The 96952-nt window shown below is 65.6% G+C and carries 88 protein-coding genes and 1 pseudogene; 39 read left to right on the top strand and 50 right to left on the bottom strand.

Annotation, left to right across the window (positions count from 1 at the left end):
• Positions 1 to 219: 219 nt before the first annotated feature.
• A complete protein-coding gene (locus HLH28_RS14745) occupies positions 220 to 2865 on the bottom strand; it encodes a TonB-dependent receptor plug domain-containing protein (RefSeq protein WP_338029748.1) in 2646 nt (881 codons plus the stop codon).
• Positions 2866 to 2985: 120 nt separating this feature from the next.
• Positions 2986 to 3225, bottom strand: a complete 240-nt coding sequence (locus HLH28_RS14740) for a hypothetical protein (protein ID WP_182960536.1) — start codon at positions 3223 to 3225, stop codon at positions 2986 to 2988.
• A 214-nt stretch (positions 3226 to 3439) separates the two neighbouring features.
• Here HLH28_RS14740 and HLH28_RS14735 point away from each other — a divergent pair, with 214 nt between their 5' ends.
• Both HLH28_RS14735 and HLH28_RS14730 read left to right on the top strand, forming a co-directional pair.
• A complete protein-coding gene (locus HLH28_RS14735) occupies positions 3440 to 4087 on the top strand; it encodes a CMD domain protein (protein WP_182960534.1) in 648 nt (215 codons plus the stop codon).
• Positions 4087 to 4716 (top strand): alkylhydroperoxidase domain protein, encoded by a 630-nt coding sequence (locus tag HLH28_RS14730; RefSeq protein WP_182960532.1) that lies wholly within the window; start codon positions 4087 to 4089, stop codon positions 4714 to 4716. Before HLH28_RS14735 ends, HLH28_RS14730 begins: the two co-directional genes overlap by 1 nt.
• Positions 4717 to 4740: 24 nt before the next feature.
• Here the strand turns inward: HLH28_RS14730 and HLH28_RS14725 are convergent, their stop codons facing one another.
• The 5 genes from HLH28_RS14725 to HLH28_RS14705 are packed head-to-tail and all read right to left on the bottom strand — an operon-like array spanning position 4741 to position 10789.
• On the bottom strand, positions 4741 to 5787 hold the full coding sequence (locus HLH28_RS14725) for a putative FMN-dependent luciferase-like monooxygenase (RefSeq protein WP_182960530.1): 1047 nt from the start codon (positions 5785 to 5787) through the stop codon (positions 4741 to 4743).
• Between the two features lie 4 nt (positions 5788 to 5791).
• On the bottom strand, positions 5792 to 7453 hold the full coding sequence (locus HLH28_RS14720) for a dipeptide ABC transporter ATP-binding protein (RefSeq protein WP_246396233.1): 1662 nt from the start codon (positions 7451 to 7453) through the stop codon (positions 5792 to 5794).
• Positions 7450 to 8265 carry an ABC transporter permease gene (locus tag HLH28_RS14715; RefSeq protein WP_182960528.1) on the bottom strand — a complete coding sequence of 272 codons (816 nt, stop codon included), beginning with the start codon at positions 8263 to 8265 and terminating at the stop codon, positions 7450 to 7452. The genes HLH28_RS14720 and HLH28_RS14715 overlap by 4 nt, the downstream gene beginning before the upstream one ends.
• Complete coding sequence (locus HLH28_RS14710) at positions 8262 to 9269, bottom strand: ABC transporter permease (RefSeq protein ID WP_182960526.1); 1008 nt, start codon at positions 9267 to 9269, stop codon at positions 8262 to 8264. The genes HLH28_RS14715 and HLH28_RS14710 overlap by 4 nt, the downstream gene beginning before the upstream one ends.
• A complete protein-coding gene (locus tag HLH28_RS14705) occupies positions 9266 to 10789 on the bottom strand; it encodes a TIGR04028 family ABC transporter substrate-binding protein (protein WP_338029750.1) in 1524 nt (507 codons plus the stop codon). Before HLH28_RS14705 ends, HLH28_RS14710 begins: the two co-directional genes overlap by 4 nt.
• 494 nt (positions 10790 to 11283) lie before the next feature.
• On the opposite strand from HLH28_RS14705, the gene HLH28_RS14700 reads away from it, so the two are divergent.
• A complete protein-coding gene (locus HLH28_RS14700) occupies positions 11284 to 12339 on the top strand; it encodes an LLM class flavin-dependent oxidoreductase (RefSeq protein ID WP_182960524.1) in 1056 nt (351 codons plus the stop codon).
• A 268-nt stretch (positions 12340 to 12607) separates the two neighbouring features.
• On the opposite strand, the gene HLH28_RS14695 is transcribed toward HLH28_RS14700, so the two are convergent.
• The gene (locus HLH28_RS14695; protein ID WP_182960522.1) at positions 12608 to 13564 is read right to left on the bottom strand and encodes a ribokinase; all 957 of its coding nucleotides are present in this window, start codon (positions 13562 to 13564) and stop codon (positions 12608 to 12610) included.
• A gap of 124 nt (positions 13565 to 13688) precedes the next feature.
• Between HLH28_RS14695 and HLH28_RS14690 the strand changes: the two genes are divergently transcribed.
• The 5 genes from HLH28_RS14690 (at position 13689) to HLH28_RS14670 (ending at position 16274) form a co-directional block, all read left to right on the top strand.
• The gene (locus HLH28_RS14690; RefSeq protein WP_182960519.1) at positions 13689 to 14165 is read left to right on the top strand and encodes a MucR family transcriptional regulator; all 477 of its coding nucleotides are present in this window, start codon (positions 13689 to 13691) and stop codon (positions 14163 to 14165) included.
• Between the two features lie 42 nt (positions 14166 to 14207).
• Complete coding sequence (gene sppA, locus HLH28_RS14685; RefSeq protein ID WP_182960517.1) at positions 14208 to 15149, top strand: signal peptide peptidase SppA; 942 nt, start codon at positions 14208 to 14210, stop codon at positions 15147 to 15149.
• A 21-nt stretch (positions 15150 to 15170) separates the two neighbouring features.
• Positions 15171 to 15470: an integration host factor subunit beta gene (locus HLH28_RS14680; protein ID WP_182960515.1), complete on the top strand. Its 300-nt coding sequence runs from the start codon at positions 15171 to 15173 to the stop codon at positions 15468 to 15470.
• Positions 15471 to 15615: 145 nt separating this feature from the next.
• Positions 15616 to 15906, top strand: coding sequence for a hypothetical protein (locus tag HLH28_RS14675; RefSeq protein WP_182960513.1), 291 nt, complete (start codon positions 15616 to 15618; stop codon positions 15904 to 15906).
• A 155-nt stretch (positions 15907 to 16061) separates the two neighbouring features.
• Positions 16062 to 16274, top strand: a complete 213-nt coding sequence (locus HLH28_RS14670) for a hypothetical protein (RefSeq protein ID WP_182960511.1) — start codon at positions 16062 to 16064, stop codon at positions 16272 to 16274.
• Positions 16275 to 16437: 163 nt separating this feature from the next.
• Here HLH28_RS14670 and HLH28_RS14665 read toward each other — a convergent pair whose 3' ends face one another.
• Both HLH28_RS14665 and trxB read right to left on the bottom strand, forming a co-directional pair.
• Positions 16438 to 17322 (bottom strand): LysR substrate-binding domain-containing protein, encoded by an 885-nt coding sequence (locus HLH28_RS14665; protein WP_182960509.1) that lies wholly within the window; start codon positions 17320 to 17322, stop codon positions 16438 to 16440.
• Positions 17323 to 17409: 87 nt separating this feature from the next.
• The gene (trxB, locus tag HLH28_RS14660; RefSeq protein WP_182960507.1) at positions 17410 to 18372 is read right to left on the bottom strand and encodes a thioredoxin-disulfide reductase; all 963 of its coding nucleotides are present in this window, start codon (positions 18370 to 18372) and stop codon (positions 17410 to 17412) included.
• 137 nt (positions 18373 to 18509) lie between these two features.
• On the opposite strand from trxB, the gene HLH28_RS14655 reads away from it, so the two are divergent.
• The 3 genes from HLH28_RS14655 to HLH28_RS14645 all read left to right on the top strand — a co-directional run bounded on the left by HLH28_RS14655 (position 18510) and on the right by HLH28_RS14645 (position 21669).
• The gene (locus HLH28_RS14655) at positions 18510 to 19001 is read left to right on the top strand and encodes an Lrp/AsnC family transcriptional regulator (protein WP_182960505.1); all 492 of its coding nucleotides are present in this window, start codon (positions 18510 to 18512) and stop codon (positions 18999 to 19001) included.
• A gap of 83 nt (positions 19002 to 19084) precedes the next feature.
• Positions 19085 to 20179: a glycosyltransferase gene (locus HLH28_RS14650; protein WP_182960552.1), complete on the top strand. Its 1095-nt coding sequence runs from the start codon at positions 19085 to 19087 to the stop codon at positions 20177 to 20179.
• Positions 20180 to 20208: 29 nt separating this feature from the next.
• Positions 20209 to 21669 carry a glycosyltransferase family 39 protein gene (locus HLH28_RS14645; protein WP_182960503.1) on the top strand — a complete coding sequence of 487 codons (1461 nt, stop codon included), beginning with the start codon at positions 20209 to 20211 and terminating at the stop codon, positions 21667 to 21669.
• Between the two features lie 4 nt (positions 21670 to 21673).
• On the opposite strand, the gene HLH28_RS14640 is transcribed toward HLH28_RS14645, so the two are convergent.
• The 4 genes from HLH28_RS14640 to HLH28_RS14625 all read right to left on the bottom strand — a co-directional run bounded on the left by HLH28_RS14640 (position 21674) and on the right by HLH28_RS14625 (position 25202).
• A complete protein-coding gene (locus HLH28_RS14640; RefSeq protein WP_182960501.1) occupies positions 21674 to 22027 on the bottom strand; it encodes a response regulator in 354 nt (117 codons plus the stop codon).
• On the bottom strand, positions 22024 to 22536 hold the full coding sequence (locus HLH28_RS14635) for an NUDIX hydrolase (protein ID WP_182960499.1): 513 nt from the start codon (positions 22534 to 22536) through the stop codon (positions 22024 to 22026). Before HLH28_RS14635 ends, HLH28_RS14640 begins: the two co-directional genes overlap by 4 nt.
• 105 nt (positions 22537 to 22641) lie before the next feature.
• Positions 22642 to 24534: a CocE/NonD family hydrolase gene (locus HLH28_RS14630; protein ID WP_246396243.1), complete on the bottom strand. Its 1893-nt coding sequence runs from the start codon at positions 24532 to 24534 to the stop codon at positions 22642 to 22644.
• 209 nt (positions 24535 to 24743) lie between these two features.
• Positions 24744 to 25202, bottom strand: a complete 459-nt coding sequence (locus tag HLH28_RS14625; RefSeq protein ID WP_408869855.1) for a hypothetical protein — start codon at positions 25200 to 25202, stop codon at positions 24744 to 24746.
• Positions 25203 to 25399: 197 nt separating this feature from the next.
• Here HLH28_RS14625 and guaA point away from each other — a divergent pair, with 197 nt between their 5' ends.
• The gene (gene guaA / locus HLH28_RS14620) at positions 25400 to 27028 is read left to right on the top strand and encodes a glutamine-hydrolyzing GMP synthase (RefSeq protein ID WP_246396229.1); all 1629 of its coding nucleotides are present in this window, start codon (positions 25400 to 25402) and stop codon (positions 27026 to 27028) included.
• A 324-nt stretch (positions 27029 to 27352) separates the two neighbouring features.
• Here the strand turns inward: guaA and HLH28_RS14615 are convergent, their stop codons facing one another.
• From HLH28_RS14615 to HLH28_RS14585, 7 genes are all read right to left on the bottom strand, one after another.
• Positions 27353 to 27571, bottom strand: a complete 219-nt coding sequence (locus tag HLH28_RS14615; protein WP_182960494.1) for a PIN domain-containing protein — start codon at positions 27569 to 27571, stop codon at positions 27353 to 27355.
• Between the two features lie 505 nt (positions 27572 to 28076).
• Positions 28077 to 28865: a deaminated glutathione amidase gene (locus HLH28_RS14610; RefSeq protein ID WP_182960492.1), complete on the bottom strand. Its 789-nt coding sequence runs from the start codon at positions 28863 to 28865 to the stop codon at positions 28077 to 28079.
• Between the two features lie 128 nt (positions 28866 to 28993).
• Positions 28994 to 29677, bottom strand: coding sequence for a GntR family transcriptional regulator (locus HLH28_RS14605; protein ID WP_182960490.1), 684 nt, complete (start codon positions 29675 to 29677; stop codon positions 28994 to 28996).
• Entirely contained in the window at positions 29674 to 30447 is a 774-nt protein-coding gene (locus tag HLH28_RS14600; RefSeq protein ID WP_182960488.1) for an N-formylglutamate amidohydrolase, read from the bottom strand. Before HLH28_RS14600 ends, HLH28_RS14605 begins: the two co-directional genes overlap by 4 nt.
• A 32-nt stretch (positions 30448 to 30479) precedes the next feature.
• Positions 30480 to 31793, bottom strand: a complete 1314-nt coding sequence (locus HLH28_RS14595; RefSeq protein WP_182960486.1) for a type I glutamate--ammonia ligase — start codon at positions 31791 to 31793, stop codon at positions 30480 to 30482.
• Complete coding sequence (locus tag HLH28_RS14590; RefSeq protein ID WP_182960484.1) at positions 31790 to 32461, bottom strand: isochorismatase family cysteine hydrolase; 672 nt, start codon at positions 32459 to 32461, stop codon at positions 31790 to 31792. The genes HLH28_RS14595 and HLH28_RS14590 overlap by 4 nt, the downstream gene beginning before the upstream one ends.
• Positions 32462 to 32577: 116 nt before the next feature.
• On the bottom strand, positions 32578 to 33948 hold the full coding sequence (locus HLH28_RS14585) for an APC family permease (RefSeq protein WP_182960482.1): 1371 nt from the start codon (positions 33946 to 33948) through the stop codon (positions 32578 to 32580).
• Between the two features lie 251 nt (positions 33949 to 34199).
• On the opposite strand from HLH28_RS14585, the gene HLH28_RS14580 reads away from it, so the two are divergent.
• From HLH28_RS14580 to HLH28_RS14560, 5 genes are all read left to right on the top strand, one after another.
• Positions 34200 to 35480 carry an MFS transporter gene (locus HLH28_RS14580; RefSeq protein ID WP_182960480.1) on the top strand — a complete coding sequence of 427 codons (1281 nt, stop codon included), beginning with the start codon at positions 34200 to 34202 and terminating at the stop codon, positions 35478 to 35480.
• Positions 35481 to 35528: 48 nt separating this feature from the next.
• Positions 35529 to 36479 (top strand): nitrate ABC transporter substrate-binding protein, encoded by a 951-nt coding sequence (locus HLH28_RS14575; RefSeq protein WP_182960478.1) that lies wholly within the window; start codon positions 35529 to 35531, stop codon positions 36477 to 36479.
• Positions 36480 to 36954: 475 nt separating this feature from the next.
• Positions 36955 to 39306, top strand: a complete 2352-nt coding sequence (locus HLH28_RS14570; protein WP_182960476.1) for a TonB-dependent receptor — start codon at positions 36955 to 36957, stop codon at positions 39304 to 39306.
• Between the two features lie 151 nt (positions 39307 to 39457).
• The gene (locus tag HLH28_RS14565) at positions 39458 to 40285 is read left to right on the top strand and encodes a creatininase family protein (protein ID WP_182960474.1); all 828 of its coding nucleotides are present in this window, start codon (positions 39458 to 39460) and stop codon (positions 40283 to 40285) included.
• Between the two features lie 200 nt (positions 40286 to 40485).
• Positions 40486 to 41760 (top strand): MFS transporter, encoded by a 1275-nt coding sequence (locus tag HLH28_RS14560; RefSeq protein WP_182960472.1) that lies wholly within the window; start codon positions 40486 to 40488, stop codon positions 41758 to 41760.
• 99 nt (positions 41761 to 41859) lie between these two features.
• Here the strand turns inward: HLH28_RS14560 and HLH28_RS14555 are convergent, their stop codons facing one another.
• From HLH28_RS14555 to HLH28_RS14520, 8 genes are all read right to left on the bottom strand, one after another.
• Positions 41860 to 42831, bottom strand: coding sequence for an NAD(P)-dependent oxidoreductase (locus HLH28_RS14555; RefSeq protein ID WP_182960470.1), 972 nt, complete (start codon positions 42829 to 42831; stop codon positions 41860 to 41862).
• Between the two features lie 15 nt (positions 42832 to 42846).
• Entirely contained in the window at positions 42847 to 44562 is a 1716-nt protein-coding gene (ggt, locus tag HLH28_RS14550) for a gamma-glutamyltransferase (RefSeq protein WP_182960468.1), read from the bottom strand.
• Between the two features lie 79 nt (positions 44563 to 44641).
• Positions 44642 to 45415: a DeoR/GlpR family DNA-binding transcription regulator gene (locus HLH28_RS14545; RefSeq protein WP_182960466.1), complete on the bottom strand. Its 774-nt coding sequence runs from the start codon at positions 45413 to 45415 to the stop codon at positions 44642 to 44644.
• A 136-nt stretch (positions 45416 to 45551) separates the two neighbouring features.
• Positions 45552 to 46988 carry an FGGY family carbohydrate kinase gene (locus tag HLH28_RS14540; protein ID WP_182960463.1) on the bottom strand — a complete coding sequence of 479 codons (1437 nt, stop codon included), beginning with the start codon at positions 46986 to 46988 and terminating at the stop codon, positions 45552 to 45554.
• Positions 46985 to 48196, bottom strand: a complete 1212-nt coding sequence (locus HLH28_RS14535; RefSeq protein WP_182960461.1) for an NAD(P)/FAD-dependent oxidoreductase — start codon at positions 48194 to 48196, stop codon at positions 46985 to 46987. The genes HLH28_RS14540 and HLH28_RS14535 overlap by 4 nt, the downstream gene beginning before the upstream one ends.
• Positions 48193 to 49569: an NAD(P)/FAD-dependent oxidoreductase gene (locus HLH28_RS14530; RefSeq protein ID WP_338029749.1), complete on the bottom strand. Its 1377-nt coding sequence runs from the start codon at positions 49567 to 49569 to the stop codon at positions 48193 to 48195. The genes HLH28_RS14535 and HLH28_RS14530 overlap by 4 nt, the downstream gene beginning before the upstream one ends.
• A gap of 411 nt (positions 49570 to 49980) precedes the next feature.
• A complete protein-coding gene (qhpR, locus tag HLH28_RS14525; RefSeq protein ID WP_182960457.1) occupies positions 49981 to 51048 on the bottom strand; it encodes an AraC-like transcriptional regulator QhpR in 1068 nt (355 codons plus the stop codon).
• Between the two features lie 83 nt (positions 51049 to 51131).
• Complete coding sequence (locus tag HLH28_RS14520; RefSeq protein WP_182960455.1) at positions 51132 to 52142, bottom strand: phosphotransferase enzyme family protein; 1011 nt, start codon at positions 52140 to 52142, stop codon at positions 51132 to 51134.
• 226 nt (positions 52143 to 52368) lie between these two features.
• On the opposite strand from HLH28_RS14520, the gene HLH28_RS14515 reads away from it, so the two are divergent.
• The gene (locus HLH28_RS14515; protein ID WP_182960453.1) at positions 52369 to 53709 is read left to right on the top strand and encodes an aminotransferase class III-fold pyridoxal phosphate-dependent enzyme; all 1341 of its coding nucleotides are present in this window, start codon (positions 52369 to 52371) and stop codon (positions 53707 to 53709) included.
• A 126-nt stretch (positions 53710 to 53835) separates the two neighbouring features.
• Here the strand turns inward: HLH28_RS14515 and HLH28_RS14510 are convergent, their stop codons facing one another.
• The gene (locus HLH28_RS14510) at positions 53836 to 54600 is read right to left on the bottom strand and encodes a Crp/Fnr family transcriptional regulator (protein ID WP_182960451.1); all 765 of its coding nucleotides are present in this window, start codon (positions 54598 to 54600) and stop codon (positions 53836 to 53838) included.
• Positions 54601 to 54721: 121 nt separating this feature from the next.
• Here HLH28_RS14510 and HLH28_RS14505 point away from each other — a divergent pair, with 121 nt between their 5' ends.
• From HLH28_RS14505 to HLH28_RS14495, 3 genes are all read left to right on the top strand, one after another.
• Positions 54722 to 55636 carry an NAD(P)-dependent oxidoreductase gene (locus HLH28_RS14505; RefSeq protein WP_182960449.1) on the top strand — a complete coding sequence of 305 codons (915 nt, stop codon included), beginning with the start codon at positions 54722 to 54724 and terminating at the stop codon, positions 55634 to 55636.
• On the top strand, positions 55633 to 56622 hold the full coding sequence (gene denD / locus HLH28_RS14500; RefSeq protein WP_182960447.1) for a D-erythronate dehydrogenase: 990 nt from the start codon (positions 55633 to 55635) through the stop codon (positions 56620 to 56622). Before HLH28_RS14505 ends, denD begins: the two co-directional genes overlap by 4 nt.
• 104 nt (positions 56623 to 56726) lie before the next feature.
• Positions 56727 to 58103 carry an MFS transporter gene (locus HLH28_RS14495; RefSeq protein WP_182960445.1) on the top strand — a complete coding sequence of 459 codons (1377 nt, stop codon included), beginning with the start codon at positions 56727 to 56729 and terminating at the stop codon, positions 58101 to 58103.
• Between the two features lie 26 nt (positions 58104 to 58129).
• Here the strand turns inward: HLH28_RS14495 and oxlT are convergent, their stop codons facing one another.
• The 3 genes and pseudogenes from oxlT to HLH28_RS14480 form a co-directional block, all read right to left on the bottom strand.
• Positions 58130 to 59335, bottom strand: a complete 1206-nt coding sequence (gene oxlT / locus HLH28_RS14490; RefSeq protein WP_182960443.1) for an oxalate/formate MFS antiporter — start codon at positions 59333 to 59335, stop codon at positions 58130 to 58132.
• A 386-nt stretch (positions 59336 to 59721) separates the two neighbouring features.
• A pseudogene (locus HLH28_RS14485) lies at positions 59722 to 59980 on the bottom strand (hypothetical protein); the annotation flags it as partial.
• A 219-nt stretch (positions 59981 to 60199) separates the two neighbouring features.
• Complete coding sequence (locus HLH28_RS14480; RefSeq protein ID WP_182960546.1) at positions 60200 to 60892, bottom strand: HAD-IA family hydrolase; 693 nt, start codon at positions 60890 to 60892, stop codon at positions 60200 to 60202.
• A gap of 333 nt (positions 60893 to 61225) precedes the next feature.
• Here HLH28_RS14480 and HLH28_RS14475 point away from each other — a divergent pair, with 333 nt between their 5' ends.
• Positions 61226 to 61579 (top strand): ArsC family reductase, encoded by a 354-nt coding sequence (locus HLH28_RS14475; RefSeq protein WP_182960441.1) that lies wholly within the window; start codon positions 61226 to 61228, stop codon positions 61577 to 61579.
• Between the two features lie 27 nt (positions 61580 to 61606).
• Here HLH28_RS14475 and HLH28_RS14470 read toward each other — a convergent pair whose 3' ends face one another.
• A complete protein-coding gene (locus HLH28_RS14470; protein WP_182960439.1) occupies positions 61607 to 61816 on the bottom strand; it encodes a heavy-metal-associated domain-containing protein in 210 nt (69 codons plus the stop codon).
• Between the two features lie 53 nt (positions 61817 to 61869).
• Positions 61870 to 64296 carry a heavy metal translocating P-type ATPase gene (locus tag HLH28_RS14465; protein ID WP_338029747.1) on the bottom strand — a complete coding sequence of 809 codons (2427 nt, stop codon included), beginning with the start codon at positions 64294 to 64296 and terminating at the stop codon, positions 61870 to 61872.
• 263 nt (positions 64297 to 64559) lie between these two features.
• Here HLH28_RS14465 and HLH28_RS14460 point away from each other — a divergent pair, with 263 nt between their 5' ends.
• Positions 64560 to 64856 carry a hypothetical protein gene (locus tag HLH28_RS14460; RefSeq protein WP_182960435.1) on the top strand — a complete coding sequence of 99 codons (297 nt, stop codon included), beginning with the start codon at positions 64560 to 64562 and terminating at the stop codon, positions 64854 to 64856.
• A 15-nt stretch (positions 64857 to 64871) separates the two neighbouring features.
• Here HLH28_RS14460 and HLH28_RS14455 read toward each other — a convergent pair whose 3' ends face one another.
• A complete protein-coding gene (locus HLH28_RS14455) occupies positions 64872 to 65441 on the bottom strand; it encodes an HNH endonuclease (RefSeq protein ID WP_182960431.1) in 570 nt (189 codons plus the stop codon).
• A gap of 173 nt (positions 65442 to 65614) precedes the next feature.
• On the opposite strand from HLH28_RS14455, the gene gluQRS reads away from it, so the two are divergent.
• From gluQRS to HLH28_RS14440, 3 genes are all read left to right on the top strand, one after another.
• The gene (gluQRS, locus tag HLH28_RS14450) at positions 65615 to 66514 is read left to right on the top strand and encodes a tRNA glutamyl-Q(34) synthetase GluQRS (protein WP_182960429.1); all 900 of its coding nucleotides are present in this window, start codon (positions 65615 to 65617) and stop codon (positions 66512 to 66514) included.
• Between the two features lie 122 nt (positions 66515 to 66636).
• Entirely contained in the window at positions 66637 to 67839 is a 1203-nt protein-coding gene (locus HLH28_RS14445; protein WP_182960427.1) for a pyridoxal phosphate-dependent aminotransferase, read from the top strand.
• A gap of 12 nt (positions 67840 to 67851) precedes the next feature.
• Positions 67852 to 69066, top strand: a complete 1215-nt coding sequence (locus HLH28_RS14440; RefSeq protein WP_246396224.1) for a pyridoxal phosphate-dependent aminotransferase — start codon at positions 67852 to 67854, stop codon at positions 69064 to 69066.
• 6 nt (positions 69067 to 69072) lie between these two features.
• Here HLH28_RS14440 and HLH28_RS14435 read toward each other — a convergent pair whose 3' ends face one another.
• The 6 genes from HLH28_RS14435 to HLH28_RS14410 all read right to left on the bottom strand — a co-directional run bounded on the left by HLH28_RS14435 (position 69073) and on the right by HLH28_RS14410 (position 75505).
• The gene (locus HLH28_RS14435; RefSeq protein ID WP_182960425.1) at positions 69073 to 70488 is read right to left on the bottom strand and encodes a hypothetical protein; all 1416 of its coding nucleotides are present in this window, start codon (positions 70486 to 70488) and stop codon (positions 69073 to 69075) included.
• Positions 70485 to 71384 (bottom strand): ABC transporter ATP-binding protein, encoded by a 900-nt coding sequence (locus HLH28_RS14430; RefSeq protein ID WP_182960423.1) that lies wholly within the window; start codon positions 71382 to 71384, stop codon positions 70485 to 70487. The genes HLH28_RS14435 and HLH28_RS14430 overlap by 4 nt, the downstream gene beginning before the upstream one ends.
• 69 nt (positions 71385 to 71453) lie before the next feature.
• On the bottom strand, positions 71454 to 72722 hold the full coding sequence (gene mtnK / locus HLH28_RS14425; RefSeq protein WP_182960421.1) for an S-methyl-5-thioribose kinase: 1269 nt from the start codon (positions 72720 to 72722) through the stop codon (positions 71454 to 71456).
• Between the two features lie 20 nt (positions 72723 to 72742).
• Entirely contained in the window at positions 72743 to 74212 is a 1470-nt protein-coding gene (locus HLH28_RS14420; protein ID WP_182960419.1) for an MFS transporter, read from the bottom strand.
• A 136-nt stretch (positions 74213 to 74348) separates the two neighbouring features.
• Positions 74349 to 74861, bottom strand: coding sequence for a hypothetical protein (locus HLH28_RS14415; protein WP_246396222.1), 513 nt, complete (start codon positions 74859 to 74861; stop codon positions 74349 to 74351).
• On the bottom strand, positions 74840 to 75505 hold the full coding sequence (locus HLH28_RS14410) for a hypothetical protein (RefSeq protein WP_182960417.1): 666 nt from the start codon (positions 75503 to 75505) through the stop codon (positions 74840 to 74842). Before HLH28_RS14410 ends, HLH28_RS14415 begins: the two co-directional genes overlap by 22 nt.
• A gap of 706 nt (positions 75506 to 76211) precedes the next feature.
• On the opposite strand from HLH28_RS14410, the gene HLH28_RS14405 reads away from it, so the two are divergent.
• Positions 76212 to 76847 (top strand): gluconokinase, encoded by a 636-nt coding sequence (locus HLH28_RS14405; RefSeq protein ID WP_182960415.1) that lies wholly within the window; start codon positions 76212 to 76214, stop codon positions 76845 to 76847.
• 522 nt (positions 76848 to 77369) lie between these two features.
• On the opposite strand, the gene HLH28_RS14400 is transcribed toward HLH28_RS14405, so the two are convergent.
• The 3 genes from HLH28_RS14400 to pip all read right to left on the bottom strand — a co-directional run bounded on the left by HLH28_RS14400 (position 77370) and on the right by pip (position 79631).
• Entirely contained in the window at positions 77370 to 77942 is a 573-nt protein-coding gene (locus HLH28_RS14400; protein WP_182960413.1) for a cob(I)yrinic acid a,c-diamide adenosyltransferase, read from the bottom strand.
• Between the two features lie 54 nt (positions 77943 to 77996).
• Positions 77997 to 78566: a DUF4142 domain-containing protein gene (locus tag HLH28_RS14395; RefSeq protein WP_182960411.1), complete on the bottom strand. Its 570-nt coding sequence runs from the start codon at positions 78564 to 78566 to the stop codon at positions 77997 to 77999.
• 117 nt (positions 78567 to 78683) lie between these two features.
• Positions 78684 to 79631, bottom strand: coding sequence for a prolyl aminopeptidase (gene pip, locus HLH28_RS14390; protein WP_182960409.1), 948 nt, complete (start codon positions 79629 to 79631; stop codon positions 78684 to 78686).
• Between the two features lie 48 nt (positions 79632 to 79679).
• On the opposite strand from pip, the gene HLH28_RS14385 reads away from it, so the two are divergent.
• Together HLH28_RS14385 and HLH28_RS14380 are read left to right on the top strand one after the other, a co-directional pair.
• On the top strand, positions 79680 to 80087 hold the full coding sequence (locus HLH28_RS14385; protein WP_182960407.1) for a DUF423 domain-containing protein: 408 nt from the start codon (positions 79680 to 79682) through the stop codon (positions 80085 to 80087).
• Positions 80088 to 80094: 7 nt separating this feature from the next.
• Entirely contained in the window at positions 80095 to 81087 is a 993-nt protein-coding gene (locus HLH28_RS14380) for an SAM-dependent methyltransferase (RefSeq protein ID WP_408869854.1), read from the top strand.
• A 20-nt stretch (positions 81088 to 81107) separates the two neighbouring features.
• On the opposite strand, the gene HLH28_RS14375 is transcribed toward HLH28_RS14380, so the two are convergent.
• A complete protein-coding gene (locus HLH28_RS14375; protein ID WP_182960403.1) occupies positions 81108 to 81407 on the bottom strand; it encodes a hypothetical protein in 300 nt (99 codons plus the stop codon).
• Between the two features lie 152 nt (positions 81408 to 81559).
• Between HLH28_RS14375 and HLH28_RS14370 the strand changes: the two genes are divergently transcribed.
• A complete protein-coding gene (locus HLH28_RS14370) occupies positions 81560 to 82072 on the top strand; it encodes a thioredoxin family protein (protein WP_182960401.1) in 513 nt (170 codons plus the stop codon).
• A gap of 163 nt (positions 82073 to 82235) precedes the next feature.
• Here the strand turns inward: HLH28_RS14370 and HLH28_RS14365 are convergent, their stop codons facing one another.
• Genes HLH28_RS14365 through HLH28_RS14355 form a run of 3 tightly spaced genes read right to left on the bottom strand, consistent with a single transcriptional unit; the run spans position 82236 to position 86959 of the window.
• Positions 82236 to 83912, bottom strand: a complete 1677-nt coding sequence (locus HLH28_RS14365) for a M3 family oligoendopeptidase (RefSeq protein ID WP_182960399.1) — start codon at positions 83910 to 83912, stop codon at positions 82236 to 82238.
• Between the two features lie 57 nt (positions 83913 to 83969).
• On the bottom strand, positions 83970 to 84953 hold the full coding sequence (locus HLH28_RS14360) for an MsnO8 family LLM class oxidoreductase (protein WP_182960397.1): 984 nt from the start codon (positions 84951 to 84953) through the stop codon (positions 83970 to 83972).
• A gap of 41 nt (positions 84954 to 84994) precedes the next feature.
• Positions 84995 to 86959, bottom strand: coding sequence for an OPT family oligopeptide transporter (locus HLH28_RS14355; protein ID WP_182960540.1), 1965 nt, complete (start codon positions 86957 to 86959; stop codon positions 84995 to 84997).
• A 355-nt stretch (positions 86960 to 87314) separates the two neighbouring features.
• Here HLH28_RS14355 and HLH28_RS14350 point away from each other — a divergent pair, with 355 nt between their 5' ends.
• From HLH28_RS14350 to HLH28_RS14340, 3 genes are all read left to right on the top strand, one after another.
• The gene (locus HLH28_RS14350) at positions 87315 to 88967 is read left to right on the top strand and encodes an OprO/OprP family phosphate-selective porin (RefSeq protein WP_246396219.1); all 1653 of its coding nucleotides are present in this window, start codon (positions 87315 to 87317) and stop codon (positions 88965 to 88967) included.
• A 136-nt stretch (positions 88968 to 89103) separates the two neighbouring features.
• Positions 89104 to 90138, top strand: coding sequence for a sulfate ABC transporter substrate-binding protein (locus tag HLH28_RS14345; protein WP_182960393.1), 1035 nt, complete (start codon positions 89104 to 89106; stop codon positions 90136 to 90138).
• Positions 90139 to 90233: 95 nt separating this feature from the next.
• Positions 90234 to 90680, top strand: a complete 447-nt coding sequence (locus HLH28_RS14340) for a GNAT family N-acetyltransferase (protein WP_182960391.1) — start codon at positions 90234 to 90236, stop codon at positions 90678 to 90680.
• A 77-nt stretch (positions 90681 to 90757) separates the two neighbouring features.
• Here the strand turns inward: HLH28_RS14340 and HLH28_RS14335 are convergent, their stop codons facing one another.
• Positions 90758 to 91363 (bottom strand): hypothetical protein, encoded by a 606-nt coding sequence (locus HLH28_RS14335; protein WP_182960389.1) that lies wholly within the window; start codon positions 91361 to 91363, stop codon positions 90758 to 90760.
• Between the two features lie 232 nt (positions 91364 to 91595).
• Between HLH28_RS14335 and ispH the strand changes: the two genes are divergently transcribed.
• From ispH to HLH28_RS14305, 6 genes are all read left to right on the top strand, one after another.
• Positions 91596 to 92594, top strand: coding sequence for a 4-hydroxy-3-methylbut-2-enyl diphosphate reductase (gene ispH, locus HLH28_RS14330; RefSeq protein WP_182960386.1), 999 nt, complete (start codon positions 91596 to 91598; stop codon positions 92592 to 92594).
• Positions 92595 to 92609: 15 nt separating this feature from the next.
• Positions 92610 to 93587: a homoserine kinase gene (locus HLH28_RS14325; protein ID WP_182960384.1), complete on the top strand. Its 978-nt coding sequence runs from the start codon at positions 92610 to 92612 to the stop codon at positions 93585 to 93587.
• Positions 93577 to 94083, top strand: coding sequence for a ribonuclease HI (gene rnhA, locus HLH28_RS14320; protein WP_182960382.1), 507 nt, complete (start codon positions 93577 to 93579; stop codon positions 94081 to 94083). The genes HLH28_RS14325 and rnhA overlap by 11 nt, the downstream gene beginning before the upstream one ends.
• Positions 94080 to 94817 (top strand): ATP-binding cassette domain-containing protein, encoded by a 738-nt coding sequence (locus tag HLH28_RS14315; RefSeq protein WP_182960380.1) that lies wholly within the window; start codon positions 94080 to 94082, stop codon positions 94815 to 94817. The genes rnhA and HLH28_RS14315 overlap by 4 nt, the downstream gene beginning before the upstream one ends.
• Entirely contained in the window at positions 94814 to 95584 is a 771-nt protein-coding gene (locus HLH28_RS14310; RefSeq protein WP_182960378.1) for an ABC transporter permease subunit, read from the top strand. The genes HLH28_RS14315 and HLH28_RS14310 overlap by 4 nt, the downstream gene beginning before the upstream one ends.
• Positions 95585 to 95655: 71 nt before the next feature.
• Positions 95656 to 96603 (top strand): nucleoside hydrolase, encoded by a 948-nt coding sequence (locus HLH28_RS14305; protein WP_182960375.1) that lies wholly within the window; start codon positions 95656 to 95658, stop codon positions 96601 to 96603.
• Positions 96604 to 96952: the final 349 nt, after the last annotated feature.

Raw genomic sequence — 96952 nt, 5'->3', positions numbered from 1 at the left:
AACAACCAACGACCACTCTTCGTCTGATACGTCAGAGGGATACGGCTTGCGAACTTGCGTCATTCAGCATTACTGAACCAATCACCCACGAAAGTACATAACACCCTCTAGGGCCAGCTTCGGCTTATACCCGGTTCTCGTCCCCATGGCACCGGCCCAGGGCGGGACAAGGCCAGAAACCAACGCCGCGTTTTCCCCCCGTGGCCTGTGCCGGCAGGATCAGAATACGTAGCCGACACGTGCGTAATAATATCCGCCTTCGTACCCTCCCGGGGCGGTCATGGGATAGGCTATCGTCCCCTGGGTCTCGGCGACGGTGCTGCGCTTGACGCGGGTCGGGTATTTGTTGAACAGGTTGTTGGCCCCTACCGTCAGGGTGAACCCTTTGCCGACCCGGGCGCTGAGCTCGATATTGGTCTGAACCTGCGGCCGTATATGCGTCCATGTCGACGCCGGGTCGCCGCTATAGTTGATCCATTCCACGCCGGCGTAACGTTGTTCCTGCACATATACGCTGTAGCGTCCCCTGGACCAGTTCAGGGCAAACGATTCTTTATTCTTGGGCGATGCCCGGAGCAGGTTGTTTCGCGACAGGCTGTCGTAATAGGTCTGTCCCAGCTGGGTGAGGACCGCAGGCGTGCTGGCGTAATGCGTGACTTCCGTGTCCGCGGCGTTTGCCATGACTGTTCCGACCAGCTTGCCCCAGGAAGGATCGATCGGGAACTGGTAGCTGACCTTGGCGGTAAAGCCGTTTGTCGTCGTATTGCCGATATTGGTCATGTAGGTGACGTAGATCTTATCGGTCGGACTTGAGGTGATGCCCTGATTGTAGAGAAAGGCGTTCATCAGCGGACCGGAAAATTCGGTCGTGCTTTCGATGCGATCGTTGATGTCGATCCGGTAGCCGTCAAGCGACACATGCAGCGTGTCCAGCGGGTTCCAGTCGAAACCGATATTGTAGCTGCGCGAAACCTCGCCCTTCACGCCGGTCGCCCCGAGAAGCCGGGCGGTCGGATCGAAATCCGACAGATTCTCGGTCACCTCGCCCGGACCGGTCGAGGTCGCATTGTAATGGACCGCGCCGAGGGTCGGGGCGCGATACCCCGTATTCACATTGGCACGAAGGGCAAAGCGGCGGCTGAAATTGTATCGCGTGCCGATCGAACCGGTCGGCGCGACGCCCAGGTCCGAATAGCTGACGGCGCGCCCACCGATTGTCCATTCCCATTTCTTCGTCGCGTAAATGTCGAGACCGACATGACCGTCAAAGATATCGCGGGACCAGTTCCCGGCATTCTGGGGTTCGAAGCCGGCATAGCCGGTGGCGCCGGAACTCGCCTGCACCCCGGTCTGGCCGATCAGATACGGCCCCGTGGCCCAGGATTGGTAGTCCCCCTGTCCCAGCTGGTAGGTGTCGTGCCGGTATTCCGCCCCGAAATCCAGAACCGCGGGTTTCGGCAGGGAGGCGCTGTTGAATTCCTTCGAGAATTTGGCGCCGCCGATCAGTTCGGACGAGACGATGGTGCCCTGATGGAAGCTTGTCTGGCTGTCGGCGCCAAAGGTCGGGTTGTTGTCGTTCTCCACGTCCTCGTTGACCTGTTCGCGCCCATACGAGACGTAGGTGTTCCAGGCGACGCCCAAAGGCAGGACGCCCCTTAATCCGCCATTCACCTGAAAATCGAGTTCATCGAACGTTTCGATCGGTGAGAAACCATTCGGGAAGAGCGCCCGGACGGTGTTGTTGTTGGCCGGACCGCGTGGAAACCCGATCCGGGCAGTGTCCCGGTGGGCGAGCGTTCCGGTGGCATAGGCGTCCACGCGATCCGTCAGCGGAACATGGCCATTGAAGCTGAACACCTCGGCAAGGGATTTGCTGAGCCCCTCGACCCGGTTGACGTCCTGTCCCTGTATTTTCTGCAGCGCGGCATCGTGCGCCCCGTAGACGGGATCCTGCGTATTGTAGAGGTTCGCCGTGTTCAGGCCGTCGCGATGGCTGGGAAGCTGGTTCAGAACCTGCCAGGCGATATCGATCCCGCCGCCCTGATGGCCGATGGTCCGCTCGATATCGCCGTAGCCTTCCACGGCCTGCCCGTCGCCGCGATAAAACCCGCTGTTCAGCAGATTGACGGTGCCGCCGTTGCGCGCGCCCGACTTGAGGACGATGTTGACCGCCCCCCCCAGCGCGTCCTGTCCGTAAAGGGCGGTTGCGCCTTCGGTGATGATCTCGACATGATCGATCGCACTGAGCGGGATCAGGCTCAGGTCGGCGGGCTCGGTCCCCGATGCCGGGCCCGCGCTCCAATTGCCCAGTGCGCTGATATGGCGTCGTACCCCGTTGACCAGGATAAGGGTTTCGTCGGCGTTGAGATTGCGCAGGATGATGGTCTGCGTTGGCGTGGTCGAGTACGCGCCGCCGCCGCCGCCCGGGGGTGCGTTGATTTCCGGGGAGGTTTGCTGCAGGGCGGAGATCACGTTGGTCTGGCCGGTCTGGAGCAATTGCGCGGCCGTGACGACAGCCACCCGGACCGTGCTGTTGGTGGGCGTCGAGACGCGGAAGGCCGGCGAGACATTGTTCAGGCTTGCCGTCGCAACGATTTCTTCCCCGGCGCCCCCCGACCTGAACCCGGCCAGCGGCGTGGCCCGGGCCGGTCGCAGGGCGGCGGCCGTCGGCTTTGTGGCGGAGGTCGCCAGGGAACCGGCTGCGCGTGCGCCGGCCTTCGTGGCGCCGGGCTTCGGGGCGGCAGCGCGATCGGAATCCGCCGTGGCGGCGAAGCCTTCAACCGGTGCGGCGGACAGCAGCAGCGCGATCGTCAGCGTGATGACGCAGTCTGAGTGGCGTAATGCCGGCCCTTTTGTTACGGCCACGCGTCGGGGAATGAAACCGCTTCGAACCATCTCGATTGCCTCTGTCGGATTCTCAACTCACTTCAGACAGTCGTTGTCTGAACAATTCACGACGACATCTCACACAGTCGGATCGTGGCGTCAATATAATACGATAAAAATTCGTCTTATATAAAAACACAAATTAATATGGTGCTTAAGCGCCTCCCCCTGGGTGCCGCCGAAAATGGCCGGATACGGCAACCAGGCTTTCCCCGGGAAAGGGAAGGTTTGCGACGGATCGCGATCCGCCGACAGCTTAGGTCGGGTCGAGCCGGATCCGGCCGTTACGAAACCGGACGCATGTTTTTTCTGTGTGGTGTTGCCCATTTCCAACAACATGCGGGTCTCCGATCTTCATTGGAGCATTATATACAAAAACAAATAGTATTATTTGGAATAATCTGAAATTTCTGCGTGAAAATTGGTTGCATAATCGGCCGCGCCGGGGCTAGCTGCTTGCAGAGAGATTACGAAAGGTGGCGGCTCTGTCGGGATGCCTGTCGGATACAAGCATCAGCGCACCTGCTTCCGGGTCGCCGCCGAGGGAGAAGACATGTCCTCGACATCCATCATCGATCTGGCGACAGTGCCGGACGTCATCGATCATATCGTGGGAATATCGCAGGGGTCCTGGCTCGATTCCCTGCGGAGCCGCCGCAGCGTGCTGCGGGAGAATGCGCGGCTCAGCACCCTTGCGTTGTTCCGGCCGGCGGAAGAGGGCGATGTGTCCTTGCTGGAACGGCATAGCGTAGCGGCTTTTGTTGCCGGCCTTCATGCCCATCAGCCTGTCTACGCGTTCTATGCGGCCGCGCTGCGCGGCGTTCCGGGCGGCACGGCGCACCTGGCCGCGATCGAGGCGCTGCTGGAACCGGCGCGGACACGCGGACCCTATGGCAAATATCCGGAGGGGCCGCTTTCAACGGAAAATCTGTCCGGCATCGTGTTCGAGGCGTCGGCGGAAGGGCTTGACGCGCGACTTGCGGCGGCCTTCCGGCATGCGCATCTCCTGGTCTTTCATCCGCGGGACGCGAGCCAGGCGGCGATAGAGAAACTGCTTGATGCGGGCTGGACGATTTCGGGGATCGTAACCCTGTCGCAGCTGGTTTCGTTTCTGACGTTCCAGATCAGGGTGATCCACGGGTTGTCGGTCCTGCGGGACGCGGGTCCTGAACAATCGGCCGGCAATGGGGAGAATGTGTGATGAGCGGGACGCAGCAGGTTCGACACCCCGAAAGCGGGGCGGAACCGGTGGAATTCACATTCGCCGAACTGGACTGGAATCCGTGGTTGGATCCGCTGCCGGAAAGCGAACTGACCGCCCGTCATCTCGACGGGCTGGTCGATCCGGGGCGCGCCAAATCCCCGTACTTCATGCTGCTGGCGCGCGATCCCGACATTCTTGGCGCGCGTACCCGGAGCGACAAGGACATTTTCTACAATACCGCAGGGGGCCTGCCCCGCAGGGAACGGGAACTGGCGGCCGTGGCGGTCTCGCGCCTCAATGGCTGCATCTATTGCGCGTCGGTGCATGCCCGTTTTTCCGAGCGACAGGGCGGGAACCGGGAAACGCTTGCCGCTCTTCTCCGCGACGGGGCGTTGCCGGCGGATGCGAGTTCATCCTGGCTGCTGGTCGCGGAGGGGGCGGAGCGGCTTACGGCGACACCGACTGAATTCTCTGCCGTCCATGTCAGGACTCTTCGCGAGGCGGGTTTCGGTGACGCCGCCATCGTCGACCTGATCAATTCCGCGGCCTTCTTCAACTGGGCCAATCGCCTCATGCTGTCGCTCGGCTCTCCGTCGGAGAAGGCGGGACCCGACCGGTCCGCCTGACCGGACCTGCCAGGCCCCGCGCGATTATCGCGCGGGCCGCAGGCCCAGGGCCGGCGCGACCTCGCGGGCAATCAGTTCGATCGATCGGAGCGTCGCCGCATGGGGTGGATCGATCGGGTGGACCTGGAACGCGACCTCGGTCGCGCGCCCCAGCACGCTGTCGGCGGAGAGGGAGCGGATCACGTCGTCGGGCGTCCCGACATGCAGGTCCATGGACCGGATCAACGTCCAGGGTGATACCGGATCGGCATCCTCTGGCGCGTTCGCAGGGCCGCCGTTGGGAACGCGTCCCGTGGCGGCGATGAAGCGACGGATGCCGATCAGGGCCAGGTCGAGGGCCGTCTGGCGATCGTCTGCGACGAACACGCTTCGTGACGCAAGAATCCGCGGGGCCTGTCCCGCCGGATGGTCGGCGAGATAGGAATCGATAATCGGGTTCTGGATATCGTCGAGAGGAATAGGGGCCTGATCATCAGGCGCCCTGTCGGGGCGGGGCTGGGTTCGCGACAGCATCAGACCGTCTCCGGCGCTGCCTGCGCGGGCCCCACCACGGGTGGAGAACGTGGCCTGCCAGATGCGTGCGCCGAGCGACTGCGCCTCCGGGTAGAGGAGCGCCCCGCCGGGGAAGGGCTGGCCGCGCCATGCATCGCGCACGACCGCGAGGTTGTCCTCCATGATCGGGTTGCGCCGGGCGCCATCGAGTCCGAACGCCTCGAAGCTTTCGGATGTGCCGCCGGGTCCGACCCCGAATTCGAGACGGTTTCCACTCAGCAGGTCAAAGACGATCGCGTCTTCCGCGACCCGGATCGGGTTTTCCAGCGGCAGGGTCACGATGCCGGTGCCGAGCCGGATCGCCTGCGTTTTCGCTGCGACATTGGCGAGAAAGACAAAGGGCGACGGCAGGCCGCCCTGGTCGGGGTGAAAATGATGCTGCGCCACCCATGCCGTTTCGAAACCGTGATGTTCGGCATGCACGATCTGTTCCGTCGCCAGGCGATACCGTGTGAGGGCGTCGCCATCGTCCAGAAGGCGGGTGAAGAAGGCGAAGGTCGGTGCGGCGGACACGGTCATCGCATCATGTCTCCTGTAGCTGGACGGGTGCCGCATTTCCCTGGCCCGGAATCGCGGCGAGGAGCAGCTTCGTATAGGGCTCGGCGGGCGCGTCGAAGAGAGTGTCCGCCGGGCCGCGCTCGACCTGCCTGCCATGACGGATCACCGAGAGCGTATCGGCAATCTGGCGAACCACGGCCAGATCGTGCGAGACGAATATATAGGTCAGGCCGAGATCCCGGCGCAGTTCGGCCAGCAGGTCCAGGACCCGCGCCTGCACGGTCACGTCGAGCGCGGATACCACCTCGTCAAGGACCAGGATGCGTGGCTCGATCACCAGCGCGCGGGCAAGGGCCACGCGCTGGCACTGGCCGCCGGACATTTCGGCAGGGCGGCGGTCGAGCAAGGTGCGTGGCAGGTGGACCCGGTCCAGCATCGCCTCGACACGCGCGCGGCGTCCGGCCGGACTGTCGATCGCGAAATTGCGGAGCGGCTCCTCGATGATCTGGCGCACGCTCTGCCTCGGGTCGAGAGACGCCCAGGGATTCTGATAGACCAGCTGGATATGGCGCAGCATGGCGCGTCGGGCGGGACCGCGCGCATGGGCGATATCCTCCCCCTCGATCAGGATCGTGCCGGCGTCCGGCATGATGAGACCGGTCAGGCAACGCAGGATCGTCGTCTTTCCCGAACCTGATTCGCCGACGATGGCGTGGGTCGTTCCGGCGCGAACGCGAAACGAAACGGAATCGACGGCCAGGCGTGTCTGGTGCCGGCCGGTCGGGTAGGCGACGCGCAGGTTCGAGACCACGACGGCATCGGCTGCGTCTGCCGCCGGGATATCGGCAGGCGGCGGTCGAGGCGCGAAGACCGGCAGGTCGGCGATCAGGCGTTTCGTATAGTCCGCCCGGGGGGCGGCGAAAATCTTCGCAGTGTCGTCTTGCTCCTCGATCCGGCCGCTCCGCAGGACAATGGTGTCGCGGGCACGGTCCTTCGCGATGGCAAGATCGTGGGTGATCAGCAGGATCGACGTGCCGTGTTCCGCGCGCAAGCCGTCCAGCAGGTCCAGGATCTGCCGCTGCACGGTCACATCCAGCGCACTGGTGGGCTCGTCCGCCACGATCAGATCGGGGTTGAGCGCGATCGCGCCCGCGATCAGGACCCGCTGCCGCATGCCGCCGGAAAGTTCATGCGGATATTGCGAGAAACGGAGGACAGGGTCGGACAGACCCACACGATCCAGGAGCGCCAGCACGCGCTCCCGGGTTTCGGCGCGGGACAGGGTCGTGTGCAGGCGAAACATCTCGCCGACATGGGCGCCGATGGTGGCCACCGGATCCAGGGAGTTGGACGGATCCTGCGGCACGAAGCCGATGCGCCGCCCGCGGATGCCGTCGAACTCGTGGGAGGGCCGGCGTGTCAGCGTGTCCCCCGCCAACGTGATCGTTCCGGATTCCAGGTGGGCGCCCTGGGGCAGGAGGCCGATGATCGCGCGGGCGATGGTCGATTTCCCCGAGCCTGATTCACCGATGACGGCCGTCGTTTCCCCACGGGCCGCCTGGAACGAGACGCCGTGAACCACCGTCCTGGCGGAATAGGAGATGCGAAGATCCTTCACGTCCAGTACCGGTCCCATGGCGGGGGCGGCAGGCGCGTCGGGGCGGAGACGGAAATTCGAGGGACTCATCGGCGCTTGCCCGCGGGATCGACGATGGTGCGGCTGATCCGGGTGGTGGCGAGTGCGACCAGCAGCACGGCCAGGCCGGGGAAGGTGGTCATCCACCACGCCGTGGCCAGGTAGTCTCGGCCTTCCGAGATCATCAATCCCCATTCCGGTGCCGGTGGCGGCGCGCCATAGCCGAGAAACCCCAGTGTCGCGATGGACAGGATCGCGGTGCTGTAGCGGAGAACCGACAGGCCGATGAGCGACGTCATGCAGTTGGGCAGGACGTGGCGCCACAGCACGCCGGCGAAGGTGGCGCCGCCGCCGCGCGCGGCCTCGACGAACGTCATGGCGCTGATCCGCGTCACGTCGCCCCGTACGATGCGGGCGAAGCCGGCGATCTGGCCGATGCCCACGGCGATCGCGGCATGGATCGTGCCGAAGCCAAGCAGGATCACGATCGTGAGGGACATCAGCAGTTCGGGAATGGACATGAGAACGTCCATGAGGCCGGTAAGCACGGCGTCGACCCGGCCCCCGGCCGCGCCGGCCAGGGCGCCGATACCGGCCCCGGCGAGCAATCCCGTCGCCACGGCGATCAGGGCGGCAGGGAGCGTGCGGTTCGCGCCGTAAATGATCCTTGCGAACACGTCCCGTCCCAACTGGTCGGTTCCGAACCAATGCGCGCCGCTGGGTGCGCGCAGATGCTCGACCGCGGCGCCGGCGGTGGCGCTGTAGCGGGTGAAGAGGGCCGGGTCGGCGACCATCGCCAGCAGCAGGCCGAGCAGCAGCCACGAGGCGGCGAGCGAAATTTGGGAAAGTGGTGGAATTTTCATGACGCGCGGCTCCGGGTCGGGCGCCTCGCCCGGTGGCGCAGGGTCGGATTGAGGACGGGGTAGAGCAGGTCGATGATGAAATTGATGGTGACGAAGCTCGTCGCCGAGATCATCACCACCGCCTGGAGGACCGCGACGTCCTGCCCGGCGACAGCCTGCCGGGTCAGCTGGCCGACGCCGTCAAGCCCGAAGACCGTCTCGGTCACCACCGCCCCGGCAAGCAATTCGCCGAATACCAGGCCACCCATCGTCAGGAACGGCAGCATGGCGTTTGGAATGATGTGCCGCCAGAAAACCGAGGCCGGGCTCGCGCCCTTGGTGCGGGCAACGGTTGCGAACGGAAGATTCGCGGTTTCGTCCACATGCTGCAGCAGGATCTGCGCCAGTGGCGCCGCGACCGGCAGGCTGACGGCGAGCGCCGGCAGAATCATCCCCTCCCACGGGCCTACGCCGATCACGGGAATGAGGTGCAGGCGGAACGAGACGACCTGGATCACCAGGATTCCCGACCAGTACAGCGGCACCGCGCCCCACAGGCCCGGAAGCGCGCGGGCCAGTCCGCGGGCCCATGCCCAGGGCAGCAGGGTGGCGGCGACGGCAACGGCGAACGTCCAGGTCATCGCCGCGACGAAACCGCAGACGGCGAGGCGCAGCGTGACGGGGAGGGTGGTCGCCAGCAGGGAGGAAACCGGAACGCCGAGTTGCACCGAGTAGCCGAAATTCCCGTGCAGCATCTGTCCGAGCGTATGGACATACTGAACGAAGGGCGAAGCCCCCGTGCCGTAGGACAGGCGGATTGCAGCGATCTGCGCGGGCGTGAGGCCGAGTTCGGGATCCATGAAGCGGATCATGACGGCATCGCCCGGCATCAGTTGCAGGAGCACGAAGGTCAGCGTGAACGCGCCCCAGAGTACAAGCAGGGCATGGCCGGCGCGGACGGCGATACGTGCCGCCGTCTCGGCATATGCGGCCGGGGGACGAGTCGCCGGTGCGGATCGGGTCATCGCCGGTCCAGCCATATGCCGTAGAAGCTCGGGCGGCCGACGGCCTCGAAGCTGACGCCATGCACGCCGGGCGCGCCGGCATAGACCTGGGGCTCCTCGAAGATCGGGATCGTATAGGCGTTTTTCACGATATACTCCTGAAGGTCCCCCAGGCGTCCAAGCCGGTCCCGCGGATCGGTATCCGAGGCGATTTCCAGAAGCAGCGCGTCCAACGTGTCGTCATGGAAATTCCGAACCTTGGCGCTCTGCCCGCCCTTTTGCAGGAGCGTATCCCGGTTGGCCGGGAAAAACTCGCTCTTCATCACGTCCGGGTCGGCGCGCCCGACCTCCGACACCGTGACGGGTGTGCGCAGCGGATCGAGATTGTCGAGGATGATTCCCGCCGCCGAGCCCGACATGACGTTGAGCTGGACGCCGACCTTGCGCCATTGCTGGGCAATCAGTTCCAGCATCGTCTTGTTCTGAGGGTGCGGCTGGGAGACGTGGATTCCAAGCGTGAGCGTCGTTCCGTCCTTGTGGCGCAGGCCGTCCGGGCCCACGCGCCAGCCGGATTCGTCCAGAAGCTGCCCGGCGCGTTGCGGATCGAAGCTGAGCCTGTCGGAAAGATCGCGGAATCCGGCAGCCTGGGCCGAGAGGACCGACCGCGCGAGCGGATAGTTCGGGGAATAGAGCGTATCGGCGATTTCCCGCCGGTCGGTGGCATGCAGCAGGGCCTCGCGCACCCGGATGTCCGCGACCAGGGGATTGTCGGGCCTGAAGGCGATTTCCGTGTTCACCCCGCGCGTGGACGGGGCGTACAGGCGATAACCGGCCAGCGTGACCTGCTCCTCGTCATAGGCCTCGACCTGGCGGATGAGGGCCGCCTGGCCCGCGAGCAGCGCGCCGACGCGGATGCTGTCTTCCGGGGTCACGAGGATTTTCACGCCGTCCAGCCACGCGCGCGTCTGTCCGGCCCGCGAGGCGGGGGGCCACGCGTAATCGCGTCGCGCCACGAGATCGACCTCCTTGCCGGGAATGTCGCGTGCGATCACGAACGGCCCGGAGCCGATGATCTGCGTGCCGACACCCAGTTCATCAAACGGGTGGGAGAGGGTGGCAGGCGAGACGATTCCCGAACCGATGACCGACGTCCCCTGGAGAAAGCCGGGAGAGGGACGCGTGAAATGAAATCTCACGGTAAGCGGGTCGAGAACCTCCGCATGGTCGAAATTGTTGATGACTTCCGAGACCGGGAAGTGGAGCGCCTTGTTTCCCTTGCCATAGGTCTCGTAATTCAGGGCAACGGCCTGCGCATCGAGCCTGCTGCCGTCCGAGAATGTCACACCGGGACGAAGGTGGAAGGTGAACTCGGTATCGTCGGCGTTGCTGGACCAGGACTGCGCGAGCCAGGGCTCGATTTCCAGCGTGCGCGGGTTCTGCCATGTCAGGCGGTCCGCGACCTGGTCCAGGATCCCGCCGTTGGGATAGAATCCCGCCGCCGGCGGATAGAGATTGGTGTGCGGCTGCGGGTCGAGATAGATCAGCTCGCCGCCCGAAAATGGTGCCTGCGCGTATGCAAGAGCCGGAAATACTGTCGAGGAGACCGCAGCGACCAGAAGTACTGCGAGGCTGTCGGGTTTCAGGATCGATCTCCTACGGATGCCTGTCGTCTGGCGATCCCCATGCTCGCCATGTCACTGTCGCCTCAGGATGGCAGATCGGTGGACGCGCGTCTATATTCCACGTTGAATTATGCGTGGTATAATTTTAACCAAATTAATCGCATAAATGTATTTTTATACGAAACGGAGGTGCATGATGGTTTGCGGGCGCCGAGGGTGCGTGAGGGCGCGTTTGTGGCGCCGCGTGGGTCTTCGACCGGACATGGGGCGAGCGTGAAACTGTCGTGGACCTGGTCTTCTGCCATACCGCCCGACGGGAAGCGTCAGATGGTCGGAAAGCCGCAACGATTGCGGAATGATATGACAGGGCCCGAGGCCGGTCTTCATAATTGTTTTGAAAAGGACACAATGCCATGCATCTCGGTTTGTTCAGCCTGATGTGTTATCGTGACAATCCTGGCGGCGTGCCGGGAATCATCGACGATACGCGCGTGATGGTCGCGACGGCCGAGCTGGCCGGCTTCGAAATCGCATGGTTCGCCGAACATCATTTCACCAATTATTCCGTTTCCATGTCGCCCCTGATGATGGCGGCGCACATGGCCTCATGCACCTCGCGCATCAAGTTGGGCACGGGCGTCATCATCCTGCCGCTCTACAACCCGATGCGGGTTGCTCAGGAAATCGCGCTGCTCGACAACATGTCCGACGGCCGGGCGGTGATCGGTCTGGGCACGGGTTACCAGGCCTATGAGTTCGAGGGCCTGGGTGCGGACGTGGCGCATAAGGCCGACGTCTTCATGGAGTATTGGAAGATCATCGAAGGGGCGTTGGCCGAGGGCCATGTGCGCTTTCGCGGCAAATGGGCCAGCGTGCCGGAAACAATATTCGCGGTGCGCACGAAATCGGGGACCATGCCGCCACTCTACTGCACGTCGCCCCATCCGGAGATTCTCGCGGCGCTTGCCAGATGGAACGCCACGCCCTTCATCACGGCGGGATGGCGCGGCAGCGAGGCGCTGATCGGTATTGCCGGGAACGTGCGGAAGGCCTGGACCAGTGCCGGCCTGGATCCCGCCTCGATGCCTGTGGCGGTTCAGCAGTATATTCATGTGACCGATTCCACGACCGAGGCGCTGGAAGCGGCCGAGCGTGCGCGCTACGTCGGCCGCATGGTGCATAGCCTTCGCTTCAGCAACTTCAAGCTCGACGGCGTATTCGTCGACGCCGATCCGCTTCCTGACGAGCCGCCCCTCGAAACATTCCGCGATAATCTGCTGATTGGCGCGCCGGCGTTGGTGGCGGAGAAGATGATCGCCGAAATACGCGCCCTCCGGCCGCGTCATTATAATTGTTTCTTCCAGTTCGGTGACATGCCCTTGGCGCGCGCGCGAAAATCGCTGGAGCGATTTGCCGAGGAGGTCATACCGTTGGTGGAGCGCGAACTCGGGCCGCTCGCGGACATCTGAGAAACCGTTTGAAAACATCTTTTGCCGGGATCGGACGCGCGTTTCCCGTGCTTCGCGGCGGGCGGCCAGCACGGCCGCTGCGCTCCGCTGCTCGGAAACACATGCCGGGCGTGCCGCTGCGCGTCCCTTTCGGTCCGCAACAGGCGTTTTCAAACGGAGTCTGAAAGCCTGCCAGGACATGCGCGCAGTCGGCGCCTGAACCGCGACGTGGAGAAGGGCGGGGAAGGTCATCAGAAAGCGGGAGCAAGCCGTTTTCTGATTCAGGTTTTCACGGCTGGGCGGCCAGCAGGGCTTCGACCTCCGCCAGGGTGGGGGCGGCTTCGGACGCGCCCTTGCGCGTGGTGGCCAGGGCGCCGCAGGCGGCGGCGAAGCGCGTGGCGGGGCCTAGTTCCATGCCCCGTGACAGGGCGACCGCCAGGCCGCCATTGAAGCAATCCCCCGCCGCGACGCTGTCGATGGCCGTAACCTGGAACGGCGGGATGAACCCGTGGCCCCCGGCGTCGGAGAACAGGACGCCCCGGGCGCCCAGTTTGACGATGGCACGTTCCAGGCCGCGCGCATGCAGACGCCGCGCGGCCTCCAGCGCGCTGTCGGCATCATGCGGGCGCAGGCCGGTCAGCAATTCGGTTTCGGTCTCGTTGGGGGTCATTACGCTGGCCAGGCCGAACAGTTCGTCGGGCAGGCCGGCGGCCGGTACCGGCGCGGGGTCCAGAACCAGCGTCGCCCCGATTCCCGCGATCCGGCGGGCGGCAGCAAGAATGACACCCATCGGGATCTCGCATTGCATCAGCACGATGGCGTTCGCGGCCAGAAGCGGGGCCAGACGGTCCACGTCCGATTCGTCCATGGTCATGTTGGCGCCGCCGGCGACGGCGATGCTGTTTTCCCCCGCGGCATCGGTGCAGATCATCGCCAGGCCGGTCATGTCCTGGCGCGTGCGGAACAGATGGTCCGAATTTACGCCCTCATGCAGCAGGGCCGTGCGCGCGTAATCCGCGAACATGTCGTCCCCCGTACGACCGGCCAGCACGACCGCGGCCCCCAGGCGTGCCGCCGCGACCGCCTGGTTGGCGCCCTTGCCGCCCAGTCCCAGATGCGCACCCAGGGCATGCAGCGTCTCGCCGGGGGCAGGCAGGCGCGTCAGGCGCGCGACAACGTCGATATTGACGCTGCCAAATATAACCAGTGGTGGATTTATACTTTTGAGATGGGGTATGGTTATCATAGCTTCCACTGGAATCTGGAAAGGGCATTGTATTAATTATTTGAGGTTGATATAATTCAACGGTTGACCACACAAAATTTCAATACGAAAAAACTTTAATCAGAATAACAGAATGGAAAATAGTATGTCCGAAATTGAGCAGGACGCTTCCTTGCTGGAGCTTACGGCGCAGATCGTGTCGGCTCATGTCGCGAATAACACTGTCGTTGCCGACGGGGTTCCGGATCTGATCCGGCAGGTCTATCACGCCCTGACATCCCTGGGCCAGGCGGCGCCGGAACCCGAGAAGCTGCAGCCCGCGGTGCCGATCAAGCGGTCCGTCTTTCCCGACTACATCGTCTGCCTGGAGGACGGGAAGAAGCTGAAGATGCTGAAGCGCCACCTGCAGAGCGCCTATGGCATGACGCCGGAACAGTATCGCGAGCGCTGGGGCCTGCCTTCCGACTATCCGATGGTCGCGCCCAATTATGCCGAACGCCGGTCCACCCTGGCGCGTGAGATCGGGTTGGGTCGCAAGATCACTGCCGTGACCGAAGAGGCCCCGGCGGCCGAGGACGTGGTGAAACCGGCCCGGCGTGGTCGCAAGCCTGCCGCGCAGTAATCGCGATGCGAATCGGGTATGTCGGGGAGGGGATCGGGCGCGATGGCGCCTGATCCTGACCTGGCCGTCGACCGGTTGCGCCTGAAGCGGCGTCTGCTGGTATGGCGGGTGGCGGCCGTCGCCGCCTTTATGCTGGCACTGGTCGCCGCCGGGAGCCATTCGCTGTTTCATGCGCACGGCGTGGGACAGCGCGACCATCTTGTCCGCCTGCGGATCACCGGCGTGATCGGGGCCGACAATCGCAAGCAGCTGGACCTGATCGATCATGCGACGACGCAGAAATCGGTCCGGGGCATGATCCTGGTCGTCGACAGCCCCGGCGGGTCGGTCAGCGGGGGAGAGGCTCTGCATGATGCAATCGCCCGGTTCGCCGCGCGCAAGCCGGTCGTGGTCTCGATGGGCGGAGTCGCGGCGTCGGCGGGATACATGGTGTCGGTTCCGGCACAGCGCCTGTTCGCCGCGCAATCCACCCTGACAGGATCGATCGGCGTGATCATGGAGGCGCCGGATGTCTCGGGCCTGCTGGACCGCGTTGGCGTCAAGGTGGACCAGCTGGTGTCCGGGCCGATGAAGGGACAGCCCTCCGTAGTGCAGCCGCTGTCGCCCGACGGGCGCCAGATGCTTCAGGGCGTGGTCGCCGACCTGTTCGACCAGTTCGTGACCATGGTGGCCCAGGGTCGTCACATGCCGGTCGAGCGGGTGCGGACGCTGGCGGACGGTCGTCCCTATACGGGGCGGCAGGCGCTGACGCTGGGCCTGATCGACCAGATCGGGACCGAAGCGGATGCGAAGGCCTGGCTGATCAAGACACAGCATCTGCCGGAGGCCATGCCCGTTACTGATCTGCGTGTCCGCTCGGCACGGCCGTGGCTGCGGCAGGCGATTGGTGGTATCGTGGGGTTGATTCTGGATGACGAGTGGACAGGAAGTGTGCTTTCGCAAGGCGTTGCGCTTGACGGGGCCGTTGCGATCTGGAAACCTTAACCCGCATTCGGGAGGAGAAGGATGACCAAATCGGAGCTGATCGCCGAGCTCGCAGCGGCGAATCCGCACCTTCTCGGTCGTGATATCGAATTGATCGTCCAGACGATCTTCAATGAGATCAGCGCGGCCCTGGCCCGGGGCGATCGGGTGGAGTTACGCGGCTTCGGCGCCTTTACGGTCAAGAAACGCGATGCCCGCACCGGGCGCAACCCCCGTACCGGCGAGATGGTATCGGTGGACGAAAAGGTCGTCCCCTTCTTCAAGGCCGGCAAGGAATTGCGCGAGAGGGTGAATCATCAGGCCCATCCGGCGGACGATTGAGCGGCTCGCTCTCGCAGAGCCCATAAGCCTTTGTCCATAAGTCTTTTCCGGCGACGATCCGGCGTGGCCGTCGTTTCCTATGAATGTTCTTGATATGTTCCCATTGCTGCGCCTATGAATCCTTCTCTATGGAGGAGACTGGGCCATGAAAGGGCGCGGGGTGCGGGACGTGATCTCGGTTCTTCTGATGATTGCCGTCATGGCGCTTGGCGTCGCGGCGCCGGCATACGCAGGGCAGGCCCGGCATTCCCACATCCACAGGTCAGGACTGGCCGCGCATCTGTGCGCGACGCATGATGCCGTCATCGCGGCGCCGGGGCACAAGCTGCGCGCCATTGGCCGGCACCGTTATTTCGCACCGATCGGGCAGGCGATGTTTTACCGCGATCTCTCGCGTCGTTGCCAGCTGAAGCGGACGGCGCATCGCCACAGCTGACGTCCAGCCCACGTGGTGACGCAGGAATGGAATGTCCCCCGGTCGACGACCGGGTTCGGGTCGGTTATGGGAAGTGTGTCCGGGGCGACGGGTAGCCTGCGGTCCGTCTGGAGGGGCGCTGCGCCTGCTCTGGTGATGTGAGGGAGAGACAGGCGATGGCCGATGGGGGCGCGCAACAGGGCGGCGCGGGGAAGCAGGCTTATGAGGCACGACGGGCCGCCAAGGCCGGTGTAAGCCTGGACAAGTGGCTGACCCGGAAGGATGACCGGAAGACCGTCGTCGCGGCGACGGTGCGGCCGAATCCGCTGGTGATGCAGATCAAGGCCGGCTGGCGCCGCCTGATGGATCGGGCACACCGGCCGCTCTAGAACTGATCGGGTTGGGGACGAACGCCTGAAGGCGACCAGTTTCGGTTGGTCAGGGTGCAGGGGGCGTCCGGCTGCGCACTGCGCGGTCTGCCGCTGGGTAACAGACACAAAAAAGGGCGACCGATACGGTCGCCCTCTTCGGCCGCAGCCGTGGATGCGTCGTTCAGTGGCGGCCGCTGATTTCCGCCAGCAGGAAGTCGCGGAAGACCGCGACGCGCTTGGAGGTGCGGAGTTCTTCCGGATACACGAAATAGGCATCGACCGTCGGCAGAGAGACCTCGGGCAGGATCTTGACCAGATGCGGGTGCTGCGCTGCCGCATAGAGCGGGATCGAACCGATTCCGACGCCTGTCGCAATGGCCGAGGCCATGGCGGCGAGGCTGTTGACCTCGACGCGCGCGGGACGTTTCTCGTCCGCCGGAACGCCGGCCTCGGCCAGCCAGTTGATATGCGGGACGGGTGGGTGATAGCCGCCGAACAGCACCAGCTTGTGCTTCGCCAGATCGTCCAGCGTCGCCGGGGTGCCGAATTCTTCCAGATAGGCGGGGGCGGCATAGATCGGCAGCGGGAAATCCGCGAGATGCCGCTGGATCAGGTCAGGCTGGCGTGGCGGGTGCATCCGGACCGCGACATCGGCCTCGCGCATGCCCAGGTCGAGATCGTTGTCCTCGAGGATGAGGGTGATGACGATGTCGGGATTGGCGTCCATGAACCGGTGCAGCCGCGGCGTCAGCCAGCAGGTTCCGAAGCCGCTCGTCGTTGTGACGCGCAGGCGCCCGGCGGCCTTTTCCTTGCTTTCCGTCAGCAGGGACTGGGTCATCGCCAGCTTGGAGAAGACCTCACGCACCGTCTGGTTCAGGGTTTCCCCCTGTTCCGTCAGGATCAGCCCGCGCGCGTGCCGGTGGAAGAGGGGGACCTGGAGAGCTTCCTCCAGCGCCGAAATCTGGCGGGAAACCGCAGACTGGCTCAAGTTCAGTACGTCACCCGCATGCGTGAACGAACCCGCTTCGGCCACCGCATGGAAAATCCGGAGTTTGTCCCAGTCCACGCATATACTCCGATTCTGTCTTCGCCCTTGGCGTATTCAATGTATCTGGTGACGGATGTATAAGGTCGGGTCAAGGAATTAAGGTATTCAATCCGAAATTCCCGCCAGGTAACGTTCCGCCTCCAGCGCCGCCATGCAGCCCGTGCCGGCGGCGGTCACCGCCTGGCGGAAAATACGGTCCTGCACGTCGCCGGCCGCGAACACGCCCGGGACCGAGGTGCGCGTGCCACCCGGCGGGGTCACGATATATCCCTCGTCGTCCGTTTCGACCTGGCCTTGGAAGATCGCGGTGTTCGGGGCGTGGCCGATGGCGATGAATACGCCGTCCACCGCCAGCTGTTCACGGTGCCCGGTCACGGTGTCGCGCACATTCAGGCCGGTCACGACGGCGGGGGTCGCATCGGCGACGATGTCGTCGACGACGGTGTTCCATTTTACCGAGATCTTGGGATTGGCGAACAGCCGGTCCTGCAGGATGCGCTCGGCCCGCAAATGGTCCCGACGGTGGATCAGGGTGACGTGGCTGGCGTGATGGGTCAGGTACAGGGCTTCCTCGACCGCCGTGTTGCCGCCGCCGACGACGGCCACCGTGCGTCCCCGATAGAAGAACCCGTCACAGGTGGCGCAGGCCGACACGCCAGCGCCCTGGTAGCGGGACTCGCCGGGGATGCCCAGCCATTTGGCCTGCGCGCCCGTTGCAATGACGACCGACCGCGCCAGGTAGATGTCGCCCGAATCGCCCGTCAGCCGGAATGGCGCGTCCGGGCCGCCCCGGCCCTTCAGGTCGCATTCGGTGATGATGTCATGGACGATCCGCGTTCCCACATGGGCAGCCTGGGCGGCCATCTGCTCCATCAGTTCGGGGCCCTGGATGCCGCGGGCGAAGCCGGGATAGTTCTCCACGTCCGTCGTGATCATCAGCTGCCCCCCAGGCTGGAGGCCGGCGACGAGGACGGGCTTGAGATTGGCGCGTGCGGCATAGATCGCGGCGGTATAGCCGGCGGGCCCGGCCCCGATGACGAGCAGGTCGGTGGAAATGGTCTGGGTCATGAACTCGGCGTCGATGTGATCGTGATGGAGGGGATATGGCCGTCCAATGCGCTGGGCACAAGCCGGATGACGTTCGGGGCGCCCTTTTCCCGGCAGGAGGCTTGCAATATCCTGCCGTCTCGATGTTTGGGACGGATATGACCGAAGTGATGGACCTGGATGCGATTGACCGTCGGATCGTCGCCGAACTCCAGGCGGATGGCCGCATGACGAACGTGGAACTGGCGCGCCGGGTGGGAATCTCCGCCCCGCCCTGCCTGCGCCGCGTGCGGCGGCTGGAGGAGGAGGGGCTGATCCGCGGCTATCACGCGGATACCGATGCCGCGCTCCTGGGGTGGACGATCACGCTGTTCGCGCTGATCGGGCTGGACAGCCAGAAGGAAAGCGTCCTGTCGGCCTTCGAGTCCCAGGTCGCCGACTGGCCCGAGGTCCGGGAATGCCACATGATCCGCGGCGGGGGGGATTTCCTGGTCCGGCTGGTAGCGCGCGACGCCGCGCATGAAAACCAGCTGACCCGACGCCTGACCGAAAGTCCGCATGTCAGCCGGGTGCAGACCCTTCAGACCATCCGGACCTCTCTCAGCCGCGCGGGGGTGCCGGTGTCGCCGCATGGCACGGCGATGCCATGACGGTGCTTCTCTCCTCCATGGCCGATTCGGCCCCCGGGGCCCAGCGTGACGTGAATCCCAGGGCGGTGCGGGCGGCAGAGGGCATGGCCCGGCCGGCGGCGGATATCAGCATCGTCGTTCCCTGCTACAACGAGCGGGCGAACGTCCGGCCGCTGGTCGCCGCCCTGTCGGTCGCCCTGAAGGGCCGCGAGTGGGAGGTGATCTTCGTCGACGACAACTCCCCAGACGGCACGATCGACGAAATCCGCGCCCTTGCCGAAATGGACGCGCGCGTGCGCGGCATCCTGCGCATCGGCCGGCGCGGCCTGTCGTCGGCGGTGATCGAAGGGGTCCTGTCGTCCTCGGCGCCGATCGTCGCGGTCATGGACGGCGACATGCAGCATGACGAATCCTGCCTGGGCGCGCTGATCGACGCGGTGGCGCGGGATGGGTACGACATCGCCGTCGGCAGCCGGCATGTCCCTGGCGGCGACAATGCGGGGCTGGCGAATGGCTGGCGGACCTTCCTGTCGGATGCGGGCATCCGGCTGGTGCAGACGCTGATGCCGGTACGGCTGAGCGACCCGATGAGCGGTTTCTTCGCCATGCGGCGCGACCTGTTCGAACACGCCGTGCCGCGCCTGTCGGGGACGGGGTTCAAGATCCTGCTGGACGTCTTCCTGTCCGCCGCCGAGCGTCCGCGCGTGCTGGAGGTGCCGTTCATCTTCCGCCCGCGCGTGGCCGGGGAAAGCAAGCTGGACCTGCTGGTCCTGCTGCAGTTCATGGCGATGATGCTGGACAAGTTCTGCCGGGGCTTCCTGCCGATCCGCTTCCTCGGGTTCTGTCTGGTCGGTCTGGTCGGCATCCTGGTCAATCTCGCGGTCCTGGGGATCGCGCGCCGGTGCGGGGTCGGCTTTGCCGAGGGGCAGGGGATCGGGACCCTCGTCGCCATGGTCGCGAATTTCTGGATGAACAATGCCCTGACCTACCGCGACTGCCGCCTGCGCGGCGGCCGGATGTGGGGCGGGCTGGTCCTGTTCCTGCTGATCTGTTCAGTCGGGGCGGTCGCCGATATCGGCATCGCCCGCGCGATCTTCCGCAGCGACGGCCAGTGGGACCAGGCCGGTGCCGCGGGGGCGGCGATTGCCGTGGTCTGGAACTATGCCGTGTCCTCCACCCTGATCTGGCGGGTGCGTTGATCGGTCCGTCCGGTGGACGGACGGGCGGCATGCTGGCATGGGGCGGGGTCGCCCTGGTCGTCCTGACGCTGGTGCGGTGCGTTGTCGCCGCCCAGGCCCCCCTGTCGCCGGACGAGGCCTATTACTGGGTATGGTCCCGGGTGCCGGCGGCCGGATACCTGGACCATCCGCCGATGGTGGCCGTATGGATCCGGGCAGGTACGACCCTGTTCGGCGACACGGCGCTGGGCATCCGGCTGCTGGCGCCGCTTGCGGCGGCGGTGGGAACCCTGTTCGTGGCCGCCGCCGCGCGGGACCTGGTGGTCGGCCCGACGGGTGATGCTTCGAAGGAGGCCGCCGCCGGGCGGATGGTGCGGGCGGGGGTCCTGCTGAACGCCACGCTGGCGCTGGGAATCGGCGCGGTGACCATGACGCCGGACACGCCGCTGCTGTTCTTCATCGTGCTGGCGCTCTGGGCGCTGGGGCGGTTGATGGCCACCGGGCGCGGGGCCTGGTGGCTGGTCGTGGGCGTCGCGCTTGGGCTGGCCTGCGACAGCAAATATACCGCGATCCTGCCCGGGGCGGGGCTGGCGCTCTGGCTGATAGGCAGCCGGCTGGGGCGGATGTGGCTGCGTACGCCCTATCCATGGTGCGCGGGATTGCTGGTGCTGGTGCTGTTCACGCCCGTCATCCTGTGGAACGCCGGCCATCATTGGGCCAGCTTCATCCGCCAGGGCGGCCGAACGGGGGATTGGCATCCGGCGCGGGCGGTGCAATTCCTGGGCGAACTGGCGGGCGGGCAGGTCGGCCTGGCCACGCCGCTGGTCTTCGTGTTCATGGCCGGCGGCCTGTGGCGGGTCGTTCGTCACGCGCGCCAGGCGCCCATAGCGGCAGTGCTGGCATGCTGGACGATCCTGCCGATCCTGGTGTTCGTGCAGCATGCGCTGGGCGACCGTGTGCAGGCCAACTGGCCCGTCCTGCTCTATCCCGGTCTGGCGGTCGCGGCGGCGTCGCTGGCGTGGCGCGGCTGGATGGGGGCGTCGGCCCTCGGGCTGGCCCTGGGCGGGGTGGTCTATGTGCAATCCACCGTGGCGCCGTTTTCGCTGTCGCCACATCTCGATATCACCCTGCGCCAGATGGCGGGCTGGCCCGCCCTGGCCCGCGCGGTGGACGACGTGGCCCCGCCCGGCGCGTTCGTGGCGGCCGACGAGTATGGCATGGCGTCGGAACTGGCGCTGATGCTGCCGCATCGGCGGGTGATCGGAATGGAACCTCGCTGGGCCCTGTTCGACCTGCCGCATACGGCGGGGGGCGAGGGCCTATTCCTGTGCAGCATGCGGCGGCTGCGGGACCTGGATATGCATGCCTTCGCCCGGATCGTGCGGATCGGGACAGTGGCACGCGGGAGAGCCGGGCGCGTCGCCGAACGCTACGCCGTTTTCCGCGTCGTCCTGGCCTCGCCGATTTCCGATGGCGATATCGCCGTGGTCCTGCCGTCCGGCCGCCCCTGAAAGGTCAGGCCGGCAGCAGGGACGCCCGGACCTGGTCCATCAGTGCCCGGATCCGAAATGGCTTTTCCAGGGTCTGGCCGGCGGTGAACCGGGCCAATCGGGCCGGATCGCCGCTGATCGCGATCATCGGGACCGGCAGTCTGGCCAGTCGCCCTATCAGCTCGTCGGGCGGGCCGTCCGGCAGGGTGAGGTCGAGGATGGCCAGATCCACCGGTCCACGGTCCAGCGCCTGTTCCGCCGCATGCACGCCCGCGCAGGTGGTGACGCGGAAACCGGATCCGTCCAGTGCGGTCTCGATCAGCGCGGCGATGGCGGATTCGTCCTCGACCAGCAGGATGTGGCGGGGCGGAGCTGTCACGATGCGGCGTCCTCGATGATTTGGGTGGGAGAGGCATGGATGGGATGCGATCGGCCCGCCGGGGTCGGCCAGGGGGCGATCCCCCGGCTCGACAGGGCCAGCGTGGCCAGTTCCAGCAGGCCCGGGCTCATCCGCGCAGGGGCGGCGCGGATCTGCTCCAGCGTGAACCAGCCGACATCCAGGGCATCGTCGGCGGCGCGCAGCGCCTGGGCACCGGTATCGGCGCAGCGCACGGCGACGATGACGTAATGGAATCGGATCGCGCCGGCATCGTCCTCGTCCAGGACGTCGAAGGCGGTCAGCACGCCCTCGGCCCGACTGTCGAAACCGGTTTCCTCGCGCAGTTCGCGTTCGGCCGCCTGCATGATCGTCTCGCCGCGCTCGACCCGTCCGCCGGGAAAGCCCCACAGGCCCTGGTCCGGCGGGTTGGCCCGCCGGATCAGCAGGACGTGCGACGCGCGCACGACGACGGAAAGAATCGCGGCGGAAACAGGGGGAAAGGCGGACATGCCCGCATTATACGCGGACCCGCGCACATCACCACCACCCCTGCCGGACAGTTGAAGAGCCGCTCGTCTCCTGGCCGGCCCCCGTGATGCGGGGGCCGGGCGGGATCAGGGGACGACCGGCAACCAGATCGCCGTCGCCTGCGTGCCGCCGCGATGGACGGACTGCGTCGCGGCGACATAGTCCTTGGCCTTCGCGCGCAGCACGTTCGGGACGTACGTCTGCGGGTTGCGGTCATAGAGCGGGAACAGCGAGGACTGGATCTGGACCATGATCCGGTGTCCCGGCTGGAACACGTGGTTCACCGCCGGCAGGGTGAAGCGATAACGGGCCACCGTACCGGGGACGGCGGGGGTGGGGTGGGCGAAGCCCGTGCGATAGCGGCCACGGAAGATGTCCATGGACACCGCCAATTCGTATCCGCCCATCGACGGCCGGTCGCCGTCCGTCGCCGGCTGCACGTCGATCAGCTTCACCACCCAGTCCGAATCCGTGCCGGTGGTCGCGGCGAACAGGTCGGCCACCGGAACGCCGCTGACGCGTACCGCGTGGTCCAGCACCGGCGTCTCGTAGGTCAGGACGTCCGGGCGGCTTTCCGCCTGGCGCTGGTCCTCGACCAGCCAGGTTTTCCAGCGGGGGGCGTCCGTTGCGAAATTGAACGGACGCGGCACGAAGGGTACTGGGTGGGCGGGATCGGAGACATAGGAATCCTGGCCGTCGGCGGCCGGATGGCCGAACGCGAGGCCGAACCCGGGCTGGAGGTAAAGCGGCGTGCTGGGGTGGCCGCAAGCCCCGCCGTCACATGCCAGCGGCCAGTGCGCGAAGCGATCCCAGTGGTTTTCGCCCGAATTGTAGATGATGGCCTCGGGCAGGTTGGCGGCCGGCGAGCCCGGCCGCAGATACTGGTTGAAGAACGGCAGCAGGACATCGCGCCGGAACTGATGCGCGGTGTCGCCATTCCAGTGCAGCGCGCCGAGCTCCGACCCGTCGTAATTCACCTGGCTATGCCGCCATGGGCCCATCGCCAGCACATTCGGCACGTGGGTTCCGGCGGCCTTCAGCGCCTGCCAGGCATGGATCGCGCCCCACATGTCTTCCTGGTCCCACAGGCCCTGTTCCCACAGGGTCGGGACCGTCAGCGGACGCCGGGTGATCAGCTTGTCCAGCGCCTGTTCCTGCCAGAAGGCGTCGTAGTCCGGATGGGCCAGCATGCGCTGCCACCAGGGGAACTGGTCCAGGCCGGCGGCGCGGGCGAAATCCTCGGCGGAGCCCGCGCGCAGGAAATTCGTGTAATCGTCGCGATCCACCCGGGGGATCGTCGCCCCGCTGCCGCGTACCGTCATCTGGTCGGTGAAGTAATCCAGGCCGCCCTGGCGGAATGCGCCGTAATGGTACCAGTCGTCGCCCATCCAGCCGTCGACCATCGGGCTCTCGGGGGCGGCGACCTTCAGCGCCGGATGCGGGTCCAACAGGGCCATGACGACCGTGAACCCTTCGTAGGACGAGCCCAACATGCCGACCCGGCCGTTGGATTCATGGACGTTCTTGACCAGCCAGTCGATCGTGTCCCATGCGTCGGTGACCTCGTCCGTCTTCGTCGGGTTCAGCGGGCCGCGAACCGGGCGGGTCATGACGTAATCGCCCTCGGACCCGTACTTGCCGCGAATATCCTGGAAGACGCGGATATAGCCGGCGCCGACGAACACGTCGTCGCCCTGTGGCAGCAGCGCGCGCATGGTCGGCGTGTTTTCCACGCGGTTCAGTCGTTCCGACGCGTGATAGGGGGTGCGGGTCAGCAGGATCGGCGCATCGTGCGCGCCCTTGGGGATGACGATGACGGTATGCAGCTTCACGCCGTCCCGCATCGGGATCATCAGGTCGCGCTTGATGTAATCGCGATTGTCGGTGGGGAAGGTCACATGGGCGGGGATGTCGCTGCCGGTCTGGACCGTAAGCGCCGGGTCGGGGGCGGCGCGCCCGATGCCGCCGGCCAGCGTCAGGGCGGCGAGGAAGGCAAGTGTCCCGGCCGGGTGGAGGGAAGGAAAGGTCAAGCCGTATGCTCCTGCTGATCCGCCTTGCCGGGCGGCGACTGATGATGGTGTCGGACCATGTCGCATCCATGTCGATCCGACAATCATCCGCCGCCATGTCGTTGCCGGCGCAGGGCGGTGCGGCCCCGACGGCCGCCAGCAGGTATTTTGGCGGTGTCCTAATGCCCCAGGAAATGGGACAGGGCGTTGCTGCCGGGCCGTGTCATCACAACATGCGCACGGCAGCGGGGGGTGCCGTAGGTTCCGGACATCGTGTCGCCGCTGGGCCGGGCCTCGAACACCATGGGGAAGGGTTTGTGGTTCATGTCGCTCAGCACCAGCTGGGCGTGGAAGATCCCCTGGGGACCGTCGCGTGTGCCGCGCAGGGTCTGCGACCCGTCGGCGGGGGTGAAGGCGATCCGCCGGGTACCGATCTGCAAGGTAGAGGGCGCGCGCGTCTCGGGGCATATTCCGCGATCGGCCACCAGCGTTCCGGTCCAGATTCCGATCGGGTCGTCGGCGGCACTGGCTGCTGCCCGGGCCGTTGATATCCCGGCCGACGACAGGATCGACAGGGCAACGCCCAGGGCGAGGGCCCCTGAACGTCCGGCGCGACGCCGCGGGATCGGAGGGGGCAGGGTCAAGTTGGGGCTCCATATCGAAAGGGACGGGGCTGTGACGGTCCCAATATGGGCGCGCGCGTTGCCGTGGGCCATAGGGTCCCGCCTGGTGCGATCTTGCGCTATGGTCGCCATCGACGCATATCCCGCGCTTGCATTGCCCGCCCGGCTCATGCAGCAAGCCCTGTGACCGTAGTGCCGCGACCGAGAGAACGATGATGAGCGACGATGTGAAAGCTGGTGGACCCGATCTGACCGCGCAGGGAGGCGAGGTGGCCGCCCTGGATAGCGCGCTGCACGGGGATCGGATCCTGATCCTGGATTTCGGCAGCCAGGTGACGCAGCTGATCGCCCGCCGCGTGCGCGAAAGCGGCGTGTATTGCGAGATCTGGCCGTTTTCCTCGACACCCGAGAAGATCCGCGCCTTCGCGCCCCGGGGCATCATCCTGTCCGGCGGCCCGTCCAGCGTGCTGGACGAAAACGCGCCGCGCATCCCCGATGTCGTATTCGCCCTTGGGGTGCCGGTGCTGGGGATCTGCTACGGGCAGCAGGCGATGTGCCACCAGCTGGGCGGGGCGGTCGAGACGCACGAACACCGTGAATTCGGGCGCGCGCATATCGACATTACCGAGGACTGCGCCCTGTTCCGTGGCACCTGGGCCCGCGGTGGCCGCGAACAGGTGTGGATGAGCCACGGCGACCGCGTCACGAAATTGCCGCCCGGCTTCCGCGCCGTCGCGGTCAGCGAGGGCGCGCCGTTCGCCATCATCGCGGACGAAGGGCGGCGCCTGTACGGCGTGCAGTTCCACCCCGAGGTCGTGCACACGCCCCACGGCGCGGCATTGCTGCGGAATTTCACGCATGATGTCGTGGGCTGCCGCGGCACATGGACAATGGCCGGCTTCCGCGATATGGAAATCGCCCGCATCCGCGAACAGGTCGGGTCGGGACGGGTGATCTGCGGCCTGTCGGGCGGGGTCGATTCCTCGGTCGCCGCCGTGCTGATCCACGAGGCGATTGGCGACCAGCTGACCTGCATCTTCGTCGATCCGGGCATCCTGCGTGCAGGTGAGGCCGAGGAGGTCGTCAAGACCTTCCGGGGCCGGTTCAATATCAAGCTGATCCATCGCGACGCGTCGGACCTGTTCCTGTCGGCGCTGGACGGCGTCACGGATCCCGAGATCAAGCGCAAGACCATTGGCCGCCTGTTCGTCGAAGTGTTCGACGAGGAAGCCGCGAAGCTGGGCGGTGCGGAGTTCCTGGCGCAGGGCACGCTGTATCCCGACGTGATCGAAAGTGTCAGCTTCACCGGCGGACCGTCGGTGACGATCAAGTCGCACCATAATGTCGGCGGCCTGCCCGAGCATATGAAGATGCAGCTGGTCGAGCCGCTGCGCGAACTGTTCAAGGACGAGGTCCGGGAACTGGGTCGCGAACTGGGCATTCCCGAACATATCGTCGGACGTCATCCGTTTCCCGGACCGGGCCTGGCGATCCGCATTCCCGGCGCCGTGGACCGCGACAAGCTGGCGCTGCTGCGCCGGGTGGATACGATCTTCCTGGAGGAAATCCGTAGCGCCGGCCTGTATGACGCGATCTGGCAGGCCTTCGCGGTGCTGCTGCCGGTCCGCACGGTGGGCGTGATGGGCGACGGGCGTACCTATGATTACGCCTGCGCGCTACGCGCCGTGACCAGCACGGACGGCATGACCGCCGACGTGTTCCCCTTCGATATCGGCTTCCTGAACCGCGTGGCCAGCCGCATCGTCAACGAGGTCCAGGGCGTGAACCGCGTGACCTACGACATCACCTCCAAGCCGCCCGGCACGATAGAGTGGGAGTGATTTTTGCCTGTCCGGCAGTATCCGAAGCGTCCGTAAAAACGGCATAATTCATCGAGAAAATTGATTATTTGGTAGTAACGGGGAAATGTCAGCTGGCTGAAACGCTGGCTGACGGTCCGCGCTACAAATGTCTCAGCGTCACCTGGCAGCAACGGCTTGGGTCGCCGCATCCCATCCAAAGAGAACTGTCTGCTCACCTGTACGAGGCAGATTGGCCCGGCAATTTCTCGAACGGATCGACTGCCGGGATTCCTGGTAGCCGAAAATGCCGGACGTTGCGGATCAGTGCCGTCAGGCCCTGAACCCGCGTCGTCGCCGTAATCGTCAGATCACCAAGTTCTGGCTGATGCCTCTGCGCTCGGAATTGATCTGTCGTCTTTCAGAGAACGGAGAAATCGGCAGACTGATCGGGACGCTCCTGCGAGCATAGAGATGTATACGCATTTCCAGCCATTCGCCCAGGCGACCGGCCTTCGCTGCGTGACCAGCATACTGAACCTTCTCGATTTCGGCAGCGGTCTCCGCGATGGTGACGACACTCATGAACAGGCTGTCGCTGTTCTGTCCAGCCACTTTCGCAGTGCAGAGCGAATACAATCATCCCCATGCGAATCATGCGGTGGACAATCTGAAGGAGTACAGGGAGCTGTGGCGAATTTGAGCCACTTGGCGCCTGTTGGAAATGCGCGCTGGCGGTGATCTTCTATCATGGCGCAGCGCGCGCTCTTGTTCAACAGAACGAAGTTTGAACCCGCCTCTAAGATTTTGGCGATGCGATGCATCGTCGTAAGGCAGGCGATAGAGAGGGGGCGCCTTTGCGCATGGGCAGAGGCCTTGCATCCGATCTCACGGGCCTGCCTCGACCCATACATTTCGTGCTCTGACGCCCTCAGTTGGTCGACTGTTCAGAGCGGAACGTCGCCCTGTCTGTCGTTTGCGGCCTCGGACGTCATGACCATTCAGTCATAATATAGACTGAATGGTCATTTTTCTGAAAACTTCTTCGCCGGAGGCTGAGGGCGGTGGACGACCGCCCTCAGGCACGTGATTACTGCAGGACAGGCGCGGCAAAACGACGGTTCTGCAGGACGGGAAGGGCCTGCCGGGATTTTGCGATCTTTTCTTTCGAAATCTCGCAGAACAGCAGGGAAGGATCCTGTCCCGCGCGGACGACGGCGACGCCCAGCGGATCGACGACCATGCTGCACCCGATGTTGCGCGGGCCGCATTCGCCCACGGCTGCGACATAGCAGGTGTTTTCAAGGGCGCGGGCGGTCACCATGACTTCCCAATGCCATTCCTTGCCGGGTCCACGCACCCATGCCGCAGGCAGGGCGATCACGTCGGCGCCCGCCAGGGCGAGGCTGCGGGCCAGTTCGGGGAAACGCACGTCGTAGCATGTCATGAGGCCGATCTTCAGGTCGCCGATCGTGACGAGGGGCGGGACTTCCACGCCAGGCGTAACACGATCGGATTCCTTCATGGTAAAGGCGTCATAAAGATGCAGTTTGCGATATACCGCAACGACACCTTCTCCGGAAACGACGATAAGGCAGTTGTGGGCGCGGCCATTGCCGTCCGGAACGGGAATGCACCCGGCAACGGTCAGATCACTGCCGCGCAGGGCATCGACAAGGCCGGTGACGAAGGGACCGTCGAGCGGCTGCGCGGTGCGCAGGACGATGTCGGGATCATGCATGTCGGCCGCGAGGATATCCTCGGGCAGAATGAGAAGGCGGGCCCCCTCCCTGGCAGCGCGATCCGCAAGGTCGATGGCGGTCGCGAGGTTTTCTTCCCATTGTGCGGTGGCCCCGAACTGGCCGAGTGCGATTTTCATTGTGATCTTACTCCGTTTTGATGCCGCGTTGCGTGGGCGGACATTCTTATTTCGGAAAGGCTTTTAGCATATCTGGTGTTTTGCGGATAATACCTGTTCTTCTTTTTTATTCCTGGGTCGCTGTCGCGCTACACCCGGCCGGATGGCTGTCCACGCGGGCCCGCCATGCCCAGGTGCCGCGTCAGCCACATCTGGCAGGCGGCAAAATCATGTGATTGCAGGCTGTCGTAAATCGCAAAATGCTCGCGCGCGAGAATCTCCAGATCTTCCGGCAGGGGATGTGCGGTCATGCCGACACGTTCCTGATGGGGCCGCAGGGCACCGTACATCGCCTGCAGGATCGTATTGCCGCTGAGGCTGATCAGCGCCGCGTGGAAATCCCAGTCCGCGGCAAGGTAGTCCACCTGATCTTCCGGCCTGTCCACGGCGGAAAAGGTCTGGAGGCGATGCAACGCATCGCGCATTTCCGCCGATGGCTTGATGCGCTGCTGGCAGGCGATGGCCGCCACAGACGTTTCCACCAGAAGCCGTGCCTGGAACAGGCCGCTGAATTCCTCCAGGCTGATGGGCTTCACCATGGCGCCGCGCCGGGGCACCAGTTCGATATATTGTTCGGCATGCAGGCGGTGAAACGCCTCGCGCACGGGCGTGCGCGAGACGTCGTGCTGCGTCGAGATCCGCTCTTCCTCGATGAACGTGCCGGGGGGGTACGTGCCGACCAGGATGGCGCGGCGAACGGATTCGTAGATACGTTCCTTTGCCGGCATGTCCGCGGCAGCCGTTCCCCGTGTGGTGGCGTGGGGGCGCATCATGATCCCCGGCTCTCGAAACGCGCCGCGGCACGTTGCACGGCCGTTGCCATCGTATCGGCCCAGGACGCGATGCCTGCCGGATCGGAGATCAGGTCCTGGCGGATTTCCACTTCGACATAGGGAAGACCCCGACCTTCGGCATGCACGGGCACGGTGTAGTCATTATTCATATCGACAGTATAGGGTTGATTTTCGGCAATGTCTTCATCGGGGCGCAGGGCGCGGACCTCTTCCAGGACCAGTCGTCCGAAGCGGTCGTCGGGTCCCCATAGAATCCCGGCCGACAGGGTCCGTACCTCGTCCCTGTAGCGTGGGGTGCAGCTATGCATCGCCAGGAGATAGGTCGGCGTTCCCTGGCGCTCGCGCGTATCCAGGCAGGCCTCGATCGCGTGCTGGTAGGGGCGGAGGAATGTGCGTTCCCGCGCCGCGCGCTCTTGGGGGCCGAGGCCGAGATTGCCGGGAATGATGTCGGTTTCACTGCTTTCCGGAATCGATGACGCCACGCCCGGCCGTCGGTTGCAATCGATGACCAGGCGCGAATAGATCTGCGCCAGCAGGGGGCAGGCAAGGCGGCGGGCCATGATCTCGCTGACGGCGAGGATGCCGATGTCCCAGCCGATATGGCGCGCGATCCGTTCTTCGCGGAGGCCGAGCTGGCGCAGGCGGCGCGGAATGCGGCGTCCGGCATGGTCCACCGTCAGGAAGAACGGGCTGTCGGAGTCCAGATTGTGCGACAGGACGGGCGATGGCTCGTCATCGGCCAGAAGCATATCCGAATCTGCTGGATTTCGTTCGTCTCGCATCAATAAACCTCGAGATACCGTCGGCAGATTTCATCTTCGGACAGGCCCGCCAGCGCGGTGATCTCCGATGATTTGAACATGTGATAGGCATCGAAAAACCGGTCGCCGAACCAGCTCCGGACCGCGGAATCCGCCATCATGGCGGCTAGTGCCTCGCCGAGGGACGAGGGCAGGGGGGATACGTTGGCAGCGCGATAATCCGCATCAGGGCCCTGCGGATGCCGCGGCAGCGCGAGATCGCGCCGCAGCCCGTCCAGTCCCGCGTGGACCAGGCAGCCCAGCGCCATATAGGGGCTCGCGCTGGCGTCGACCACGCGATATTCGAGGTTGTAGCGCCGCGCGATCGTCGCGGGGTCTGTCGAGAAGGTCGGACAGACGCGCAGCGATGCGCCACGATCGGCGAGGGCGATGTTGGCCCATGTCGGTGCCCATTTCGACGGACGCAGCCGGTAATAGGAGGCGACGCTGGGTGTCGTGATGGCCGCCATTGCCGGCATGTGCGCGATGACCCCGGCGGCGAAGGCAGCCGCCTGCCGGCTGAGCCCCAGGGCGCCGGCGGCATCGTGGGTGACGGGATTGCCCTCCAGGTCCCGCAGGCTGAAATGGATGTGCGTGCCGTTTCCGATGCCGTCCGGCTGGGTGATCGGTGTGAAGCTGGCCCGATGACCGCGTGCGGCGGCGCAGCCGCGAACGATCTCGCGCAGGAAGACCGTCTCATCCGCCGCGGCTATGCCGATGCGGGGTTTGACCGTGACCTCGAACTGCCGGGCGCCGGCTTCCGCAATGAAGGAATCAGGTTCGATTCCCGCCTGCCGCAGGGCCGCGACGATCGCCGGGCCCAGCGAACCCGACCGTCGATACAGACCGAACCCATAGCTCGATCCCGGCAGGTCCTCGACACCCGTGTACGTGAATTCCTGCTCGAACACCGACAGGAGTCGCAGGCCGAATTCCCGTTCGAGCGCGTCGAGCGCGCGTTGCAGGAAGGTCCGTGGGCAACAGTCCCACGGCGTGCCGTCCTCATGACGGATGTCGCCGAGCATGAGCGTGTGCGACTGGCTGTCCTCGCCGGGGATTTCGGCCCGTGCCGCCGCGTCGGGGACAAGCATCAGGTCGCCCTGCGTGCCGAACGGGGTCTGGTAGATCGGGCCGAAGGCCGAGAGCATCAGGTTGCTGGCGGTATAGCCGACGCCGGTCGCGAGGCGGTCCTGCAGCATCGCGGCCGGGAAGCCCTTGCCCCGGACATGCCCCGCGATATCGCAGGTTCCCGCGAAGATCAGCTTTTCCTGCGCGGTGTTGTCGGGCGTCATCATGACGTCGCCGCCTGATGGACGTGCGACATTTCCGCGAGCATGGTTTGCGTGTCGATCTGCCTGGCATAGCCGCGATTGTTGCGCAGCGACGATTCCTGGCGTTCCTGCGACAGGGTCAGGCACGCATCGGTCACGCATGTGACAAGGTAGCCAAGGTCGCATGCATCCCGTACGGCGGAATCAACGCACTGATCCGTCAGGCAACCGACGATAATCAGCGAACGAATGCCCAGATTGCGCAGGACATAATCGATATTGGTGGAAATGAAGACCGAGGACGAGGTCTTGGGAATGACGATGTCGTCATCAGCGGGCGCGATGGGATCGATCACCCGGGCGTCGGCGGACCCACGGGGGACGTTGAAGCCCGTGATCTTGTAATCGAGGCTGCGGTCGCGCCCGTCGCGGGTCAGGCTTTCGATGACCGTATATATGACCTCGATCCCGGTCGCGCGCGCGCGGGTGCCGAGCGCCACCCAGTTCGGGAGGGCGACGCTTTCCAACTGGTCGAAGAAATAGCCGAACCTGTCCTGAAAGGTCGCATCCGGAAGTCCGGCATATTCGCCGCCGTCGCGGCTGCAATTATAGACCTGCGTATCGACAAACAGCAGGGCCGTTTCCCCAGGATAGATCGGCCGCTCGCGTGTTGTTTCCTGTCTATGTTTCATATGCTCGCCAATTCCAAAAAAAGCGCTCGGGCAGTTTTCATCGTCGTGTCAGGGTGTTCAGGTATTTTTTTGCTCGTAACGATGCTCATGTCCGGGTGTAGGGAAGCAGAGGGGCGTCATCCCGGCCGATCGCCAGTCGACAGGGCGTCGGGTCTGGTCGCTGCGGTCGTCGTCCCGATGATCAGCGCGACAAGACACCATGCCAGGCCGGCAATGGTTGCTTTCCGACCGATTCCCCGCTGTTCGAGGCTTGTGACCAAGACAAGGCTGATCGTGCAGAACGTGACCGCCGCAATGCCCGATTCCAGCATATGGCCGGGGATCTGCCGGCGGATGATGGCGCGGATGAAGCCGATCTGGACCGCCTGATAGGCCACCATGACGCAGACCGCGCCGCAGGAGGCGAACAGCCCATAGGTCGCAACCGGAGAGGCCTCGGCCCAGGGAACGCGGGGGATGACGAACTGCATCAGAAGCACGAAGGCGCCGACCAGCATCGTCGCCCTGTCGCCCGGGGAGAGGGCCTGGGGGAAAAGGGATCCCAGCAGGTGCCCTACGGCGGTCATGGCGGCGACGGTGCTGGCGAACGAGGACGCGACGGCCGCGACACCAAAGGCAACCGCGGACCATCTGCCGAGATAGGCGCTTCCCAGCGCGCCGAGGGCGTTCTGGCTCTGCGCCAGCGCCATGTCGCCGCCAAGGCGTGCGGCAAAGCCTTTCTGGACGGCCCAGGAGACGGCGATGAACAGGACAGCCGTTACCGCCACGGTGCCGTAGAGGGAGCGCGGAATGTCAGTTTGCGGCGAACGGGTTTCGCGCGTCAGGGACAGGCAGGATTCAAAGCCCGCCCATGACAGGAATGCCACCACGACCGCTGAAAACAGGCCCGAAATGCCGGTATCCCTGACAGGAGGAATAATGTCATGGGCCGCCCGCAACCCCGATGGCGCGGCAATGATCGCGCAGAACAGGAGGATAAGCAGGATAATGCCGCCTCCTTCGATCATCAGCAGAAGGCGGGTGACCGAAGCGTTCCGATGCAGGAGCAGCATGGCCGCCAGGACGCCGGCCGCCGCGCAGATACTCCATAAGCCGGGTGTCATGGCATCAGGCTGGCCGGCCAGGTCGGTGAGGAAGCCGACCGTCGCCGAAGGCGTGGCGAGGGCGAAACAGAGATAGGCGCTGCAGAGCGTGAGCCCTACCGCCCGCCCCGCCCGGTCGCCAAGCGTGAGGGTCGCGATATGATAGGCGCTCCCCCCGGTTTCGAGCGAGGAGACCAGTCGGGCGATACTGTAGGCGACAAGCGCGATACAGAGCGCGCCCAGGGCGAAGATGCTCCAGATCGGCCAGGATGTCGTGCCGGCGATCGCCTGCCCGTTCGCCGCGAGCACCAGCGTGGGCCCCACGAGCGCGAGTGAGATCGATAATGCACGAAGCGCATGCGTTCCCGGGATGTTCACGATGTCCTGGCCTTCGACAGATGGCATGGCGATTCCCGGCAACGTCACGGTTGCAGGGACGTCTGCACTTCCTAGACGGTTGTATACGTATCGTATTCATAAAATCAAATTGAATCTCCAACGACGTCTCGAAATATGTTCGTTTAATATCAGTATATTAATATAATTATTCTGACTTTTCGGTCAGGAAAAGTGACGCCCGAAAATTTTCGGACACAGCACAAATCCATTGCGTATACGCACTGTGCACATTAGGTATAAGGAAATCCTGCCATGTGATGAGGGGGCGTGCGATCGCCGTGCAAGTCCAGACAAACGACATCGTGGCATCGACGAAGGCGTCGCGGTCGCATTGGGTCCTGGCAGGACTCTTCGGTCTCGGGGGCTTTGTCGGTTATCTGGACCGGGTGAATTTGTCCGTCATCGCGACACCGATCGCGCATGAACTGAATTTGTCGAATGCCGGGCTTGGGGTCGTCCTGTCTGCTTTCCTCTGGAGCTACGGACTGGCGCAGGTTCCGGCCGGGATCATCATCGACCGCTTCGGCACGCGCCTGCCGGTCCTGATCAGTGTGATCGTCTGGGCGATCTCCAGCTTCATCAGCGCGTTCGTGGGGTCCGTGATCGGGTTGTGCCTGGCGCGCCTGCTGCTCGGCCTTTCGGAAGCATCGATCTATCCGGCCATGTGGCGGGCGGTGACTGAGCGGTTTTCCCCCGCCGAACGCGGCCGCGCGACAAGCTGCCTCGATATCGGTTCGAAACTTTCCTATGTCTTTGGCGTCCCGGTCATCGCCGGCGTGCTGGCCTATGCCAACTGGCGTGCGTGCTTCCTGCTGACGGCGGCGATTTCCCTGGCGTATGCGGCGCTGTTCGCCGTGATCTATCCAAAGGATTTGCCAGCCGGGGACGGACGGCGGGGACTGTCTTCCGTCGCCGGGTCGCTGAAGGCGATGATCCCCACCCGTGCCATCGCCGGGGTGGCGATCGGGTTTGCCAGCTATACATACGTTTATTACCTGCTGGCGACCTGGATGCCGCGGCTGGTGGAACTGCAACTGGGTGTCAGTACCGTCCATGCCGGGCTCTACACGGCGCTCCCCTGGATCGTGGCCGTGGCGGGGGAGGTGCTGGTCGCCGGGTTTCTCGTCGATCGTCTTGTCCTTGCGGGATACGACCCGATCGGCGTGCGGAAATATATGCTGGCCATCAGCCTGCTGGCGTCCCTGATGCTGGTGGGTGCGGCCTATTCGCATTCTTTCCTGATCGTGATGGGGTGCCTGACCTTTTCGGCGACAGGGTTGGCGATTTCCACGCCGCTTGGCGTGTCCATGATCGGGTTCGTGGCCGGCCGGGAAAATCTTGGCGCGGTCGGCGCCAGCGTCAACCTGGTTGCCAATATCTCCGGCGCGTTTGCGCCGGTGCTGACCGGATTCCTGCTGGATCGCACTGGATCGTTCCTGGGCGCCGCCGCGGGGGCGGGGGTCGTCATCGCCCTGGGGGTCGTTGGTTATACGATCGTCGTTCCTTCCCCGGCGGCGCTGGCCGCCGAAAGGGACTGAACATATGTCCGCCAGAACGCATTATGCAAGTTCACGAGGGTGTCCAACATGAAACCGATCATCAGGCTTGCCTTGCGCGACTGGGATTACCTGACGCCAATCCTGCTGGATGAAGTCCGTTCCGATGTGTTCGACATTCGTGTCACGACGGTCGGCACGTTGCTGCCTTCTGTGGATGGGCAGGGCGAATATGATGGCGCGGAACTCTCGTTCAGCCGTTATGCCCGTGAATGCGCAGCGGGGCGCGGCACGGATCATGGTGTTCCCTATTTCCTGATGCGCGGCTTTCGGCATCGTTGCATTCTGACACGCAAGAGTTCCGGCCTGACGACGGTCGCCGACCTTGCTGGCAAGGCCATTGGGGTGACGGGATGGCCGGACTCGGGCAACACCTGGACGCGCGCAATTCTCCGGCGCGAGGGGATTTCCGTTGCCGATGCACGCTGGTTTGCCGGTCGCCTGACCGAAGCGCATCCGATCGTGGACCGACTGTCCGGATTCGGCCAGCCCGGACTGATCGAAGCGGCACCGGAAGAGCGTTCCTTGATGTCGCTGCTGGCGGATGGGTTCCTGGACGCCGTTTTCACGCCTTTCCTGCCGCCGAACTTCTTTGACGAGGAATCGCCTTTCCGGCATCTGCTTCCGGATTTCAAGAATGCGGAACTCTCGTATTACGCTGAAACGGGCTATGTGCCGGGCATGCATATTCTTGGCCTGCGCCGAGATATTGTCGCTGAATATCCTGACCTCGAGACGGAAATTTCCGATCTGCTCGACAGGTCCAAGTGTCTGTGGCTGACCAAGCGTACCAAATATGCGGATACCACCCCGTGGATCCTGAACGATTTCGCGACGATCGCGCAGAAGATGTCGCCGGACTGGGATTCGCCTGGTGTCGTGACCAATCGACCCATGATCGATGATTTCTGCGAAGAGCTTTCTGCGCAGGGCATCATAGAGCGCGACGTGTCGGTGGAGCAGCTGTTCCCGCATCGGTAATCGAGCCTGGCTACTGGAACAGTGGCGATGGTGTCTATGTGCGCAATATTAATGACCGTTCAGACATATTCTGGGCACGCTCGTCGTGCATGGAAGATCTTGGCGAACCAAGGTCATGGTGTCGTTGATTAGATAAATACATATATTATACCTTGTTATATTGGAAATCATTCTGCGATTTCAAGGGAGATTCGGCCGCGTCGATTCAGGTTCGTCGGTGTGGCACAAATGCCAGAACCGAGCATTTTGTGTTGAAACGGTCTTATAATTATAATCGAACAGTCATTTTTAATGGACAATGTTCGTTCGGTATGGCTCGATGCGACATCAGTATGAAGCAGCACGCGGCGATGTGTGCGTCCCCTGAAAGATCTGGAACCCAACGATGAAATCAGGCTATCGCTTTTGTTCTGAACTCACCTTGGTAACGATGCTCCTGGCATCCACTGGCCTTGGTTTTGGCGCTCATTCTGCGATGGCGGCGGCCGTGGCCGAACATGTGGCGACGAAGCCCGGGGCTGCCAAGCATGTCGCGACCGGTCAGGGCGCGCCCGCGCGGACGGCTGTTCGGGCACAGGCGGCGCGGCAGCCGTCGCGGATCACGTCGATGGAAGCGTCCGGCGGTGCGGAGGCGATCAATATCAGCGGCGTGCGTCATTTCGCCGGTGGTCGGATGCGTCACCAGACCGCTGCTGAATCGCGCAGTTCGGTCGGGCAGCAATATATTTCACAGCAGATGGGTGCGAGCTCTCCGCTCGCGCTGCTCGCCGCCGTTCCAGGCGTGAATTTTGGTAACTCCGATCCGCTCGGCCTTGCCATTCGCCAGACCCTGACGGTGCGTGGACTGGGCACCACGGAAATGGGTTATGTCCTCGAAGGCATGCAGGGCATCGACCAGGCCTATTACCAGCCCTATATGGAAACATGGGCGGACGGCGAGAACATTGCCGACATGACCCTGATCCAGGGCAGCTCGCGCATTGTCGATCCGACCTCCACGGCCAGTGGCGGCGAAATCATCCTTACGGTCCGCGATCCCTCCGACAAGATGGGTGGTCATCTCAGCTACAGCGCGGGGTCTTATCGCGCGCAGCGTGTCTTCGCCCGTCTTGATACCGGCTATATCGGCAATAGCGGCGTGAAGATGTTCGGATCCTATTCCTATACGGCCGCCGACCTCTTCACCGGCAGCGGCCGTAACCATCGCACGCAGGTTGACTACAAGATTACGAAGGACTGGGGGGATTACGGGAAGAGCTCGATCTATGCATCGTATGACAATTGGTACAATGCGCGCCTGAACACCACCAGCCTTTCCTCCTGGGAAGCCGCCAACAAGGTGGACAACAATTTCTCCGCGGGGAACCTGGCCGGTACCTTCGACCCCACGAAGAGCAACTCCTACTGGAAGCCGTACGTCTACAAGAGCGAAGACGCGCTCGTGTCGATGCAGAACACGTTCGGCGTCGGCCATGGGGTGACGTTCCATTTCAACCCGTATTTCCGTTGGGAAGCGACCCAGGCGCCCGGCGAGACCTCGGTATCGGCCAACAGCCTCTATAATGGCGATCAGAAGGTTTCGGTCGACACGAGCGGCCTCTATCTGTCCAACCCGTCCACGCAGACGTTCCTGGCGATGAGCAACACGCGCCAGAACATCTATGCCGCGGGCCTGAATACCTATATCGACGCCAAGCTGAGCAGCACCAATACCCTGCAGGCGGGTTACTGGTTCGACAATTTCTCGCTCTCGCAGCTGGGAAGCCTGTCGCCTCTGGACCAGAACGGAAATGCCGCCAATGATTTCGGTGCCTATCCGCTGCGTTCGACGGATGGCAAGGTCGTCTCGGGTTCGAACTTCACGCTGCAGCAGCAGACGCATGCCTTGTATATCGGCGATACGCAGTCGTTCCTGGATAACAAGCTGAAAGTGTCCGCGGGATTCCGCGAAATGCTGAACTATGTCAGCGGGCAGAACTATTCCCCCGGAACGCAGGACAAGTTCTCGAACTCCTTCAGCGCCCCGATGCCGCGTGTCACGATCTCGTATGATCTCAACCCGCATATGCAGGTTTATGTCAACGGCATCACCAATGCCCGCGCGCCGATGCCCAGCAATACCTACACGACCCTCTATAACGTTTCGACCGGCAAGATTTCGCAGCAGGGCCTGCCATCGGCCAAGCCGGAATACACGATCGGCGAGGAACTGGGCTTCCGCTATCATGGTGCGTTCCTGGCGAGCGTCGCGCTGTTCAACATGAATATGACGCATCACCAGATCGCGACGCTGGCGAATGTCAACGGTGCGCTCGTCAACCAGGCGATTTCCGCCGGTGGCGAAACCATTCGCGGTGTCACCGCGGAAGTGGCGACGCGTGCCTATTACGGCTTCTCGCCTTACGTCAACGCGCAATATGTCCATGCGACGATGGATAACGACATGGTCTATGGTGGCCAGGTCTACCAGACCGCCGGCAAGGCCATGGTCCAGACACCCAAATTCATGGCCAATATCGGGGTGAATTACCAGCACGGTCCGTTCTTCGCCAACCTGGCGTTCAAATGGGTTGATTCGCAGTATTCCACGTTCATGAACGACCAGAGCATGCCGGCCTACAAGACGGTCGATGTCGGTCTGGGCTATCGCCTGCCGAGCTACTCGATCGTTCATGCGCCGGTTATTCGCCTGAATTTCACGAACCTTTCGAACGTGCATTATCTCGGCTCCATCGCCAGCCCCACCGTTTCGTCGAAGGTGTCCCAGCCGGGTTATTATCTGGCCGCCCCGATGACGGCGCTGATGACGGTGTCGACGGATTTCTGATGACGGCGGGCGCGGCATGGTCCCGCGCCCGGCATCACGGAATAAACCCGACCAGGACAACGGGCCTGGTCGGGACAACATGTTGAATATGACGGGCCCGTTTCGCAGCCTTGCATAAGCGTAGCGCGACCCGATCCCAAGAGGAGACGTTATGCCTTCTTCCTATTATCTTGCGGAACTTTCGGCCGCGGAAATGCGGGAAGCCGCCGTGCGCAAGCCGGTCATTCTACTGCCGATGGGCAGTTTCGAAGATCAGGGGCCGCATGCCCCGATGGGAGATTACCTTTCCGCCGCCCGCATTGCCGAGCTGATCGCCGAAAAGGCCACGGCCGAGGGCACGGAAACCTATGTCGCGCCCGTGGTACCGTTTGGCGGCGAAGATTTCTTCGGTTACATGCCGGGCGGCATTGCCCTGTCGCAGTCCACGTTGCGCGCCGTTGTCGACGACATGCTGCGCTGCCTGCTTCGCCATGGTTTGACCCGCGTGGTGTTCATCAACGGGCATGCCGGCAATTGCGGCGTGATCAACGATGCGACGCAGAAGGTCTGGCTGGAACGCGGCATCGTCATGCCGGCGCTGTATCTGTGGCGTGTCGGTTACGGGCTTCTTCCGGCCATCCTGGGCAAGGATGTGGCCGCGAAGTCGAGTGGCCATGGCTGCAATCCGCTGACCAGTGTGGTGATGCATCTGTTCCCGCATTTGATCCGCCATCAATATATCCCGGGACCGACCGTGCCGGGTGAGGTCTGGGGCCTGCCGGTGACCGGCTTCACGTCCCTGGGGATCGGCGAGGGGACCATTACGGTTCCGTTGGAAGGTGGTGATACCGTGCCCAATGGCGTCTGGGGCGGCGATCCGCAATTGTGTTCCCCCGAAACCGGTGCGGCCCTGGTCGAGAAACTGGTCAGGATCGGTGCCGATGTCGCCACCCATGTGGTCAGGAATTCCGACCCGCAGACGGGCAAGGCTGTTCTCTGACATCGTTTCGCCGTGCAGTGTGAAATTCCCGATCGGATGTGCCCATCTGATCGGGAGTTGTTTGATCGCGCTGTAGGAATGTCATGTATCTCTGATTCTAAATTCCGTTTTGATTGCATGATGCGCGGGTGCGGGCCCATGAACGAATGACAGGGTGAACAGGCTGCTTCATGCCCGGATGGGCGGTAAGGTCACGGCATTTGAAACAGGGAGGTGGGGTTGGAATGACGTTTCGACAAAATCGATGGTTTATCCTGCTCTTTCTTCTCGTTCCGATAAATTTCATTCTCGGCGTCGATCGTACCGCCCTGACGATCAGCTCCCCCCAGGTTCAGCAGGCTATTCATATCGACCCGGTGTTGATGGCTGAACTGATTACGATTTCCACCGCCGTCTATGCCTTGCTGCAGGTTCCCGCCGGCTGGTTCACACACCGGATCGGCGTGCGATGGGCGCTTTCCGGGGCCTGCCTGATGTGGTCGCTGGCGACCATCCTTACGTCTCTACAGACACATGTCAGCGGCTTTTTCGCCGTTCGCATCCTGCTTGGCCTTGGGCAGGCCCCGGACTGGGTTGCGTGTATCTTTGCCCTGAAACTGCTCTTTTCCCAATCAGAGCGTGAAGCCGCGAGTTCCACGCTGCTCGGGGGGTTGTATGTCGGCTATGCCGTCAGCGGGGTATTGACCGCGTATGTATTGCAGTCTTTCGGCTGGCGCGGCTGTTTTCTGATCTATGGGCTGGTGGGTCTTGTTTTCAGCGCCATCATTTTCTTCTGCTATGGCGGCCCCTCGCTTGAGGCGGCGCCGGAAAGGACGCCCGAAACCCCGGCACAGCCGCGTGCGCGCCTGGCCATTCTTCCAACTGTGCAGATCGCGGTTTTCTATGGGGGTGTCTCTGGCGTACAAAGCTTCTGCCACGTGACATTCCTTCATTTCCTGACGTCGCGGTTCCCCATTTCCAGCTTCCAGGCCGGTCGCCTCTTCTCGATCCCGGCCGTGTCGCTATATGGGGCTGTGCTGCTGTCCGGCGCCCTGATCAAATACATGAAGCGGCGAGAGACGGAAGGGCGCTCGTTTCCGGCCCGTCGCGCGCGGATCATCGGGATCATCTGGGCGACGGCCTGTATGGCAGGGGCCATCCTGTCGCCATCGCTGTGGCTGACATTGGTGTTTTCCGCCGGCGCGACGGCGGGCGTTGGCCTGTGCCAGGTTCTGACCTGGTCCCATGTGCAGAGCTTTCCGCGCAGCACGGCGGTCGTTGCGGGCTGTACGGCCCTGGTCGGGAACTGGGTCGCCTCGATCGGTCCGGTCTGGTCCGAAATGCTCTTCAAGCATCAGCACAGCTGGGCCGCCGTCGCCGGAATGGCCGCCGTCTATGGCCTCGCCGCGGCAGGTGTCTGGTTTATTCCGACACGCCTGGGGAAGGGCGCGCGCGACGGCGTGACCACCTCCATCGCAGGGGCGGAATTCGAGTAGGTCATATCCTTGGGGATCGCGGAACCGGGTCGTCCGATTGAAAAGAAGGGCCGTGCAACTATGTTGCACGGCCCTTTCTCATCCTTGCCAGGGCATGGATCAGACGAGGACGTCGAGTTCCGGCGGTTCGGTGCCTGCCGCCACACAGGCCAGGTTATGCACCATGCGCTGCACGTTCGTCGCATAGGTGTCGGCGGCAATGGCCCCGATATGCGGGGTGATCGTGATGCGTTCGACACCCACGAAGCGATGGTCGGGGGCGATCGGTTCGACCGGGAACACGTCGACGGCCGCACCCCGCAGATGACCGCTTTCCACGGCCTCTGCCAGGTCTTCCTCATTGACCAGGCCGCCGCGTGCCGTGTTGACGAGGATCGAGCCCTTTTTCATCCGGGCGATCGATTCCCGGTTGATCATGTTGGCTGTTTCCTCGGTCAGGGCGCAGTGCAGCGAGATGACGTCGGATGTTTCGATCAGCTCGTCGAGCGTGACGAGGCGCGCGCGCAGCTCCCGGGCTTCCTCGGCGGAAATCGGCGTGCGCTTGGTATAGATCACGTCACAGTCGAAGCCGCGCAACAGCCGCGCGAGCTGCTTGCCGATATAGCCCAGTCCGACCAGACCGACGGTCTTTCCGGTCAGGCGCATCGACGTTTCGCTGAGCGAGCGCTTCAGCCACAGGCCTTTCTGAAGGCCGACATGGCCGGGAATGATGTTGCGCTGCAGGCCGAGGATCAGCGCCAGCGCCGTTTCCGCGACGGCGACGGCATTGCTGCCGGTGGTGCGCAGGACGCGGACACCCAGGCGCCGTGCGCTTTCCAGATCGATATTGTCGTAGCCGACGCCCCATTTCTGAACGGCCTTCAGGCCGGAGGCCGCGCCGGCCTCCATCATCGCGGCGGTGACCGGGACGTCCGCCGTGATGACGAACGTCGCACCCGTGATGGCTTCGATCTGGTCGGCGGCTTCGCGGCTGCGCGATGTCGCAATCTCGAAATCCTCCGGGAGGTACTGCGCGAATTTATCGAGCCCCGGCTGTGCCATGGGGTCCAGGATGACGAGGCGGCTTACCATGCCAATAATCCTTTGTTATTCGGGTTCTTCGGATGACGGGTCGGGGGCCTTGTCCGGCCAGAAGCGGACGCCTGGCTTGGCAAGGCCGCCGCCCAGCGCGACCGCGGTGCCATCCGCGCGCCAGCATGCGGCCCCTTCCATCATGCCGTCGGGGGAAAACGAAATGGCGTTCATGCCGCCGCCGATATGCGGCTTGGGGCGCACGTCATAGCCTGCCGCTTCAAGGCCGGCCCGCGCTGGCTCGTAAGCGGGCTCGATCTCCAGCTCCTGTCCCTGCGTCCACAGGCGGGGGGCCTCGACCGCGTCCTGCAGGGTCATGCCATGGTCGATCAGGTTGACGATCGACTGGAACACGGACGGGAAGATGCGCAATCCGCCGGGCATGCCCAGTGCGAAAACCGGCTTCGTGTCCTTGCGCACGATCATGGGCGCCATCGAGGTGGGCACGCGCTTGCCGGGCTGGATCGAAAGCGCATGACCGGGATGCGGGTCGAAATTGCTCATGTAGTTGTTGGGGATGACGCCGGTTTCCGGATCCATGAACCGGGCGCCGAACAGGCCATTGATCGTATGCGTTGCGGCGACGATGTTGCCGTCCTTGTCCGCCACCGTGATGTGGGTGGTATCCTGGCTTTCACGCAGCAGGGGGCGCAGGTCGGACAATGCGCCGCCCGATGATGCCAGGCGGTCGATGCATTCATGCGCGTAGGATTTTGACGTCAGGCGTTCGACCGGCACATCGACAAAGGCCGGATCGCCGCTGAAACGGCGTCGGTCCTCGAACGCGACGCGGATGATTTCCGCGAGTACGCGCAGGCTTTCGGTGCTGCCGAAGCCCATCGCGCCGATGTCGAAGGATTCAAGCATGTTCAGCATCTGCGTGACGTGAACACCCGAAGATGCCGGCGGTGGCGGCCCGACGATTTCAAACCCGCGATAGCTGCCGACGATCGGGGCCCGGTCGATCGTGCGGTAGTCGCGCAGGTCGGCCTCGGTCAACCAGCCGGGATCGGGGCTGTTCGCGATGGCACGCACCAGTGCCGCGCCCAGTGCGCCACCGTGCAGCGCGGCGGCGCCGTCGCGGGCGATCAGTTCCAGGCTTTCACCATAGAGCGGCTGGCGCAGGCGTGTTCCGGCCTTGACCGGCGTGCCGTCCGGCAGGAAGACCGCGCGCATGGTGGGATCGGCCGCGAGATCCGCGGCGTGTTCCCGTACCGCGCCGGCCAGATAGTTCGTGACGGAAAAGCCCGATTTCGCAAGCCGGATCGCCGGGGCGACGACATCGGCGAACGGAAGCTTGCCGAAGCGCGTCTGCATTCCGTGCCAGCCCAGCAGGTTGCCGGGCACGGCCACCGATGTCGCGCCGACAAGATTCCGGCGGCCCTTGACATCCATATAGAGCGCAGGCTCGTCGGAGAGGGGCTCGTAGATCGTCGGTGTCATCGACTGCGCGGCGCAGGACAGGGCGTCGATGACGATGTGCTGTCCGTTCGCCAGGCGCAGATGTGACAGGCCGCCACCCCCGACCCCTACCATCATCGGTTCGACGACCGTCAGGGCAAGCAGTGACGCGGCGGCGGCGTCAAAGGCGTTTCCGCCGGCGGCCAGCATTTCGGCCCCGGCTGCCGTGCCAAGGGGATGGTTGGTGACGACGACGCCGCTCCGCCCCGTGACGGGCGTCTTGTCGCATGTAAATGGCAGGGATCGCTGTGGTGGAGTGGGACTGGTCATGGTTTCTCACGTCTTGAGGGGTAAACGACGGGGGACGATGCCGCGACGGGGCCGGCGAGGGGGCTCGTCGGCATGAAAATCAGTCCTGCGCGGCGACGATCAGTTCGACATTCAGGCGGCGGGCCATGCTGCAGAATTCCTCGGCGGGGGGGGTGTCGGTCACGATCCGGTTGATATCGCCGAATGCGCACAGGCCGATCAGCGCGTAGGAATCGAATTTGGAATGATCGGCCAGGACGGTCGTCTTGTGCGACCGCACGATCATGGCGCGTGCCAGTTGCGCTTCCTGCGGGTCGTAATCCATCAGATCCCCGCTTCGACTGATCGCGCCGACACCGATGATCGCATGGTCGGCGCGGAAGCGGTCGATCTGGTCAAGACAGAAAGTCCCCAGGATCTGCTGGGTTTCCGGTCGGAACTCTCCGCCCAGGACATAGATGTCGCGGCGGACGGATGTTCGCGAAAGAATGTCCGCGATGCGCAATGAATTGGTAATGACCGTCAATTCGATGTCGGCGGGAATTGCCAGGGCAAACGCCAGGGTGGTGCTGCCGGTATCGATCATCACGGTTTCGCCGGGCTGCACCAGGCGCGCGGCGGCCTGCGCGATTATGGTCTTGGCATCGACATTCTTCGTCTGCCGCGTGTGGAACGGCTCTTCCGATGTCGCATTGACGGCCGGGCGCGCGCCGCCATGGACCCGGCGCAGCAATCCCTGCGCATCCAGGCTGACGAAATCGCGGCGGATCGTTTCCCGCGAAACATGCAGCTGCTCGGCGACCTCCTCGACGGTCAGCAGGGACGCCCCCTGTGCCATTTCAAGAATGATTTTCTGTCGGCTTTTTACGCGCATCGCATGATGTTCCTGTCCTGCAGCATGCAACCTTGCCGGATCGGGGGGATGGAGGCAGCCCTCATTCCGCTCGGTTCATCGTTACGGCGGGAACTGTAAGGGGGCTGGGAATCGCTGACCAGATTGGGGATGGACCTCATGCCGGGGATTCTTCGGTCGGGGTGATCGGGCCGGCCGGGCGCGCGGTCAGGGCGGCGAAGGCGGCGATGGCGCCATCGGGGACCGGATGCCGCGGCCGCGTCCGCCGCCAGAACAGCGGCGGCATCTGCCCGGACCCCAGGGCCCGGGCGCACAGGCGCAGCAGGCCCGCCGCGGTCAGGTCGCCATGATCGACAAAATGGATGTCGCGGCGGAACAGGTCGGCCAGGAACTGGCGGAAGGCCGCGCTCCGGCACATGCCGCCATCCACGGAAATCCGCCCGCATCGCGCGCCGGAGGCCTGTTCGAACGCCGCGACGACCTGATGGGCGCGCAGGCCCACGCCTTCCCAGATCGCGCGGCCCAGGTCTTCGCGCCGGGTCGTTCGTTCTAGGCCGGTCCAGCTGCCGCGTGCGTCGCGATCCCATGTCGGCGCGCCAAGGCCGTTGAGCGCCGGAACGAAGAACAGCCCACGGTCGGCGCAGCGATCCGCCGGGTCCCACACGGGGGAGAGCGTGTCGATGACACCGACGCTGCGCCCCCATTCTATGGCCGCACCTGCACACAGCACGCCGCCATCCAGCGCGTAGGTGGGTGTGCCGTCAAACATCCATGCCACCGTGGCCAGCATGCCCGAAGCCGGCCTGACCACGGGGTCCGCTCCCGTTATGCCCAGGATGAACGCGCCGGTTCCGAAGGTGATCTTGATGTCGCGTGGTTCCTTGCAGTCATGGCCGAACAGGGAGGCCTGCTGGTCCACGATGCTCGCGACCACGGCCGGGCCGTCCGCGATCTGTCCGAACGGCCCCAGGGTCGCACGGATTTCGGGCAGGCAGGACAGCGGGATGTCGAACAGGGCGCACAGTTCCGCGTCCCACGCGCCGGTGCGCAGGTTCATCAGCGACGTGCGGGAGGCTGTCGAGATATCGGTCGCGAACGTCCCGGTCAGGCTGTCGAGGAAGAAGGCGTCGCTGGTGCCGATGCGCAGGTCGCCCGCGGCCGCCAGTGACCGCGCCCCGGGAACATTGTCGAGCAGCCAACGCATCTTGGAGGCCGAGAAATAGGGATCCAGCGGCAGGCCCGCGCGGGCAAGCGTCACCTTTTCCGCGCCTTCGGCCCGCAACCGTTCGATCATGTCGCGGGTCCGCAGGTCCTGCCAGACGATTGCGTTGGCCAGGGGTTCGTGCGTGCGGGCATGCCACATCACGACCGTCTCGCCCTGGTTCGCCAGGGCCAGCGCGGTGGCGTCCGGCGTGTTGCCGACCAGCGTCCGGACATGGGCCAGAAGCTCGCGCGGATCATGCTCGACCCAGCCGGGCTGGGGATAGATCTGGCGGTGCGTCAGGCTGCCCGCCGGTTCGATGTCCGTGCCGGGACGCCAGCGAAAGGCCTTGGTACTTGTGGTGCCCTGATCGATCGCCAGACAGAGGGTCATTGCCCGGAATGCTCCCGTTCCAGAATCAGCGCATCGCAGGTTTCGACATCGGGCGTCGGGATTTCAAGGGTCAGGCGCGGCCACGCGAATCGTCCCACGCTTCTGCGGGCCAGTTCCCGGCCGGATGCGTCGCGGGCGACCAGGTCCCCGCCGGCGCCCCGGGCCGAACGTCCGAACAGCATCGTCTTGCCGTCCGACGGGACGATGCGCTGTGGATAGACATAGCGCAGGTTGCGCCCTTCGACCGCGATGGCGGGACGCGACGGGGGCAGGTCGTCGCGCAACGCGCGCAGGATCGCGGCGGCGGCGGACCGCCCTTCATGCGCGACATAGCCCGAATGCTCGACCCCGCGCAGCACATTGCCCGCCGCGAAGATGCGGGGGTCCGTGCAGCGATAGAAATTGTCGATCACCGGTCCACGCGTGCCGTCCAGGTCGCGCAGGATGGTACGGCCGTCGACCAGCGCGGTTTCGGGCACGAAGCGCCCGGACAGGACGATGCTGTCGCATCGCAGGCGCCGGCGTGCGCCATTGTCTTCCACGATGATCGCCTCGACGCGATCCTGGCCGCAGATTTCGACAAGGCGGCAGCCGGTTCGTACCGGGACCTGGTAGCGCAGGCGGGCCGCCGCGCCCACGATGGCGGGAACGGAAAGGCTGCTGTTTTCCTCCAGCAGCGCGACCGGCCGCAGGCCGGCGTGGCGTGCGGTCTCCAGGGCGGAGAAGGCGACCAGTTCGCTGCCGATGATGACGGGTGCGCGAAAGGGCAGCGTCTGGAAGCGGACCATTTCCTGGAACGCGCCGGTATTCATCACCCCCCATGGTCGGGTTCCCCCGATCAGTCGCGCGGACCGCGGCATTTCGCGGATACCGGTCGCCAGCAGGACCGCGCGCGCGCGGAGGGTGCGGGGACCGCCAGGCGTGTTCACGCGGACGACGCCGTCCGGTTCAAGGGCCGTGACGGCACAGTTCGTCAGAAATGTCGCGCCGGCTGCGGCCTCGACAAGGGCGCGCGCATAGCGCGGTCCGCGCCACAGCCGTCCGAAATCGAGAGCGCCCCATCCCCTGTGCAGGCAGAAGCGGGGAAGGCCGCCGCATTCCGGATTCCGTTCGATGACGACGACATCGCGCACACCGGACGCCAGCAGGTGGCGCGCGGCGCTCAGCCCGGCGGGGCCGCCGCCGATGATGATGACATCGTGGTTCATGCCGCGCCTCCCGGACCAAGGGTCGCCAGTTCGGGCAGGTAGGGGGCGGCCAGTTCCACGACGCGGCGCGTGCAGTAGAAGCCCTGGCACCGTCCCATCATGCAGCGGGTCCGGCGTCGCAGACCGCCGATGCAGCCGGCAGGCAGCGGGGAGTCCGAAAGCGCGGCCCGGATTTCCGCCCGGGTGACGGATTCGCAATGGCAGATGATGTCGTCGCGGTCGGGCTGGAAGCCGGGGCGGGGGAATTCCTCGGTCAGGTTGGGAACCCGCGGCCAGAGGGGGTCGGCCAGCGGCCGGCAACGGCCGAACGATTCCTCGTAAAGGCCCCGGACATGCCGTGCGATGCCCAGGGCCGAACTGAGGCCGGTGGAACGGATGCCGCCTACGGTGATCCATCCCCGGTCCGGCAGGGCCTCGATCTGGTAATCGGAAAATTCCGTCGCCGGCCGCAATCCGGCATAGGTCGCGGTGATATCGTGCCGGGCCAGCGAAGGCAGCAGGCGTTCGCCCGCGGCCTTCAGCGATTCCAGTTGCGGGCGGCCAAGGGCCGCGACGTCCCGGTCGTCCTGCGGTTCCGCCGTCGGACCGACCAGCAGGTTGCCAAAGACGGTTCGCGTGGCGACGATGCCCTTGGTAACGGGGCTGGGCACCGGCAGGATAACGGAGGAGATGAGGCCATAGGCGCTTTTGTCATAGACGATGAACTGCCCCTTGCGGGGCTTGATCGTGAAGGGCGAGGAGCGGGCGATCGCCTCGACGATGTCCCCCTGCAGGCCGGCGCAATTGACGACGACGCGGGCGCGGACCGTCTTCTCGCCCTCGCCCCTGTCCTCCAGGCGCAGCGTCCAGGCCCCGTCTTCATATGTGCCTGAGGCAACCGGGCTGTTGCGCAGGAACACGCCGCCATTTACCACGGCCTGCTGCGCGTAGGCCAATGGCGCCGACCATGGATCGATCAGGCTTTCCTCGTCGACGACCAGGCCGCCGCAGGCCGTGGGCGCCAGCGAGGGCTCGCGCCGCCGTACGCCTTCGGCGTCAAGCCTGTGGAGCGATACGCCATTCTGCCGCGCGGCGGCGTCGATCCCGTCCAGTTGCGCCAGATCCTGGTCGTTCCAGGCGACAAGCGTGGCGCCGGTCTTCAGCAGGGGCAGGCCCAGCCGTTCATGGATCGCGAGGTATTCCCGGTGGCCGGCCCGGATCAGGCGCTGTTCGAGACTGCCGGGCTTGCTGTCGAAGCCGGTATGCAGGATCGCGCTGTTGGCCTTGCTCGCCCCGGCGAGCAGATCCGGGGCCCGTTCGATCATGAGCGTGTCCAGACCCGCAAGGACGGATTCCCTGAACACCGCGCATCCCACAACGCCGGACCCGATCACGGCGAGATCAAAAAGAGGTGTCACGCGTTGCCCTGTATCTGCCCAAAAACCACAAAAAACGACTGAACGGTCATCCTTAGCAGATTTTTCGATCGTTCCCAAGATGAATTGCCCGTTCGGTAGAAATGTGGGCCGGCGTGGGGGTTGCGATCGGTAAGTTTATGATCTGTATATGTTTTCCTGTTTCATATGCGTGGGGGTGACTGCCGGTCCCCCGCAGCCGTCCCCGGATTGCCGGTGACGGGGGCTCGGGGTTATGCGGGCTTGATCTGGCGCGACGTCATGGCCGCCTCGGCTTCGGCAGGCGGTCGTCAGGCAATCGGTGCTGCGGGATGCGGGGAAGGGGCCGGTTTGCGGCTTGGTCGCCGGAATGTCCCCTGGCATGTGGCATGCACCCGTTCCGGGGCAGCATCAGTCCCGGAGAGACATACGCGCCTTGCGCCACTGCCGGGGGCTGATGCCGAACCAGCGCCGGAATGCGCGTGAAAAGGCGCTGATTTCCGAATATCCCAGCAGCAGGGCCATTTCGGAGACGGCGAGGCTGTTCTGGCGCATGTAATGCGTGGCGAGTTCGCACCGTACGGCGTCGACCAGGGAGAGGAACGTCGCGCCTTCCTCCTTGAGCCGGCGTTGGAGCGCCCATGGCGTGAGGCCGGTGCGTCGGGCGACATCTTCAAGGGTCACCTCGCCCTGCGGCAGAAGGATGCCGATATAAGCGCGGGTGCGTTCGACCAGCGTCTGGCTGACGATCGTACCGTTCAGCCGCCTGATCGTTTCCCGCATCACCAGAAGCAATGTCGGGTCGTTGTCCGGCATGGGGCGCAGAAGGTCGCGTTTGGGGATCACCAGCGCGTTGCAGGGCTGGTCAAACCAGACCGGTGCGTCGAAGATCCTGCGGTGGTCGTGCCACTGCTCGGGGCGCGGATGTTCGAAATGGATGTCCCGCGGCGCCCATGTCGGCCCGAGGACACTGCGGACGAGATTGAGAAACATGCCCAGCGAGAGTTCGGCGTCCTGCCTGCGGGAGAGGATGGCGCCGTGCCGGATCTGGTATTCGAAATGCCAGCATTCGCCCCGGTCGACCAGCCGGGTCATCGTATCGTGCTGGTGCCAGCGGAAATCCTCCGCGATATTGCGCAAAGCCGCTTCGAGGGTGGGCGAAGTCAGGCCGATATACCCGATCAGCCCCAGGGCCTGCGGACGGAACTGCCGCCCGTAATGGAGGCCGAAATTGCCCTGTCCCGAATTGCGGGCGGCTTCCTCCATCACCCGGCAGTAATTGACGAGGCCAAGGCTTTGGGTGGGGCTGGACAGAACGTCCGGGTCGATGCCGCTTGTCGCAAGAACCCGTTCCGGATTGCCGCCCTGGGCCTTGATGAAATGTTCCAGCCCCGTGGCGGCCGCCGCCAGCACGCCACGGTGACCGCCATGGCTGCCGGAAATGTCCTGCGGAAAAGCACTGTGCAAAGGGGTGTCCATGAGTGTTTGGCCGACCGGTGCCGAAGAGGCGTCATCAGATCACAGGTCGTTTCCGGGGTTCAACCGGATTTCCAAACGGACCCTCATCCCGCCCCTATGGGAAGGCCGGGTCCGTCCAGATAAAGGCGACAGAGGCGCGGTGTGTGGCCGACCCAGTCGGGGCCGAGGCTCTGCGCCATTTCGGTTTCGGCGTGGGAACCCACCCATGCGGTCATCTGCACCCGCCGCTGGATGAAAAGAGCCGGAAGGATCGCCCGTTCCTCGTCGGTCACGGCTGCGATCCGTTCATAGCCGTCCAGCCAGTTGGAAACCCAGACGGGCGCACTGGGATGATGTTCTTCGAAGCTGATGGCGGCGGGAAGATCATGCATGAACCAGCCCATGCCGCAATCGTCGAAATCGATGACGCGGGTTTCGCCATGATGCAGCAGCAGATTGGTGAGGCGGAGATCGGCATGAATCAGGCCATACCGGTCTTCGGACTTCCCGAAAGCCGCAAGCTTGCGGCCGGCGTCCTGCATCGCGGCTTCGATGGTCGCGATATCGTTCGCGCCGAGGCCCGGCGTGTCGTGCCAGTCGCCCCAATGCCCGTCCGGGCCGGTCATCGTTTCATGATCCCAGATGATGCGGTGGAAGCCTGCCGGTCTTTTCCAGTTTCGGCTGTGCTGGTGCAGGCGCGCCGTGATTTCGCCCAACTGTTGAAAAGACGCAGGATCGAGGTTGGATGTCGGCATTTCGCCGTCGATCCAGTGGAACAGGACGGCGTGCCGGTGGCTGCCATCCGGCGCGTCGAGGGTCAGGACCCGCGTGCCCGACCGGTCGGGAATGGCGGTGGGCACGACGAGACCGATGTCGCGATGCAGGGCATCGAGCCATGCGAGTTCGCCTTCGATGTCGGCCTTCTGGTGATAGTCCGGGCGGTGGATGCGCAGGGCGTACCGCCTGCCGTGCGCGTCGATACGGAAGGTGGCGTTCTCCGACCGGGTGAGGAGGCGCAGCTCTCCCTGAAACGGGGCCGGATAGCGGGCCATGGCGTGCCCGGCCAGGCGTGAGAGCGCCGCATTGTCGAGAGGGTCCGCGTGCCTGACGTTCATCCTGTTTCAGTCCCCGTTTGTCCCGGATATGTTTTTCCAATGAAATGATACCGACGCAGAGACTTGCTCGCAGGCAACCGGTTTTTGACCGCAGAAGACACGGCGCCGCAAAACCGGCCGGACACGACAGGCGGCGACATGAGAATGTACTCTCCGGTCAAGTTTTTCTTCGGTGCCGGAGGCATGGTCGGATCACGTTCGAAACGTTGCGAAAGGGGAAACGCCCGTGGTCACCCGTTCCACCATCATGGACACCAACAGCTTCCGGGCGGAACACGCCGCAGGCCTGGATAAGGACACAATGCGCCTGACCGAACGGCGCGGCCATCTTCTGGGCGCCTCCTATCGTCTGTTCTATCGCAGGCCGGTTCATCTGGTGCGGGGCAGGGGCCAGTATCTGTGGGATGCCGAAGGCACGAAATACCTGGATGTGTACAACAACGTGGCCAGCATCGGTCATTGCCACCCGGCCGTTGTCGAAGCCGTGCACGAACAGATGCAGCTGCTCAATACGCACACCCGCTACCTGCACGAAGGAATTCTGGACTACTCCGAATCGATTCTCGCCACGACGCCGGCCGAGGTGAATCGGGCGATGTACATGTGCACCGGATCGGAGGCGAACGATCTCGCCATACGGGTGGCGCGGGCTTATTCCGGCGGCACCGGGATCATCGTCACGCAGGAAGCCTATCACGGCACCAGCGACCTGACGTCGGGCGCATCCCCCGCGCTGGGGAGTGGTCAGCCGTTGGCCCCGACCACCCGTCTTGTTCCGGCCCCGGACCACTATCGCCTGAACGATGTGGACCTTGGCGACTGGTTCGCGCAGGAGATCAAGAAACAGATCGACGGCATGCAGGCGGACGGGATCAGGTTCGCCGGATTTCTCGCGGACTCGATCTTTTCTTCCGACGGCGTGCTGCCGGGCGATGCCGGCTTCCTGAAGAAGGCGGTCGACGTTGTGCACCGCAATGGCGGCATCTTCATCGCCGACGAGGTACAACCGGGCTTCGCGCGGACGGGCGAGGCGTTCTGGGGCTTCGCACGGCATGGTGTGGTCCCGGATATCATCACGACGGGCAAGCCGATGGGGAACGGCATCCCCGTCTCCGGCCTGCTGGCGCGCGGCGAGGTCCTGGCGGCGTTCAGCGACAGCATCCCCTATTTCAACACGTTCGGGGGGAATCCGGTCTCCATGGCGGCGGCCCAGGCGGTCCTCAAGGTCATTCATGAGGAAGGGTTGCAGGAGCACAGTCGCGTCGTTGGCGCCCGGCTTCTGGCCGAACTCCGCACGCTGCAGGACAAATACGAATGCGTCGGGGACGTGCGCGGCGCGGGCCTGTTCATCGGCTTCGAACTGGTCACGGACCGGAACAGCAAGGCGCCCGACAAGGCGCTCGCCCTGCAGCTGATTGAAATGCTGCGTGACGAGCGTGTCCTTACCTCCGTTGCCGGGCCGTACGGAAACATATTGAAATTGCGTCCGCCACTGGCGTTCCAGGCGGCCGACATCGACTGGCTGGTCGGTGCGCTGGACCGGGGATTGGCGCGCCTTGGACGTTAGAGCGTATTTGCAGATGCGCGCGGGCGGCCATCCCGCGCGCGTTTTCTGTGCTCCGTGGCGGGCGGCCCATAAGGCCGCTCCGCTTCGGCGTTGGAACGTACGCCTGGTGATCTGCCGGACCGCGTTCTAGAAAATCGGCGCGCCTGACAGCGTTTCGCTCTCGTGGTCGACGCAGTTCTGCAAGGCCTGCCGGTCGAGGATCAGGATCTCGCCGTAATGCACCGAGATCCAGCCAAGCTTTGCCCAGTCGGACAGGCGACGGTTGATGGTCTGGCGCGTGGTGCCCAGCAGCATCGCCAGATCTTCCTGCGGCAGGCGCAGGCGGATCAGCGTTCCGTTTCCATGGGCCTCGCCGTAGCTGCGCGCCAGGCTGAGCAATTGCTTGGCCAGCCGGGCCGGCAGGCTGAGCAGCGCCGCATCTTCGATCCAGGCGAAAGACAGGCGCAGCAGGCGGCACAGCATGAGGGCGATATGGCGGTACAGCTCCGGCTCCGCCCGCAGCAGCGCATTGAAATCATGGTGCGCGATATTCACCAGGACCGAGTCTTCCTGTGCGTGGATATCATGCGTCCGCGCCAGCCCGTCGATCAGGGCGATATGACCGAACCAGTCCCCGGGGCCGTAATAGGTCAGGATGGCTTCGCGGCCGGCGATCGAGGTCGAACTGACCCGTACGGCGCCGGACACGACACCGTGCAGGAAGGTCGCCCTGGCGGCCTTGGAATGGATGAGGTCGCCCGCGGCATAGCGGCGCAGGACCGAGATCTCGGCCATCTGCGTGACGAGGCGGTCGGGTAGATCGGCGAACCAGCTGTGGGCGATCAGAATGTCCCGCATGTTCTGGCGCGTGGGCGGCGTTTCCGCGCCGCCGGGCGGCAGGCCTCGCTCCATGATGTCTGATGCGCTCCGTCGGTCACGTTCCCGAGATTGTCGCCCGGGCGACAATGTTCTTACACCAAGGCCCGCTATCCCCTGAATTCACATGATTGGAACGAAGACCGACAGGCTACCCATGACCTCCATGCCACATGTCGCATTCCTGGGAACCGGGATCATGGGCGCGCCCATGGCCCGTCATATCGCACAGGCGGGATACCCGGTCGCGGTCTGGAACCGCACACCCGACAAGGCCCGCCCGCTGGCGGAATTCGGCGCGGAAATCGCCCCAAGCGCCGCGCAGGCGGTGTCCGGCGCGGATATCGTCATCTTCATGGTGACCTCCGGCCAGGCCGCAAACCAGATCCTGTTCGCCGACGGCGGGGCCGCCGACCACATCAAGGCCGGCGCCATCGTCGTGATGATGAGTTCGATTGCCGTGGACATCGCCCATACCCAGGCCGCGCGCCTGCGGGAACGGGGAATCGGCTATGTCGACGCGCCCGTGTCCGGGGGCGAGAAAGGGGCGATCAACAAGGCGCTGGCGATCATGGCGGGCGGGTCGGAGGACGACATCGCGGCGGTCTCCGCCGTGCTGGGCGTCCTGGGGCGCGTGACGCATATCGGGCCGGCCGGGACGGGACAACTGGCCAAGCTGGCCAACCAGATCATCGTCGCCGGGACCATCACCCTGATCGCCGAGGCCTTCACGCTGGCCGAAAGAGGCGGCGCGGATCCGGCGCGCGTGCGGCAGGCCCTGACGGGCGGCTTCGCCGACAGCGTGATCCTTCAGCAGCATGGGTTGCGGATGATCGAACGCCGGTTCGCGCCCGGGGGCGACGCGATCAATCAGGTCAAGGACCTCGATGCGGCGGCCAGCATCGCCGAAGAACTCCATCTGACGCTTCCGACGACCGAACGGGTCGCCGACCTGTTTCGCGCCATGGTCGCGGCAGGCGACGGCGGCCTCGATCACAGCGGCATCCTCCTTCACATCGAGCGCATCAACGGCCTGCCGGGCCACGACGCCGAAGAGAGAAAACACTCATGAAAATCCTGATTACCGGCGGCACGGGCTTCATCGGCCGCAAATTGACCGAGCGCCTGCTGAAGGCCGGGTCCCTGCTGATCGACGGCGTGCGCGCGGAACCGATCGAGCAGATCGTCCTGCTCGACCCCTATCCCGGTGCCGGGGTCGTGCAGGACGCGCGCGTGCGCCTCCTCACGGGCTCGCTCACCGATGCCGATATCATCGGCGAGGCCGTGCGCGGGGTCGATCTCGTCTGGCATTTTGCCGCCGTGGTCAGTTCGGAAGCCGAAGCCGATTTCGACCTGGGCATGCAGGTCAATCTGCACGGCCTGCTGATGCTTCTCGAAGCGCTGCGCCGCGAACCCGGCCGCCCGCGCCTGGTCTATACGAGCGGCTTTGCGGTATTCGGCCGGCCGATGCCTGAGCTGATTACCGACGACGTGATCCCGACCCCGCAAAGTTCCTACGGCATGCAGAAGGCGGTGGGCGAACTGCTGGTCGCGGATTACAGCAGGCGCGGCTTCATCGACGGGCGCGCGGTTCGGCTGCCGACGATCTCCGTGCGGCCGGGCAAGCCCAACAAGGCGGCGTCGACCTTCGTCAGTTCCATCATCCGGGAACCGCTGGTCGGGCAATCCGCCGTCTGCCCGGTCAAGCCGGAGACGCCGGTCTATATTCTTTCGCCCCGCCGGGCGCTTGAGGCGCTGGAGCGCGCGATGGTGCTGCCGGATGAAACCGTCGGGCCCATCCGCATCATACCGCTGCCCGGGATCACGCTGTCGGTTGGCGATATGGTGGCGGCGTTGGAGAGGCGCGCGGGCGCGAAGGTCGCCGCGTGCATCCGGTGGAAGTACGATCCCGAAATCCAGCGCATCGTCGAGAGCTGGCCGAGCGCGGTGCGGGCCGACCGCGCAATCGCCCTGGGCTTCAGGGGAGACACGGATTTTGACTCGATCATCGAGGCGCATATCGAAGACGAATTGAACGGCGTCGTGCCGAACGTCTGATGTACTCCCACGTTTGAACGGCCATGCCGCCGCGCGATACCCCCACATATCGCGCGGGTACCAATAAAGTCGGGAAAAACCCGACATAAACGCAGGATTTCAAAATGGAACATCAAGATTCCATGGACCGTGCGATCCGTAAATCGCTTTGGCACGTCGTGCCGGTGATTACGATCATGTTCGTCCTGGCCTATCTCGACCGTGCGAATATCGGTTTCGCCAAACAGGCGTTCCAGCACGATACCGGGCTGAGCAACGCGGCCTATGGATTCGGTGCGGGCATTTTCTTCATCGGATACGCCATTTTCGAAATACCTAGCAATATCCTGCTTTATCGTGCGGGCGCGCGTCTGTGGCTCGGCCGGATCATGATCACCTGGGGGATCGTTTCCGCATGCATGATGTTCGCCCACACCGCGCCGCTTTTCTACGCGCTTCGATTCCTGCTGGGCTTGAGCGAGGCCGGATTTTTCCCCGGCATCCTGCTCTATCTGACATTCTGGTTTCCGCTGGAGGTGCGGGCGCGGGCAACCGGTTATTTCCTGGTCGGCGCGCCCCTGGCCTTTATCGTCGGCGGTCCGATTTCGGGCGCGCTGCTGTCCCTGGAGGGGTCGGCCTATGCGTTCGGGCTGCATGGATGGCAGTTGATGTTCCTGGTGGAAGGCGTGCTTGCGGTTTTGATGGGGATCTGGGTCCTGCTGCGGCTTGTCGAGCGTCCCATGAGCGCACCCTGGCTGGCCGAGGACGAGAAGACCGCGCTGACGCAGGAAATGGAACGTGAGGACGCCCGCAAGATCGAGGCCGGACCGGCGGGGATTTCCGCAACGTTCCTCGATCCCCGCGTCATGTTTCTGTGCGTCATCTGGTTTCTTGTCCAGGTCTGCGGCTATGGGATCTATTTCTTCCTGCCCGTGCAGATCGCGACCATTCTTGGGACGCATGTCGGCCTGATGGTCGGAATCGTGTCGGCGGTTCCGCCGGTATGCGCCCTGGCGGCGGTGCTGTTCGTCCCGCGCCTGTCGGAGCGGCTGGCCGAACGTCGCACGATCGCGGCGCTGGTGTTCATGGCAGGGGCCGCCGGTATTGCCGTGTCCGCGCTGGCGGCCGGCCGGCCCGTCATCGCCATCATTGCGCTCTGTGTGGCGGCGGCCGGGCATCTGGGGGTACAGCCGCTGTACTGGACCTTTCCGTCCAGCTATCTCGGCGGGGCGGCGGCCGCATCGGGGCTGGCGCTGATCAATGCCTTCGGCAATCTCGGCGGGTTCGTCGCACCGAACATCCGGGTCTGGGCGGAAACCGAATTCCAGTCGCAGAATGCGGGGCTGTATGTCCTGGCCGCGAGCACCTTCTGCGGGGCGCTGATGATCCTGGCGCTGCGGCGGTTCGCCATTGACGGCTATACCGCCCCCCGGATGGGCGCGGCGCACCGGCAGGCAGGCAATCCGGCCGGCGAACGGGCCCCGGCGACACCGGGGCTCTGATCGCCGGGACGGCCCTGGGGCCCGTGTCAGCCCCCTTGCAGGAAGCGGCGGCGCATGGGGCGCAGCACGGCAATCGCCAGCAGCGCGGTCAGCAGATCGCCGCCAATGGCGCAGGCAAAGACCGGGAACCAGGCGCCGCTGGCCTGATGCAGCCACGCCGCCAGGGGACCGCCGAACACCGCGCCGACGCCCTGGGCGATATAGAGCAGCCCGTAATTGCGCGAGGCATCGCGCGTGCCGAACGTATCGGTCAGGGTCGCGGGAAACAGGGAAAAGATTTCTCCCCAGCCGAGGAACACGACACCGGACAGCAGTACGAAGGCAACCGGGTGGTGCGCCAGGGCCAGCCAGCAGCTCAGCGCCACCGCCTCCAGTGTGAAGGCGAAGGCCATTGTCCGTTCGCGTCCCATCAGATCGGATATCCATCCGAACAGGGGCCGTGTCAGGCCGTTGGCGATACGGTCCAGCGTCATGGCCAGCGGCAGCGCGGCCATGCCGGCGATGGCCAGGTGGGCCACCTTGAAATCGATGGCGATCTGCGCGAGTTGCGAGGTGACCATCAGGCCCGAGGTCGCCATCGTCGTCATCATGAAAAACATGACCCAGAACACGGGTGTCTTCACGACCACCGACGTGGAATAGCCATTGACGTCTTCCAGGATGTCCGGATCGGCGTCCGGCGTGCGCAGGAACCAGGCCGCCACGATACCGGCGATGGCGATCAGCGCGCCGAACACGGTCATCGTGCCCCGCCATCCCGACCCCGCCAGCATGTGCGCGATCGGAAAGGTGGTCAGTATCGCGCCCATTCCATACCCGGCCGCCGCCGCGCCGGCGGCCATGCCGCGGCGCATCGGAAACCACTGCATCAGCAGCGACACGACGCCCACATAGACCGTGCCGGTGCCGATCCCGCCCACCACGCCATATGTCAGATAGAGCATGGTCAGGCTGTGCGCCTGCGCCGCCGCAACCCAGCTCAGGCCCGTCAGCACGATCCCCGCCATGATCAGGTTGCGTGGCGGCACATGCCGCGCGAACCACCCCTGTATGGGGGAAAACAGCGTCTGCAGGATGATCAGCAGCGAAAAGGTGACCTGCAGCGCGGCGGCGCTGACGCCGAAATCCGTCCTCAGCATCGGTGTGAACAGGGTCCAGACATATTGCGGAGACGATATGGCCGCCATGCAGGCCAGACCTGCGATCATCTGGCGCCATCTGGGCTGGATCATGAATGTGTCCTCTTGCGGAGATCCTGACCACATCGGAGTGATCTTGCCCGGTTCCGGAGGCGGCGCGGTTGGGGCCCCCGAAGGGCCGGACGGAATGTCCAGCATGACGCCTGCCGCCATCGTTGCACAGCCGTATTCAGGTTCCGCCGGATTGCTTTTGCGCTCGTCCGCTGCTGATGGGGGCGCCGTAAGCCGGCCGCCTATGCCGCGTGGTGTGACCAGCGCAGGAGATTGTGTCGCGTGGATTGCGGGCCACGGGGGCGGAGCATGCAACTGTCCCGGATCGCGATGATGTTCGTGGAATTGTCGAGGGTCGAGTGCAGGTAGACCTGCACGCCGGAAAGGCGATGGACCCGGGAGGGGGGCCTCCCGCGATGCGATTGCGGTGCGGCGGGCGCCTGCTGGCCGTCGAGCGTGTAGGCCAGGATGTAATCGCCCGAGCGGCTGCCCAGGCCGCGTGCCCATCCGCCGTCGCCGATATTGTGCATATCCGTCGGCAAAGGCAGGTTGGTCTGCGTTGGAAGGGACCGGTGTCGCGGGTGGCGCCGATCGGATGCTGCCAGACGATCTTCCTGGTTAGCAGGTCGATGACCGTCAGCATGCCTCGGACCAGGTGCTTGCAGGGATCTGCAGCGGGTTCAGATACGCGTCGGCGCGATATCCCCATACCGTCGATGCACGCAATGGGCCGGAAGCAAACGCGTACTACGTCAAGGCGATCTATCTCTGGTGAAAAGGGGCTCTGGCGGAAAGGCGCGGTTGGAAACGGCGCCAGCCCATGATCGGGGCACGCGCCCCCCGTGACATGATCCCTGTTTCGCGCACCCCGCCGGCGACGTGGTCGCGGGCGGGGTCGTGGCGGGGTCAGGCCGCCTGCTTCTGGTCCATGAGCGTTTCCAGAAGCGGGGAGAACTCGGACAGATGCGCGATGCGGAACAGGCCCGGCCATTCCGGTGCCGGCTTGTCGGGCGCGCGCAGCAGGACGCAGGCCATTCCCGCCCGGCGGGCGGCTTCGACACCGGCATCGGAATCTTCCAGCACGATGCATTCTTCCGGTGCCACGCCCTCCGCCCGGGCGGCGTGGAGATAGATATCGGGGCGCGGCTTCGGCATGTCGAGATCGCGTCCGGAATGGATGCGTTCCTTCTCCAGGACGCTGTCCAGGCCCGTGTTCTGAAATTTGGCGTCCATTTCAGCGCCCGACGAGTTGGAGCCCACGCGGATGGGCAGGCCAAGCTGAATGACGGATTCCAGCATGGCTTCCGCCCCGTCGACGGTCTCGGCTTCCGTCTTCATCATGTCGACGATGCGGTTCTGCATCATCATGTCCCAGTCGGCCGGGATGTCCTGCCCGGTCTTCTGGCCGATCAATTCGCCGATTTTCGCAAGTTCGCCGCCAGTAAAGATCCGGTGCGCCTGACTATCCGTCAGATCCCAGCCATATTTCCGGGCTTCCTGCGCCATCAGGGCTGTTGACTGGCGTTCTCCATCAATAAGAACCCCGTCGCAGTCAAATATAACAAGACTAATTTTTCCGTCGGAACACGGGATCTGAATGGAGGATGGGGAGTTAAGTGTCGATAAAGTCAATAGATTCTCCTGTCATGCAATAATATTGCAGAATTGTTTATAATCTATTTTTATTGATCAATAGATATTTAAATGCATGATGTATTTCAAGGCTTGAATTATGTTTTGTTTTTCGCTATCAATGTAGCATCGCCTTGATTTTGGAGCGCGCGATGTTCGATCGCCCGGGACACGTCGCCTGACGTCACGCCAGCCATCCGCTTGACGCTCCGCTCAGCCCTTCGACCTGGACACGATCCGTTCTAAGGTCGGCGCAAGGCGCGATGCCGCGCCAATCCTGAAGCAGGAGCAGGCGATCCTATGCCGCGTTTGGTTACGATCCATGGCATCAAGGCGTGCGATACCATGAAGAAGGCCCGTGCGTGGCTGGAGGCCCATGGTGTCGATTACGTTTTTCACGATTACAAGACCCAGGGCATCGCGCGGGATGTGCTGGAGGGCTGGGTACGACAGGTCGGCTGGCCCACCCTGCTGAATCGGGCCGGAACGACATTTCGCAAATTGCCCGATACGGACAAGACCGATCTGGATGAGGGGCGCGCCGTGGCGCTGATGACAGCCCAGCCGTCGATGATCAAGCGGCCGGTTCTGGATGTGGACGGCGCGCTGACCGTGGGCTTCAAGCCCGAGGTTTATGCGGCGCTGTTCGCCTGACAGGCGGCAGGGCAGGAGTGCCCCTGTTCAGGCCGCGACGTCGTAGCCCGCATCCTCGACCGCCGCGCGCAGGCGAACCGGGGTCGTGCGGGCGGCGTCGTACGTGACGTGGGCCTCCCCCGTGTCCAGCGCGACATCGGCGGAGGATACGCCATCCGAGCGTTCCAGCGCCTTCTTCACCGCGCTGACGCAGCCGTTGCAGGTCATGCCTTCGATTTTCAGCGTCGTCGTTTCCATCGTCGTTTTCCCATTTCTGTCCCTGTCCGCGGTTCGGATGGTCGTCCGTCCTTTCAGTTATGTGCCGCAGGGGCCTTGCGCAAGACCGGCTTCCATCGGTTGAGCAGCAGGGAGTTGGACACGACCGACACCGAGCTCATGGCCATCGCGGCCCCGGCGATGGCGGGGTTCAGCATGCCCAACGCCGCCAGTGGCAGGCCCAGCACGTTATAGACGAAGGCGAAGAACAGGTTCTGCCGCACCTTGCCCAAGGTGGCGCGCGACAGGTCCATCGCATCGATCAGGCCGCCCAGTTCGCTGCGCATCAGCACGACGTCGGCGGTATCCAGCGCGATATCCGATCCGCTGCCCATCGCGATGCCGATATCGGCGGCGGCCAGTGCCGGCGCGTCGTTGATGCCGTCGCCGACCATGCCGACGACCCGGCCGGGGCCGCGGCGCTTCTCGATTTCGTGTGCCTTGTCCTCGGGCAGGACGCCGGCGATGATGTCGTCCAGCCCCAGTGCTTGGGCCACCACCGATGCAATGCGGGCATTGTCGCCGGTCAGCATCACCAGTTGCAGCCCCCGGGCCCGCAGGGCCGCCACGCTGGCGGCGGCGTCGGGCCGGATCCGGTCGGCCAGGGCAATATAGCCCAGGACGCGTGTGCCGTCCGCTACCCCGACCACGGTCTTGCCCTGCTGTTCCAGTCGTTCGGCGACCGCCCCGTCATCGATGCAGCCGTTTTCGGCCAGAAAGCGTGGGGAGCCCAGTCGCAGCATGCCGTCGGCCGCCCCGCCATGCCCATCATCGGCCCTCAGGCCCTGCACGCCACGTCCCGGGACGGCCCGCACGTCGCGCAGCGCGACCGCCGTCACGCCCGCGTCCGCGGCATGGGCGGCGATCGCGCGGGCCAGCGGGTGTTCCGAATCCCGTTCCAGCCCGCAGGCGGCGGACAGCAGCCGGTCGGCCGATATGCCGTCGTTGGGGACGATGTCCGTTACGCCGGGCCGGCCTTCGGTCAGGGTGCCGGTCTTGTCCATGATCAGGGTCGTGATCGTGTGGGCGCGTTCCAGGGCCTCGGCATTGCGGAACAGCAAGCCCGCCCGCGCGCCCAGGCCCGTGCCCACCATGATGGCCGTCGGCGTCGCCAGTCCCAGCGCGCAGGGACAGGCGATCACCAGCACCGCGATCGTGCCGGTCAGCGCCCCCGCCGGGTGGCCGGTCGCCACCCAGCCGGCGACGAAGGTCACCAGTGCGATCGCCAGCACCGCCGGGACGAAGATGGCGGATACCCGGTCCACCAGATGCTGCACCGGGTCCTTCGTTCCCTGCGCCTGCTGCACCATGCGGACGATCCGCGAGAGGGTCGTGTCGGCACCGACGCGCCGGGCGCGGACATGCAGCACGCCGTCGCGGTTGATGGTCGCGCCGAAGACCGGATCGCCCGCCTGCCTGCCCACGGGGATGCCCTCGCCGGTCAGCATGGATTCGTCGATGTCCGACCGGCCGTCGATAATGGTGCCATCCACCGGGATGCTCTCGCCCGGCCGGACGACGAACAGGTCGCCGACGCGCAGGGATGCCACAGGGCGGTCCACCAGGGTGCCATCGACGACGACATGCGCGATCTGGGGCTGCAGGCGGATCAGGCCCTCGATGCCCGCGCGGGTGCGGTCGCGGGCGCGGGCCTCCATCACCCGGCCCAGCAACACCAGCGTGATGACGGTGGCGCCGGATTCGAAATACACCGGTCCGGGCAGCGCCAGCACCAGCGCCGCGGTGCTGGCCAGCCAGGCGACGCTGGTGCCCATGACCACCAGCACGTCCATGTTCGCCCCGCCGCCCCGCAGTGCATTCCAGGCGTGGCGATAGAACGACCGGCCGCAGACGAACTGCACCACCGTTGCCAGTGCGCATTGCAGCCACAGCGGCAGCAGGTCGTGAACGCCCGCCAGCATGGCCGCCATTCCCGCCAGCAGAGGCGCGGTCAGGATCGCGGACAGGACGAACAGGCGGATCTGCCGCCGCCCTGTCGCGGCGTGGCGCGCGGCCTCGTCGTCCGGCGTTTCGTCGCGGGGCAGGCTTGCGCCGTAACCCGCCTTTTCGACCTGGCGGATCAGGATGTCGGGATCGGCCAGGCCGGGGATGTAGTCGATTTCGGCCCGGCCGCTGGCGAAATTCACATGGGCGTCCACCCCGGGCAGGCGATTCAGCACCTTCTCGATCCGCGTGGCGCAGGCGACGCAGGTCATGCCCTCGACCGTCAGTCCGACATGGCGGGCGGGGACGTCGTATCCGGCCTTGCGGATCGCGCCGACCACATGATCCAGCGCTGCCGGGTCGTCCGGCAGGCCCATCGTCGCGGTCCCGGTCGCGAAATTGACCTGGGGCGTGACGCCGGGCAGGCGCCCCAGCACCTTCTCGATGCGGGTGGCGCACGCGGCGCAGGTCATGCCTTCGACCGGCAGGGTGACCGACCGCCCGATGCTGGTATTCACGACGCGCCCTCCGGTTCTGGACCCGTTGGAAACGTGCGACCGGGGCAGGGCGCCGTCAACTGCGCCGGCGGACGGCCCCGGGCCTGCGTACCCTGTCATGCGCCGGGCGGGACAGGTCCCCCGGATGGCGGTCTATCGTCCGGTGACGATCCATGGCAGGTTGCGCGTAGACAGGGCGCGGCATCCCGGCAACAGGACGCCGTACCCGGATTGGGTGATGTGGTGGGCGATCTCGCACGGCGGGGGCCCTGACGGCGGTCGAGATGAAGCGGAAGAACTGGGCGGGCCTGGGTATGATCGCGTGCGGCGCGGTCCTGTTGACGGGATGTTCGTCGGAAATCGGGCGGCGTCCCTGGGATAGCGACGTATCCTGCCTGCGTGCCCAGATGGGGGCGGAACTGAAGCTCAGTTTCCCGCTGGCGGCGAATACCTGCCAGAGGATGACCGACCATGGAGTGGTCATCGGATCGAAGAACCCGCAGCCGATCCCGCTGAACCTGCGCGGTGCGCCGGATCTGCAGAAGCTGGCCGACGAGTACGGATACAGCTACACGCAGTAGGACGAAATCGGGCTTTCAGGTGTCCAGTTCGCTGTCCCAGTAGAGATAGTCCCGCCAGCTTTCATGCAGATAGTTGGGCGGGAACGACCGGCCGTTTTCCTGCAATTCCCATGTCGAGGGCTGGGACGGGGTACGGCGGGGATACATGTGCAGTTCGTGCGGCATGCGCGAGCCCTTGATCAGGTTGCAGGGGCTGCAGGCCGTGACGACATTTTCCCAAGTCGTGCGACCGCCCTTGCAGCGCGGGATCACGTGATCGAAGGTCAGGTCGTGGGTGGGAAGCCGGTCGAGGCAGTACTGGCAGGAAAAATTGTCGCGGAGGAAGACGTTGAAGCGGGTGAAGGCCGGCCGCCGGGCGGTAGGGATATAATCCTTCAGGGCGATGACGCTGGGCAGGCGGAGCGACCGGCTGGGCGAGCGGACCTCCTCGTCATACTCGCTCAGGACCGAGACACGATCGAGGAAGACCGCCTTGATCGCGTCCTGCCAGGACCATAGCGACAGCGGGAAATAGGACAGCGGCCTGAAATCGGCATTGAGAACCAGGGCCGGATAGTGCGGACTGCCAGCAAGCAAGGGGCGCATCCTTTCGCGATGCCGCCACACCATCACTCGGCGTTGTACTCAGAACCGAACGCCCAATGATATGCGCCGTTGAGAACCTGCCGCCTATATCGCAAACATTCCCCGTTATCGCAAGGGAGAGGCCGTCGCGCGACCGCCCCCATGCGGCGGGACGCAGCCAGGGGAGGCGAGAAATGGCGGCATCATCCTGTTTTCGTGACGGAAAGGATGAATGCATCACCCGGTTCGCCCCCAGTCCGACGGGCTATCTGCATCTGGGGCATGCGGCCTCGGCGCTGACGGCCCGACGGTTGGCGCACGATTCGAGGGGACGCTTCCTGCTGCGGATCGAGGATATCGATCCGGTGCGCTGCCGCCCGGATTATGCCGATGCGATCATCGAGGACCTGGCCTGGATCGGGATCGAATCCGAGGGACCCGTTCGCCGCCAGTCCGCGCATCTGCCGGATTATCGCCGGGTTCTGGACGCGCTGTCGGCGCGGGGGCTGCTTTATCCGTGCTTCTGCACGCGCGCCGAGATCGCGCGGGAGGCACAGGAGGCCGCGCATGCGCCGCATCGCGCGCCGGACGGCACGCTGGCCTATGCCGGGACCTGCCGCGCCCTGTCGCCCCAACAGCGCGTGGAGAGGATGCAGGGCGGCCGGCCCTATGTCCTGCGCCTGGACATGGCGCGGGCGCTGCGCGTGACGGGAGGCGACATCGTGACGTGGCACGAGCGCGGGCAGGGCCTGCAGACCGGTCGGCCGGGCCTGTTCGGCGACGTGGTGCTGGCCCGCAAGGATATCCCGGCCTCCTACCACCTGTGCGTTACCCATGACGATGCGGCGCAGGGCGTGACCCTGGTCAGCCGGGGCGAGGATCTGCGCCCCGCCACGTCGATTCATCGCCTGTTGCAGGTCCTGATGGGCTGGCCGGAACCCGAATATGCCCACCACACGTTGCTGCTGGATGAAGCGGGGCGACGCCTGGCCAAGCGTGATAGCGCCCTGACGCTGCGTGCGATGCGCGCGGCGGGCATGACGCCCGACGCGGTCCGGGACGCGGCGCTGGGCCGCCACGCCCCCGTGCCGTAGGGCAACCGTCGCCGGGCTGGTGCGCGCGGTTTGCATCGCGCGCGGATCTGCGGTTTCCTCGCCCGCCGGTTCGCATTACGGTGTGGCCGCTTTTTCTTTCGTTTTTCTGGATCTTCGGTGTCATGGATCTTATCGCCGCCCGTCTGAACAAGGTCAGCCCCAGCCAGACCATCGCCATTTCGACCAAGGCGCGGGCCCTGAAGGCCGCCGGAAAGGACATCATCAGCCTGTCCGCCGGCGAGCCGGATTTCGATACGCCGCAAAACATCAAGGACGCGGCAATCCGCGCGATTGCCGAGGGGCAGACCAAATATACCGACGTCGCGGGCACGCTACCGCTGCGCCGCGCGGTGGCCGAACGCTTCCGCCTCGATTCCGGCCTGGATTACACGCCCGACGAGATCATCGTGTCGACCGGCGGCAAGCAGGTGATCTTCAACGCCATGGTGGCGACGATGAACCCGGGGGACGAGGCGATCATCCCCGCGCCATGCTGGGTGTCCTATCCCGATATCGTGGCGCTGGCCGACGGCACGCCCGTCATCGTGCCGTGCCCGGCCGAAACCGGGTTCAAGCTGCGGGCCGAGGATCTGGAGGCGGCGATCACGCCGCGCACCAAATGGTTCTTCCTGAACTCGCCGAACAACCCGACCGGGGCCGCCTATTCGGCCGAGGACCTGCGGCCGATCTGCGACGTGCTGCTGCGTCATCCGGATATCTGGATCTTCACCGACGATATCTATGACAAGCTGGTCTATGACGGGTTCGTCCCCGCGACGATCGTGCAGGTCGAACCCCGCCTGCGCGACCGGACGGTGACCATGAACGGCGTGTCCAAGGCCTATGCCATGACGGGCTGGCGCATCGGGTTTTCCGGCGCCCCGGCGGCCCTGACCAGCGCCATGAACAAATTGCAGAGCCAGTCGACGTCGGGCACCTGCTCGATCAGCCAGGCGGCGGCGCTGGAGGCCCTGTCCGGCCCGCAGGATTTCATCGGCGACATGGTGCAGGCCTATCAGGGGCGGCGCGACCTGGTGGTCAGCATGCTGAACCAGGCGAAGGGCCTGCACTGCCAGAGGCCGGAAGGCGCGTTCTATGTCTATCCGTCGCTGGAAGGCTGCCTGGGCAAGACCAGCGCGGGCGGGACGGCGATCGTCGATGACGAGGCCTTCGTGACCGCCCTGCTGGAGGAAGAGGGCGTCGCGGCCGTTCACGGCGCGGCCTTCATGTTCCCCGGCCATTTCCGCATTTCCTACGCCACCGACACCGACAGCCTGCGCGAGGCCTGCGCGCGCATCCAGCGCTTCTGCGCCGGCCTGCGCTGACGGGTGGAGACGATGATGGAGGTCGAACCGGGTTTTGCCGGCCGTACGGAGCGGCTGGCGTCGCCCGCCACCATCGCCATGGCCGTTCGCGCGCGCGCGTTACGCGCCCAGGGGCACCAGGTCCTGTCGCTGGCACTGGGCGAGCCCGACTTCGCCACCCCCCCGGCGGTGATCGAGGCCGCGCATCGCGCGGCGCTGGACGGGCAGACGAAATATCCGCCCGTCGACGGCACCCCGGCGCTGAAGGCCGCGATCGCGCGGAAGTTCGCGCGCGAAAACGGCCTGGTCTACGCGCCGTCGGAACTGATGGTGTCGAACGGCGGCAAGCAGGTGATCTTCAACGCCTTCATGGCGACGATCGATGCGGGGGATGAAATCGTCACCCCCGCGCCGTACTGGGTCAGCTATCCGCTGGCGGCCCAGCTGTTCGGCGGCGTCCCGGTCTTCGCCGATTGCCGCGAGGAAGACGGGTTCCGCCTGTCCGCGGCGGCGCTGGAGGCCGCGATCACGCCCCGGACACGCTGGGTCGTGCTGAATTTTCCCAGCAACCCGACGGGCGCCGTGATTACCCTGGCGGATCTGGAGGCGATCGCCGACGTGTTGCGCCGGCATCCCGGGATCTGGATCCTGTCCGACGAGATCTACGAACATCTGGTCTTCGATGGCGCGCGGCATTATTCCCTTGCCGCCGTCGCGCCCGACCTGAAAGCGCGGGTCCTGACCCTGAACGGGGTTTCGAAATCCTATGCCATGACCGGTTGGCGCGTCGGCTATGCCGGCGGCCCGGAACGCCTGATCCGCATGATGACGCGGGTGCAGGGGAACGCGACGTCGGGTGTATGTTCCATCAGCCAGGCCGCCGCGGCCGCCGCATTGGACGGTCCGGCCGAACTGATCGCCGAAATGCGCGATACCTATGCCCGCCGCCGCACCATGGTGGTCGAGGCGTTGCGCGCCATTCCCGGCGTGACCTGCGCGATGCCACAGGGGGCGTTCTACGCCTATCCCGGCATTGCGGCCTGCCTCGGCCGGACCAGCCGGGGCGGCCGCATGCTGGTAACGGACGAGGATTTCGCCTTCGCCCTGCTGGATGAGCAGCATGTCGCCTGCGTCCATGGCAGCGCCTTCGGCAAGGGGCCCTATCTGCGCCTTTCCTGCGCCACGGACGACGAAACCCTGCGCGAGGCCTGCGCCCGGATTGCGGCGTTCGTGGACGGGCTGGCCTGAAGCGCGCTATTCCCCGTCGAACGGCCAGTCCATGCGGGCCAGCTGCCGGGGCGCCAGCCGCGAGACTGCCAGCCCCGCCACGAAAATCGACAAGGCCGTGACGATTGCCGCGCCGGCATGGTCGTCGCGGTACAAGGCGACCGGATTGGCGAGGGCCATCGTCATGTAGGCTGCGATCCCGGCCATGACGGTGACGCCCTTGCCGCCCTGTTCCCGCCACAGCAGGGGAACGGACGATCCATGGCAGGCGCCGACGAACATCAGGACCAGCAGCAGCCCCAGCCATCCGCCCGCCGCGGCCGGCACGCTGCCCAGAAGGACTTCGAACAGCATGACGGGCGCGACGATCCCGACCCCCGTCAGGATGGCGTTGACCAGATAGGCCCCGAACATCGCCCGTGCGAAGGCCAGGCGGCCCCCATATCGTCCGGCCATGAAGAAGAACGGCCAGTCCTTGCGATTCATCAGCCAGTTGTTCAGCCCCATGAGCGCGAGGGACGGAAGCGTCAGCAGATTCGTTCGCGCGGCGTGAAGGAAGAGTCGATCAAACGCTTCGCCATTCACCATGCTCAGGACGGCCGCCATGACGGCGCTGAGGATCAGCATGACGGCAACCGAGACCAGCGCCGAAAGCAGGATGCCCAGCGGCCCGATGGGGCGTGACAGGGTCGGCGGCAATGGCGCCTGCCGCAGCCGGGCCGGCTGCCAGAGCAGCAGGCGCCTGAACATCGCGCGTGCGCGGCCCGGTCTTGCCGTGGCGATCGGCCGGGCGTCGGCCAGGCTTTCCGCGCGCTCATGTTCGGCCTGGGTGCGGCCGACGTGATGGGTCATGCTCAGGACCACGAGCGCGCCGGACAGGGCCACGACGCCACCAGCCAGCGGCCATGGCAGGAACAGGAGCCAGACCTGCCATCGCGGCATGAAGATAAGCAGCAATCCGCCTGCCACCAACAACACGCGCAGCGATTTTTCCCACGGCTTCTGGCCGCGCACCGGACGGATGCCCGCCCCGAAGGTAAAGCTGGCGGCGACGAACGCGGCCGAGCCCGCGGCCGGCAGGCCGCACCACAGCAGCGGAATCGTCAGCAGCACGAACAGCAGGCCGACGACGCTGAGGCCCGCGTGGAGTTCCGCCGCCAGGAAACCCGGAATCGTCACGGCGATCGCGTCGCCGACCTGGCGCCAGTAATAGGTGCCGATACTGGCCATGCCCATCAGTGCGGCCATGAACAACGGATTGAATTCAGCGTGATCCAGTGCATCGGTCGTGCCATGCCCCAGTCCGGGCGCCACCCGTTCGATCCAGCCGGGTGTCAGCACCAGAAAGGCCAGTGCGGAATAGACGTTGGGATTGCCGATGATGAACGCGCGCGAGGCATAGTTGCGCAAGGCCGCCCGATAGCATGCCCAGGCCGAAATCATCGGGTGATTTCCAGAAACGCGGCCTCGAGGTCGGGCGTGCGGATGTCCGCCCTGTCGGCCAGGTGCCCGCGCATGGCGTCGCACCAGCCGTCGACCAGGATGGCGCCCGTCGCGGTGTCCGTTCCCAGGGGTTTCAGGGGCAGCCGTCCGTCCAGCAGGTCCGCCGGCAGTGCCGACGCCCCCGCGGTCGGCACGATCCAGCGGATCGATTCGCGGAAACGGGCCATCGGCGTGTCATGCACGACCCGCCCCCGTGCGACGAAAAGGGCGCGGGTCGCAACCTTCTCCAGATCGGACAGGATGTGGGAGGAGATCAGCACGCTTCGTTGCGAACCGGCGCAGTAATCGGCCAGCAAGGCCATGAAATCGCGCCGCGCCTGCGGATCGAGGCTGGCCACAGGCTCATCCAGCACCAGGAAATCGGGCTGATGGCGAAAGGCCAGCACGATGGACAGGCGTTGCTTCTGTCCACCCGACAGGCTCTTGACCCGCGCGGCCATGTCTAGGTTCGCCCAGGCCAGCAATGCCGGATCGGGGGGCGGTGGCGGCACGGCGTAGAACGTGCCCAGGTAATCGATCAGTTGCCCCACGCGGAACGAGGGAAAGGCGTTCATGGCCTGGGGCACATATCCCATGCGCGCACGCGCTTCGGGCGGCAGCTCCCCCGCCTCGTATCCGAAAATCCGTGCACTGCCCGAATTCGGCAGAAGAAAGCCGAGCAGGCAGCCGATCAGGGTGGATTTTCCAGCCCCGTTCGGTCCCAGCAACGCCACGATTTCCCCCGGGGCGATCGAAACCGACATGCCATCCAATGCCCGGCGCGTGCCGAAAATCTTGACCAGGTCGGTGATGTCAACCACCGACCGCTCGGTCGCATGGGGCGCTGCATGCGTCATTGGATTCCTTACCCGAAGCCTTGACCAGCGTATGGGCTGGCCGGCGGCAGTTCAACCGGTGCGCGAACGTTATGGATAACGGCGCGCACGGTCGCGGGCCAGGTCGATCAGCCCGGCGATGGAGGTCGTGGAACCGGGGGCGGCCAGCAGGTCGCGCGCCAGCGCCAGGGCCGTGCCCTGTCGTTCCGCGCGGGCGGCCATGTCGGGAATCGTATCGAAATCGGGCACGTGGGCGTATCCCACGATGCGACGGATGATTTCCATCGCGGCGAAGGCGATCGTGTCCTCTGCCACGTCCTGCATGAAATCGGCCTGAGCCTTCAGCAGGCCGGACGGATCGTCGCGGAACAGGGCAGCGGCATAGGCGTCGCCGTTCCCGTCCTGCCGGGTGGCGGTGTGCCACAACTCCAGGAATGTGTCGTGGAAGCTGGTCCAGAACTGGGCGACATCCCGCACTGCCCGGTCCTGCCCGTCGGCATCGCGGCAGGCGAACAGATGCAGCAGCAAATTGCCGATGAACAGGCCGCAATCGAAGCCGATGGGGCCGGGGCAGGCGAATTCGCCGTCGATGATCCGGGTATCGTCGGCCGACACCATGACCGAGCCGGTATGCAGGTCGCCATGCAGCAGGGCCTGCCGGCAGGTCAGGAAGCGGGCCTGCATGGCCCCCACGCGCCGACGGACCCGGGGATCGGTTCGGATCTCCGCCGCGATCCTGTCCAGGTCCGGGCTGATCCAGTGGTTGCGCGGATGGTCGCGATACGGGTCGGTCAGGATCAGGTCGACCGTGATGCGGGTCAGGGTGCGATTGCCGGAGAATATATCCAGACGGCGCGTGACCTCTTCGAACGGGGCGGCGAGCAGCGACGTGCGGAAGGTGCCATGCGCGACAAAGGCGCCGACGGCGCGGGCTGCGTCTGGCCAGGCCCCACCCTCCATCAGGCCCCGCCGCAGGACGACGTGCCGGTCCAGGCTTTCCACCACCAGCACGAACAGGTCGGGGTCGAAATGCAGGACATCGGTCGTGAGCGCGCCGACGCAGGGCCTGATTTCGCGCAGGTAGGCGGCCTCGTAGAAGGTGCGGTCCAGCGGCATCTTCCACGCCGGGTCCACGCGTACATGGGGCAGGGACTGCTTGAAGCAGACGCCGCCCGCCGGACCGTCGATCAGGAAGACGTTGTTCAGGTTGCCGTCGCTGACCTCGCGGATCCGCCAGCGTGCGGCCGGGCCGCCCAGGCGTGCGGCCAGGGTGGGCACGCCGGCCAGAAACGAGCGGATGCCATTGGTATCGAGCGTGCGGTACGCCGCTGGCGCCGGGGGAATGGAATGCGGGCTCATGCTATAATCCGGACAGTCTATCACATCAGCGAGGACAGGGGCGGCGCGATCCGCTCCAGCGACTGTCCTTCGGCGTCGATGCCCCAGCGCGCGGTCACCGCGGCGGCCAGCAGCATCAGCAATGCCGCCGCCCCGTAGCCGGTCGCCAGCGACAGCAGGCTGCCCCGGCCGATCAGCCATCCGAACAGGAACGGTGCGGCGACGCCGCCGAACAGCGTGCCCAGGGCATAGAACAGTGCGATCGTTAGGGCGCGGATTTCCAGCGGAAAGATTTCGCTGGCCGTCAGGTAGGCGGCGCTGGCCGCCGCCGAGGCGAAGAAGAAGATCACCATCCACAGCATCGTCTGGAGGCGGGCATCCAGCATTCCGGCGGCGAACAGCACGGACACGACGAACATCATCATGCCCGCCAGCGTATAGGTCAGGGCGATCATGCGCCGCCGGCCCAGCGTGTCGAACCATTTGCCCAGCACCAGCGGGCCCAGAAAATTGCCGATCGCCAGCGGCAGCATGTACAATCCGACCGACGCGTCCGCGACGTGGTCGTAGCGCGTCAGCACCAGCCCGTAGGTGAAGAAGACCGCGTTATACAGGAACGCCTGCGCGATCATCAGCACCAGGACATAGGCGGCCCGGCCGCGATAGGGACCGGAAAGGACCATCAGGGCCTGGCGCAAGCCGAAGGTGCCGGCGGGATGGATCGACACCGTGTCCAGGGTCTCGGTCATCCGGACCGCCGATCCGCCATGCCGGGTTTCGATCTCCACCACGATGCGGGTCGCTTCCTCGATCCGACGGTGGGTCATCAGCCAGCGCGGGCTTTCCGGAACCCAGCGGCGCAGGGCGATGACCGTCAGGCCCATGACGGCGCCGAGGCCGAAGATGACCCGCCACGCAATAGTGACCGGCATCAGCGTCCCCTGCAGCAGGAGCATCGATCCCGCCGCCCCCATCGCCGCCCCGGCCCAGAACGTGCCGTTGACGATCAGGTCGACGCGACCGCGCAGGCGGGCGGGCATCAACTCGTCGATGGCGGAATTGATGGCCGAATATTCGCCGCCGATCCCAAGCCCGGTGACAAGGCGGAACAGCGCGAAGCTGGCCAGGTTCCACGACAGGGCGGTCAAGCCGACACCAAGGATATATAGCCCCAGCGTCACGGTGAAGATCTGCCGCCGGCCAAGCCGGTCGCTCATCCACCCGAACAGCAGCGCGCCGATGACGGCGCCTGCGACATAGGATGACGCTGCGGCCCCGATGCCTTCCGCCGTCAGGCCCAGCGTGTCGCCCCGTTGCAGCACGGGTGCCACGGACCCCACGACCGTGACTTCCAGCCCGTCCAGGACCCAGGTGATGCCGAGTGCGACGACCACCAGTACATGAAAACGCGACCAGGGCAGGCGGTCCAGCCGGGCCGGGATGTCGGTGACGATGGGGGGATGGGGTGCTGCGCGATCGAAAGCCGCGGGGCGAGACCTCGTTGCTGCCATGTAATGGTCCTGCTGACGTGACGGATGTTCTTGTTGCTCTTGTCTGGCCGTCGGTGGAAACATGTTTTCTATCGGGCGCAGGCACCTGACGCGGTATCATGTTTTCACGGGCGTCAGGAAGATCCCGGACAGGGCGTCATTTCGGCCAGCGTCCGGCCGGCCGCATGGCGCACAGGCATTCGGTGATGAAGCCCGGCGCCAGGACCAGCGCGACCGGATAGCCGCCGAGCCATGCGGCGCCGATGCTGGCCGTTGCCGCGCCGATCAGCATCAATCGCGCCCCGGCACCGCGCGCCAGGACGAACAGAACCGTGCTGGCGCCACACAGGGCGGCGGCGCAAAGCGCGCGCAACGGATGGCGCAGCAGGTCCGACCCCATCGCGCCGACCACATGGCCCAGTGCCGCCGCGTGGTCACCGCGGCCCGCCATGCCGAACAGGAGCGAGAAAGGCAACGTCAGCGCGCCGAAGACGTCGCGCAGCAGGACGAACAGCCCACCGATCAGTGGCGCCATCATCAGGACTGCGATGGCGCACCCCATGCTGGCGATGACGATCGCCTGCGCAATCCGGTCCGTGGAAACGGGCAGGCAGGCCATGGCGCCGGGACGGAGACGGGTGTCGCCGATTATTTCTTCTTGATCCACCATTTGACGGGCTCGGGCTCATCCTCCGGCTCCTCGATCCGGACGGTGGTCCTGCGCGGGCGGCGGACGGGGGCCGGAGCCGGCGGCGTCGCCTGGCGGCGGAGCTGGGCCAGTTCGGCCTCCAGCCGGCTCGTCTCGGCCCGGACCGTCAGAAGGCTGGCCTTCAGCGCCTGGATTTCGTCGTCGCGGGATTCGATCTCGGACTTCGTTTCGGCCAGGATGATGTCGGCGTGACCGATGCGCGTCTCCAGGGAACGCAGGCTGGCCTGCGTTTCATGGGCGGTGCGCTCGGCGTCCTCGCGCAGTTTCTGCTCGTGGCGGATTTGCTGGCGCAGGCGCTCGACCTCTCCGCCATCGTCCGCCTGGATATGCAGCGTCCGGGGGGTGGGACGGGACGTGGCGTGGTGCTCGACCCGGACTTCGCCATCCTGGACGAACTTCCGCCGGCGTTGTGCGGGATCGTGGGCGCGGGGAAGGCGCGGGGCGGGCGACGGTGCGGCTGTGGGCGAGGGGGCGGAGGCGCCGCGCTTCGATCCCAGCCGCGACAGGGCCAGGCGCAAGGACTGCTCGCTGACTTCCTCGCGGTTATCGATGTCGGCCTGTTCCGTCTCGCCAGAAAACGGAAGCGATTCATTATATACGGACACGGCAGAAACTCTCGAAAAATACGAAAGGACAGACGACTCGGGGCTTATCCCGGGCTGAATAATTACATTTTTATGTCAGCGTGTGTCGCTCTGGCTTTTCAACGGGGGGCGCAGAATCGAAATTCATAATGATTTTGCATCCCATAGCCTCTTTCGGAAAGAAAACGCAAGACCGTTATGTAGGAAATTCTTTGAAAAACGGTTTTTATATGCCGAAACACGTGCCAAAGCCCCTGCCGGGGTAGTTTCTTTCACATGTGGACGGGATATGTCATGCCTGTCATTACAGTTTGGACAGGCTCTGCACCGTGGGAGTCCTGTATTTGAAGGGGCGCATGTGTGCCTGGTATTTCCCAAATGACGAAAATCGAAGAAACCGACCTCGAACGGTCGGGGCGATGTTGCGCGCACCGGCCATTCTTTTTCGTGATTACGATTCTATTCCTGACCGATCCGTCGCGGGGGTGATCGGCGTCCGATCACCATGTTCCGATCCCACCGTAACGGCCTGCGCAGGAAGTTCACTTTTCTGTGAAATCCGGCCAGAACGCTTGCTCTGTCCGGATGGCAGGGACACCACTATGCGGGTAAGGTTCGGTATTGCCCCGTCCACCGGCGTCCACCAGGCGCGACGGGGGCTCCGGCCCGGCTTGTTCCTGACCGGACAGCCGACAATCAAGAAAACTAAAAAGGAAAAACGTTCATCATGGCACAGCACGCCCCCCTGACCGCGTCCGTCGTAGAGCCGCCGTTCGAGGCGCCACATATTCCACTTGCGAAAGCATCTACGCGCCTGAAGCAGGTGGGCGCGCCGCGTGTCCTGGTGGTGATGGGGGTTTCGGGATCAGGCAAGTCCACTCTGGCGCAGCTTCTGGCCCGCCGGATCGGGTGGCCGATCGTCGAGGGCGATGAGCTGCATCCCGAGGCGAACATCGCCAAGATGAGCAAGGGCATCCCCCTTACCGACGAGGACCGTGCCCCCTGGCTGGAAAAGATCGCCGAGGTGGCGCGGTCATGGCTGTCCTCCGGCGGATATGGAATCGTGACCTGTTCGTCCCTGAAGCGGCATTATCGCGAAATCATCTCGGGCGGGGATCCCGAGGTCGGCTTCGTCTATCTCAAGGGCCGGAAAGAGGACATCGCGCCACGCCTGGGGCAGCGGACCGGCCATTTCATGCCGTCGACGATGCTGAACAGCCAGTTCGAGGCGCTGGAGGAACCGGATGACGGCGAGGTCCTGCTGGAACTCGACGTGATGGCCAGCCGCGCCCGGCTGGTCGAGGCGGCGTTCGAGGCCCTGCGCGAGCTGGCGCCCCCGGGCCATCCACTGACGCGGATCTGACCGGGACCTGGTGGCGCGAGGCAGACTGGCGCGGCATCCGCCTGGATGGGGATGACGGCGATCCTGTCGGCACGCAGGCGTCGCCATCCTGGAAGGGGTTCGTTGGGTACAAGTATCGTCCAGCGAATACCATGGCGCGCGACGAAGGCGGTGATCCTGCCGCCGGTCAGGGCAAGGGCCAGCCCGATCAGAATCAGCAGCCCGTCCCATCGGACGGGACGAAGGCGACGGTCATCAGAAGCTTGGACGGCCGTTCATGTGCGACCCAGGGATGCCCGGCGAAGGTGCAGGAAAACGGGTCGGTGTGCGGTACGGCTCTGTGCTGAGGGATCCAGTTGGCCGCCGTCACGATGTGCCGGGGCGTGTCCAGTCATTCAGCGGCCGAATGGAACGGGGTGATGGCGCAGGCGGACAGGGCGCTGAAGGGGGCTTGAAAATCGGTGCTTCAGGATTCGAGGGATTTTGGTCCTTGAACCTCGCCAGAGGCAAATCCCCGGGATCCGGTCAAGAGAACGCGCGACCCTAGCGGCCCGGTTCCCACAAGACGTCCTGCCGACCGTCATCGTTCAGGTGACGCGCCAGGACGAACAGATAGTCGGACAGCCGGTTCAGGCAACGCAGGACCGAGGGGCTGACCGCGGCCTCGCGCCGCAGCGTCAGGACCCGGCGTTCGGCGCGGCGGACCACGGTCCGGGCCAGGTGGGCATGGGCTGCCCCCGCGCTGCCGGCGGGCAGTACGAAGCTGCGCAGCGGTTCCTGGTGGGCGCGCAGGCGTTCGGTTGCGTCCTCCAGGGCGGCGACGGCGTCGTCCCCGCCCCGGAAGATGTCGGTCTCCGCGCTCGGATCGCCCGGTTCGGGAACGCACAGCACCCCGCCGATATCGAACAGAAGGGACTGCACGCGCGCCAGGCACGCGGCGTCAGGCGACGGCGGACAGACGTGCAGGCGCAGGACGCCGATCGCCGCGTTGGCCTCGTCGACCACCCCCAGGGCTTCGATGCGGGGGCAGGTCTTGTCGACGCGCGTGCCGTCGCCCAGCGATGTCTGTCCGCCGTCGCCGCCGCGCGTGACGATCCGGTCGATCCTGATAGCCATGATATGTCGTTCGTCGTCCGTTCTGTTATGAATTACGCGGCGGGAGTAGCGCCGTCAGTGGTGATGATGATGGTACCGGCCGTGACGCGCATGGGTCGGGGTGCTCAGGCTCCTGGCCATGTCCAGGTGGGATTGCACGGTCGTCGCGGTGTCGGTCGCATAGGATTTCAGGTCGGCATCCGTGGTATTCTGGGCCTCGGCCTGGAACAGGGAGAGGGCGTCGGTATGGCCCTGCACCTGCACCGCCAGGAAATCGCGGTCGAACTTGCGTCCGGTTTCAGCCTTCAGGTCGTCGACGGTCTTTTCCTCGTCGGTGCTGAGGTCGGTCGGCAAGGTCACGCCGTGCTGCGTGGCGATGGCGCCCAGCTTGTCCTGGTTGGCGCTATGGTCGGATACCATCTGGGCTGCGAATGCCTTGACCTTCGCATTGTGCGACCGGGTATCCGCCAGGCGGGCGGTCGCGATTTCGAATGTGTTCGCGACGGATGCCTTTTCGACGAACGTGGCGTCGGCCTCGGCAAAGGGCGGCGGCGGAGGGGGCGCGGGCGGGGCCTTCGGCGCCCCGGCGCAGGCGGCCAGGGGCAGGATCGAGGCCGCGAACAGCCAGCGTGCGTATGTCTTCATGAACGCAATTCCAGTCAGAAAGGCCCGATGACGGGGGGTGGATGAACCGACACCGAACGTTCCGGAGCATGACCGGTTTTGCCGGGTCCGGCAATCTGTGGGCCGGCAGGGCCGTCGTCACGTGTCCCGCAGATCCTCGACGCAGGCGACCAGGCGGCGGCGGATGCCGGGTTCCAGGGCAGAGTGGCCCGCATCTGGCACCATCGCGAGTGTGGCCTGCGGCCAGTGGCGCGCCAGGTCCCACGCCGACTGGCTGGGGCAGACCATGTCGTACCGTCCCTGGATGATCCGGCCGGGAATATGGGCGATCCGCGGCATGCCCCCCAGCAGGCCATCGGGCGGCAGGAACAGGCCATGGCGGAAATAATGGGCTTCGATCCGGGCCAGGCCGATGACGGCGCGGTCATGGGCGAATCCCGCGACGGCGGCGGGTGCGGGGATCAGGGTGGAACATGTGCCCTCGTACGCCGACCAGGCCCGCGCCGCCGGCAGATGGATGCCCGGGTCCGGATCGAACAGCAGCCGCGCATAGGCGGCCAGCGGATCGTGCCGGTCATGGACCGGCAGATGCGACAGGAAGGCGTCGTGCGCGTCGGGGAAGACGTTGGCCAGCCCATGAAAGAACCAGTCGAGTTCCTGCGGGCGTCCCAGGAAGATCCCGCGCAGCACCATTCCCCGCACCCGTTCCGGGTAGGTCTGCGCGTACATCAGGGCCAGGGTCGATCCCCATGAGCCGCCGAACAATATCCAGTCGTCGATTCCCAGGAAGCGGCGCAGGGTTTCGATATCACCCACCAGATGGGGCGTCGTGTTGGACGTGACCGACGCATGGGGGCGCGACCGCCCCGCGCCGCGCTGGTCGAACAGGATGACGCGCCAGTGGGCGGGGTCGAAGAAGCGCCTATGCACGGCCCCGGCCCCGGCCCCCGGGCCGCCATGCAGGAACAGCACGGTCCGGCCCCGGGGGTTGCCTGCCTGTTCCCAGTACAATTCATGTCCGTCGGCGACGGACATGTATCCGCTTTCGTATGGCGCGATGTCGGGGAACAGGTCATGGCGTGGCATGGGGCGACTATACGTCAACCGGGCGGTGCGGCTACACTCCGCCACATCATGACGGTCCTGCCTGTTTTTCCATTTTCCCCGCCCCGGTCCGCCCGGTCCTTCCAGATCGTCGGCGGCCTGGCGGGGTTGCTGTCGGTGGCCGGTGGCGCGCTGGCGGCGCACCTGCCCGACCCGGCCTTCGCCCCGGGCGGCCGCGCCCTGGCGCGCGAGGCCGTGCAGATGGGCATGTGGCACGCGCTGGCGCTGCTGGTGGTGGGCGTGCTGCTGGCCCAGCGCGGACGGCGGATCCTGCTGCTGCTGTCGGGATGCGGATTCGCGGTGGGGACGATCCTGTTTTGCGGGGCGGTGGCCTGGACCGGGGTGACGGGCATCCATCTCGGCCCCGTGGCGCCGACCGGTGGCAGTACGCTGATGCTGGCGTGGCTGCTGCTGGCCGTGGATGCGATGCGCGCCTGACGGCATGATGACGACATCCTCATCGGATCAGCCGGTCGCACCGCCGCCCGCGCTGCCGCATCCCGTCCGCGCGGCCTATCTGGCCGCAGAAGGATTCGAAGACCCCCTGACCGAGGAATTGCGTCGCAAGGGTGTCGAACCCATGGGCTGGCATGGACGGCTGGCGCTGTCGTCGGCCCCGCCGGTCGAGGCCGCGTGGGCACTGGACACCTGGCTGGCCCCCGAACTGCATCCGGTGCCCTCGATCGGTGCTGCCGCCGCGCTGCTGCGGGCGCGCCAGCGGAACTGGGCCTGCCATGCGGTGGGTCATCATCGCCGCGCCGCGCTGATCGAGGCGCGCCTGCCGCCGGTTCGCGCGCGGCCGCTGGTGTTCCCGGGGGCGGCACCCACGGGGCATCTGGGGGCGTGGACATTGCTCGCCCCCGACATGATGCTGCTGTCGACGCGCAAGACGTCGCCCTTCGTCAATGGCGCGGTTCAGTTCGTCGAGGACCGGGTCGGTCCGCCGTCGCGGGCCTATCTGAAGCTGTGGGAGGCCTGCGCCCGGCTGGGCGTCTGGCCGAGCGCGGGTGAGACCTGTGTCGATCTGGGCGCGTCACCCGGCGGCTGGACGTGGGCGATCGCCCAATGCGGGGCAGGGGTCACGGCGGTGGATCGCGCCGACCTCGACCCCCGTGTCGCCGCGATGCCGGGGGTGGCGGCCCGGCGGGACAGTGCGTTCGGGATCAATCCGGCCGATATGGGACCGGTGGACTGGATGTTTTCCGATATCATCGCCTATCCGCCGCGCCTGCTGGCGCTGGCGCGGCGATGGGTGGCGGCCGGGACCGCCCGCCGCATCGTGATGACCATCAAGTTCCAGGGTGGGACCGACCACGAGACCGCCGAGGCATTCGCGGCAATCCCGGGCGGCCGCGTGCAGCATCTGTGGCACAACAAGCACGAGCTGACGTTCTTCTGGGATCGCGATCCGGGCCGGACTATCCCGCGACCGGACTGACCGGCCGGACGTGATCCGCGTCAGCCGCGGCGGCCCCGCACGCGCTCCACGCACCATTCGCCGGCCTGGACGATCGGCAGCGCCAGGACGAAGCATGTGACGGTGACACCGGCCATGATCATGCGTTCGCGCGACAGCGCGTCCGACGCCCCGGCCAGGCGGTACAGGCTGCTCCACAGCCGTGTTCCGGCAACCCGGTCGACCCAGCCGGCCACGACGGCACTGAAACGCAGGCTGGCCATCAGGGCCGCCGTCACGCTGACGAGGGCCAGGGTCTTGATCAGGGTGCGGGCGACGCTGGGCTGTGGCGCCATTGTCATGCGGGGGCGAATCCTTGAATTGCATGGCGCGCGCTTGGCGCGGTGGGGATGGACCGCGGCCTGTATGGCGCAGCTTGCGTGGGGTCCATGTTAACGCGACATTATGCCTCGTTCATCCCGTCATTTTCTTCTGTCATCGGATTGTCACCACCATGTCCCTTCGTCGCCTCCTGCCCCTGTCCGCCCTGCTGGGTATCGTGACGGCCGTGCCGGCCCAGGCCGCCGTGCCGTCGAATCCGGTGCCGCAGGTGGGGCAGGCAATGCCCACCGCCGTTCCCGCCCCATATGGCTCGCCCGCCGATGCCCCGGCGCAGGTCGCCGCCGCCTTTCGCGCCGCACAGGCCAGCGGGAAGAACGTGCTGCTGGATTTCGGGGGGAACTGGTGCCCGGACTGCCGCCTGATGGCCGGCGTGCTGCGCCTGCCGCAGGTCGCGCCGTGGATCGATGCGCATTTCGTCGAGGTGACGGTCAATGTCGGGCGTATCAACACCAACCTGGATATCGCGCAGCGCTATGGGGTGACCATCAAGGCGGTGCCGACGGTCCTGATCATCACGCCGCAGGGCCGGTTGCTGAACCCCGACGGGACGCTGGCGCTGGGCGACGCGCGGCACATGTCGTCGCAGGCGGTGGTGGACCTGCTGGCGGCGTGGAACGCGCGTTAGAGACGAGTCTAAATTCGTCCATTGGTGATGCGACGCGTTTTTCCTGCGCCATGGTGCTCTCGATCATCAATGCGCGCGCCGCGCTATGCGGCACTTTCACTCGACAGAACGAATTTTAAATCAGTGTCTCAGAGACCGTGATCTCAGGGACCGTGACGGGATGTCAGCGCATCTGCAGGACGCGCTCGGCTTCCTGCACGATGTCGGCAAGGGTGCCCGGTTCGAAGGGGCTGTCCAGGCCGGCGGCGGCGACCAGACCGGTGAAAGGCTGCGACCCGCCCAGCGAGCACAGGTCGGTATAGACCGCCATCGCCCCCGCGTGGTCGGTGCGGCTGTGCAGCCAGAACTGCATCGCGCAGCACAGGGCCAGGGTATAGTCGATGTAATAGAAGGGTGACCGGTAGATATGGCCCTGCGCCTGCCACCGTCCACCCTTGGACGGCCAGGCGAGGTCGCCGTAATCCCGCCAGGGCAGATAGAGCTTTTCCAGCCGCTGCCAGGTCGCGTGCCGTTCGTCCGGCGTCATGTCCGGACGGGCATAGACTTCATGCTGGAAGTGATCGACGCAGGCCCCATAGGGCAGGAAGGACAGTGAGCCGATCAGGTGCATGCGGCGGAAGCGGTCCGCCAGCCCGTCCTCGACCATCAGGTCCATCTGCGGCCAGGTCAGGAATTCCAGCGCCATCGAATTGATCTCGGCCGCGTCCATCGTCGGCCAGAGCAGGTCGATGCCCGGGAGGTCCCGGCTTTTCCAGTTCTGGTAGGCATGCCCCATTTCGTGGGTGAAGACGTTGATGTCGTGCTGCGTGCCGTTGAAATTGGCGAAGATGAACGGCATGCCGACGCTGGGGAACGCGGTGCAGAATCCGCCGCCGGCCTTGCCCTCCCGATTGCGGAGGTCAAGGAACCCGCCCTCGACCATCTGGCGGTAAAAGTTCCCCAGATCGCCGCCCAGCCGGTCGAACATGGTTTGCGCGCGCGCGACCAGCAGGTCGTGATCGCCGACGGGTCTGGGGTTGCCCAGCGGGTCGATCAGCGGTTCGTCCCAGGCCCGCAGCCGGTCCCAGTTCATGGTCAGGCGCCGGTTTTCCAGGATCGCCTGTACCAGCGGCACGACATGGTTCAGCACGTCGTCGCGGAAGCGGGCGACTTCGGCCGGGCCGTAATCGACCCGGCGCATCCGCCGGTAGCCCAGCGGGGTATAGCTGTCATAGCCCAGCGTCCTGGCCATGCCGTGGCGGACCTGGACCAGCCGGTCGTACAGCGAATCGAGCTTCGCCCCGTGCTCGGCAAAGAACGTCCAGCGCGCCTGTTCGGCCTCGTGCCGGGTGGCACGGTCCAGGCTTTCGGCGAACGGCGCCAGCCCCGACAGGTTGACGGTCTGTCCCGCTACGGTCACCCGGGCGGAGGCCAGAAGGGCGGTGTATTCACCGCCCAGCCGGGCTTCTTCCTCCAGCGCGTCGCGGATGCGCGGGTCGAAGGTCGTGATGTCGGTTTCCCAAAGTTGCACGGCATGGGTGCCGATGGCCGTCGTCAGGCCCGCCCGGTCGGGATCGTCCAGCAGTCGGCGCTTGATCGCGACCTCGTGCCCGGTAACGAGGGGCGTCAGGCTGTCGGCCAGGTCCCGGTCGGCCTTCGCCCTGGGGTCCGTCGTATCCTGCGCGAACCGCAGCGCGACCAGCGACGCCCAACTGTCGTAGGCGCGGCGTTCGGTATCGAACAGGGACAGGGCATCGTCCCGCCTGCCGCCGTCCAGCAACGCCGTGACGCGGTCGAAGGCGGCGGCGAGGCTGTCGGCCGTGGGCGACGGGAAATCGAGGTCTTTGAACTGGATGGGCATGGCCCGATCATCGCATCGCCGGGTCGGGCCGTCCATCATCGTCTTTGACCCGGGCGTTTAGTCCTGTCGCGCGGCGGCCGCGATCCCGAACGACCGCAGGCGCGCCGTGTGGTCGTGGATGGCGCCGACGATCATCAGTTCGTCCGGGCGGTGCCGTGCGATGAAGGCATGGATGCCCGCCCGCGTGGCAGCAGGTCCCCCGACCACGGAACATGCCAGCGCCCGGTCGATCCCCGCCTGTTCCGCCGGTGTCCACAACCCGTCGGTCGAGGCGACGGGGGGTGGAAACTGCCCGGGCATGCCCCGGCGCAGGGCCACGAATTGCTGCTGGTGCGAGGTGAACAGCAGGCGCGCCGCATCGTCGCTGTCGGCCGCCACGACGTTCAGCCCCAGCATGACGTAAGGCGCGTCGAGATGCCGGGACGGGGTGAAGCGGTGGCGATACAGGGCCACCGCGTCCTCCATCTGGTCGGGCGCGAAATGCGAGGCGAAGGCGAAGGGCAGGCCCAGCGACGCCGCCAGGTGCGCCGAGAACAGGGAAGACCCCAGTAGCCACACCGGAATATCCAGCCCGGCGCCCGGGATGGCCCGCACCCGCTGGCCGGGTGAGGGCGGATCGAAATAATGCAGCAGCTCGACCACGTCCTGCGGGAAGCGGTCGGCGCTGGCCGGATCGCGGCGCAGGGCGCGCATGGTTTCCTGGTCCGATCCCGGGGCGCGGCCCAGGCCCAGGTCGATGCGGCCGGGGAACAGGCTTTCCAGCGTGCCGAACTGCTCGGCGATCGCCAGCGGCGCATGGTTCGGCAGCATGATCCCGCCCGAACCCACCCGGATGGTGCGCGTCCCCGCCGCAAGATGCCCGATCAGGACCGCCGTCGCGGCCGAGGCGATGGCCGGCATGGAATGATGTTCCGCCACCCAGTAGCGGTTGAAGCCCAGGGATTCGGCATGCCGGGCCAAGGCCAGGCTGTTGCGGAACGCCGTGGCGGCGTCGCTGCCCCGGACGATAAGCGACAGGTCGAGCACCGAGAAGGGAATCACCGGATCAGTCCTTTGCCAGTTTCCATGCAGTTCTTGAACGATCACCCGCGCCGTATGCTGCGGCCGAACCAGATGCATATGGCGACGAATACCCCGAAGCCCAGCAGCCCGGGCACCATGCCGGCCTCCGCCGGCAGGACGGACAGCGTGTCGTCCCGTCCCGTCGCCCCGGCGATCGCGGCCAGCAGAACGCCGGTCAGGCTTTCGCCGACGATGAAGCCGGAGGCCAGCATGGTGCCGGTTCCGGTCTCGGCATGGGCGCTGCGGCCGCCTTGCGTCGCGCGTCGGGTACAGGCCCACCCCAGCACGGCGCCGATCGCCAGCGTCACACTGACGGCGGGGGGCAGGTACAGGCCGATGCCGACCGCCAGCGGCGGCAGGGCGCCCCCGCGTCGGCGCAGCAGCAGGTCCGTCGCGATCAGGACCGCGCCCAGCCCGACCCCCAGCAGGATCATCGTCCAGTCGAGCTGGTGCAGGAAGATGCCGGTCGTGAGCGTCACCAGCAGCGCGGGCTGCGGCGCGGCGAGGGCGTGGCTGGCATCCATGCCCGGGCGCGGCATCGCGCCGACGAAGCCATAGGCCTGGTACAGCAGTTCCAGCACCGGCGGGATGACGATCGCGCCGCTGGCGCAGCCGACCAGCAGGGCGGCCTGCTGCCGCCATGGGGATGCGCCGACCAGTTGGCCGGTCTTCAGGTCCTGCAGATTGTCGTTGGAAATCGCCGTCGACGCGACGATCGCCGACAGCAGGAACAGGGCGAAGGCGATGGCCAGGTGGTGGCCATTCGCCGACATTTCGGCGGGCAGCAGGCCCAGCCCTTCCAGCAGCAGCAGGAACGAGGCGATCATGACCGTCGCGATGATGGCGATGCCCGACAGCGGCGATGAGGACGACCCGACGATCCCCGCCATGTAGCCGCAGGCGGCTGCCACCAGGAAGCCGAACAGCGCACAGAATGCGACGGCGGCCAGCGCTGCCGTGATGATGGCGTGGCCGTTTGTTGCCGCCGGCACCTGGAAGGCGACGAACAGGCCGAACAGCACCAGCAGCAGTGCGCCCGCCAGCAGGCCCAGCGTGCGTGGCGCCAGGTCGCGGTCATCGCCCGCGTCCCCGATGGTCGCGCCGGCGCGGAGCATGTCGCGGATGCCGGCGGCGACCGGGCGGGCCAGCATCGCCAACGTCCAGATGGCCGCGATCGAGATCGTGCCCGCCCCCATGAAGCGGACTTTCTGCGCCCACAGCGCGGTGGCGAAATCCGCCGGCGCCAGGTGGGACGGGTTGGGCAGGATGGTGCTGAGGATCGGGACGGCCACACCCCAGGCGATCACTGCGCCCAGCAGCATGGCGATGCCGCCGGCGATGCCGACCAGATAGCCCGCGCCCAGCAGTGCCAGCGAAAAGCCGGTCGAGGCGCGGAAGACCGCGCCGCCCCATGTCGCCGTCATGGCGGCCCCGTCGGCCAGCAGGCGCAGCCCGTCGGTGGCCAGCGTCACCACCGCCGACATCAGGCCGCCGGTCAGAAGCGCCTTCAGGCTGTCGGGATCGCCGGTCTCGGACCCGGCCTTGAGAATTTCGGCCGCCGCCACGCCTTCGGGGTAGGGCAGGGAACTGTGCGTCACCATCGCGCGGCGCAGCGGGACCGTGAACAGGACGCCCGTCATTCCCCCGACCATCGAGAGCAGCATTGTCTCGAGATACGGGAAATGCTGCCAGTAGCCGATCATGACCAGGCAGGGGAACGAGATGAACACGCAGGACAGCGTGCCCGCCGCAGATGCCTGGGTCTGGACCAGATTGTTTTCCAGGATCGTCGCGCCGCCCATCATGCGCAGGACGGACATCGAGATCACCGCCGCCGGAATCGAGGATGCGACCGTCAGGCCGATCTTCAGGCCCAGATAGATATTCGAAGCCGTGAAGACCACCGTGATGAGGGCGCCGAGAATCAAGCCCCGGATCGTCATTTCCCGCTGGGACGTGGAGATGGGGAGAGAGGTGGATGTCATATTCGTCATGATGTCGCCGTATCGTTCGCCGCTACCCTAGACCATCGTTCGGCATCGGTCAGCGGTCGTCATTCCGGCCCCGGATATGACGGTTTCCATGCCGGACGGCCGGTCGGCGCGGCGCGCGGGGAACCGCAGCACGTAAATTACGTATAATGAGCGTGCATTAATTTCGCGCCTACTTGGGGGCAATTGACAACGGATTCAATGTGGTGTTGATTTCAAATATTAACTATTTTTATGGTGAAAATACCATATCACCGTGACGTCGTGAGCGTGGACCGGTTCCGCCAATCATGCGTCGGCCTGAAGGGATCGGTCTGGGATGCGTTTTCGTTCGCGGTTGCGGGATGCCATGCTTCTGACAACCATCATGGCCGGTGTCGCCGCGCCGGGGATGGCCATGGCGTCGCCGCAGGATGACGAGATCCGGGAACTGCGCCGCGAAATGGCGGAGATGCGGCGCGACATGCTGGGCGAGATCGGGCAATTGCGCGCCCGCGTCGCCCGCGCCGAGGGCGCTGCCCGGACGGGCGTGCGCACGGCGCACGCGCCTGCCCCGCAGGAGGTGCGTCACGCCCAGGCCCGGCCCCAGCCCCAGCCCTGGACCGGGCCGCTGCCGACGATCGGCGAGCCCCAGGGTGCCGGCCCGCACCGTCCGCGTTCCGACGCCGATTCACGCCTGGCCGCGCTGGAAGGGTCGATTGCCTCGTGGGAGGAATTCAAGGCCGCGACCAGTAAGGACGAAAGCGTTCATATCGGTGGCATGCGCATCGGTTTCCCGTCCGGCCGTCCTACCATCTCGTCGGATGACGGGGCCTACAGCTTCTCGGTCGGGCTGCTGGCGCAGGAAGATATCGGCGGCTTTCTCGGCGCCGGTCCGCGAGCCGGCGAGGGTAACGGCAATTTCAACAAGCTGACCGAGAATGCGCGCCGGCTGCGCCTCTATTTCACCTGGCGGTACAAGGACTGGGTGGCCAACATCACCCCCGATTTCGGCTCCAGTTCGGTCGACGGATCGGTGGGATTGTTCGAGGCCAACCTGAACTATACCGGGCTTCGCAACACGACGCTGACCGTCGGCTATTTCCAGCCGCGCATGGAAGAGGAAAGCGCCGAACGTTCCGGGGCATTCGAATTCCTGGAGCGTCCGACGATCGTCGACCTGGTGCGCAATATCGCCGGCGGCGTCGCCCGATTCAGCGTCGGGGGCGAGCATTACGAAAAGCGCTGGCTGGCGGCGGCCTATTTCACCGGACAGAAATTCGGCGACCGGTCGAAGGATACGACGATCACCGACAGCCAGACCGGCGGGATGGTGCGTGTTGCCGGGCGCCCCTATGTCAGCAAGGACATCGACGTCCATGTCGGCGCCGGCGCGACGAGCGCCTTCAAGGTCAACCAGAATGCGAACGGACGCACCTACACCTTCAGCGACAATGCCGAAATCCCGCTGGGCGAGACGTCGCTGCTGACATCGGGCGCCCTGACCAATGTCGCCCAGATCTGGGCCGCCGGTCCCCAGCTGGCCTTCAGGTGGCAACGCTTCCTGCTGAAGGGCGAATATTACCATATCGGCGTGCAGCGCGGTCACACTACCGGCGCTTCCCCGCTGCCCTCGCTGGGTTTCGATGGCTGGTATGTGGCGGCCAACTATACCCTGTTCGGCAAACCGCGAATCTACAACTCCAAGATCGCCGCCTTCACGACGCCCGGCGTCGAGTACGATTTCGATCCCCTGCACAACCATTGGGGCGCGTTGGAGCTCAACGGCCGCTGGAGCGTGACGGACCTGAGCGATGTCGCAGGCCAGGGCGGAACGGGGATCGACGGCGACCAGCAGACGGTCTGGCAGGGCGGCGTGAACTGGTACCCCACCCCCCATGTGAAGTTCATGCTGGACTACGACCATTTCATCGTCAGTCGTTCGAAAGGCGTCTCGGGCGGCGTCAACCTGTTCGGCCGGACCGGCAATGTTCTTGCGGGCCGGGTCCAGGCCGCGTTCTGATCTTTCCGATGCCTTAACTCGGGCCCTCGTGCGTGACCAGGCCGGTTACGTACCGGCCGGTCCTTTGTCTCAACGCGCCGCGTTTCGCGATCCGGCCTCCGGCCACGTCGCGATCGGCCTGCAACAGGGTGGTATCATGACCCACACGCCTTTCTCTTCGTCGCGCCGGACGTTTCTTGCCGGCGCCGCGGTCGCCGGCGCGGCCTCCATCGTGGGTCTGCGCCCCCGGGCGGCCCAGGCGGCCACCACCCTGCTCAACGTGTCCTATGATCCGACGCGCGAGCTTTATGCCGATATCAACCGCGTCTTCGCCGCGTCATGGGCGAAAAGCCACAATGGCGCCGCGGTTGCGGTCCGGACCTCGAACGGCGGGTCCGGCGCGCAGTCTCGCGCGGTGCTGGAGGGGGCCCCGGCCGACGTGGTCACGCTGGGGCTGGCCTACGACATCGATGTCCTGGCCACGCACGGGCTGCTGGCGACGGACTGGCAGAAGCGCCTGCCGCATAATTCCACGCCCTATACCAGCACCATCGTCTTCCTGGTCCGCAAGGGCAATCCCAAGGGGATCCATGACTGGCCCGACCTGATCCGCGACGGGGTGCAGGTCATTACCCCCAATCCCAAGACGTCGGGCGGTGCGCGCTGGAACTATCTGGCGGCGTGGGGCTGGGCGCTGAACCAGCCTGGCGGGTCGGAGGCAACGGCCCGCGCCTATCTGAAATCTCTGTTCGCCCATGTGCCGGTGCTGGACACCGGTGCGCGCGGCGCGACCAACAGCTTCGTGCAGCGCGGGCTGGGCGACGTGCTGCTTGCGTGGGAGGACGAGGCCCTGCTGGCATCGCGGGATGTCGGGCCGGAGTCGTTCGACATCGTCGTGCCCCCGGTGACCGTCCTGGCCGAACCGCCGGTTGCGGTGGTGGATCGCAACGCCTCCGCCCATGGCACGACGGAGGTCGCGCGCGCCTATCTGGAGTTCCTGTTCACCCCGGAAGGACAGCGGATCGGGGCGAAGCATTATTTCCGGCCAGTGGACCCGGCGATCCTGGCCGGGACCGGCGACCTGTTCCCGAAGGTCAAGACGTTCGACGTCGCCAGCCTGGGGGGATGGACGGCCGTGCAGAAGACTCATTTCGCCGATGGCGGGGTGTTCGACAGCATCTATGCGAAATAAGGAACATATCCCGATTACAGAGCCGAGCGCGATCAGGGGGCCCTGACATCGGTTTCGAAGTGCCAGGGTCATCACGCTGCGCCATCAGGCCGCATATGCAGAATATCGATGTGCGCGGGTTCCAGGCCGGCGATCTTGAAACGGTGGCTCAACTGTGGCGGAGCAGTGCGCTCTCGACGGGTCTTGCACCGGAATCCGAGCCGAGCCTGGCGGAGTATCAGGACCGCCTCGCGCGTGAGAGCCGGTGCGCGTGGAGCATCCATGTCGCCTGCAATGGTTCCGAAATCGTGGGCTTCCTCGCGTTCGAGCGGCAAAGGAGTTGGCTGCGGCAGCTCTTCGTCTCTCCCGCCATGAAAGGGGCCGGCGTGGGAACGGTGCTTCTCACTGTGGCCAAGCGCGAGATGCCGGCCGGATTCCGGCTGCGGACCAGTGCCGACAACCATCCGGCAAGGCGCTTCTACGAGCGGCGCGGCCTGCGGATGGACGGGCAGTTTCCTCATGAAACCCTGGGGTTCATGACGGTCCGCTATCGGTGGCCATAGAAAGCGCCCATCCGGGATGCTTCGGCGCGGTCGGACAGACTCCTGCACGCGATCCGGACGGGGCCGCGCGAACCGGGTCAGAGCGGGTGGAATGACGGCGTGATCAGGTGGCTGCGATTGTAGGCCAGCTGGTCCGGCGTCAACTGGAACCCGACCTCGATATGATAGCCGTCGATCGTGACGCGGTGAGACACCGGCAGGTCGATGGGGACGATGCGCGTGTGCGTCAGCGTCCGGGTCACGTTCGGCGGAAATTCGATGGTTTCCACGAACTGCTTCTTGCTCTTGATCTCGCCGTCATAGACGACGGCGATGAAATACGGGACCTCGACCGTCCGGCCCCGGGTCGCCGGGCCGCGCGTGACGTCCATGCCCACGCTGATATTGGTGGTGATCGATCGCGGCCGGCCCTTGCCGCCGCGGCTGCCCTGCTGGCAGTTTCCGGTGACGCGGGTCAGGCTGACGCGTGTCGTCATGTGGGCGATGTCGTGCGCGTCCCCGGCATAGGCCACCAGGTCCGCGGCCTCGCCCGGGACCTCGACGACCGGACAGGCCGGCGCGAAGGCGTTCGGATCGTCCAGCTGGCAGGCCGAGGGCAGGAGCGCGAGCGGCAGGAACGCCAATCCACGAAAGGCGACGGGACGGCAGAGGCGGCGCAGGCCGTTCGGGATGGCGATGGTCATGCTGGTTCCGGGGTCTCGTTCTCGATCAGGTGGCGCGGCTCCGCCGTGCGGGCGGAATTCTGGTGTGGCTCCGGCTGGACGGGTCTGTCCAAATGCACCAGGGTCGCAGGAAAATGGCTTGCGCCACGGTCCCGGTTTGCGTAGGGCCGGACCAGCACCTGGATGCGCGGCCGGCCGGTAAGCTGCCCCCGGCCCGTATCCTATACCGCCCGCCGGACGTTTGGGGAACACCATGCCCGACCAGATGATTCAGACACCCGATTCCGTGCCCGCCGATGCGTCGACCCGCTCGCTGAAGGTCCTTCTGGCCGGCCCGCGCGGGTTCTGCGCCGGCGTCGACCGCGCCATCCGGGTGGTCGAGGAAGCGATCCGCCGCTATGGCGCGCCGGTCTATGTCCGGCACGAGATCGTGCATAACCGCACCGTCGTCGAGGAGCTGGAAGCCCAGGGCGCCATCTTCGTCGAGGAACTGGACGAGGTGCCGCCCGACGGCCATGTCGTCTTTTCCGCCCATGGCGTGCCCAAGACCGTTCCCGCCGAGGCCGAGCGCCGCAACCTGCTGTATCTGGATGCGACCTGCCCGCTGGTGTCCAAGGTCCATCGCGAGGCCGAGCGTCATTTCGCCGATGGCGGGCCCGACAGCCGCCACATCCTGATGATCGGCCATGCCGGCCACCCCGAGGTCGTCGGCACGATGGGCCAGCTTCCGGCCGGCGCGGTGACCCTGATCAACGATGCGGAGGAAGCCCGCACCGTCCAGCCGGCAGACCCGTCGCGCCTGGCCTTCATCACCCAGACCACGCTGTCGGTCGACGACACGGCCGAGATCGTGGACATCCTGCGCCGCCGGTTTCCCCTGATCGAGGGGCCGAAGCGCGAGGACATCTGCTACGCCACCACCAACCGGCAGGAAGCGGTGAAGGCCATCGCCCCGGGGTGCGACCTGGTGATCGTGATCGGTTCGCCGAATTCCTCCAACTCGCAGCGCCTGCGCGAGGTGGCGGAACGTTCCGGCGCGCCGCGCGCCCTGCTGGTGCCGCGCCTGAGCGACCTGGACTGGTCCGTGCTGGACGGCGTGAACACGCTGGGCATCACCGCCGGCGCCTCGGCGCCCGAGGCGCTGGTGCAGGAAATGGTGGCGGCCCTGGCCAAGCGCTACACGCTGGAAATCGAGGAGCGGACCGTCAAGGAAGAGAACGTGACGTTCCGCCTGCCGGCCCCGCTGGGCTGACCAGACCCTTCATCGATGGCCGTCTACACGGATGTTTCGGACGGGGCGCTGCGGGCGTTCCTGTCCGAGTACGATATCGGCGACCTCACGGCGTTCCGGGGGATCGCCGAAGGGGTGGAAAACAGCAATTTCGTCCTGCGCACGACGGGCGGCGACTTTATCCTGACGCTCTATGAGCGTCGGGTCGATCCCGGCGATCTGCCGTGGTTCCTGGGCCTGATGGGGTATCTGTCGGATCAGGGCCTGTCCTGCCCGCGCCCGGTGCCGGCGCGTGACGGGGTGGCGCTGCGCATGCTGGCCGGCCGGCCAGCGGCGGTCACGACCTTCCTGTCGGGCGTCTGGCCCCGCCAGGTGCTGCCGGAACATTGCGCGCCCGTGGGGGCGGCGCTGGCGTCGCTGCACGTGGCCGGCCGGGGCTATGACGCGGTGCGTCCGAACGCGCTGGGGCCCGCCGCGTGGTCCGCGCTGGCAACGGCCTGCCGGGCCGACGGGGATTCGGTCCAGCCCGGGCTGATGGGGGAACTGGATGCGGCGCTGGCCGGGATCCTGCCCGCATGGCCGGGGCACGGCGGCCATGCCGACCTGCCGCGCGGGCAGATCCATGCCGACCTGTTCCCGGACAATGTCTTCTTCCTGGATGGCGAGGTCTCGGGGATCATCGATTTCTATTTCGCCTGCACCGACATCCTGGCCTACGACATCGCGATCTGCCTGAACGCGTGGTGCTTTGATGCCGACGGGTCGTTCGATATCGCGAAATCACGTGCGCTGATCGCGGGATATGAAAGCGTCCGTCCGCTGTCCCCGGCCGAACGCCAGTCGCTGCCGGTGCTGGCATCGGGGGCCGCGCTGCGTTTCCTGCTGACCCGGCTGTATGACTGGGTGAATACGCCGGCGGGGGCGATGGTCACCCGCAAGGATCCGCTGGAGTATCTGCGCCGCCTGCGATTCCACCGCGCGGTGCGCGAAGGGGGGGCGGCCTATGGCCTCTGACCAGGAACGGCCGGTCGAGGCCGATGCCGAAACGGATCTCGGGCTTGTCGAGGTCTGGACCGACGGTGGTTGCAAGCCCAATCCGGGGCCGGGGGGCTGGGCAGCACTGCTGGTCTTTCGCGGCCAGGAGCGCGAGATCTCGGGCGGGGCGGCCGAGACGACCAACAACCGCATGGAACTGACGGCGGCGGCCGAGGCGCTGGAGGCCCTGAAGCGCCCGTGCCGTGTGGTACTGCATACCGACAGCGAATATGTCCGCAACGGGATCACGCGCTGGCACACCGGCTGGGTGCGCCGGAACTGGCGCAACGCCTCGGGCGATCCGGTCGCCAACATGGACCTGTGGCGGCGCCTGCTGGATGTCAGCGCCCGGCACGATGTGACCTGGCGCTGGGTGCGCGGCCATTCCGGCGACGAGAACAACGAGCGTGTCGATCGCCTTGCGACGGCGGCGCGCGATGCGCTGGGGATCGCCTACCCGGTTCGCGGCCGGTGACGCAGGCCCCCCCGGCGATCCGGCTGGAGGGGCTGGGCCTGTCCTATGCGGGAAGCCCCGTGTTCGAGGGGCTGGATTTCACCTTTCCTGCCGGGACGTTCAGCGTCCTGCTCGGCCCCAGCGGCGTGGGCAAGACCAGCCTGTTGCGGTCGATCGCGCTTCTGGACCGGCCGACGGCGGGGCGTGTCGTGGCGGATGACGCGATGTCGCTGGCCGGGCGTGTCGCCTGGATGGGGCAGCAGGATCTGCTGCTGCCGTGGGCGCGGGTCATCGACAACGTGACGATGGGCGCGCGCCTGCGCGGCGCGCCGATCGCACGCGACCGGGCCGAGGCCCTGCTGCGCCGTGTCGGGCTGGGCGACCGCCTTGAGGCCCTGCCGTCGGAATTGTCGGGCGGCATGCGGCAGCGGGTCGCCCTGGCCCGAACCTTGTACGAGGATCGTCCGGTCGTGCTGATGGACGAACCCTTCTCCGCGCTGGACAGCGTGACGCGGGCGCGCATGCAGGACCTGGCTGCCGACATGCTGCGGGACCGGACCGTCGTACTGATCACCCATGATCCGCTGGAGGCCTGCCGGCTGGGGCAGGTGATCCTGCTGCTGGCGGGATCGCCCGCCCGCCTGTCGCCGGTTCCGACGCCCGACGGCGCCACGCCGCGCCCGGCGGACGATCCCGGCGTGCTGCGGGGGCAGGGGCACCTGATGCGGCGGCTGCTGGACGGGATCGCCGCGTGACCGCGCGGCGGGTCGTGGCCCGGACGGTGCGTCCGCTGGTCACGCTGGCCGGGCTGGCGGCCCTGTGGTGGGGCATTGCGCGCCTGGGTGGCGTGCCGCCTTATCTGCTGCCGTCGCCGGATGCGGTGATGCGCACGATGTGGATGCAGCGGGGGCTTCTGGCGGATGCCGCAGGCACGACCTTGCTGGAAACCGTCCTGGGGCTGGGATTGGGCATGCTGGGCGGGGCGGCCCTGGCGCTGGCGATGACCGCTTCGGGGGTCGTCCGGCGGTGGATGATGCCGCTGGTACTGTTCAGCCAGGCGGTGCCGGTCTTTGCATTGGCGCCGCTGCTGGTGCTGTGGTTCGGGTTCGGGATCGCGTCGAAGGTGGTGATGGCGGTGCTGGTGATCTTCTTTCCGATCACCTCGTCCTTCTTCGACGGCCTGCGGCGGACGCCGCCGGACTGGCTGGACCTGGCGCGGACGATGGGGGCGGCGCCGTGGCGGGTGCTGGTGTATGTCCGCCTGCCGGCCGCCCTGCCCGCGTTCGGTTCGGGGCTGCGGGTGGCGACGGCGATCGCGCCGATCGGGGCGGTGGTTGGGGAATGGGTCGGCGCCTCGTCGGGCCTGGGGTTCCTGATGCAGACGGCCAACACGCGATTCGAGACCGACCTGATGTTCGCGGCCCTGCTGGTGCTGGCGACGATGACGGTGCTGCTGTGGTGGGGCGTGGACCGCCTGCTGGCGCGGCTGCTGTACTGGGTGCCTGACAGCGTGGTTGACTGACGGCGCGCGGCGGGGGACGACAGGGCCGCCCGCAACCGCATCCGCCTGCAATGATCGAGGAAGGCCGCGTCATGATCCGCCCCGTCATCATCGATACCGATCCCTCTCCGGACGACGCTGTGGCGTTCCTGATGGCCCTGGCGTCGCCCGACGAGCTGGAGGTGCTGGCGCTGACGACCGTCGGCGGGAACGTGCCCCTGCATCTGACGACCCGCAACGCGCTGATGGCGCTGGAACTGGCGGGACGGGACGACGTGCCGGTCTATGCCGGGGCCGAGGGGCCGCTGGCGGGGACGCTGCGGACGGCCGAACATGTACATGGCGCCACCGGATTCGACGGCTACGACCTGCCGGAACCCGCCCTGCGTCCTGCCGCGGGATTCGCCCCCGACCGGATCGTCGAACTGGTGATGGCCCGGCCGGCGGGCAGCGTGACGCTCTGCTGCCTCGCGCCGTTGACGAACATCGCGCTGGCGATGATCCGCGAACCCCGGCTGGCCGATCATCTGCATGGTATCGTGCTGATGGGCGGCGCGCGGTCCGAGGGCGGGAACATCACCCCGGCCGCCGAATACAACATCCATGTGGACCCCGAGGCCGCGTCCCGCGTGTTCGCCTCGGGCGTGCCAATCACCATGATCCCGCTGGATTGCACGCACCGCGCGCTGACGACGGCGGCACGGATGGCGCGCCTGCGTGCGATCGACACCCCGATTGCCGAGGCGTTCTATCATCTGCTGCGCTTCAACAAGACCTTCAACGAACGCCAATGGGGCACCGATGGCGGTCCCCTGCACGATCCCACGGTCATCGCGGCCCTGCTGCAACCCCATCTGTTCAGCGGTCGCCTGGCCCATGTCGGGATCGAATGCCATGGGGAATTGACGCGGGGCATGACGGTCATCGACTGGTGGGGCGTTTCGGGGCGTCACCCCAACGCGCTGGTGTTGAACAGGGTGGATGCCGAGGGCTATTTCAACCTGGTGATCGACAGGTTGTCGCGCCTGCGGGCCGCCTGACCGACGGTCGTCGAATGCCCACCTTCGGCGATCGAAGGTTGCAGGGAGGCAGGGGGGTCCAGTAGGAGACTGCCGAAGCGGTCTGATTGCCCCCGGATCATACCGGCCGGGTGCGACCGACAAGGTTGACGAAGCGCCACATCTGGCCGGAGCCCGCATGGATCGTTCCCGCATGGAGAGTTCAGTACCATCGGCCCCTGCCGCCCCACCGGCGGCGCGCCGGGCGCCAGGGCGGTCCGGGGACGCGATTTTCGCGACGATGGTGCGCGGATGCGCGCTGTTGATCCTTGTGCTGATGGGTGGGCTGATTGCGGTTCTGGCGTGGGGCGGGGCGCAGGCGTGGGGCGTG

Origin of the sequence: Gluconacetobacter tumulisoli (assembly GCF_014174155.1) — a bacterium.
GTDB lineage: Bacteria > Pseudomonadota > Alphaproteobacteria > Acetobacterales > Acetobacteraceae > Gluconacetobacter > Gluconacetobacter tumulisoli.
This window is presented reverse-complemented; position numbering and strand designations above follow the sequence as displayed.

Bases quoted from the DNA above. Each gene is read 5' to 3' on its own strand.
- HLH28_RS14700 (WP_182960524.1), top strand. From the start codon at position 11,284: ATGCATCTCGGTTTGTTCAGCCTGATGTGTTATCGTGACAATCCTGGC.
- HLH28_RS14720 (WP_246396233.1), bottom strand. From the start codon at position 7,453: ATGAGTCCCTCGAATTTCCGTCTCCGCCCCGACGCGCCTGCCGCCCCC.
- HLH28_RS14325 (WP_182960384.1), top strand. From the start codon at position 92,610: ATGGCCGTCTACACGGATGTTTCGGACGGGGCGCTGCGGGCGTTCCTG.
- HLH28_RS14675 (WP_182960513.1), top strand. From the start codon at position 15,616: ATGAAAGGGCGCGGGGTGCGGGACGTGATCTCGGTTCTTCTGATGATT.
- HLH28_RS14520 (WP_182960455.1), bottom strand. From the start codon at position 52,142: ATGAACGTCAGGCACGCGGACCCTCTCGACAATGCGGCGCTCTCACGC.
- HLH28_RS14430 (WP_182960423.1), bottom strand. From the start codon at position 71,384: ATGACGCATGCAGCGCCCCATGCGACCGAGCGGTCGGTGGTTGACATC.
- HLH28_RS14690 (WP_182960519.1), top strand. From the start codon at position 13,689: ATGTCCGAAATTGAGCAGGACGCTTCCTTGCTGGAGCTTACGGCGCAG.
- HLH28_RS14565 (WP_182960474.1), top strand. From the start codon at position 39,458: ATGCCTTCTTCCTATTATCTTGCGGAACTTTCGGCCGCGGAAATGCGG.
- HLH28_RS14575 (WP_182960478.1), top strand. From the start codon at position 35,529: ATGAAACCGATCATCAGGCTTGCCTTGCGCGACTGGGATTACCTGACG.
- HLH28_RS14540 (WP_182960463.1), bottom strand. From the start codon at position 46,988: ATGACCCTCTGTCTGGCGATCGATCAGGGCACCACAAGTACCAAGGCC.
- HLH28_RS14345 (WP_182960393.1), top strand. From the start codon at position 89,104: ATGACCCACACGCCTTTCTCTTCGTCGCGCCGGACGTTTCTTGCCGGC.
- HLH28_RS14475 (WP_182960441.1), top strand. From the start codon at position 61,226: ATGCCGCGTTTGGTTACGATCCATGGCATCAAGGCGTGCGATACCATG.
- HLH28_RS14435 (WP_182960425.1), bottom strand. From the start codon at position 70,488: ATGATTTCGGCCTGGGCATGCTATCGGGCGGCCTTGCGCAACTATGCC.
- HLH28_RS14350 (WP_246396219.1), top strand. From the start codon at position 87,315: ATGCTTCTGACAACCATCATGGCCGGTGTCGCCGCGCCGGGGATGGCC.
- HLH28_RS14370 (WP_182960401.1), top strand. From the start codon at position 81,560: ATGTCCCTTCGTCGCCTCCTGCCCCTGTCCGCCCTGCTGGGTATCGTG.
- trxB (WP_182960507.1), bottom strand. From the start codon at position 18,372: ATGACCCAGACCATTTCCACCGACCTGCTCGTCATCGGGGCCGGGCCC.
- HLH28_RS14335 (WP_182960389.1), bottom strand. From the start codon at position 91,363: ATGACCATCGCCATCCCGAACGGCCTGCGCCGCCTCTGCCGTCCCGTC.
- sppA (WP_182960517.1), top strand. From the start codon at position 14,208: ATGGCGCCTGATCCTGACCTGGCCGTCGACCGGTTGCGCCTGAAGCGG.
- HLH28_RS14680 (WP_182960515.1), top strand. From the start codon at position 15,171: ATGACCAAATCGGAGCTGATCGCCGAGCTCGCAGCGGCGAATCCGCAC.
- HLH28_RS14595 (WP_182960486.1), bottom strand. From the start codon at position 31,793: ATGATGACGCCCGACAACACCGCGCAGGAAAAGCTGATCTTCGCGGGA.
- HLH28_RS14645 (WP_182960503.1), top strand. From the start codon at position 20,209: ATGCTGGCATGGGGCGGGGTCGCCCTGGTCGTCCTGACGCTGGTGCGG.
- HLH28_RS14740 (WP_182960536.1), bottom strand. From the start codon at position 3,225: ATGTTGTTGGAAATGGGCAACACCACACAGAAAAAACATGCGTCCGGT.
- HLH28_RS14340 (WP_182960391.1), top strand. From the start codon at position 90,234: ATGCAGAATATCGATGTGCGCGGGTTCCAGGCCGGCGATCTTGAAACG.
- HLH28_RS14395 (WP_182960411.1), bottom strand. From the start codon at position 78,566: ATGAAGACATACGCACGCTGGCTGTTCGCGGCCTCGATCCTGCCCCTG.
- HLH28_RS14730 (WP_182960532.1), top strand. From the start codon at position 4,087: ATGAGCGGGACGCAGCAGGTTCGACACCCCGAAAGCGGGGCGGAACCG.
- HLH28_RS14585 (WP_182960482.1), bottom strand. From the start codon at position 33,948: ATGCCATCTGTCGAAGGCCAGGACATCGTGAACATCCCGGGAACGCAT.
- HLH28_RS14495 (WP_182960445.1), top strand. From the start codon at position 56,727: ATGGAACATCAAGATTCCATGGACCGTGCGATCCGTAAATCGCTTTGG.
- HLH28_RS14355 (WP_182960540.1), bottom strand. From the start codon at position 86,959: ATGACATCCACCTCTCTCCCCATCTCCACGTCCCAGCGGGAAATGACG.
- HLH28_RS14470 (WP_182960439.1), bottom strand. From the start codon at position 61,816: ATGGAAACGACGACGCTGAAAATCGAAGGCATGACCTGCAACGGCTGC.
- HLH28_RS14635 (WP_182960499.1), bottom strand. From the start codon at position 22,536: ATGTCCGCCTTTCCCCCTGTTTCCGCCGCGATTCTTTCCGTCGTCGTG.
- HLH28_RS14400 (WP_182960413.1), bottom strand. From the start codon at position 77,942: ATGGCTATCAGGATCGACCGGATCGTCACGCGCGGCGGCGACGGCGGA.
- mtnK (WP_182960421.1), bottom strand. From the start codon at position 72,722: ATGAGCCCGCATTCCATTCCCCCGGCGCCAGCGGCGTACCGCACGCTC.
- HLH28_RS14615 (WP_182960494.1), bottom strand. From the start codon at position 27,571: ATGAGTGTCGTCACCATCGCGGAGACCGCTGCCGAAATCGAGAAGGTT.
- HLH28_RS14590 (WP_182960484.1), bottom strand. From the start codon at position 32,461: ATGAAACATAGACAGGAAACAACACGCGAGCGGCCGATCTATCCTGGG.
- pip (WP_182960409.1), bottom strand. From the start codon at position 79,631: ATGCCACGCCATGACCTGTTCCCCGACATCGCGCCATACGAAAGCGGA.
- HLH28_RS14735 (WP_182960534.1), top strand. From the start codon at position 3,440: ATGTCCTCGACATCCATCATCGATCTGGCGACAGTGCCGGACGTCATC.
- HLH28_RS14455 (WP_182960431.1), bottom strand. From the start codon at position 65,441: ATGCGCCCCTTGCTTGCTGGCAGTCCGCACTATCCGGCCCTGGTTCTC.
- gluQRS (WP_182960429.1), top strand. From the start codon at position 65,615: ATGGCGGCATCATCCTGTTTTCGTGACGGAAAGGATGAATGCATCACC.
- HLH28_RS14695 (WP_182960522.1), bottom strand. From the start codon at position 13,564: ATGATAACCATACCCCATCTCAAAAGTATAAATCCACCACTGGTTATA.
- guaA (WP_246396229.1), top strand. From the start codon at position 25,400: ATGATGAGCGACGATGTGAAAGCTGGTGGACCCGATCTGACCGCGCAG.
- HLH28_RS14385 (WP_182960407.1), top strand. From the start codon at position 79,680: ATGACGGTCCTGCCTGTTTTTCCATTTTCCCCGCCCCGGTCCGCCCGG.
- HLH28_RS14405 (WP_182960415.1), top strand. From the start codon at position 76,212: ATGGCACAGCACGCCCCCCTGACCGCGTCCGTCGTAGAGCCGCCGTTC.
- qhpR (WP_182960457.1), bottom strand. From the start codon at position 51,048: ATGGACACCCCTTTGCACAGTGCTTTTCCGCAGGACATTTCCGGCAGC.
- HLH28_RS14375 (WP_182960403.1), bottom strand. From the start codon at position 81,407: ATGACAATGGCGCCACAGCCCAGCGTCGCCCGCACCCTGATCAAGACC.
- HLH28_RS14580 (WP_182960480.1), top strand. From the start codon at position 34,200: ATGAGGGGGCGTGCGATCGCCGTGCAAGTCCAGACAAACGACATCGTG.
- HLH28_RS14445 (WP_182960427.1), top strand. From the start codon at position 66,637: ATGGATCTTATCGCCGCCCGTCTGAACAAGGTCAGCCCCAGCCAGACC.
- HLH28_RS14415 (WP_246396222.1), bottom strand. From the start codon at position 74,861: ATGGTGGATCAAGAAGAAATAATCGGCGACACCCGTCTCCGTCCCGGC.
- HLH28_RS14610 (WP_182960492.1), bottom strand. From the start codon at position 28,865: ATGAAAATCGCACTCGGCCAGTTCGGGGCCACCGCACAATGGGAAGAA.
- HLH28_RS14570 (WP_182960476.1), top strand. From the start codon at position 36,955: ATGGCGGCGGCCGTGGCCGAACATGTGGCGACGAAGCCCGGGGCTGCC.
- HLH28_RS14545 (WP_182960466.1), bottom strand. From the start codon at position 45,415: ATGCGCGTAAAAAGCCGACAGAAAATCATTCTTGAAATGGCACAGGGG.
- denD (WP_182960447.1), top strand. From the start codon at position 55,633: ATGAAAATCCTGATTACCGGCGGCACGGGCTTCATCGGCCGCAAATTG.
- HLH28_RS14710 (WP_182960526.1), bottom strand. From the start codon at position 9,269: ATGACCCGATCCGCACCGGCGACTCGTCCCCCGGCCGCATATGCCGAG.
- oxlT (WP_182960443.1), bottom strand. From the start codon at position 59,335: ATGATCCAGCCCAGATGGCGCCAGATGATCGCAGGTCTGGCCTGCATG.
- HLH28_RS14380 (WP_408869854.1), top strand. From the start codon at position 80,095: ATGACGACATCCTCATCGGATCAGCCGGTCGCACCGCCGCCCGCGCTG.
- HLH28_RS14725 (WP_182960530.1), bottom strand. From the start codon at position 5,787: ATGACCGTGTCCGCCGCACCGACCTTCGCCTTCTTCACCCGCCTTCTG.
- HLH28_RS14460 (WP_182960435.1), top strand. From the start codon at position 64,560: ATGAAGCGGAAGAACTGGGCGGGCCTGGGTATGATCGCGTGCGGCGCG.
- HLH28_RS14605 (WP_182960490.1), bottom strand. From the start codon at position 29,677: ATGATGCGCCCCCACGCCACCACACGGGGAACGGCTGCCGCGGACATG.
- HLH28_RS14670 (WP_182960511.1), top strand. From the start codon at position 16,062: ATGGCCGATGGGGGCGCGCAACAGGGCGGCGCGGGGAAGCAGGCTTAT.
- HLH28_RS14505 (WP_182960449.1), top strand. From the start codon at position 54,722: ATGACCTCCATGCCACATGTCGCATTCCTGGGAACCGGGATCATGGGC.
- ispH (WP_182960386.1), top strand. From the start codon at position 91,596: ATGCCCGACCAGATGATTCAGACACCCGATTCCGTGCCCGCCGATGCG.
- HLH28_RS14650 (WP_182960552.1), top strand. From the start codon at position 19,085: ATGGCCCGGCCGGCGGCGGATATCAGCATCGTCGTTCCCTGCTACAAC.
- HLH28_RS14655 (WP_182960505.1), top strand. From the start codon at position 18,510: ATGACCGAAGTGATGGACCTGGATGCGATTGACCGTCGGATCGTCGCC.
- HLH28_RS14715 (WP_182960528.1), bottom strand. From the start codon at position 8,265: ATGAAAATTCCACCACTTTCCCAAATTTCGCTCGCCGCCTCGTGGCTG.
- HLH28_RS14535 (WP_182960461.1), bottom strand. From the start codon at position 48,196: ATGAACCACGATGTCATCATCATCGGCGGCGGCCCCGCCGGGCTGAGC.
- HLH28_RS14600 (WP_182960488.1), bottom strand. From the start codon at position 30,447: ATGCTTCTGGCCGATGACGAGCCATCGCCCGTCCTGTCGCACAATCTG.
- HLH28_RS14420 (WP_182960419.1), bottom strand. From the start codon at position 74,212: ATGGCAGCAACGAGGTCTCGCCCCGCGGCTTTCGATCGCGCAGCACCC.
- ggt (WP_182960468.1), bottom strand. From the start codon at position 44,562: ATGACCAGTCCCACTCCACCACAGCGATCCCTGCCATTTACATGCGAC.
- HLH28_RS14510 (WP_182960451.1), bottom strand. From the start codon at position 54,600: ATGGAGCGAGGCCTGCCGCCCGGCGGCGCGGAAACGCCGCCCACGCGC.
- HLH28_RS14440 (WP_246396224.1), top strand. From the start codon at position 67,852: ATGATGGAGGTCGAACCGGGTTTTGCCGGCCGTACGGAGCGGCTGGCG.
- rnhA (WP_182960382.1), top strand. From the start codon at position 93,577: ATGGCCTCTGACCAGGAACGGCCGGTCGAGGCCGATGCCGAAACGGAT.
- HLH28_RS14555 (WP_182960470.1), bottom strand. From the start codon at position 42,831: ATGGTAAGCCGCCTCGTCATCCTGGACCCCATGGCACAGCCGGGGCTC.
- HLH28_RS14365 (WP_182960399.1), bottom strand. From the start codon at position 83,912: ATGCCCATCCAGTTCAAAGACCTCGATTTCCCGTCGCCCACGGCCGAC.
- HLH28_RS14305 (WP_182960375.1), top strand. From the start codon at position 95,656: ATGATCCGCCCCGTCATCATCGATACCGATCCCTCTCCGGACGACGCT.